Origin of the sequence: Alcanivorax sp. IL2 (assembly GCF_047495475.1) — a bacterium.
Lineage (GTDB): Bacteria > Pseudomonadota > Gammaproteobacteria > Pseudomonadales > Alcanivoracaceae > Alcanivorax.
In genome coordinates this window covers 2,335,563-2,450,905 of sequence record NZ_CP179932.1, presented here as the reverse complement: position 1 = coordinate 2,450,905, position 115,343 = coordinate 2,335,563, and the positions used below count along the sequence as shown (strand labels likewise).

The following is a 115,343-nucleotide window of genomic DNA, read 5'->3' as shown; positions in this document are numbered from 1 at the left end:
TCGCGCTAGTGCGGGTGATGATGCAGAGATTGAGCATCGCTTCGGCGTTTATGTGGAGGCGGCGATACAGCAGGAACTGGTGGACTGGGAGCGGCAGCCGCAGTCACGGCTGGCATTGATTCTGTTGCTGGACCAGTTCACCCGCCATATCTACCGTGGCCAGTCCCAGGCCTTTGCCGGCGATCACCGGGCGGCAACCCTGGCGGTGGAGGGTGTTTCCAGGCAGACGCACAGCAAGTTGCCCCTGTGCGGCCAGGTGTTTTTCCTGATGCCACTGATGCATGCCGAAGATGAAGACCTGCAGGATCTCTGCCTGAACAGCATGACCGCCTTGCTGGAGCGCGCCCCGGATTCCTGTCGCAAGTCGGTACAAAGCAGTGTCGATGCAGCCAGGCAACATCGGGAGTTGATTCGCCGCTTCGGGCGTTTCCCACATCGCAATGCAGCTCTGGGTAGGGAAAGTACCGCCGAAGAACTCGCCTATCTGGAAAAGACAGGTAGCTTCGGGCAGTGACTGTAGGAGCCATGCTTGCATGGCGAACCATTGGCGCTTTTCAGATCAATCAGCGTCATCATGAGGGATGGCTCCCACGACAAGGTCAACTGCTGGGCTTCTTGCGGATATAGAGCGTCTTGTTGATTTTGGCCACTGTCTCGCCGTCATCGTTGATGATGGTCACCGGCCAACAAGGCAGGTATTTGTTGCCGTCGGCAGTGTGCTGATGGATTGCTTCCAGCATGGTATCGGTCAGCAGGAAACGGGCATGAACCCGCCCGGTGCCCGGCTTGATGAAATCAATCTCGGCAGCCTTGTCCCAGACGATATAATCCCGCCCCAGCACGTTCATGACCATGAGCATGTAGAACGGATCGACCATGGAATAGAGGCTGCCGCCAAAATGGGTGCCCACGTAATTGCGGTTGTACCAGTGCAATCCCATGGACACCTTGAGCTCGCGAAAGTCCTCCGCCAGATAATCTACCCGCACACCCGCACCCAGGTAGGGACCGTAAAGATTCAGAAACCAGCGCAGCCCTCTCGGGGTGCGGGCAAACCGGGTTAGCAGATTACTCACTGCCCGGCTCCAATACTGCCAGGGCCTGAAGCAGGCGATTGCGCACGGCGGCACAGACCGGCTGATCGTGATCCTTCAAAAGCCGAGCCATTTCATCCAGAGCAGAAAATTGTTGCTGTTTCATGGCCGACGGCAGCTTTTCCAGTTGCCACTGAAGGCGGCGCTGGCGCTCGGCTTCAGGGCTGGGTACGCCAGCCAGCGCCTCGAAGGCAACCGCCAGTGTCAGTGATTCCTCGCCGCACTCATTCACTTCAGAAAGGCTTTCCGCGGTCTGCTGCAGAGCTTGCCAGTGCTCCCATTCAGACAGGCGGTCGAGCCTTTCCCGGGCGCGCCGACGCAGCTGCTGAGCCTGGCGATTCAGAGACTGGGGCAGGGCGGAGCTGTTGAATTGTTCAAGCGCGTTCAGCGCTTCTTTCAAAGCATGGGCTCCCTCCCTTGAGAAAGGCGCATCCAGGCAGCTTTCCAGTTGCGTGACCGCATCTCGCGCTTCCTGTGAGCGAACTTCCTGTTCCGCTTTGCGTTCGGCATGCTGACGGTTGCGCTCGGCAAACAGGGTGTCCATGGCCTTTTTGAATTTTTTCTGACCGGCGCGATGCTGCGCCGGCGGCAACCAGGGCGTGTCACGCCATTGCTTCTGCAATTGCTGCGCCTGCCGGGTCGCTTCGCCCACATCATCCAGTGTGGCCAGGTTTTTTGCCTGGGTGATCAGGGCCTGTCGAGAGGTTTCGGCGCCCTCGATATACTCTTTGAGCCTTTCGTCCAGGCCGGACAGTATCGCGGAGAAGCGTTTCTGCACCTCACGAGCGTGAGTAAAACGCACCGGTTGAATGGCTTTCCAGTCTTTGGGTGCCTGTTGGCGGATTTGCCAGATGCCTTGCCAGTCAGCCTGGCTCCAGTCCTGTGCGGCAACAAATTGCTCAAGCTGCTCGCAAAGCTGGCGGCGTTTTTCCAGATTGCTCTGGCGTAGCGCATCCTGCTCGGCAAAATGGGCCTGGCACGGCTCATAGGCGCGATCGGAGGCAGCCTTGAAGCGATCCCAGAGGGCCTGATCCTCGTCCTGGTCGGAGCTCATCAAGGCGCGCCATTCATCGTGAAGTGCCTGGATGGCGGAAGCCAGTTGCGGCGCATCCATGCTGCTGCCAGCCAGGGCTTCCATGGATTCGCACAGCGACACCTTTTTTGGCTCGGCAGCAAAGCGATGCCAGTCCTGCAGTTCGGCGCGGCGGGCTTCGAGTTTTTTCAGCTGGCTGGCCAGGGCCGCATCGCCCTGTTCGTCGATGATGGCCTGGGCCTTGTGCCAGAGGCGATTGGCGTGGCGCAGATTGCCCTCTCGCAGCTCCCGCTTCAGTGCAACCAGTAGCCCCTGATGGGGGCTCGGTGCTTGGCGAGCCGGGGCCGTTGCGGGTTTTTCTTCGCGGGGCGGGGCGGTGAGGGCAGCCAGCAAAGGTGGCTTGGGGTATCCCGTGGGCCACTCTGCAGCCAGGCTCTGCAGGCGAGCGGGATCATCGCGGGCTTCAAGAATATCGGCCGCCAGATTCAACATGCGCTCGAAAGCACTGACCAGATCCTCGAAGGCCCGTTTGTCATTGTCCGGGGCCGGGGCCTGCTCATTGGCACTGTCCCAGCGACGTTTCTGGGTGGCAAGGGCAGAGCGCAACTCGCCCAGCTGGTCTTCCCAGGCTTGCGGTTCGCTCTGGCTCAATAGTTGATACAGGTTGTGAGCTGCCGCTTCCCGTTCTGCGCGGGCGGTATCTGCCAGTGCTTGACGGTGGTTTTCCTCTTGCAGGATTGCCAGTTGGTGGCGGCATTGCTGCAGTGCTTGTTGAACCCGCTCGGCCAGCTCTGGTGTCGCCCGGTTGCTGCTGTCCTGCCATTGCTGTTCCAGCTGTTCCAGACGCGGGCCATACAGGGCGTCAACGGAGCGGCGAGCGTGTTGTTCCAGCCGATCTGCCAGTTGCACGACCCGTGCGGACTCAGCTTCTTCCTGCTGTATTTTTTCCTGCAGGGCCTTGGCTTGTTCCCGGGCCAACCGGGTGACGCGTTTGTCACGGCCTTCGCGGCTAAGGCGCTTCAATAGGGAGAGGCTGCGGAGCTGCTGGGCGGCTTCGAGCCGCAGGGTCTCTGTCCTGCTTTCCAGGGCCAGCTCGAACAACAGGTGGTCATCATCAAGACGCTCGATGGCGGCCTGTTGGCACATTTCATCGGGGCTGTTACGGGCAATATAGCCAAGCGCCTCGCGATTGCCGGTGAGGCGTATCAACCTTAATCGGGTTTCGCTGTTGGGGGCGCCATCCACGGTGCCGGCCAGCAGTGCCATGATCCGCATGGAGGCGGCTTCGCGCACCGAGGGCTCTTCGTCGCGCTGATGGATTTCGTCCAGCAGGGAAAAGTCCGTAATTCTGCCGCTGGCGGCGGCTCGAACCAAGGAGTTGGAGTCGCCGCGCGCAAGACGAGCCAGGGTCGCCTCGTCGTCAACGGGGGACAGTTGTTCCACGGCCTTGAGCCGCATGTCGGGATTGCTGTGCTGCCAGCGAGGTTTCAGAAATCGGCCAAACATATAAATTCTCAAAAAGGCGCCAGACGCTTGACGCTGGATGCCTGACGCGGAAAAGGGCTGCGTCAGGCGCCCGGCGTGGTGCGTCCGGCGTTATTATTTTCCAGTAAGGCATCCTTTTCCGCCCAGAGGTCGCCAATCCATTGCTGGAATCGGGCGCGGAATTCCGGGTCCGATTCGTAGTCGCCTTCCGAGGCCCAGGCGGGGATCACGCGCTGTTGAACGATGACGTCAACCTCGTTCATGGCGCCGCCGAGATAAGCCAGTAGAGAGCGGGGTGCCTCCGGGGGGTAAATAATGGTCACATCAAGTAAATTTCGCAAATGCCCTGACATGGCATTAAGGGTGAAAGCGGCGCCACCGGCTTTTGGTTTAAGCAGGTGCTTGTAGGGGGATTGCTGCTTGGCGTGTTTTTCGGCCTCAAAGCGGGTGCCTTCGAAAAAGTTCATCACCGAAGTGGGGAAGTAGGCAAATTTCTCGCAAGCCTTGCGAGTGGTTTCCAGGTCCTTTCCTTTCAGGGACGGGTTCTTTTCAAGCTCGGCCTTGGTGAACCGCTTCATGAAAGGGAAATCCAGGGCCCACCAGGCCAGCCCGAGCAGCGGTACTTTTATCAGTTCCTGCTTGAGGAAAAACTTCAGGAAGGGAATTCTGCGGTTGGAGATGCGCTGCAGAACCAGAATATCCGCCCAGGATTGGTGGTTGCAGGTGACCAGATACCACTGATCACGATCCAGCGTGTCCATGCCGGTGATGTTCCACTTCACCTGGCTGGTCAGGCCGATAATGGCGTTATTGATGCCGATCCAGGTCTCGGCGATGAAGACCAGAATTTTTGACAATACCACCTGGGATTTTTCCCCGCGCAGCACCAGCCGAAGCAGGGCAAAAACGTAAAGCGGAAGGCAGAGAAGAAGGGTGTTAAGCAGGATGCCCACCAGGGCCAGTGCGCCACGAATCTTGTGCCAGATAGTCATAACCGTCGTCGTCAATAGCAGGGTAAACAGGCATGCTACCCAAAGCGCTTTGGCATGTCCCGTGTCCGTTTCGGTCATTTTTGCCGAAAATACAGGGCGTTGGGGGCCTGAGTGCAGCAGAAAGGCCATGCCGGGAAGGCATGGCCTTGGCAGGGATAATCAGTGGATGATCAGTTTGCCCAGCCGCTGTTACGGCGGCGGCCCGAGCGTGAACGCATGATCATGCCGGCAACCAGGCCGAGCAGCAGAATGCCGACCCCGGTAATCCACTGCTGGGAAGTGTTGTTGTTGCGCAGCATCACGTTCTCGCCTTTCACTTGATCCAGCTCGGAACGGAGCAGGCTCAGTTCCTCATTGAGGCGACGGTTGGCCTGGTCCAGGCGGATCGGGTCAGAGGCTACGTCCTGCAACTGTTCCAGCTCATCGCTGCGGGAGCTCAAGGCATTCTTCAGTTTCGAGGATTGCTCGGAAAGTGCCTCATGCTCGCCTTTGAGCTCGGCCAGCTGGGTGCGCAATTTGGCCGCTTCTGCCTTGGCCTGTTCGCTGGCCTGGTTGGCTCGCTCCAGCATGATTTCAGCGGTGGGGCTCTGGCTCAGATACTGCTTGCCAATGTAGCCCTCAATGTCCTTGTAGCGGATTTTGGCCCAGTCACCGTCGAAGCCGAGAAACTCGATGCGGGTGCCGCTCTTGATGCCCCGGTGGAGAATGCGGCCAGCGGGGTTGGCAGATGAGCGAATCGGTACATAGATGCTGTCATCTACCCAGGCAGTGGAGGCAACAGCCGTATGGCTGGCTACCATTATTGCCAGGAAACAAACCAGTCTTGCGAGCATGGGGGTCTTTACTCCTTGATGTCAGGCCGCGCAGTCTAGAGAAGTCATCAGGGTTGCGGCGCTACCATAATCACATTTCGCGCTGCGGGCCGTGGTGTCTTTGTAAAAAATGGCAAACCGTCCCGCTGAAGGTCAGGGCAGTACCTTCTTGAACGGTTTCACCGTAACGCCAGCGTAAACACCGGCAGCGATGTAGGGGTCCGCATCCGCCCATTGTTGAGCGGCTGCCAGGGAGGCGAATTCGGCGACGACCAATGAGCCGGTGAAGCCGGCCTCACCGGGATCGTTGCTGTCGATGGCCGGGTGCGGGCCGGCCAGTATCAGCCGCCCCTGTTCTTTCAGGGTTTCCAGGCGGGCCAGATGGTCCGCCCGAGCCTGTTTGCGCAAGGGAAGGGAGTTTGCCACGTCCTCACTGATAATCGCGTACAGCATGGTTTCGCTCTTTATTCAGGGTTAACGGTGGTGTGCAGCCATGATGTCTTCCAGCTTGAGCCCGGTCAGCTTGCCGATGCGGCGAAACAGAAAGACCATGGCAAGAATCAGCACAATCATGGAGGGCACGACAATAACCGGGTAGCTCAGGGCTGTCATCTTGCCCAGTTCGGCATTGAACGCCTCGCTGCCCGGCGGGCTGGTCAGAATCACCTTGGCCAGCACGTAGTTGAGTACCGAGGACAGGAAAAAGGAGGCCGCCACCATCCAGGAAGCCTGCTTCAGGGTCAGCTCGAAGGCGCCGAGGTTGTTATTGTCTTCCAGTTTGGCTGCGATTTTGTCGGTATCCAACACCTTGTCGTTGTAAAGAAAGGTCTTTACCAGCGGCCAGCGGGTGCGCAGGGATACCACCGTTGCGATGCCCAGCAAGGCCGGAATAGCCGCCTCTTTCATGGCGATATATTTGGCATCCAGCTCCATCAGACTGATGCCGCCGGTCAGCAGAATGCTGACAATGCCCAGGCCAGAGAAGAAATTGGCCTTGCCGTTCTGCAGGAAATCCCGCAGGCCGTAGAGCAGGGGGAAGGCAAGCGCCACCACAATGGCCCACTTGGTGCCCAGCCAGTCATCCCCGGAGAGTTTGGCCAGGATCAGGGCAGGGATAGCGATATTGATCAGCAGGTTGGCCAGCAGGCTTTCCTGCTTCGGTGGCGTGGCGCTGGCTGGCTTGCCGTTCTGTTCCGGGGTGTTGCTTTCGCTCATTCGGGATTCCGTTTGATCAGTTTATGGCAGCCGGAGGGCGTTAAAGATGCCGATGAAGGGCTCAAAAATGCTACCCTGCGCCTTGATTCCCGTCGTCAGCCTGTTATGACCCATTGAGGGAGTCACGGCAGACACAACGAGAACCTTGAGAGGATCTGGCTATCTCCTGTAACCATACAATTGACTTGCACAGTCACAGTACGGCGTCCGACGGTATTCTAAGCCCTGCAGCGCTGGTGTCGAGGGCTGCGGACTATGGAGTGACCTGTCTGGCCTTGACTGACCACGATACCCTGGCCGGGTTGCCGGAGGCCCATGAGGCTGCCCGGAAGCACGACATCAGCCTGGTGAACGGTATCGAACTGTCCGTGCGCCACGAAAACCGCGAATACCATGTGTTGGGGCTGTGGTTGGATACCGATTGTGGTCAGTTGCAGGAAAGGGTTGCCGCCCAACAAGAGGCGCGAGTCAACCGTGCCAGGGAGATTGGCCGCCGTCTTGATCGTGCCGCCACTCTGGCCAACAGCTATGAGCGCACCTGCGAACTGGCAGGCACCGACGCGCCAGGGCGCCCTTTGTTTGCCCGGTTTCTTCAAGAAGCGGGCCGGGTGCGCAACCACCGGCACGCCTTCAACCGTTATCTGAAGCAGGGCCAATCTGCTTTTGTGGCGACGCCATGGTGCACCCTGGAAGAGGCTATCGCTGATATTCATGCTGCCGGCGGCAGCGCGGTACTGGCTCATCCGCAGGCCTACAACATGACGCGCAAGAAGCTGCGCCAGTTTCTTGCCAGTTTCAAGGAAGCCGGCGGCGATGGTCTCGAAGTGGCCATGCCCGGGCTCTCCCCGCAACAGACGGCGTTGCTGGATGAATGCTGGCGGCACTTTGATCTGCATGTGTCCGCCGGCTCCGACTTTCACTCGCCGGAGCAGAAATGGCTGGCACTGGGGCGGCTGCCGCCGGTGCCGAATGGCGCGAGGCCGGTGTGGGAAGGGCGACAGATCTCAATTAATAGTTAATAGTGAATAATTAATAGCTTTAAAAACAATACACTATTAGCTTTTTTTGATGTTAGTTATTAACTATTCATTATTCATTATTAACTGCTTCTTATGACCGAAATTCTCTACATCCATCCCGAAACGCCTCAGCCGCGGCTTATCCGCCAGGCGGTAGACGTTATTCGTAACGGCGGGCTGATTGCCTACCCGACGGATACCACCTACGCGCTGGGCTGCGGTATCGGCGAAAAAAATGCCCTGGATCGTCTGATCCGCCTGCGCCAGCTGGACAAGAAACACCAGTTCACCCTGCTGTGCCACGATCTGTCTGCGCTGGCGATTTATGCCAAGGTGGAAAATCCGGACTATCGTCTACTCAAGTCCCACACTCCGGGCCCTTATACCTTCATCCTCAAGGGCACTACGGAAGTGCCGCGGCGGTTGATGGACCCGAAAAAGCGCAATATCGGTATCCGCGTGCCGGATCACCCCATCTGCCAGGCGCTGCTTGCCGAGCATGGCGAGCCGATCATGACATCTACCTGCCACCTGCCCAACGACGAGTTCCCGCTCACTGATCCCCAGGATGTCCGCGACTTCCTGCAGGGGCAGGTGGATCTGGTCATTGATGGCGGTTTCTGTGGCGTCATGGAGACGACTGTGATTTCCATGGCCGACGGTGATGGCCCGGAAGTGATCCGGGAAGGGGCCGGGCCGGTGGACAGTATTTACTGAATGTCGCCCTGGCTGGCTATGTTTTACCCAGAGTGCCGCAAAGGGCCTGCTTGCCACTGTCCCTGATACCCCGGTTCACCGTATAATCGCGGGCTTTCCCCCGCGTGATGCCCGTCGCATCGTGCGGCAGATCGGGTTTAGTGCGCTCCTGCCTGTGAGCAATACACAGCGGCGTGCGGGTATAACCCAAACAAGATTCTAAGGAGTAGGCTTTGAGTTCCGTGGTTCCTTCCCAGCGAGTTGTTTCCGGCATGCGTGCTACCGGCCGCCTGCATCTGGGTCATTACCATGGCGTGCTGAAAAACTGGGCGCGTCTGCAGCACGAGTATGAATGCTTTTTCTTTGTGGCAGACTGGCACGGACTCACCACCGAATACGAAAATCCACACAATATTGAACAGCATGTTTGGGATCTGGTTATTGACTGGCTGGCTGCCGGGGTGAACCCCGGCTCAGCCACTCTGTTTATCCAGAGCCAGGTGCCGGAGCACGCCGAACTGCATCTGCTGTTGTCCATGATGACACCGCTGTCCTGGCTGGAACGGGTGCCCACCTATAAGGACCAGCAGGAAAAGCTGCGCGAGAAGGATCTGAGCACCTACGGTTTCCTGGGTTATCCGCTGCTGCAATCTGCCGACATCCTGGCTTACCGGGCCGGGCAAGTCCCTGTGGGCGCCGATCAGGTGGCGCATGTGGAACTTACCCGGGAAGTGGCGCGCCGCTTCAATCACCTCTATGGCCGGGAGCCGGGTTTCGAGGAAGCGGTGGATGCAGCCATCAAGAAGATGGGCAAGAAGCAGGCAAAGGTCTACCTGAATCATCGCCGCCAGTACCAGGAAAAGGGCGATGAAGCCTCCCTGGAGACTGCGCGCGCCTTGGTGGAAAGTCAGCAGAACATCACCCTGGGAGACAAGGAACGGTTGATGGGCGACCTGGAGGGCGGTGGCAAGGTAATCCTGCCCGAGCCCCAGGCGCTGCTCACTCCCGCCTCCAAGATGCCTGGGCTGGACGGGCAGAAAATGTCCAAGTCCTACGGCAACTTCATCACCATGCGTGAGGAAGAGGCAGATATCGACAGCAAGATTCGCCGTATGCCCACCGACCCGGCCCGGGTTCGCCGTACCGACCCGGGTAACCCGGATAACTGCCCGGTATGGCAGTTTCACATGGTCTATTCCGATGACAACACCCGCCAGTGGGTGAAAGAGGGCTGCACCAGCGCCGGTATCGGTTGTCTGGATTGCAAGAAGCCCATCATCGAGGCAGTCCAGGAAGAGCTGGAGCCGATCCGCAAACGTGCCGAGGAGCATCTTCGCAACCCGGATCTGGTCCGCACCTTGGTCGCTGAAGGCTGCGAGGAAGCCCGCGAGGCTGCCCGCGCCACCCTGGAAGAAGTCCGCGCCGCCATGGGCCTCAATTACCGCTGAGGCGCCGTGGCGCACTCGGGAGAGAAGATGACTGAACCGGCAGAACCTACAGTCACACCCATAATGAAGCCGCTGCATCCCAGCCAGGCAGAGATGCCCTTTGGCTTGATGTATGGCAAGGCGATCACAAAGCTGCCGGACGACCTGTATATACCGCCGGATGCCCTGGAAGTCTTCCTGGAAGCCTTTGAGGGCCCGCTGGACCTGCTGCTGTACCTGATCAAACGACAGAACCTGGACATTCTCGACATCCCGGTCTCCACCATCACCACTCAGTACATGGAGTACGTGGAGTTGATGAAGGCGATGAACTTCGAGCTGGCAGCGGAATACCTGGTGATGGCCGCCATGCTCGGAGAGATCAAGTCGCGCATGCTGCTGCCTCGCCAGAAAGAGGACGAGGAAGACGAAGAACATGATCCGCGTGCAGAGCTGATTCGTCGTCTGCAGGAATACGAGCGCTTCAAGCAGGCAGCAGAAGACATCGACCAGCTGCCGCGCCTGGAAAGGGATATTTTTCCGGCAGAAGCCAAGCGGCCGGAGTTTACCCGGGAAAAGGCGCAGCCTGATGTGGACATGCGTGAGCTGCTGCTGGCCTTGAAGGAGGTCATGCACCGGGCCGATATGTTCGAGAGCCATCAGGTGTCACGTGAAAAGCTGTCTACCCGGGAGCGTATGGCCAATGTGCTGGACAAGCTCAAGGGCCGGGACTTTGTGCCCTTCGTGGAGCTTTTCACCCCTGAAGAAGGCCGGCTTGGCGTCGTGGTCACCTTTCTGGCCACGCTTGAGCTGGTCAAGGGCAGCCTGATTGAGCTGGTACAGAACGGGCCCTTCGCTCCCATTCATGTGAAAGCGAAGACCCTGGTACTGGAAGAATCTGATGTGCTGGCCCAACTTGAACTGGAAGACGAACCCGATGACGGCGTGGATGATGAACCCGATGCCCATGACGGAACCGAGGGGTAGCTGTGGAAGCTGAACAGATAAAAAGAATCATTGAGGCTGCCATTCTGGTCGCGGAAGGACCGCTTGACCGGGATGCACTGCAGGCGCTTTTTGATGAGGAAGATCGCCCCAGCAAGCAGGATCTGGGCAAATATCTGGAAGAGATCGGTGAGGCCTACACTGACCGGGGCATCTTTCTTAAAGAAGTGGCTTCTGGTTTTCGTTTCCAGGCTCGCCCGGAACTGGGCCAGTGGGTCAGCCGCCTGTGGCAGGAAAAGCCCCCCCGATACAGTCGGGCCATTCTGGAAACCCTGGCACTGATCGCCTATCGCCAGCCCATTACCCGGGGCGAAATCGAAGAAATTCGTGGTGTTTCAGTAAGCTCTCATATCGTTAAAAGCCTGCTGGAGAGAAACTGGGTACGCGTGGTTGGGCACCGGGATGTGCCGGGTCGGCCGGCCATGTTTGCCACCACCAAGCAGTTTCTCGACTATTTCGATCTGAAGAGCCTGGAGGACCTGCCATCGCTGTCCGAGATCCGCGACCTGGACAAGATCAATGAAGAGCTGGCACTCAGCGATGTGCCGCCCGCCAAAGCGGGCCCGGGCGACATGGATGAGGCGCCGGAAGGCGAAGATGGCCATGGTCTGCTCGACGATGAGCGTGAACAACGGCTGCCAGGCGACCAGGAAGCCTTCCCGGGTCTGGAGCAGGAACCGGAAATTGATGATGACACCTTGATGAGCATGGACAAGGTGGATTCGGTGTTATCCGGCTTCGAGCAGGAATTCCGCCGCAAACCGGCGGCCGACAAGGATAAGCAGGCAGCCGTTGCTATCGATGAAAGTGTGGCCGAAGAGGCCGAGACGGCTGACAATAGCCCCAATGACGCTGACGGCGAGGATGCCGCTGCGGAAAATAGTGCAGAGGACAGCCAGACACGTCATGACTGAAACTGAAAAATTGCAGAAAGTGCTGGCGCGAGCCGGACTGGGCTCCCGCCGGGAGCTGGAGAAATGGATTGCTGATGGCCGGGTTTCGGTCAACGGCGCGGTGGCAACCCTGGGTGACCGGGTTGGCAGCGAAGACACCCTACGCGTAGATGGCAGGATTATTAAAGTGAAGGCGGAAGAAGAAATCGTTCAGCGCGTGATCATGTACCACAAGCCCCCCGGCGAAGTGTGCTCCCGCAATGATCCAGAAGGGCGCGCCACGGTGTTTGATAACCTGCCGCGACTGCAGGGCATGCGCTGGGTACAGGTAGGGCGTCTGGACATCAACACCACCGGCCTGCTGTTGTTCACCACCGATGGTGAGCTTGCCCACCGCCTCATGCATCCATCCAACGGTTTCGTGCGAGAGTACGCCGTGCGTGTCCGTGGCGGTATGACCCCGGAAAAGCGTCAGGCCATGCTCGATGGCGTGCTGTTGGAAGATGGTGTCTCCAAATTCGACAGCATCGAAGATGCCGGCGGCGCGGAAGAGGGCGCCAACCACTGGTACAAGGTGACACTGACCGGGGGCAAATACCGGGAAGTGCGCCGTCTGTTCCAGTCTCAGGATCTGGATGTGGCGCGCCTGATGCGGATCCGCTTCGGCGATCTGACCTTGCCGCCCCAGTTGCGTCAGGGCCGCTGGATGGAGCTGGAGCCCGAACAGATCCAGGCTCTGATCGGCAAGGTGGAGCTCAAGGGCAAGAAATACACCGGCCTCTACGGCCGCGCCCGCCTGCGCCACCAGCGCGCCGGCAGCAAGCCGCCTCGCAAGGCTCGCGGCCCTTACCGCCGGTAAGTCTCTTCTGGAGGAGCGCCTCTCGGGGCGCGAATCCCCGGATCGTGCCAATCGCGGCTCGAGCGCCGCTACTACGGAAGCCTCATGACACGTCCCACCAGGGCCGGCAGTGCCGTCTCCACCCTCAGAATCCGCGCCCCGAAACTGTGGCAGGCAAAGCCCTGTTGCTGCAGCATGCTCACTTCGTAATCGGTCCAGCCACCCTCGGGGCCGATGGCCAGGGTCACAGGCTCGGTGAGATCGCCCGGCATGGGCGGGTAATCGCCCGGATGGGCGAGGATACGTTGGCCCGGGCCGGCCCAGGCGTTCAGGTTATCTTCCACGAAGGGTTTGAAACGCGGGGCGAGAACCAGCTCCGGCAGGGTGGTGTCACGGGCCTGCTCCAGTCCCAGCAGCATTTTTTCGCGGAGCAAGTCGGCTTTCAGGTTGGGGGTTTGCCAGTAGCTCTTGTCCACCTTCCAGCTATTGATCAGCACGATGCGCTTGATGCCAAGGCTGGTCGCGTCAATCAGAATCCGCTTGAGCATCTTGGGGCGCGGCAGCGCCAGCAGCAGGGAAAGTGGCAGAGGAGGGGAGGGGCGAGAATCCTCTTTAAATAAAATCTGTATCTCATTGTTTTGTAGTGATTCTATCTGCGCTTTTCCCATGCCGCCACCAACGATCCCGGCCCGGCAGCTACCCCCTTCCGCCAATCCCAGAATGTCGCGCACATGGCGGCACTGGCGCTCGTCCAGACGCCAAAGATTGCCATGAAGATGTTGATGAGGGTGCAGCAGCAGCAGATTCATGGGGCCGATTATGGCACAGCCTGCCCGGGAATCCGCGCTCAAATCCTCACAGCAAAGTGACGTAAATCGCTGTTTACTTGGCTGTTCTCGCCCTTTGCCGGGTGGCGCAGCCTTGCTAAATTGCCTGCATTAAGCCTTATCCGCTGCAGGAGCCTGCCTGTAGTGAGGGTGGCGATTGGCCCGCGGGTAACTGGCGGCCTCTTCGGGCCGCTGGTAGAGTGTGCCGCCCGTTCACCCGTTCGATTAACTGTTCAAGTGTGGAGAGTTTCATGCAGTTTCAGGGTACTGACCAATATGTGGCCACCGACGACCTGAAAATGGCCGTTAACGCAGCGATCGCCCTCAAGCGCCCGTTGCTGATCAAGGGTGAGCCGGGTACCGGCAAGACCCTGTTGGCAGAACAGGTGGCCGAGTCCCTGGGACTGCCGCTGCTGTCATGGAATATCAAATCCACCACCAAGGCCCAGCAGGGGCTGTACGAGTACGATGCAGTATCACGCCTGCGTGACTCCCAGCTCGGCGCCGAAGGGGTGGAAGATGTGGGCAATTACCTGAAAAAAGGCAAGCTGTGGGAAGCCTTCACCCATGAAGGGCAGGTAGTGCTGCTGATCGACGAGATCGACAAGGCCGACATCGAGTTCCCCAATGATCTACTGCAGGAACTGGATCGCATGGAATTCTTCGTCTACGAGACCGGGGAAACCATCCGCGCCGAGCAGCGCCCGATCGTGATCATTACCTCCAACAACGAGAAAGAGCTGCCCGATGCTTTCCTGCGTCGCTGCTTTTTCCATTACATCAACTTCCCCGATGCCCAGACCATGCAGGCCATCGTGGATGTGCATTTCCCGGAGATCAAAAAGAACCTGGTCACCGAGGCTCTGGAAATCTTCTTCGACCTGCGCAAAGTGCCCGGCCTGAAGAAAAAGCCCTCCACCAGCGAGCTGATCGACTGGCTCAAGCTGCTCATGGCTGACGATATTCCGGCGGACATCCTGCGCAACCGCGACACCAAAAGCGCGGTGCCGCCGCTCTACGGTGCGCTGCTGAAGAACGAGTCGGACGTACAACTGCTTGAGCGCCTGGCGTTCATGAACCGTCGCGAAAGCTAACCGCAACGCTGGCTGATTATGCTGATTGGTTTCTTCGAAAATCTGCGCCGTTACCGGGTTCCGGTGACTCTGCGCGAACTGCTGGATCTCTTTGATGCGCTGCAGGCCCACGTGGCCTTCGGCTCCATCGAGGATTTCTATCTGCTCAGCCGGGCGGTAATGGTCAAGGACGAAAAGTTCTACGACCGCTTCGACCAGGCCTTTGCCAACTACTTCGAAGGGCTGGAAAACCTGGAGCCGGACTGGCTTAACAAGGTGATCCCGGACGAGTGGCTGCGCAAGGAGCTGGAGAAGAACCTGAGCCCGGAAGAGTTCGAGAAGCTCAAGGGCCTGGGTAGCCTGGAAAAGATCATGGACGAGCTGCGCAAGCGGCTCGAAGAGCAGGAAAAGCGCCACCAGGGCGGCAACAAGTGGGTCGGCACCGGTGGCACCAGCCCCTTTGGTGGCTATGGCGCCAACCCGGAAGGGGTACGCATGGTCGGGCCATCGCGCAACAAGCGGGCGGTAAAAGTCTGGGAAAAGCGCGAATTCCGCAACCTGGACGATTCTGTGGAGTTGGGCACGCGTAACATCAAGCTGGCCATGCGTCGCCTGCGCAAGTTTGCCCGTACCGGTCGCGATGAAGAGCTGGATATGGATGACACCATCCGCTCCACCGCCCGCAACGCCGGTCTGCTCGACATCAAGATGCGTCCGCAGAAGGAAAACCGCGTCAAGGTGCTGATCTTCTTTGATGTGGGCGGCTCCATGGACCCCTACATCAAACTCTGCGAAGAGCTGTTCTCCGCCGCCCGGATGGAGTTCAAGCACATGGAATATTTCTACTTCCATAACTTCATCTACGAGTATGTGTGGAAGGACAATCGCCGTCGCTGGGACGAGAAGATCTCCACCTGGGATGTGCTGCATAAATACGGCAGTGACTACAAGGTGATCTTCGTGGGCGATGCGGCCATGAGCCCCTACGAAGTGAACTCCGTGGGCGGCAGCGTGGAGCACTGGAACGAGGAGGCCGGCGCCGTCTGGTTCCAGCGCGTCATGGAAACCTACGAGAAAGTGGCCTGGCTAAACCCGGAGCCGGAGCGCGCCTGGCAGATGACCACCTCCACCCAGTGGATCAAGCAGCTCAGCGAGCACAAGATGTATCCGCTCACCATCGAAGGCCTGGAAAAGGCCATGCGTCACCTGAGCAAATAAGCCTTTTTGTAGGAGGCTGCCTGCAGCCGAACCGGGTTAGGAAGGTTCGGCCGCAGGCAATTTATTCTCCACGCTCCTTCAGGCACAAAAATCTGCATTCCGCTCGTCCGCCCACCCTAGAATTTTGCCGCACTAAACATTTCGTCTAGTAGCGAACAACGCCTGATATCCGTATTCTCCGCGCCTTTCGCGTTTCACGCCCCGGACAGCCCATAAGGCACACAACCCCGGGACGCCGAAGCAAAAAGATGAACGCCCACCGTGATCCGGTGGACTTCAGGAGAGATTTCCATGTCCAGGGTGCGAACCACCATCTGGGCGACCGTTTTCAGCAGTACCGTACTGGCCACAACAGGCCTGTACGCGGACACCACGCAGTCTGAAATCCGTCGTCTTCAACAGGAGCTGGATCAGCTCAAGGCCAACCTGGCCCAGGATGCGCCAACCCATACCCCCTCAAACCCCGTGCAATGGCCCGGCTTCGCCGTGTTCGGCAAGGTCAGCGTGGATGCCATCTACGATGACAAGAACGCAGGGCTGAATGATCTGCTTATCCCCAGCACCATCCCTGCCGGCGACACCCACCAGCAGAACTTCGAGCTGCATGGCAAGAACAGCCAACTGGGCCTGCGGGTAGGAGAGGGCAGTGGGCCCCATGCGGTGTTCGCCGTTGACCTGTTCGGCAGCATCGATGGCTACGATTTGCGAGTCCGGGATTTCTATTTTGAGTATGGCGCCCTGCGTGCCGGCTACGGCTATACCGCCTTGCTGGATGGTGCGGCCTGGCCGCTGACCCTGGATTCCCAGGGCCCCAACAGCGCCATCTTTGCCCGCCAGACGGGCGTGCGCTGGCAGGGCGAACATCTGACCTTGGCGGTGGAAGACCCCAATCCGGAAGTCTATGACCCGGATAACCTGAGCAGCGCCAGTGGCCGCCGCCCTGACGTCATCGCCGCCTGGAATCAGCCCCATGGCCGTGGTCACGTACGGACCGCGCTGGTGAACCGGGAAATAGGGGTGGAATTTGCCAATGGCGACCAGCAATACGCCAGCGCTACCGGCGGTGTTGTCAGTGGCACCCTGGGGATGACCGACAGCCTGACTCTGCTGGCCAGTGCCAGCTACGGCGAGGCCATGGGGCATTATTATAATGACCTGTCAGGCTTCGGTGATGCCGGTATGGATGGCTACGTCTTTGCTACCGATGGACTGAAGCCGCTTCTGGCTCAAGGCGGCTATCTGGCCGGGCAGTGGCAGTTCCGCCCGGACTGGACACTGGCCATTGTCGGCGGCGAAATCACCCTGGAAAAGGACGCCGAGCTACCCGGGTATGCCATGCGTCGTACCCGCTACGGCACCTTGAGCCTGATTCGTCAGCACGATAACAGCCTCAGTTATGGGGCAGAGCTGGCATACGGCATGCGCGACAACCAGGCAGGGGATCGCAGCGAAGCGCCACGGGTGCAGTTAAACCTGACTTATCGCTTTGAACATACTCACAACCGCGATCACTGATCAATGCGAAAGCGTAAAGAGCAGAATGGGCTCTTTACGCTTTTCTCAAAAGTGAACCCGAGCGGCATTGGCGTTCTTTGGCGCTTATTGTTCGTGGCCTCCACGGCTGGTGAAGCTTTCAATCAAATCCATGGGGAGCGGGAAAACAATCGTGCTGGAGCGCTCGTTGGCTACCTCGGTCAATGTCTGCAGGTAACGTAGTTGCAGCGCCTGGGGCTGCTCGGAAAGCGTTTTCGCCGCTTCCAGCAGCACCTGGGACGCTTCCTTCTCGCCATTGGCGTGGATCACCTTGGCGCGGCGGATACGTTCCGCCTCGGCCTGACGGGCGATCACCCGCACCATGCCTTCATCCAGATCCACGTGCTTGATCTCTACATTGGTGACCTTGATGCCCCAGTTGTCGGTCTGCTCGTCGAGGATTTCCTGAATGTCGCTGTTCAGTTCATCCCGTGAGGCGAGCATCTCGTCCAGTTCGTGCTTGCCCAGTACCGAGCGCAGGGTGGTCTGGGACAACTGGCTGGTGGCGGCGTAGAAGTCCTCCACATTGATGACCGCTTTCTCGGCGTCCAGCACGCGGAAATACAACACGGCATTCACCTTTACCGAGACGTTATCCCGGGAGATCACATCCTGGGTGGGCACATCCAGTACCCGGATGCGCAGGTCCACCTTTACCATCTGCTGGATCAGCGGCACCACCAGGATCAGGCCGGGGCCTTTCACCCGGTAATAGCGGCCCAGCATGAAGATCACCCCGCGCTCGTATTCACGCAGAATGCGGAACATGCTGATCACAAAGCCGACGACAATAATCGCCAGCGACAACCAGAAATAGGGGGTCATGATGTCTCCTCCTTGCCGTCCGGTTTCACATCCAGCATCAGGTCGCTACGGTCGGTGACCTGTAGCAACTGGCCCCGGCGTACCGGCTGCTGACTGCGTGCATGCCAGATTTCTCCCAGCACCCGCACCTGACCGTCGTCTTCAAAATCATCCAGCGCTACGGCGGTTTGCCCGACCAGTGTGTCGGCCCCGGTAACCGGGGGACCCTCGTGGGCTTTCACCGCCAGCCGTACAAACAGGCCCACCAGTAACAGCGAGCCCACCCCCACCGCGGCAATCACTGGCAGGGCAATACGGAAAGCGGGCAGATCTGTATCCATCAACATGATCGAGCCGATCACGAAAGCGATAACCCCACCGATACCGAATACCCCGAAACTTGGTGATATGGCTTCCAGAGCCACCAGCACCGCACCCAGCAAGATAAGCCCCAGGCCCACGTAGCTCACCGGTAACATCTGCAGAGCGTAAAGCGCCAGCAACAGGCAGATGGCACCGAGTACGCCCGGCACGCCCATGCCAGGGTTGGAAAATTCCAGCACCAGCCCATAAATTCCCACCAGCAGCAGCAAGTAGGCAATGCTGGGATCGGTAACAATGGCAAGAAAATCCGTGCGCCAGTCCCGTTCCACCTGATGCAATTGCGCATCAGCCAAAGCCAGGCTGACCGCTTGATCGCCCCAGCTCAGTGCTTGTCCATCCAGCTGAGCAAGCAGGTCATTGAGGTCCGCCGCTTTCAGATCAATCACGCCTTTCGCCAGGGCATCGCTGGATGACAGGCTCACCGCTTCACGTACCGCTTTTTCTGCCCAGTCCGCATTGCGGTCTCGCAATTCCGCCAGGCCACGGATATAGGCCACTGCATCATTCACCCGCTTGCGATGCAGGGCCGAGGCGCTATCCGGGCTGGCGGCAGCACCCTCGTCGTCCTCACTCTGATCACCGGGAGAGGAGGGCGAGGGCAGGCCGCCGCCCCCACCGATTTGCACCGGCGTTGCTGCGCCCAGATTGGTGGCAGGGGCCATGGCGGCAATATGAGAGGCATAGAGAATATAGGTACCCGCACTGGCCGCTCGGCTGCCACTGGGTGATACATAGGTGGCAACCGGCACCCGACTGTCGAGAATCCCCCGAATCATGTCGCGCATGGCGCTATCCAGCCCGCCAGGTGTATTCAGCTGCAACACAAACAACGCCGCAGAAGCCTTATTGGCTTCTTCCAGGGAGCGAACAAACCAGTCACTGAGTGCCGGCCCGATTGGGCCGTCCAGGGTCATTACCCAGACAGAAGCGGAAGCAGGAGAGGGGGCGGGAGAGGGTGAGTTCTGGGCGGGAGACGCCGGAGCCAGCAGGAACAACAGCGCCAGCAACACACAAAGGAACAACCTGGCCGCAAGCCTGTGGCCATGATGCGGTGTGCTTTGATATTCGCGGCCCATGAGAACGCTCCCTTGGCCATCCATCTAACCCCATGAAAGCCCATTTCACGGGCATCTATCAAGCCCCTTCGTGGTAGCCGCAATTAAGGCCGGTAAGGCCGGCAGACACCATGAATCGACAAGCGTCGTTATCATTTACCAGAGTTCAACGCCAAAGGGCCTGACGAGTAGCCCGAGAACCACAAAGCAGCCCACACTGCAGCCCATGGAAACGAGAAAACTCCTAACGGTCCGGCATGATGGTGCACAGGTCGATGGCGTGGGCACAAGTTGCTCCAAGTGGACGATCAAGCGGTTAGTAATATTGCGACCTGAAGCAAGAAGCTGAGTAGTAACGAGCATAAAACCGATTGACGCTCGGTTTTGTGCTCGTTACTGTTCAGGTCACTGCATCGCTGGATTCGCACCCTGCCCATGAAAAAACACACCCCACCAACATCTCACTCCGTCCCCGCACTGGGGGAGCTCGAGCTGACTGTCCTGAATCTTCTCTGGGAAAATCCCGGCCTGTCACCGAAAGACGTCCATGCCAGGGTCGGGACGGAAAGGGGCATCTCCGTTAATACGGTGCAGTCCACCCTGGATCGTCTCTACAAGAAACAGCTCCTCACCCGAGAGAAGCAGGGTTACGCCTATCACTACACGGCCATTGTCGAGCGCGACAGCCTTATCGCCAACATGATCAGTGATGTGATGGGGCGGTTTCAGCTTGATGGCGCCGCTTCTATCGCGGCGTTTGTGCAGGCCACAGAGTCCCTCGCGGATGAGGACCTGGCGCGCCTGGAAGAAGAAATCCGAGCGCGCCGAGCCCAGTCCGGGGGCAAGCAATGAGCGCCATGGTGCTGCTTGATACCGTCTTTCCTGCTGCCATGCTCGGCTGGTTGCTCAGCCAGGTTCTTGGTGCGGTAACCGCAAAGTGGCTGACTCCTTCAGGCATCGCTCCCCGGATACGTCAGCAGCGAATCCTGATGGTGGCGTTTTCCGCTGTCTTTCTGCCACTGGTGATGATGGCGGCCATCCTGGCTGCGAACCTGTTCCCGTCCTCGGAGTGGATGGCCAGCCATTGTGGCACCCATAGCCATGATCATATTCATGCCTGTTTGAATTCCGCCGAACAGGGCGCACTGCCTGCCTGGCAGGGTGCCGTTGCCTTGCTGGCCCTCGTTATGGTCATGGTGTCCCTGTTCCGTACGCTGGTAACGGAACGGCGGTTGCAGCGGCGGTTGCAGGCCCTGATAACACTGTCCAAAGGGCAGGGCAGATTCCGCCGTCTGCATGACACGCGAGCAGTGGCGCTGGCGGTGGGTGGCAACGAGCCAGCGGTACTCCTTTCCTCCGGTTTGCTTAACAGCCTGAATCCGCACCAGCGGCGCATTGTGCTGGCCCACGAAAGTGCCCATTTACGCCACGGCGACCCGCGCCGTAATCGTCTGGTGGTGCTGCTTCTGGCGCTTTTTGTTCCGCCGTTGGCAAAGCGTCTGCGAACGGCGTGGGAGAATGCCCTGGAAGAAGCGGCCGACGATGCCGTAACCCAGCGCTTCAATCGATTCGACGTGGCAGAAACGCTGCTGCGGGTACTGAGTCTGCAGCAACTTCATATGAAAGGGGCCCAGTCAGTAAACAGCGGGGACACCCAGGCCCGCATCCAGCGACTGATCACGCCCCATCAAGTAGATCCCGTGTCAGGTCGCTGGTTCGAATGGACCTGTCTACTGGTACTGCCTGCCATGCTGGTTGCCGTGCTGGTTCAGCACCATGCCATCGAGACACTGCTAAGCTGGCTGGGAGCCTGAGATGCGAATCCTGACGCTGCTGTTTATTGGTGCCGGGCTGCTGCTGGCCTTCCCGACCCCGGCGCTGGCCTTGAACGAGGGGGATGCCGTCAAGCAGGCATTACGCAATAGCACCTTTCAGCAAACCCTGTCCGCCAGAGAGCAACAAGCACAAGGGGAAAGCCGCGCTACCGGTCGCTGGTTCAACCCGGAGATCAGCTATGAGCGCGAAAGTCTGGATGTGCCCGGCGGGGAAAGCCGCGAAACCACACTGTCGCTGAGTCAGCGCTTTAATCTGGCGGGCATCAAACGCCTGGAGCGGGCTGCAGCGCGCCACCATGTGGATGCCGAGGCCGCCCGGAATACCCTGTTAAAACGCGAAAGGGTGGCGCAAACCCGGGCGGCATTTTATCAGTCGCTGATGGCGGAACAGCACTATGCCCGGCTTGATGCGCTGTATAACGACTTGAATCAACTCAGTACCTCTATTCAGGCCCGTGCTGAAGCCGGGGATGCCTCACGCTATGACGCCATGCGCATCGCCCGGGAAGTGGCCATTTATGCGGGCCGTCGCTTGCAGCTTGGCAGTCATCTTCAGGCGGAAAAGGGCCGCCTTGAAGTGCTGACTGGTGCGGATGCTTCCACTCTGGAAGGCGCGCTTTTACCGCGAAACGACGTTACTCCTTCAGAAGAAGCCGATCTGGCGTTGCACCCCTTGATTGCCGCCTACGATGCCCAAGTTAGCCGCGCCAGTACCCAGGCCACGGCGGCGGGTCGCCAGCGCTGGCCTGACATGACATTGAGCCTGGGCCGCAAGGACGTGGATGAGCCGGGCTTTGAAACGGACGGCCATGTGGTGGCATTGGGCATGGAGCTGCCCATCGGCAGTAATGGCAAGCACCAGGCGGCGGCAAGCCGTTCCCGGGCCGACTTGCTGGAAGCGGAACGTCAACTTGCGGTTCAGCAATTGCAGGCAGAGCACACTGCGTATATCGAGCAGTTCCAGGCAAATAAACGCGCCAGTGAAACTTTGGCTCGCCATGGCGGTGACAGCGAGGAGGGCGCCTTGGTGACCACTGCCCGCGCTGCCTATAACGCCGGTGAAATCAGCATCATGGCACTGCTCGATGCCTACCGCGCGGATTATGAATTACAGGAACGCAGGCTGGAGCACGCTCTGGCTGCACGACAGGCTTACATCCAATGGCAACAACTGACGGGGAAATAACCATGCAAAAAATCAACGGCATCTGGCGTCCGATTGTACTGGCAAGCCTGTTCGCGGTACTCGCCGCCTGTGGGCAGGACCATGATGGCGATCATGGCCACGCCCACGAGGGCGATGCAGCCCATGCCCATGACGGAGAACATGCCCACGATAGCGCGCCGGAAACTGAAGCGTTCTATCCCGGAGACGACGAGGCCTCCACGGACACAGCTTCCGATGAGACAACCAGCGATGCCACCGCTTCCGAAGAGACCATGGAAGCGAGCCCGCAAACCGATGACCACGGTCACGCCCATGGCGATGACGGCCATCATGCGCACTAAGTCCTGTGCTCTTGGCATTCTGATGCTGGCGCTGGTGGGCTGCGACAGCCCCCAGCCCGGCAACGGCGATGCCGGGCATCGTGCCGAGCTGTCCTATACGCACTACACCGACGCCAGCGAATTGTTCGTTGAATTCCCGGCACTGGTGGCAGGTCAGCCCTCCCGGTTTATTGCGCACTTTACGCGCCTGGCAGATCACCAGCCGGTGACCGAGGGCAGGGTGGATGTGGTGCTGCGCAGGGATGGTGACATCGTGGCCGGCTTTCGGGTCAGCAGCCCCACCCGCGACGGGCTTTTTACACCGGTGGTGACGCCCAAATCGGCGGGAGATTTCGATCTTGCCGTGATACTCCATACCGGCAACAACAAGGTCACCCACGAACTGGGGCCGGTGACAGTATTTGCCGATGCGGCGGCGGTGAGCGTCAACCAGGCTGCCGTGGAAGGGGAAATCAGTTTCCAGAAAGAGCAGCAGTGGCAATCGGATTTTGCCTCTGGGCCCGCCAAGCCCCGACCCATGAGACCGTCGGCGCCCGGTTTTGCCACGGTCATGGCGCCTGCCGATGGCGGGGCGGATATTCCTGCCCCCGGCGATGGCTATTTTTCCAGCCAGGGCCTGGCCAAGGCGGGGCAACAGGTGGAAGCCGGAGAAATATTGGGTTACCTGATTCCCCGTCTCGGTACCGGTGCCGACCTGGGGGAATCCCGGGTTGCCTTTGAACGGGCTCGCAGTGCATTGGCGCTGGCAAAGGCCGATGTAGAACGGTTAACGCCGCTATTTGAACAAGGCGCGATCCCTCGCCGTCGCTTGGACGAGGCGCAGCAAAGCCTGCGGGTCGCCCAGGCAGAATTCCAGGCGGCACAGTCCCGTTTGACACAGACACAGACCGGTGCCGAGGCATCCGGGCTGGCGCTGCGCGCCCCGGTGTCCGGCGAAGTCATCGACGTGCAGGCCCGGCCCGGGGCCTTCGTGCGCGCCGGCGAACGGGTCTTCCGCATTGCCACGCCCACACGGCGTTGGCTGCAGGTGCGGGTGCCGGAGCATTATGCCGCCCAGCTCCATGCCACTAGTGGCGCCTGGTTTGACCACCCGGTAACGGGAACACAGATTCTGGACAGCACCACCGGTGCCCGTGTGGTGCAGGTCAGTGCATCGGTGGAACCGAAAAGCCGCACGGCCTCGGTGACCCTGGAATACCCGAGAGAAACCGGGCCGGATCTGGTGGGCAGCCGGTTTGCTGCCCATCTCTTCACCCGCCCCGCAGAGCCGCGGCTGGCAGTACCCCGCAGTGCCCTGGTGGACGATGGCGGCCGCCAGGTGGTGTTCGTCCACAGTGGCGGCGAAACCTTCGCCCGGCGGGAAGTGCAAACCGGCATCGTCGATGGTGACTGGATAGAAATCGTTTCCGGGCTGAGTGCCGGGGAGCGGGTTGTCTCCCAGGGGGCCTGGTCCGTTCGTCTGGCTGCCAGTGGTGGCGACGACATCGGTCACGGTCACGCCCACTAAGCCCTTACCGGCCCAGGATTGCTCATGATAGATCAGATAATTCGCTGGTCGCTGCACAACCGTTTGCTGGTGCTGGCGACATCCCTTGGCCTGCTGTTGTGGGGTGGCTGGGCGGCGCTGAAAACGCCCATTGATGTGTTCCCGGATCTCACTGCGCCTTCGGTGACCATTGTGGCGGAAGCCCATGGCATGCCGCCGGAGGATGTGGAAGCACTGGTTACCATCCCCATCGAGAGCGCCATGAACGGCGCAGTGGGGGTGCGCCGGGTGCGCTCCAATACCGGTGTGGGCAACAGCGTGGTGATTGTCGAATTCGAGTGGGGCACAGACATCTATCTGGCCCGCCAGATCGTCTCCGAAAAACTGCAGGGGGCTATGTCCAGCCTGCCACCGGACCTGCCGCCGCCCCAGCTGGCGCCGGTGTCCTCGGTGATGGGCGAAATCCTCTTTATTGCCCTGCATTCGTCCGTCCATGACGAAATGACCCTGAAAACCGCCGCCGACTGGACCATTCGCCGCCGCCTGCTGGCCGTGCCCGGGGTCGCCGAGGTGATTCCCTTCGGCGGGGAAACCCGCCAATTTCAGGTTATCGCCAATCCTGAGCGGCTCGCGGCTTACGAGGTCACCCTCACTAAACTGGCCGATGCGGTACGTGACGCCAGCCGCAATGCGGCGGCGGGTTTCATCACCCACAACAACCAGGAATTCCTGATCCAGGGACTGGGCCGGGCCCGGGATCTGGACGCGGTAGGGGCCTCAGTGGTCACACGCCGTGATGGCATGCCGGTGCTGGTCCGGGATCTGGCCCGGGTGAGCATTGGTCCGGCGCCGCGCCGGGGCACGGCAGCCTATAACGGGGATGCCGCGGTGGTCATCGGCATTCAGAAACAGCCCAACGCCAACACCCTGGCGCTGACCGGGAAGCTCGATACTGTACTGGCAGACCTGCAGGACTCCCTGCCGGATGGCATGGTGATCGAGACCCGGGTGTTCCGTCAGGCCGATTTCATCAATACGGCCGTGTCCAACCTCAGCAAGGCGCTACGTGACGGGGCCATCCTGGTGGTGGTGATCATGTTTGCCTTCCTGCTGAGCGGCAGGGCCACCGCCATTGCCTTGCTGGCGATCCCGCTGTCATTGCTGGTGGCGATCCTGGTGATCCGCTGGATGGGCGGCACCATCAACACCATGACCCTGGGAGGCATGGCCATCGCGCTGGGGGCGCTGGTGGATGACGCCATCATCGTGGTGGAAAACATCATTCGCCGACTGCGCGAGAACAAACAGGCCGGCACTGACCGGGACCGGGCCCTGCAGGTGATTTTCAAGGCCACCCGGGAAATCGAGGGCTCCATTGTCTTTGCTACCCTGATCATCATTCTGGTGTTCCTGCCGATCTTCTTCCTGGCTGGGGTGGAAGGGCGTCTGCTGGCGCCCCTGGGCCTCGCCTATGTGGTCGCCCTGGGCGCCTCCCTGCTGGTGGCGCTGACCGTGACGCCGGTGTTGTGCCTGTTCTGGCTGCCCGGCTCCAGGGCCATCGATAGCGGCCATGACACCCGCTTTATCATCTGGCTGAAAGCCCACTATCGCAGCTGGCTGGACAAGGCACTTGGCAGCCCGAAGTCAGTGCTCGGCGGCGCTGTCATCTTGCTGGTGGTGTCGCTGGGCTCGCTGGCCTTTGCCGGCCGTGCCTTTCTGCCGGCCTTCAACGAAGGCAGCCTGACGGTCAGCGCCGTGACCCTGCCCGGCACCTCCCTGGCAATGTCCGACCAGATCGGCAGCCGGGTGGAAAAAATCCTGCTGGCCCAGCCCGAGGTACGCACCACGGCGCGCAGGACGGGCAGGGCAGAGCTGGACCCCCATGCCCAGCAGGTGTTCGCGTCGGAAATCGAGGCCTCGCTGGTCATGGGCGAGCGCAGCAAGGAAGCCCTGCTTGAGGCGCTACGCCACGATTTCTCCGCCATCCGCGGCGTCAATATTGTCATTGGCCAGCCCATTTCCCACCGGATTGATCACATGCTGTCCGGTACCCGCGCCAATATCGCCATCAAGCTGTTCGGCGAAGACCTGTATGAATTGCGCCGTCTGGGCAAGCAAACCGAGGCTCTGGTGAAACAGGTGCCCGGGGCGGTGGATGTGGCCATGGATCAGCAGAGTGAGATTCCCTTTGTGACAGTACGTTTTGATCGTGCTGCCATGGCCAACTACGGCGTTAGCGCCGCCGAAGCGGCGGAATTGCTGGAGGGCGCCTTTACCGGCATTACCGTCGGCCAGATTCGCGAAGGGCTGGCCAGTTTTGATCTGGTCGTCAGGCTGCCCGAATCGGCGGGCAAGGATATCGACTCGTTGCGGCAAACCCTGATCAACCTGCCGGATGGTTCCGTGCTGCCGTTTGAAGCGCTGGCAGAGATTCGGCAGAGCAGGGGAGCCAACACCATCAGCCGTGAAAACGTGCAACGGAACCTGGTGGTCATGGCCAATGTGGCCGAGCGCGACCTGATCAGCGTGGTGGAGGATATCCGCGTGATTCTGGACGAGCAGCTGGAATTGCCCACCGGCTACCACTTGGACTTCGGGGGGCAGTTTGAAAGTGCCCAGGCGGCCAATACCCGCCTGATGCTCCTCGGTGCCGTGGTGATTGCCGGCATTTTCCTGCTGCTGATGACGGCGTTCGGCTCTGCCAGGGATGCCGGCCTGGTGATGATCAACCTGCCCCTGGCGCTGATTGGCGGGGTCGTGGGGGGCTGGCTGACGGAAGGCATTATCAATATTGCGGTGGTGATCGGCTTTATCACCTTGTTCGGTATCGCCACCCGCAACGGGGTCATCCTGATCGACCACATCCGCCGGCTGATGAGTGAGCACAAGCTGGACCTGGAAAAGGCCATCCGTCAGGGCGCCGAAGAACGTCTGGTGCCCATCCTGATGACCGCGCTGGCCACGGCGCTGGCCCTGGTGCCGCTGGCCATGGCCGGTGGTGAGCCCGGCAGCGAAATCCAGGCGCCCATGGCAGTAGTGATTCTCTGGGGACTGATCAGCTCAACCGCACTGAATATGCTGGTGGTGCCGGTTGCCTATCGATGGCTGGGGGAACGCCCTGGTTAAGTCTGGTGTTACCAGAGCTCGATACCGAAAGGCCGGACCAGTAGTCCGAGTACCACAAAGCAGCCAATCGTGAGCAGCACACTGCAGCCCATGGAAATGAGAAATCCCCAGCGATCCAACATGAACGGAAACAGGGCAAACATGGGTAGCGTCGGGATGACGTACCAGAAGGTGTACCAGGCGTGGTTGCCGATTTTCTCCGCGGGCTGATTCCCCATGTAGAGCCAGAACATGGCAAGCAGGGTTACCAGTGGCAAGGCACCGATCAGGGCGCCCAGTCTGTCGCTGTGTCGAGCAACTTCAGAGATCAGCACGACCAGCGCAGCGGTAATGAGATATTTGAGGTAGAGGGGCATGCGGATTTCCCTTTGGTTTGGTTGCTCCTGAAGTATCCCGTTATAGTAGCAATTACTCTATTTACCATGTATGCACACCAAGTGGTGTATTTTATTATGATAATCAATCGGGTAGCACGAATGCCGTGTCAACTGTGCGCGACGCAACCGCTGCATCCCTGTTACATTATTGGTGGCGCCGGGCAGGGGATCACAAAATCTCTTTACCGACCGGACCATCGCTAAGCCACTCGCGGTCTTCCTCGCTCAGTGCGGTATTCTCTGGTGTACAAGCTGCCAACATCTCTTCCAAGGTCGGCATGGGCTTTGGGCGAATGATCAACTGCTCATCAGTCAGTTCCATATCAACGATACTTCCCACATCAAGACCAAGATGCTGCAAGACAGTTTTAGGGACTCGAAGTCCTGCGCCATTACTAATTTTCTGCACTTTCAATTTCATAAGCACCTCACACATTGGGTGTAACCTCAATTTAAATAGATAAATCACCCGTAACAACCATGTGGTAGTGATGGTCAAGAATTTAGCCATGCAATATATAGAGGTTCGGCCACGGACAAATAACTATGGATCTTCTGTTGTTTGGCGATTGCAATGATTTCACTGTGTGTGCACAAATGATCGGACAGAGGCTCAAATAGAGGGTGCCGGCGATCAATCCCTGATAAATAGCGATTAGCCCACTCCTCAAGTCGCTGGAACTCCTTGCTGTTTTCGTCGGGCGAGCCAATTGTGTCTGGAATAATCTGGTTCAATAACGCATATACCTGCCCTTGGTTCGTGGCGTGCAGCTCTGCTTCCTGCCTTGGCAAGCAGCACTTCTTGTATTTAACCCCGCTACCACATGGGCATGGCGCATTTCTTTGCAGGTGAGACATTCTCCACCCAAACGGAAAATGGGTATTATAGTCCGTGGATGCTCAGGCATCAAAAAATGATAGTTCTCACTTTTAGGTGAGACTTCCATGAGCAATGCTCGTCTTCAGGCATTTGGCGCAAAGGTTAGAGCAATGCGAAAGCAGAAAGGCCTATCCCAAGAGGAGCTTGCAAGTTTAGCAGGCTTGGACCGCAGCTATATGGGTCACATTGAGCGTGGCGAAAAGAACATTACTCTGCTCAAAATCTACCAGATTAGCGACGCTCTCTCGCTTCCTGCTGCTATTTTTCTAACCGATGAATGATATTCCTATCATGTAGAACCGGTATCAGGCTTTAATTCACTATTTTCGTTCAAGCGGTTTTGTGTCGTCAGGAAGTTGTAGGGGGGAGGGGAGGTTGAATTCATTCTCCAAGAACTCATCTAGCCGCTGCGCGATACGGAAGGCCTCCGCATTCTCCGATCGCTTGCCTTCAAGGTTTTAGACCTGGCAAATGAACTTGCGATGGACTATCTACAGGATGACCCGCTTGCCGGGTCTGAGCAAAACACGATAAGAAGCCCACGCTTAGCGAACCGCACATTCTTCCCAATGGCGTTCATAGCTGTAACGTCAGCCTTGCCTATCTGGGTTTGTATTGGTGTTTGTTTTTTCGCCCAACAAACTGCCGGAAACGAAAAGCAAGGCACCGGTGACAATAGCAATATCAGCCAGATTAAAGGCCGGCCAGTGCCAGTCCCGCCAATAGAAATCAAAGGAATCCACAACGTAGCCGCGAAATATTCGGTCAATCAGGTTGCCCATGGCGCCACCGAGGATAAGACTGTAAGCGAAGGCTTCTCCTTTATGACGATTTTCAAGAATCAGCTTGATCAGGAAAATCGAGACCACCACCGCGATTCCGATTAAAAAATAGCGCTGCCAGCCTCCGCCATTCGCAAAAAGACTGAATGCGGCACCGGTGTTCCATACGTGCACCCAGTTAAAGAACGGGGTCACTGAAATAGACTCGCCATAGGCCATTGATTGCTGCACCAGCCACTTTGCAGCCTGATCTGACGCTGCCAGCAGGCTCGATATGGAAAACAGGGCATACGACGAGTGCTTGTTGCCAATAATGAGCAATTATTTAACCCTTCAACGCCAGAATACGCCTGGCCCCGTTAAGTACAATGACTCCCGATATGGTGCCGATAATCAGATCCGGATAATTGGACCCGGTCCACGCGACCAGGGCGCCGGCGGTGATGACCCCCAGGTTGATCACCACGTCGTTGGCCGAGAATATCCAGCTTGCCTTCATGTGCGCCCCGCCTTCCCGATGTTTGGATATGAGCAGCAGACAACTGGTATTGGCAATCAATGCGACGAATGCGATAGCCATCATCACCAGCGATTCAGGCTCACTACCGAATACAAAGCGTCTCACCACCTCTACGAGCACGCCCACAGCCAAGATCAGTTGCAGTACACCAGCAAGATGCGCGGCACGTACCTGCATTTTCACGCTATGTCCAACCGCATAAAGGGCAAGCCCGTACACCGCCGCATCGGCAAAATTGTCCAGGGATTCTCCAATCAGGCCGGTGGACTGGGCGATCAGACCGGCAGTCATTTCCACCACGAACAGAAGTGCATTGATGCCGAGCAACCAGCGCAGGGTCCCGGATTCTTGCTTAGCAGAAGCTGCCGAAAACTCGGCGGCCTTGATGGTCTCCGGATTTGCAGCGACGGTTTCCTGAAGCGAGGCGCCTAGCCCCAAGGTCTTCAGTTTCGAGGTGACGGGCTCGACCTCGCCGTCATGCACGACCTTCAGCCGGCGGTTCGACAAGTCGAAGGACAGCGCCCGAATCTCCTCAAAGCCGTTCAGGGCTAGGCGAATCATTCGTTCTTCTGATGGACAGTCCATCTTCGGCACGGCATAAACACTGACCCATCTCCCTGGCGCCTCGGAGGAGGCCTGTATATCGGTATCCGCTGCGGACGTTGCATCACCGCCACAGGCGCCACCACAGGATTTGCTCATGATACGACTCCACTTGAACAATGTTGTGGTACCATTTAAAACTATAAAGCTACTATAAGGTCAATAGAGTAAAGAATCCGTTGGGGAGGAGGCTGATGCGCATTGGTCAGTTGGCGCAGTTGGTAGGGGTCGAAACACAGACGATCCGCTTCTATGAACAGCAGGGCTTGTTGCCGCCGCCTGATCGGCAGGACAACGGTTACCGTGTCTATACCGAGAAGCATGGTGAGGGGCTGGCCTTCATCCGTCGCTGCAGAATCCTGGGCCTGTCACTGGCTGAGATTCACGAACTACAGAGCTATCAGGACGACCCTCATCAGCCTTGTACCGCCGTCAACGCCTTGCTCGATGATCACATCTCTCATGTGCGGTCGCAGATAACCGCTCTGCAAGCGCTTGAGAAACAACTCGTTTCACTGAGAGCGAGTTGCAACGATGACCGGGAAGTTGAGGCGTGTGGGGTTCTTGCTGGAATTAGCGAAGGAAACATGCACCAGCAGTAGGTGAAGCATCAACCAGATAATCCGATGAGATGCCGGTCTGTCTCACTCTCATGCAAAGGTAAGATCAACTGAATCGCCACCGGTTTGCTAGACACCTTTCAGCCATACAAAATGGTGGCCGCCGTACTGATAATCTCCTCAGGCTTAACGTAGCCCTGTACGTGGTACAGGCCCAGCTCGCTCGAATATCCATAGAAACTCCAAAACGGCATGAAAAAGCCCGCACAAGGCGGGCTCTGGCATGCAGTGAAAGGGGGGGAGTGTAAAATTCATGATCAAAAGCATCGGTTTGCTGTTTTGGGTTGCAAGTAGAGCAAGTAGTGTTAGTGGGTGTAGATTCAGTATCCTTCAGGAAAAGCTCATTATAGAGCGGTCGAGATTGAACAGGCTGGACGAGACTCCAAATCATCATCCCAACTATTGATGAATTTGACTTGAAGCATAGAGAATGGAGGGTGAAGGTGTCAGTTGTCTGACCGGTCGCCGAATCGATCAGAACCAGGGATTACAACAACTGCAGTAAGGCCTCCTACCTTACTGGACGTGTAATGAACCTGTCCCTGATAACGCTCAACTATTGCGTGGACAATAGCCAGCCCCAATCCATGACCGGGTGTTTGCTCGTCCAGCCTCAATCCTCGCTTGCCCAATTGTGAGTGGGCTGTTTCTGATACGCCCGCTCCGTCGTCGCTGATGATAATTTTTAACTGCTCTTGATCTTCACTCAGCGTGAGCTCCACCCAGCGGGATGACCATTTGCCTGCGTTATCCAGCAAGTTGCCAAGGATTTCGTTCAGATCATGCTCCTCGACAGGCCAGCGATGGTTTTCAGGCAGATCCGTTGACAATTCAAAAGATTTATCGGGGTAGAGGCGGCCAAGCATCCACAGCAGATCCCGGGCCTGTTTGATCGGACATACACTTTGGCCGACCTGTGGACCCGCAAACCGGCTTCGCCGCATTTCGGCCTCAAGCTGAGCATCTATGTCGTCGAGGCGCGCCGCCATTTCCCATCTCAGCTTCTCATCGAGCGGGCGACTGGTGTCTTCCAGGATCTGTCTGACAGCCGCTATGGGGGTTTTCACGCTGTGGGAAAGGTTGGCAAGTGCGTCACGGGAGCGTTCCAGCCGGTCATCCAGTGAATCCAGCAGTCGATTGAGTTGCCGGACGAGGGGCCGGAACTCCTCCGGGCCGTCTGCGTTAATACGGGAGAGCTCGCCTGACTGAAGTTTTTTCAGGTTCATCTGAAGGCCCGCTATTGACCGCAGGGCCAGAGTGATTCCCAGCCATATGCTCCCGATCATCAGAATGACCAGTAAAACCGAGACGACGGCAGTCCAGATATGGAGTTTGGCCTGGCTCCGATGAAGCGCCTCCATATCCTCGGCAACAATGATCACGAAGGGGTTTCCGTCGACCGTGAAGGCACGGCGATACCCAAGCATTTGGGAAGGCGCAGATGGTACCTCAGCATCCCTGGCTCTCACGGCTCCCTCCTGCCCGGAGGTGAGCAACGGCCTCAGAATCGGAGTCCAGGTCTCCGGTGAGATGGACTGCCCAGACGGAGAAGCGATGGCGATGGCGAAGGCGTGGAGGAGCACTTCCTGAAAATAGTCGCCGGTCTGGAGTGTATCAATCTGGCCACCGGATTGGCGGATCTGGTGTTCCAGAAAAGCTACCTCATCTTTCAAGCGGCGTTCTACTAAGTCCATGGTCATCCTCTCCAGCAAGGCCCCATGGATGATCCAAGCCAGTGCCATCAGACCAATACCGGCCGGAAGTAGCAGAATCAGGAGCATCCCCCTGACTGAGCGAGGTCTAGCGGCTATCGGCATCGAACAGGTACCCTTGACCACGTCGGGTCTTGATGGTGTCCGGTCCCACCAGCTTCCTGAGCCGCCGCACATACGCTTCGATCACGTTCTCGCTGGGTATGTCGTCGATGCTGTATAGCTGGTCGAGAAGCTGTTCTTTCGAGAAAACCTGCCCGGGACGACTCATCAGACATCGGAGCAAACGGAACTCCGTACCGGTCAGGCTATGTTCGGTCTCGTCACCGGCCCTTAACGTCTGGCGATTTTCGTCCAGCTCGAACCGGCCCGCTGTCAGGGTATCCATTATTCTGCCTTCGCTTCGCCGGACGATGGCGTGAAGTCGGGCAATCAGCTCTTCGGTCTGGAAAGGCTTCGCGAGGTAATCATCGGCGCCGGCCTTCAAGCCATTGACCTTGTCCTGCCAGTCTCCCCTGGCGGTCAGGATCAACACCGGGAAACTGACCTTATGCGTCCGCCACTGTTTCAGTACGTCCAGGCCGTTGCCGTCGGGCAGGCCCAGGTCAAGAATACCGGCGCGGTAACTTTCCTGCTGCCCGAGGTGCCGGGCTTCCCGCGCTGTACGGGCGGTATCCACGCTGAAACCGGCCTTTTCCAGTTGGGCGCTTAGCCCATTTGTCAGCAGGTAGTCATCTTCCACCAGAAGTAATCTCATTCCTGAACTGCCTTTCTAAATTGAGCATCAGAGTCCGTCAGTGTCGCTGCCCAAGCTGAATTGTGCCAGAACAAAAAATAATTCCGATTTTCAGCCTGGATTCAGGTTGCTGAGCGATGGTAGCAACCGCTTCTGGATATTGCTCAAGTTTTGAGTGAGACAACCCGGCCCTCAGGGCCAAAGCTGTTCAAAGGAGAAGATATATGACCGTATCAAAATTCCTCGTTGCTGCCGCAACTATCTTATTGTCGGCGACCACCTTTGCCGCTGGAACCCATGGTGGAGGACATGATCACGGCGCTGCGAGTGGTGAGCCCGGCAAAGCCTCAGAGGCCAGCCGAACCATAACAGTCGAAATGTACGACAATTACTATGAACCGGGATCAATCATCGTAAGCCCCGGGGAAACGGTGCGGTTCGTGGTGGAGAACAAGGGGAACCTCGTTCACGAGTTCAACATCGGCACACCTGAGATGCATGAGGGGCATCAGGAGGAAATGATGATGATGGTCGAACATGGCGTCATCCAGGGCGGAAAGCTCAACCACGACATGATGGAAATGGACATGGGGAACGGCCAGTCCATGAAACACGACGACCCTAACAGCGTCCTGCTGGAACCGGGCCAGAGGCAGGAAGTTATTTGGAAGTTTTCCGATAACAGCAATATCGAGTTCGCCTGCAACGTGCCGGGTCATTACCAGGCAGGGATGTACGGTGACGTCAAGGTCCAGTAACTGAGTTCACTAATGGGGCGTTGATCCAGTGGGCTTGTAGGTATTTATTTTGAGGGTTCTTAGTGAAGAGCGATTTGGAGCAAAAAGTATGAACAGCCGTTTAGGTTCAGTGTTGTTAAGCCTGCTGATGTCTGCATCGGTCATGGCTGGCGAATATAATCTCACGGTTGATCGGGTCGAAATTGACACCGGCGATTTCGTGAAAGACGGCATCGGTTATAACGGTGCATCTCCCGGGCCGGTGATGCGCTTCAAGGAAGGCGAAAACGTCAAGATCAACGTGACCAACAACCTGGATGAGATGACTTCCATTCACTGGCACGGCCTGATCCTTCCTTTTGATCAGGACGGTGTGCCTGGTATCAGCTTTCCAGGCATCAAGCCGGGTGAAACCTTCACCTACGAATTTCCCATCCAGCAGGCTGGTACTTATTGGTTTCACAGCCACTCCGGTTTTCAGGAGCCGGATGGCGCCTACGGTTCCATCGTTATCGAACCTGAGGGACGTGAACCGTTCCGCTACGATCGCGAATACGTAGTTCAGCTAACCGATAAGCACCCGCACTCCGGTGATCGCATCATGCGTAACCTGAAGATGATGCCGGACTACTACAACCGCGAGCAGCAGACTGTCGGAGAGTTTTTCTCTGACGTGTCCGAGAACGGCCTGATGAACACCGTTCGGGACCGTATGGCCTGGGGTGGCATGCGGATGATGAAAGCGGATGTCGAGGACTTGCAGGGTTTTACAGGGCTGATCAACGGTAAAGGGCCGGATCAGAACTGGACTGGGCTTTTTGAGCCGGGCGAACGCATTCGGCTGCGTTTCATCAACTCCTCGGCGATGACTTACTTTGATATCCGGATCCCCGGTCTGGACATGACCGTTGTGCAGGCTGATGGAAACAACGTTCAGCCGGTTAGTGTGGACGAGTTCCGGATCGGTGTGGCGGAAACCTACGATGTGATCGTCCGCCCGAAAGGTGAGCAGGCCTACACCATCTTCGCCGAATCCATGGGGCGTTCGGGCTATGCCAGAGCGACACTGGCCCCAGAAGAGGGTATGGAAGCGTTCGTGCCGCAACTGCGTGAACCGGCCCGCCTGACTATGGCTGATATGGGCGGTATGTCCGGTATGGACCATGGCGACATGGATATGAATAGCTCAGAAGAGATGTCCGGAATGGATCATTCTTCGATGGAGGGAATGGATCACGCAAACATGAGCAACATGGACCACTCAAATATGAAAGGAATGGATCATTCGGGCACGTCCGGCATGGACCATGGTTCCATGGCGATGGGAAAAGAAGGTCCAAGCGACCCCTTCTATGCGAAGGGAAGTGGCCTCGTCCCCACGGCAGCCAATGGCGGCAAGTTCCTGTCCTACGCTGACCTCAAGGCCCAAGATCCACTGTATGAAGACCGCGAACCGACTCGAGAAATAGAGCTTCGTTTGACCGGCAATATGGAGCGGTACACCTGGAGTATCAATGGCGTTAAGTACGAAGATGCCGATCCGATCCGCCTGAAATATGGTGAGCGGGTCCGCTTCAAGTTTGTCAACGAAACCATGATGACTCACCCCATGCACTTGCACGGTATGTGGTCCATTCTAGATGTTGGCGCAGACCAGTGGAATCCGATCAAACACACGGTCAGTGTGCAGCCCGGTACCACCGTTTACATGGAAACCGAAGTCGACGAGCCAGGCCAATGGGCGTTCCACTGCCACCTCTCTTACCACGCGGCCGCTGGTATGTTCCGTAAGGTGATTGTTGAAGGTGGGCCAGAGTCGACGCAGGCCAAAACAGACGCGGCTGCTGAAGAAGGAGGTGAGGCATGAGTTGTATTCGATCACTTGTTGCGGTCAGTTTCTTTGCCTCTATCGGATTCTCAACGGCGGTGACAGCTCAGGAAATGATCTCCGACACCACCGCTCGTAAACAGCCGCTCACAACCTGGGGTGTTCAATTCGAGGAGTTTGAATACCGCTACAGCGACGATGACGAGGAACTGGGCGTCTGGAATGCGGATGCTTTCTATGGCACCGACGAGTTCAAAGTCCGGTTGCTCACAACCGGGGAGTACGAGATAGAGGAGCAGGCCTACGAAACACTGGAAAACCAGCTGGTCGGCCAGATCCCCATCTCCAAGTTCTTCGACGCCAAAGCGGGCGTACGTTTCGATACGCCCGAGGGGCCGGACCGTACATATGCCGTTCTCGGTGTAGCCGGGCTGGCTCCCCAATGGTTTGAGATCGATGCAAACCTGTATGTCAGTAAGGATGGCGATACGTCAGCCGAACTGGATGCAGAGTACGAGCTGCTTCTCACCAACTACTGGATTCTGGCGGCAACGCTGGATGCCACGGTTGCGTTTAGCGAGGACCGGGAAATTGGCGTTGGTAAAGGACTGGTTTCTACCGAAACCGGACTCAGGTTGAGCTATGATCTGATCGACCGTGCGTTCTCGCCTTATGTGGGCGTGGTGCATGAGCGCAAATACGGCGATAGTGCCGACTTTGCCGAAGCGGACGGCGGCAGTACAGCAGATTGGTTTGCTGTGATTGGAGCGCGCATCGCACTCTGATCAGGTACTTAGGGGCTAAAGATATTTCTTTGGCCCGTTTTTCTCGACATTGATGCAAGTGAGGTCTACCCAAGCCAGCATTGGCTATTTATTGAGTATCAAACGCCGTTCAAAACAACAGGAGGTTGTATGAGCAGCACGCACGACAGAACCACGCGCTATCAGAAAGGCAGTCTTACACTTCCGGGAACTGTTATGCTGGGCACCGGTGTCATGATTGGCGCCGGTATCTTCGCCCTTACCGGGCAGATGGCGCAGATGACTGGCGTTCTTTTCCCGTTGGCGTTTCTGGCCGCGGCGGTAATCGTAAGCTTCAGTGCCTATTCCTACATCAAAATTTCCAATGCCTACCCGTCAGCCGGGGGCATAGGCATGTACCTGCACAAAGCCTATGGCAATCGGTTACCGACGGCTTTCAATGCTTTGCTGATGTATTTCTCGATGGTGATTGCCCAGAGCTTTCTTGCGCGAACCTTCGGTTCTTACACCATGCAACTGTTCGATGGCGATGAAAGTGGCCGCATGGTGCCCATTCTTGGCGTCTCACTAATTCTGGCCGCGTTTCTGATCAATCTGTTGGGCAGCCGAATGATTCAGGGCGTGGCTTCCTTTATAGGTATCCTGAAGATCGGAGGCATTCTGGTTTTCGGGCTGGTGGGTATCTGGATTGCCGACAGTGTTTCTGTTGATTTCTCTAGCCCCGGTGAGGCTGGAACCTTTGGCAATTTCCTGGGGGCAACGGCCCTTGGCATTCTGGCCTTCAAAGGTTTTACCACCATCACCAACAGCGGCTCGGAAGTCATAGACCCCAAGAGAAACGTGGGGCGAGCGATTATTATTTCCATCGCAGCCTGCGTGGTGATCTACACCCTGGTCGGTTTCGCCGTTGCCAGTAACCTGTCCCTGGCGGAAATCATCAAAACGCAGGACTACTCTCTGGCGGCCGCTGCGCGTCCCGCATTGGGCGACTACGGCGTCTGGTTTACCGTCGCCATTGCGATGATGGCCACCGCCGGTGGCATTCTGGCCAGTATTTTCGCCGTCTCACGCATGTTGGCCATGCTGACTGAAATGAAGCTGGTCCCCCACAGTCATTTCGGCATGCCCGGTAGCATCCAGAAGCACACGCTGGTTTATACCGTGGTGCTTGGGCTTATCCTCACGGCCTTCTTCGACCTGTCCCGAATTGCAGCGCTGGGCATCATTTTTTACCTGATCATGGACATTGCTATCCATTGGGGCGTTCTGCGCTATTTACGGGAGGATGTGAAGGCCAATGTGTGGGTGCCCACGGTGGCAATTGTTCTGGATTTGCTCGCTCTTGGTGGCTTCGTTTGGGTCAAACTGAATACTGACCTGTTTGTTATTGGCGTGGCGGTTGTCACCATGATTGTTATCGCAGTGGCCGAGCAACTGTTCCTGAAAAAGGCCACAGAAGCCGAAGAAGCGGGACACAAAGAATCTCATGCTCATCATCACTAATCACCAGAACTCGATAGGGAGGGATCGGCCATGACGGCTGAGCACACGGTCAAAGATCCTGTTTGCGGCATGTCGGTGAATCCACACTCGGCGGAACATCGCAGCGAGCATGGCGGGAAAACCTGGTATTTCTGTTCTTCGGGGTGCAAATCGAAGTTTGACGGCGACCCGGGACACTACCTCAGTGGAGAACAGAAACAGGACGAACCCGTGGCTCCGGGCACCATGTACACCTGCCCGATGCATCCGGAAATTCGCCAGCAGGGCCCCGGAGATTGCCCTATCTGTGGTATGGCCCTGGAGCCCGAGCAGGTAAGTCTGGATGACGGGCCCTCGGCAGAGCTCAAAGACATGACCCGTCGATTTTGGATTGGCCTGGTGCTGGCCCTGCCGGTATTGGTGCTGGAAATGGGCGGACATCTCACCGGCCTTGACCAGATCGTTGCCCCACAAATGTCCAACTGGATTCAACTGGTGTTGGCGACGCCAGTAGTGGCCTGGTGTGGCTGGCCTTTCTTTGTCAGAGGCTGGAAGTCCGTCGTCAGCCGCAATCTGAACATGTTCACGCTCATTGCCATTGGTACTGGCGTGGCGCTGATCTACAGCCTGGTGGCGACACTGGCGCCCCAGATTTTCCCCGACGCCTTTCGGCAGGAAGACGGTTCTGTCGCCGTCTACTTCGAGGCGGCTGCGGTCATCGTGGTGCTGGTTCTGTTAGGCCAGGTGCTTGAACTGCGGGCCCGGGAGAAAACCTCGGGCGCGATCAAGGCGCTGCTGGATCTGGCACCGGCGACGGCCCGAAAGCTGGATGACCAGGGCGACGAGTCCGATGTGTCGCTGGATCAGGTCAAGGTGGGTGATCGCCTGCGAGTGCGCCCGGGGGACAAGGTGCCGCTGGACGGTGAGTTACTTGAAGGCAGCTCCAACGTGGATGAGTCCATGGTGACCGGTGAGCCTCTTGCAGTCAGCAAAAAGTCTGGCGACCAAGTGATTGGCGGCAGTATTAACCAACAGGGCAGCTTTATCATGCGGGCCGACAAGGTTGGCCGGGACACCATGCTTTCCCAAATCGTGCAGATGGTGGCCAGCGCCCAACGCAGCCGCGCACCGATCCAGGGGCTTGCCGATAAGGTGGCGAGCTGGTTTGTGCCCACCGTGATCCTAATTGCCATTGTTGCCTTTATAGCCTGGTCATTCCTTGGGCCGACACCGCCCATGGCGTTCGGGCTGATTGCGGCGGTCAGTGTTCTGATCATTGCCTGCCCTTGCGCACTGGGTCTGGCAACGCCGATGTCGATCATGGTAGGTGTTGGCCGCGGCGCCCAAAGTGGTGTGCTGATCCGCGATGCGGAAGCCCTTGAACGCATGGAAAAGGTAGATACGGTGGTAGTGGATAAGACCGGCACGTTGACAGAGGGGCAGCCACAAATCACCCGAATTGTTACAGCGAATGGGTACGATGACGATGCTTTGATGCGTTTTGCGGGCGGACTCGAGAAAGGCAGTGAGCATCCACTGGCCCACGCCATTCTGGACAAAGCCAAGGGCATGGAGCTGAAGCTGCCGGATGCGGAAGACTTCGATTCTCCCAACGGTAAAGGGGTAACAGGAAAAATCGACGGCAAGCGGGTGCTGCTTGGTAATCGTCTTCTCATGGAGTCGGAGAATGTCGACACCACTAGATTTGACAGCGATGCCGACGAGCATCGCAAAGATGGTGCTACCGTGATTTTTGCCGCCGTCGATGGAAAAATCGCTGGGCTGTTGGCCATCTCCGATCCCATCAAGAGAACGACCCACGCTGCTATTGTCGCGCTGCAAAAAGACGGCATTCGAGTGGTCATGCTGACTGGCGATAACTACACCTCGGCCGAGGCGGTTGCTCGCAAATTGCATATCGATGAAGTGGAAGCGGAGGTACTGCCGGAAGATAAGGGCAAGATCGTCCAGCGTCTGAAAGATGAAGGGGGTGTTGTCGTGATGGCGGGTGATGGCGTTAACGACGCGCCTGCATTGGCAACGGCGGACGTGGGGGTGGCCATGGGCACCGGCACAGATGTGGCCATCGAAAGCGCGGGCATTACGCTGCTGCGCGGCGACTTGATGGGTATTGTAGAAGCGCGTCGTCTGTCGCTGGCGACCATGCGCAATATCCGACAGAACCTGTTCTTTGCTTTTGTGTACAACTCCGCGGGCGTTCCGATTGCGGCGGGGGTTTTGTACCCGTTCTTCGGGATACTGCTTTCACCGATCTTCGCGGCTGCTGCAATGTCGCTGTCGTCTTTCAGCGTGATTGTGAATGCATTGCGCCTGCGAGTTATCAAGCTTGGCCCTAAGTAATAATCGCTGGTGCCGTACACTATTGATCGAACCATAGAAGATGCTGATTTTGAGGCGATTGACAAACGAGCGCGTCAGTCTCTCACGGATAACTGCTTCGGGGTGCTGATCGAAATCGACGTCAAAACCACGATGAAGGAGAAGCTGGGCACGGAAATACCTGCCTACCGGATCTTTGGGCATGCAATCCTAGGCCATCGGCGTGGAGCCTCGAGTAGGGGCTATTTTGCCATAGCTGGCGCCTTAAGCGACTTCATCCGTGATCTGTTGACCGTGATCAAGTTCCACGGGGTTTGCTCAGCCCGTTCAACTTTAATCCAACTCATTGTGATTAACTCTCTAGGTGTGTAAAGCCAACAGGTTGCTTATAACAGGAAGTCTGCTGATGCGCGGTCGCAGATAACGGCTTTGCAATCGCTTGAGAAGCAACTCGTTTCCCTGAGAGCGAGGTGCAACGATGGCCGTGAAGTTGATGCTTGCGGGGTTCTTGCAGGCATCAGCGAAGGCATCGTACAACCGCAATAGATCAAAGTGTCGATTTTATAGTTCTTAACCACGCCGCCACCTGTCGACATAAGCCTCGGTACCCAGCATGCCAACAGGCGCCTGGAATGGCATCGAGAGACACTTTCACGCTTCATCAAGTAATGCTATTGAAGGCTGTGGCGTAGCAGAAGAGCATGCCAGAGGGAGCAGAGCTGGCGATCAATAGTTACATAGCTCAATATTAAACGTTGACATGGGGGCTACCCCAAGGTTTATGTTGTTAATAGCACATTGCTTCGGACTATGCTGACACCATATGTTTATTGCTCGGTTTTTCATTAGTTGCCTATTTCTGCTTAGCATCTCCTTGCAGGGGATGGCAGCGGTGCAATTGGCGCAGCCTTGCCCCATGGAACAAACCATGATGCAGGCAGACATGGATGACCGTTGCAGCATGATGTCCGCCATGCCACAAAACGATTGTTGTCTGGATGGTGAATCCAACACGCACAGCGGCCCGGTTTGCAAGCCTGGCCAGGAGTGCCATGCTGGGCAGCTCTCGATCATGAATACGGCTCCGGCGGTTTCTTTTCAGGCAGCAAATCCGGCTACCCCTCATTTTTCTAACCCTCTCTATCTCCCCCTTGCCTTATCTACCATCTGGCGACCGCCTCTAGCACTTTCTCACTGATCTTTTCGGGGTCCGGCCTGGTCTGGGCCCACTGAGGGCGCGTTGCGCGCCATGATCCGTGTTGGAGTGACACATGTATTGGATATTTCTGAGCGCCGGCCGGTATCGGCGCGCACTCGGCTGGCTAGCGCCCTCCCTGCTGCTAGCTAGTGTCCAGGCGTTTGGGGCAGAAGGCCTGACTTTTAATCAGGCGCTACAGCTCGCCTTACGTCAATCACCGGAACTGCGGGCGGAATCGGCCCGCGTCGAGGCCGCTCAGCAGGCAGAAGGGCCTGCCGATGCTTTGCCTGATCCCACCCTGATTCTTGGCCTCGACAATGTACCTGTGGATGGTGCCGATCGTTACAGCCTGTCGAGTGATTTCATGACCATGCAGCGTATTGGTGTAACCCAGCGTTTCCCCAATCGCAGCAAACGCACAGCAAGGGCAGAAGGGGCCAGACAGCAAATCGGCTTAACGGAGGCCACGAAAGAGGCGACTCGTCTGGCCGTGCTGCGTCAGACCGCTCAAGCCTGGATCGAGCTCCACACTCTGGATCGTCAACTAGTCCTGCTGGAAGAACTCATTGCTGAAAATCGTTTGTTCGACAAGGCAGTGCGTGCCCGGCTTTCATCGGGTCAAGGAAAGGCTATTGATAGCGTGGCACCCAGGCAGGAAGCCGTGACATTACTGGATCGGCGAGATGCTCTTCTGGCCAGGCAGCGCCAGGCTAAGGCTCGTTTAATACGCTGGCTGGGGGAAGCCGGCCGGCAATCACCGGCTGGCCAAGCACCTGATTTCGCCATCAATGCTGAACAGTTACTGAATAGCCTGCATAAGCACCCTGAACTTGAGATAGCGTCGCGTCAGGCTTCTGTCGCCCAGGCTAACGCGGACGAGGCTCGTGCCGCCAAGAAGCCGGACTGGGCTTTAACTCTGGCTTATATGAATCGTGAAGAATTCAGTGACATGGCGATGCTACAGGTCAATGTGGACCTGCCATTGTTCAGCCGGTCGCGCCAGGGGCCTCGCATTGCCTCGGCGGAAGCTGAGTGGCAAGCACTGGAATCTCGTGCAGAGGCGGTACGTCGTGAACATGAAGCGATGCTGCAGAGCGATCTGGCCGAATATGAACGCCAGGAACGCACGCTGGCCCGGCAACGGGAGCAACTGGTGCCTCTCGCAAAAGAGAAAGTGGGATTGGCTAGGGCAGCTTGGCGCGGCGGTGATGGCAGTTTGGCCGATCTTGTACGGGCACGTAGCGAATGGCTGGACGCCAAACTGAAAGAAATTGATCTCAGCGGGCAGTATGACCAGCAGGCAGCCGCCCTCCATTTTACCTACGACCACCACGGCATGGTGGGCGAGGAGCAAGATGATGAACATTAAACGCAATGCCTTGATCGGGTTGGCTGCCTCGCTGTTGTTGCTAGCCGGAATATATTTGGGCCGTTACGTCACCCCTTCGCAGAGCAGTATATCGATGGCGATGGACAGCGGTGAAACCAACAGCAAAGCGGATGAAAAGGAAGTGCTGTACTGGTATGACCCTATGTATCCCCAGCAGCACTTTGACGAGCCTGGGCCCTCACCTTTCATGGATATGGAGTTGGTGCCCCGTTATGCCAATGGTGGTGATGATAGCGATCAGCCAACGGTCCGTATTGATGCAGCCATGGTACAAAATCTGGGAATTCGCAGTGCCTCGGTGGTCGTGGCTCAGTCACAATCTCAGCTTGATGTCACGGGGTTGATTGCTTACAACGACCGCGCCCTGACACGCTTGCAAAGCCCCGCGCCTTCCTTCGTAGACAAGGTCTGGCCTCTGGCTGAGGGCGACACTATCTCCAGTGGTCAGCCGCTGATGCAATTGAGAGTTCCGGCCTGGACTGGAGCTCAGCATGAATGGCTGGCCGTGCTCGGCAGCGGCAACAACGAACTGATCGTCGCCGGGCGGGAACGCCTGTTGTCATTGGGCATGCCTGCATCCCTGATCCGGAGTATTGAACGCCAACGTAAACCGCTGAAAACCTGGACGGTGACAGCTCCGCATGATGGCGTGATACGCAGTCTCAATGCTCGTGCTGGCATGACGCTGCCGGCCGGTGCTCCCGTGGCGGAGATTCAGTCACTCAACCCCGTGTGGGTGGAGATAGCGGTCCCGGAACGCCAATTGGGGCAAGTCAGTAGTGGTAACGCTGTTGACGTGACCGTTCAAGGAGTGAAGCCAGCACTGCGTGAGGGGCAAGTTGCCGACATTCTGCCTCTGGTGGATCAGTCCAGCCGGACTGTGCCGGTGCGAGTGACCTTGTCCAATGACGAGGGTGATCTGCGTCCGGGCATGAGCGCTCAGGTACGCATTCATGGCGAAGCCACACAGAAAGCATTGGCCGTACCAACCGCAGCCTTATTGCATACAGGAAAGCGCAGCCTGGTGATGCTTGATGAGGGGGAGGGTCGATATCGTCCGCAGGCAGTGCTGCCGGGGGGCGAGCTGGGAGACCAAACGCTGATCCTGGCCGGGCTGAAGGAAGACCAGAAGGTGGTTGTCAGTGGTCAGTTCCTGCTCGATTCCGAAGCCAGCCTGCAAGGCATTGCCGTTCAGGAGCTGGCTATGTCAGATGAGACGGAAATGATGAACGCACTGCACTATGCCGAAGGTGTTGTCGAGCAACTGAATGGCAGCAAAATAATGCTGGACCATGGCCCTTTCAAGAGCTTGTCCATGCCTGCCATGACCATGCGTTTTAACCTGGCGAATGAACAAGTAGGCAAAGGGATATCGGTAGGTGATCGCGTGCGCATTGGCATTCGTGATACAGACAAAGGGTTGATTGTGGAGCGCCTAGAAAAGCAGGTGGCGGAACAAAAAGACACCCAAGTGAATTCGTTGCATTACGCCGAGGGGGTTATCGAGGGGCTATCCGACGGCAAGGTCAAGCTTAAACACGGTCCTTTTGAGACGCTCGGTATGCCTGGCATGACCATGCGCTTTCGTCTTGCCAGCGAACAGGTGGCCAGCGATATAGCAGTGGGCGATCGTGTGCGCGTCGGCGTCAAAGATACCGATAATGGCTTGACTGTGGTGTCTCTCGACAAACAGGAGGTGACACCATGATCGCTACCCTGATTCGCTGGTCGTTGGCTAACCGATTTTTGGTGCTGCTGGCGACGCTGTTCATGAGTGCGTGGGGAATCTGGTCTATCAACAATACCCCCGTAGATGCTTTACCGGATCTGTCCGATGTACAGGTGATTATCCGCACCAGTTACCCAGGTCAGGCACCGCAGCTGGTGGAAAAACAGGTTACCTATCCACTTGCCACCACCATGCTGGCCGTGCCAGGTGCGCGCACAGTACGTGGTTACTCGTTCTTCGGTGATAGTTATGTTTACGTGTTGTTTGAAGATGGTACCGACTTGTATTGGGCACGCTCACGGGTGTTGGAATACCTTAGTCAGGTCCAGTCTGAATTGCCGCGTACAGCACGACCATCACTTGGGCCAGACGCTACCGGTGTCGGCTGGATTTATCAGTACGCATTGATCGATCGCACCGGCCAGCATGATCTATCGCAACTAACCTCGATACAGGACTGGTTTCTAAAATACGAGCTGCAGACTCTGCCTGACGTTGCAGAAGTGGCAACTATAGGCGGCATGGTACGTGAATATCAGGTGGTCCCTGACCCGGTCAAACTCGCCAGCCATGGGATTAGTCATCAACAAGTACGCAAGGCGATAGAACAAGCTAACCAGGAAACCGGGGGAGCAGTGCTGACGCTGGGCGAAGCGGAGTTCATGGTGCGCTCCAGTGGCTACCTTCAATCACTCGAAGATTTCCGAAAAATCCCACTAAAACTGGTTGATGGAGTGCCAGTACAGCTTGGAGATGTGGCGCAGATTCGCCTTGGTCCGGAGATGCGGCGTGGTATTGCCGAGCTGGACGGTGAAGGGGAAGTCGTCGGCGGGGTCGTAATTCTGCGTTCAGGCAAGAACGCCCGCGCCGTGCTATCTGCCGTGCATGAGCGACTTGAGACACTGCGGGAAAGCTTGCCGGAAGGGGTTGAGATCGTCACCACCTATGATCGAAGTGAGCTGATTGATCGAGCGGTAACAAACCTCAGTTACAAATTGATTGAAGAGTTCATTGTAGTTGCACTGGTGTGCGTATTGTTTCTTGGCCATTTGCGTTCGTCACTGGTGGCCATCATTTCCCTACCGCTGGGAATCCTTGCTGCCTTTATTGTGATGCGTTACCAGGGCATCAATGCCAATATCATGTCGCTTGGCGGCATTGCTATCGCTATCGGCGCTATGGTGGATGCAGCAGTGGTGTTAATCGAGAACGCTCACAAGAAAATTGAGATTTGGCATCGGGATAACCCAGGGCAATCTCTGACTGGTAATGCGCATTGGCGAGTCATAGAGCAAGCAGCTGTCGAAGTGGGGCCAGCGCTGTTCTTCTCGTTGCTAATTATTACCTTGTCGTTTATTCCTGTCTTTACCTTGGAAGCACAGGAAGGGCGGCTATTTGGCCCACTGGCATTTACCAAAACCTGGGCTATGGCGGCGGCAGCCGGCCTATCGGTGACATTGGTTCCACTGTTAATGGGGTACTGGATTCGGGGAAAGATACCTTCCGAGGAAAGTAATCCAATCAGTCGCTTTTTGATTAGTTGTTATCAACCCGTACTAGAGCGAGTCTTGGCGTGGCCGAAAACCACCTTGCTGGTTGCCGGTTTAGTTTTTGTTACCGCCTTTTGGCCGCTAAGTCAGCTTGGTGGTGAATTTTTGCCACCGCTGGATGAGGGCGATTTGCTGTATATGCCAAGTGCCTTACCAGGCTTGTCAGCACAAAAAGCTACCGAGCTTCTACAGCAGACCGATAGGTTGATCAAAACGGTGCCTGAGGTGGAGCAGGTGTTCGGCAAGGCGGGGCGTGCGCGGACAGCGACTGACCCTGCACCATTGACGATGTTTGAAACCACCATCCGTTTCAAACCCAAGGACCAATGGCGTGAAGGCATGACAACGGAGAAGCTTGTCGAAGAGCTGGACCGTATTGTACGCGTGCCTGGACTGGCAAATATCTGGATTCCTCCGATACGCAATCGTATCGACATGCTTGCCACTGGCATCAAGAGCCCAATTGGCATCAAAGTAGCGGGTAATGACCTAGAGATCATTGACCAGGTGAGCCGTCAAATCGAACAGGTAGCCAAACAAGTACCCGGTGTCTCCTCAGCATTGGCTGAACGGTTGACTGGTGGTCGTTATGTGGATATCGATATTCGGCGTGGCATTGCGGCTCAGTATGGCCTCAACATCGCGGATATTCAGTCGGTGGTCAGTGGTTTGATTGGTGGTGAAAACATCGGTGAGACAGTGGAAGGGCTGGAGCGTTACCCGATCAGCCTTCGATATCCTCGCGAGTGGCGCGACACGGTGCATCGCTTACGCGATTTGCCCATAGTCACTCCCGAAGGAAAACAAATTACCCTCGGAACCGTGGCGGATATCAAGATTACCGATGGGCCACCGATGTTAAAAAGTGAGAATGGCCGACTGTCTGGGTGGGTGTATATCGATGTGCGGGGGCGTGACCTGGCCTCGGTAGTGGATGATCTACGTGCCTCAGTGAATGACGGAGTCAGGCTGCCAGAGGGGTGCAGCTTGTCCTTTGCCGGTCAGTTTGAGTTCCTGGAGCGGGCCAATGCGAGACTGAAAGTGGTGGTGCCGGCGACCTTACTGATTATTTTCGTACTGTTATTCCTGACCTTTCACCGTATCGGTGAAGCCTTGCTGATTATGGCTACGTTACCGTTTGCGGTGACCGGCGGTATCTGGTTCTTGTATCTGCTGGACTACAACTTGTCGGTGGCTACTGGTGTCGGCTTCATCGCCCTGGCGGGTGTCGCTGCCGAGTTTGGCGTGATCATGTTGCTGTACCTAAAGCAGGCGTGGCAGGAGAGGCAGGAGCAGGGCCAAAAGGATGAAGCTGCCTTGATGGGTGCTATCCGTGATGGCGCGGTATTACGTGTTCGACCTAAGGCGATGACTGTAGCTGTTATTATTGCCGGCCTTCTTCCGATTTTCTGGGGGGGAGGCACAGGTAGCGAGATCATGAGCCGCATTGCTGCACCCATGGTAGGAGGGATGGTAACAGCACCTTTGTTATCACTTTTCGTGCTGCCCGCAGCCTATCTGCTGATGCAACGACGTGATAGGAATCCGGATTGACCAAGCTTAAAGCTTGGGTGGTAATCTCCTAGTCTTGGCGCCGGATCAGCTGCTGATCCGGCACTGATAATTGAGGGGGGGGCTGCGATACCCCCCCGAAACGAATAGTCATGTCCAGATGCCCTATGGATGGCTGGTTGTGGTAGAGAGTCACAGGGGTAATAACTTATTTCTCTATAGAACAATAGGTTACGATGTTTTTGGGGGATTTTGCACGTTTGTCTGCCAACCCTCAAGATGGCACCATTTACCTCCGGGCTGAACGAAGTGGCGGCGGAGATGGACGAGTTTACACAATCACTTATCGTGCAACGGACGAAAACGGTAATGTAGGCTTCGGTTCTGCCGAGGTTCTCGTTCCGCATTCCAAGGGCAAGTAGGGCAAGCAAAGCCTTATTCGTGATTAACCTGCCGGCCAAGATAAACTGGCCGGCAGGCTTTCTACGCTCAAAACCAGCAAGGAACAAATTTTGGGCGGCTTCAAAAATTGGCACTTATCAATTTATTACTTACCTCTTGAATTTATCCAATTTTTCCGAAAATGCTCAGACTTCCCTCGCTCTTTTTCAAGCGCTTGTTTAAGCCTGGAATTCTCATGCCGAACAGAGCCAAGTTCTTTTTTTAGTCGATCTATCTTGTTTCTCAGCAGGGCTTCAACATGCCGAGACTCCTCGGGTGTTCTAGCTGGAACGGTGACATTATCAATTTTTACGCTCGAAGCCCGGTCTCCCTCCCTCATACTAGAAATCTGGTCTTTAAAGTTGTTGTAAAGATACTGTCGGCTTACACCAGCCAGCTTGGCAACAGCTTTAAATGTGATCGTTTCATTGCTCTGCTTCAATTGATCAACCGCTTGCTCGACGGCTCTACGCTTTTGAAGGCTGCGCTCATCCCTGGCCTGACGCAAACCATCAAGGTTGTCTTCACTCATTTATCCTCCAGTGAGGTTTTGCGCGCTTGTTGCTCACGACCTTGATACTGGCCATCAGCTTCAATCGAAGAAACTATGTCATTAAGCCGCTTGTATATTTCCTTGTTTTTAGCAAGTCTGCGGCCTGTAATTTCAGACATACGACTTTGCTGATTCTCCTGCAAAGCCACAAGCTCTTCTTGCTGCTCTTCAATCAGATTAATTACTGCGCCTTTCTCATTCTTAAAGAAATCTACATCTTTAGCGTCAGCGCGGTAATGTTTGCATGTATAGCAAGCATTCGCATGCTCGCACCAATCACCAATTTGAGCAGGCATTGTACAAGCGCCGCCACACACCCGTGTAGCTCTTATCTGACCTTTTCTTACGAGGAGGTTGGCTACGCTTTCATCTACCTCCCCCTCAATTGTGTAAAAGCGGCCACCGCCATTTTGCAGAAGGGCTTTTTTCTTGAGCTCAAGCCGGTTGTTTATATATGCGGTGGCCATGTCAGGACTGGCATGTCCAAGCTCCATCATAATCGATAATATGTCATGGCCATCTTTGGCCATTGAGGTGCCTTTGGTATGCCTCAGAGGATGCCAGGAAAATGAAAGAGGGGACCCGTCATCAGATAATACACCAGTGCTTACGCATTGTTTTTTTATTTCGCCCATAGTGTAGGCGGGCGATGTAAAGCTTTCATGAGTGCCATTGAATACAGGGAAAAGGTATTTGGTCTTCTTTCCGTGTCGTTTAATAACTGCAGACCGTTGCTCTTCAATCGCGTTAATTATCTGAGCATGGTCTTTATTATTCTTGTGCAAAGGCTTTACATTCCACTTGCTAACTTTGCTCTGCCAGAATGTAAGCAGCATGAAATCTGCGTCGTTCGGATCTTCATCTAGACAATCAAACAAAATGGCATGGCCATCTTCAGACCTCATGCCAGCCCCCATTATCAAAGTAAAAACACATGGGGTAGGTGAGGGCGCATGCTTTACTGCGGAATAGAGCTCATCAACAATTCTCTGAGAGTAAGCACGGCCACCGCCTTCCTGCGCATAACCCAACCTTCCAAGACCTTCTTTATAATGCACATTCTTAATTTTCTTCGAAGATCGACCTGAAACAGTTAAGCTAGGCCAAATGTCAGGCCACTTCCTGGCTGCTGTAGCCAGCATAGCCAGTGTGTCGGTATACCAGTTTCTGCCATACAAGCCTTTTGCGTTCCCCCAATCAACAAACATATCACCAATAATAACATCCGTTATTGAGCTGGGAGATGGCCGCTCGAATGTCTCATGCATGAAATTACTAAAATGCTTGAGTCTCGCAACATAGCCGGTAAGTGTTTTGGGGCCCAATTCTCCGTGCGTGACCTTGTCGACAATGTGTTCTCTGACAGCATCCCTTAACCACTCCGGGAACTGGTATAAATTGGCGTAGCTACTTTTTTGCTTCTGGAGATCCTTGTACCTTACGTGATACTCAGAGTACAAGTCATCGAAGAGCAATATATTCCGTTTTCTTAGGCTTTTAAATTGGTCGCGCTGAATAATTATTTTTTTATGGAAGTCGCCAACAACAGTAATTTGTGGGGAGGTGTATTCCTTTTCCTTCAACTCGCCCGACTTAGTGTACTGTATTTTCACCATCGCCCTGTTAGGGTTTTCATCGAACAACATAAAATGTGCAATCAGATCTTTATTGTGGCCTTTCTTGTTAGGACCAATTGAGCCTTTTTGTGGGAATTCTGGATGAGGAATATCGGCTATGCATGTCACCCCAAATTTTTGCAGCGTATTCTCACAGCATGCCATCAACCAGCTCATTGGGAGTCTTCTTCTTTGGACTATAGACTGCGAATTCATTCTTGGATCAGAAAGAAGGTTAGCCCAGTAGAGCTTGACCTCTAGTGAAGGTGTCTCAGGAATTCCAACAAATGAAATAGGGCTTCGGTCGGCTATATATTCATTAACGAAACATGGGGTCTCATCGAGAAGGCTTTTATTCCATACACTTTCTTGTGCTAATACTGGTGATATAGCGTTTAAACGTGCTTCCATTTGCGCCGAATATAAATCAGCGCCTTCCTTGTCATGTGAAATCAGCTCTAAATCCATTTAATGCCTCGCTCAGCCAATTGGGTGCCGGATTCCATAAATTCTTCAAGCCGCTCCTTCAGCTTGTTTGGGCCGGTCAGATGTAATTTTCTAACCTCACTACTAAAGAGGTGCTTATAAAAATCGAGAGTTGTTTGAGGGCTGGCATGCCCAAGTCGATCAGCAACGGCTAGCAACCCGTGCCCATCAGCGATAGCCTCACTAGCATGTGTGTGGCGAAAGTGGTGCCAAGTAAATGTATAGCCCGTACGTTTGATTAAATACGTTTTTAGATTCTCGGCGTAGCTCCGAGATAGGGCTTTTCCAATCCTGCCTTTCTTAACATTACAGAACACATATTCCGTGCCTGATTCAAACGCTGCCAGGTATTCTGTGCTTGTAATGTAATCTTCGTACATTTCAAGCAGGTAAGGCATTACAGGGATTGCTCTAGCACGCTTGGATTTGGCCCTGGCCCCATTTTCATTGTCAGATCGAGGAATTACCCAAATAACACCGTCAGCAAGGTCAACATCAGCATGGCGAAGTCCCAAAGCTTCTCCAATCCGCATTCCGGTGTTGTAGAGGAGGGTGACAAGAAAGGCGTCGCGGACCAGGCTGCATGCCTTTATGAGCTCCAGAACCGCCTCAGGCGACATCCTTTTTTCAGTTACTCTCTTCCTTACGGACCCCAGATCCCCTTTAAGGTAAGGATCTTTCTTCCTGACACTTCTGCGTTGATTGATGTGTTCAAGGAAAGGCTTATAGCTGTCTACAGGCTGATGTCGATTGCTGACAGCGACTGATGCAAAAGCAGGCCCTCTGCCTGTCAAATAGCGATAAAAGGACTTAACGGCCAGGTGCACCTGGTTATTCACCGTTGGGCCCAGCCTAGCTGCAGGCTCCAATGAAGGAGAAAGAAAGGCAAGATTTGAGGAATCATCGGCCATACCACTCAGATGGTAAGGCAGCCACTCAAGGAAACGATCATAGTCGGAAACAGTTATCCCGGTGATTTCCTTACTGTTTGAGTGGAGGTAAGTCCCAAGACGAGCAACATGACGTGCATATGCCTGGATTGTATTGGGAGAGAGGTTGATCTGTTCAAGATGCACGATCCAATCACGAATCTCGTCTACTGGGTTTCCGTGATCATCTATAACGGTCCATGAATAGTTAGAATCATCAAATCGGATCTTTACGAGTTCCAGCACAAGCTGCTTCCATGCAGAGTGGACAAGGTGTGCATATACTGACTGGCCATTCTGAGAAGCTCAACTACATCCTCATAATGTACACAGTGGACATAGACATGCTTGGTGTCTATATTAACATAATATACATTATGCGTAGCCATAGTTGGTCCTGTTCCAGAGTGGATACGTACAATACTTACGCCCGCGATTCACCCGGACTTGCCTTTGGCCCTGCTAGACTACGAATCAAGATTGAATCTGAAAATAACCAACAAGGACACGTATGCCGTCACTGTCCCTGCCATTTCACTTTCTCTTCCGGGTTGTTCTTCTCATGTCATTCACCGTTGCTGCACTGGCGGATGATCGCAAGCCTGTCTCCGTGGCAACTGTGAGTTTGTCGCGCTCCCAGGATGCATTGTTGGTGAACGGCACCCTGGTGGCGGATCGTGCCGCCCGGCTGTCCGCGTCGGTATCCGGTCTGGTGAGCAAACTGCTCGTGGATATCGGTGATCAGGTGGACGCCGGTGCGCCGCTGATTGAACTTGATGCGGAGCTGAATCGCCTGGAGCTGCAACGCGCCCGGGCCAATTATCAGCAGCAACAGGCCACCCTGACCGATGCCCGCCGGCGTCTCGAGGAAGCCAATAGCCTGGTCGCCAAGCGTAGCATCGCCGCCAGTGAGGTGCGCAGCCTGGAATCCGAGGTTCAGGTGGCCAAGTCATCCCTGGCGGCCAGCCAGGCCGAGGTGGCACGCCAGCAGGCGCTGCTTGAGCGGCATACCCTGAGAGCCCCTTTTGGCGGTGTTATCAGTGCAAAACTCACCGAGGTGGGCGAATGGCTCACTCCGGGCAGTACCGTGTTCGAGCTGGTAGGCAGCGATGAGCTGCACGCGGATTTTGCCGTGCCACAGCGTTATTTTCCGCAGATTTCCCGAGATACCGGCCTCGAGGTCTGGCTGGACGATGAAAACAACAAGCCCATGGGCGCAGAAATCACCGCTATTGTTCCTGTAAACGACCCCACGGCGAGAACCTTTACGGTGCGGGCCAGCATTGACGAAAAAGGGCTGACCCCGGGGATGGCGGTCAATGGCCGGCTAGCGATGCTGTCAGCGAATGCCGGCCCCACGGTTCCCCGAGACGCCCTGCTCCGTGACAGTCAGGGTAATGTGACGGTCTGGCTTGCGGAGGGTAACGGTGATGACTTGGTTGCACGTCGTAAGGTAGTCAAAGTCGCGTCAGGCCAGTCACCACAAGCTTCCGTTCTCGAAGGCCTGAAGCGCGGCGATCGCGTGGTCGTGCGCGGCAACGAAAGTCTGCGCGAGGGTGATCAGATCCGGGTGGTGGAATAATGTTCGAGAGGATCGTCCGCCATGGCACCCTGATGACCGTCGTGGTGCTGATCATCACCCTCCTCGGCGTTCTCGCCGCACTGCGCATCCCGGTGCAGATGATACCGGACCTGGAAGTCCGCACCATTTCCGTGGTGACAAGCTGGCCCGGTGCCACGCCGCAGGATGTGGAAAAGGAAATCCTCATTGAGCAGGAAGAATACCTGCGCAACCTTCCCAACCTGCGACGGATGACCTCCTCCGCCGGCAGCGGCGAAGCGGAAATCGAGCTGGAATTTCCCTTCGGCGTGGATATCACCGATGCGCTGATCCGGGTCAATAACGCCCTCAGTCAGGTTCCTGCCTATCCCGACAACGTAGATCAGCCGCGCATTCTGTCCAGTTCCTTTTCCAGCAACGCTTTTATGTATTACCGCGTCTCTCCCCTGCCTGATAATCCGCGCGGGCTCGACATGGACATGATGCAGGACTTCATCGACGATGAAGTCCGCTCGCGCATGGAGAGTGTGGCCGGGGTATCCCAGGTGGAAGTGCGCGGCGGTGCCGAACGGCAGGTTCAGCTACTGCTGGATGCGCAGAAGCTGGCCCAGTTCGGGCTCAGTGTGGTGGATGTGCGCGATGCCCTGCGTGAACGCAACCGGGATGTGTCCGGTGGCGAGCTGGAAAGCGGCAAGCGGCGTTATTTACTGCGCACGGTGGGCCGCTTCAAGGATATCGACAGCCTCAATGAACTGATTCTGGTCCGCAGCGGCGATTCCCTGGTGCGCCTGAAAGACGTGGCGACCGTGGTGCTCGATCACTTCCCGGTTCGCAGCCTGTCACGGGTCAATGGCGAACCGGTAATCAGCCTGGCGGTGCGCCGGGAAACCGGCTCCAATGTCATCGACATCAAGTACGCCATGTTTGATCAGGTGGTGCAGATCAATCGGGAGGTGCTGGAGCCGGCGGGCATGCGTATGGCGCTGATCGCCGATGATGTGCGCTACGTGGAAGCCTCGGTGGCCAACGTGTGGACCAATCTGGCCATCGGTGCGGTGTTCGCCACCCTGGTCATGTTCCTGTTTCTGCGCTCGGTGAAGATCACCGCCGTGGGCGTGATCGGTATTCCCATCTGTACCATTGCGGCGTTTCTGGGCCTGCTGGTGGCCGGGCGCACCATTAATGTGATTTCCCTGGCGGGTATCGCCTTTGCCATCGGCATGACCCTGGATAATTCCATCGTCGTGTTGGAAAGCATCGAAATGGAACGGCGCAAGGGGCTGGATCGCTTTCGCGCGGCGGTGAGCGGCATCCAGAAGGTATGGCCGGCGGTGTTCGCCTCCACCATGACCACGGTGCTGGTATTTCTGCCTGTAGTGTTTATTCAGGAAGAGGCCGGCCAGCTCTATTCTGATATCGCTATCGCCGTGTCCGCGTCGATTCTGGTTTCCATGCTGGTGGCCATGACGGTGATCCCCACCCTCTCCGCCCGGCTAGACTTCAGTGCGGTGGTCGCCCATGACGGCCAGCACAGCCGCTGGATGACCGCCCTGCACCTCCTTTCCGATCGCCTCTCCAGTAGCCGGCCCCGGCAAGTGACTACCCTGCTGGCAACCGTGTTGATGGGGGGCGCCATTGTGCTGTTCCTGACGCCGCCAGCGGAATATTTACCCGAGGGTGAGGAACCGAAAACCTTTGCCAGCATGAGTGCGCCGCCGGGTTACAACCTCAGCACCATGAAAGCCATCGCCGACGAGGTGGAAGCAGAATTCCTGCCGCTGGTGGGCGCCGACCCGGCGGACTACGAGTCGGGCGAACTGGCCAGGCCGCCCATGAAGTATGTGAATATGGGCGTGGATGCGGAGCGTCTGCGCATTATCGCCGAGCCGGTGGACCCGGCACACATGGAAGCGATGATGGATGCCATCACCGAGGTCTATCAGCGCTACCCGGGCATGGGCGCCTTTGCGGCTCGCGGGTCGATCATTTCCAGTAACGACGGCGGTACCCGCAGCGTGACGCTGGATGTGGCCGGGGCGGATCTGGCGGAAATCTACACGGTGGCATCAAGGCTGGAGCGTGAGGCCGAGCAGATCTTTGATAACCCGCGCATCCAGTCCCAGCCTGCCAGCCTGTCCCTGGCCCAGCCGCTGATCGAAGTCCATCCGCGCTGGAACCGTGCCGCCGAAGTGCAGTTTTCCACCGAAGACCTGGGCTTTACCGTGGCCGCGCTTACCGATGGCGCCTATCTGGATGAATTTTTCCTGGGTGACGACAAGATCGACATCTATGCCTACAGCCACCGTACCGGCACCCGACCGGAGCTGGCCGCCCTCCCCGGCTTGCCGGTCCATACGCCTATCGGTGCAACGGTGCCGTTGTCGTCCCTGGCCACCCTGAAAGAAACCGTGGACACCAGTGTGGTGCGACGGGTCAACGGCCGGCGTACGGTCACCCTGAATATCATCCCGCCCCGGGGCGTGGCCCTGGAAACCGGGGTCAGCCGGGTGCGTGGAATGATTCAGCAACTGCGTGATGCCGGCGAGATTCCGGACACCATCAGCATCACCCTGTCCGGCGCCAGCGACCAGTTGCAGGCTACCCAGGAGTCCCTGTCCGGCAATTATGTGGTGGCGCTGATGTTGGTTTACCTGTTGCTGGTGGCCATTTTCACCCACTGGGGTTTTCCTCTGCTGATCATGACCACGATTCCGCTGGGCATTGCCAGCGGCTTGCTGGGCCTGGCGATGATGAACGGGGTGGGCGCATTACTGCCTGTGCTTGGGTTGCCGCCACTGACCCAGCCGTTCGACATGATCACCATGCTCGGTTTCCTGATTCTGATGGGCACGGTGGTGAATAATCCGATCCTGATCGTGCATCAGGCGACGCTGAATTTCCGCGATAATGCCATGAGTGCCGTGGACGCAGTGAGCGAGGCCGTCGCCTCACGGTTGCGCCCCATCGCCATGACCACCATCACCACGGTCTGTGGCCTGGCGCCGCTGGTGCTGATTCCTGGTGAGGGCACTGAGCTCTATCGGGGTGTCGGGGCGATTGTCCTGTTCGGGTTGCTCGGCACCGCCATCGTGACCATCACTTTCCTGCCGGCGCTCACTGCGCTGGTGCTTTCACTTTTCCAAAAGAGGGTCTGAATCCGCACCGTTTCCTTCCGACAGTTGACGACTGCGCCAAAAGTGACCACAAAGGCAGTGTACCTATCCAAGGATGGGTGAGACATTTTGTCCCAGGGTTACGAACGGCGCAGTTGATCTATATCAAGAAAGCCGGGGAACACGCTTGGTATCGTCTCCCGGCGCATCATTCGGAAGGGAACGCACATGGAAAACTCAGCGGTTTCACCCTCTTACAACTACACGGTGGTACGGCAATTCACCATCATGTCGGTTGTATGGGGGATTGTGGGTATGCTGGTGGGGGTGATCATCGCCGCCCAGCTTGCCTGGCCAGTCCTCAATTTCGAGTTACCCTGGTTCAGTTTCGGCCGGTTACGGCCACTGCACACCAACGCAGTCATCTTTGCCTTTGGCGGCTCAGCCCTCATCGGTACCAGCTACTACGTGGTGCAGCGAACCTGCCAGGCCACCCTGGCGTTTCCCAAGCTGGCCGCTTTCAGCTTCTGGGGCTGGCAGGCGGTGATTGTGGCCGCGGCCATCACCCTGCCCATGGGCTACACCAGCAGCAAGGAATACGCGGAGCTGGAATGGCCCATCGACATCCTGATCACCCTGGTCTGGGTGGCCTATGCCATCGTGTTCTTCGCCACCATTGCCCGGCGTAAACAACCCCATATTTACGTAGCGAACTGGTTCTACGGGGCCTTCATCATTGCGGTGGCCCTGCTCCATGTGATCAACAATATCGCCATTCCCGTATCGGCTATGAAGTCCTACTCGGTCTACTCCGGGTCCATCGATGCCATGGTGCAGTGGTGGTACGGGCACAATGCGGTGGGCTTTTTCCTGACCGCAGGCTTCCTGGGCATGATGTATTACTACGTGCCGGTACAGGCCCAGCGCCCGGTATATTCCTACCGTCTTTCCATTGTGCATTTCTGGGCCCTGATCGCCGTGTACATGTGGGCCGGCCCGCATCACCTGCACTACTCTTCCCTGCCAGACTGGGCGCAGTCTGTGGGTATGGCGTTCTCCATTGTGCTGTTGGCGCCCAGCTGGGGCGGCATGATCAACGGCATGATGACCCTGTCCGGCGCCTGGCATAAGTTGCGCACGGATCCGATCATCCGCTTCATGATCGTCGCCCTCTCCTTCTACGGCATGAGCACCTTCGAAGGGCCGATGATGTCCATCAAGACCGTCAACGCGCTCAGCCACAATACCGACTGGACCATCGGCCATGTGCATTCCGGCGCGCTGGGCTGGGTGGCCATGATTACCATCGGTGCTATCTACGTGATGATTCCCCGCTTGTTTGATCGCAAGCAGATGTACTCCATCGGCTGGATCAATGCCCACTTCTGGCTGAGCACCATCGGTACGGTGCTGTACATCGCTTCCATGTGGGTGTCCGGCATCATGCAGGGCCTGATGTGGCGGGCAGTGAATGCGGACGGCACCCTCACCTACAACTTCGTGCAGGAGCTGGTAGAACGGCAACCGTTCTACGCCATCCGCCTGCTCGGCGGGGTGGTTTTCTTCGCCGGCATGGTGCTGATGGCTGTCAACGTCTACAAGACCATCGTTGCCGAGCGCGATACCCATGGCGACGACAACGTGCTGCAGGCTGCCTGAGGAGACCGACATGTCCAATGCCCATGAAAGAGTGGAAAAGAATGTCGGCCTGATGATTGTGCTGACATTGATTGCGGTGAGTTTCGGTGGCCTGGCGGAAATCGTGCCGCTGTTCTGGCAGAAGGCCACCACTGAGCCGCTGGAAAGTCTGGAGCCTTACACGGCTCTGGAAATGGAAGGTCGTGACATCTATATCCGCGAAGGCTGCCACGTCTGCCATACGCAGATGGTGCGCCCCCTGCGTGCAGAGACCGAACGCTATGGCGCCTACTCCGTGGCCGGCGAAGATGTCTGGGAGCATCCGTTCCTGTGGGGCTCCAAGCGCACCGGCCCGGATCTGGCCCGTGTCGGCCTGCGCCCGATCACCGATCAGTGGCACCGTGAGCATCTGCGTGATCCCCGCCAGGTGGTACCGGAATCCAATATGCCGGCCTACCCCTGGTTGCAGGAAAATCTCGTGGACTGGCGCGACACCGAGCGAACCCTGCGCTTGTTCAAGGACACCTTTGGTGTGCCTTATACCGACCAGGACATTGCCGAGCAGCTGAACAAGATCGAGGGGGAATGGGCCGATGCCACGGAAGAGGATGCCCTGGTGGCCTATCTGCTTTCCCTGGGCCAGGAACGTAAGGAGGTAGCACAATGAGCTTTCAAGCCCTGTTTACGCTGGTCTTCTTCGTCGCTTTTATGGCGATGACCCTCTGGGTGTATCGCCCCAGCCGCAAGAAAGACTACGAAAAACTCTCACACATGGCCCTTGAGGCTGACCGCCGCAAAGAGAGGGACGAGCAATGAGTGATTTCTGGAGCTGGTTCATCATCATTATCGTTGCCATCAATCTGCTCGGCTGTGCGGGCCTGTTGTTGTGGAACAATCAGATCTCTCCCGAGGAAGCGGCCAAGGAAACCACCGGCCACAGCTTTGACGGTATTCAGGAACGCAATGCCCCGCTTCCCCGCTGGTGGCTGTTCCTGTTTATCGGCACATTGATCTTCGCCTGTGTATATCTGGTGCTCTATCCCGGTCTGGGCAAGTATCAGGGTCTGCTGAACTGGAGCAGCACACTGCAATACGAAAAGGAAGTCGCCCTGGTGGCGCGGCAGACCGATCCGTTGTTTGAGCAGTTTGCCAAGGTCCCTGTGGATGAACTGATCGAGTACCCGGAAGCTCTGGCCGTGGGTGGTCGTCTGTTTGCCAACAACTGCGCCATTTGTCATGGCTCGGATGCCCGCGGTGCCAAGGGCTACCCGAACCTGGCGGATGATGACTGGCTGTATGGCGGTGAACCCAAGCAGATTATTGCCAGTATTGCCCAGGGCCGCACCGGCATGATGCCGCCCATGGCCGCGGCTATCGGTAACACCGACAAGGCCGTGCGCGACATGGCCATCTATGTGCAAAGCCTGAGCCGCCCGAATCTGGCCAAGGATGCGGATAAGGCCGCCGCCATTGAGCGCGCGAAGCCAAAATTCGCAGTCTGTGCCGCCTGCCATGGGCAGGATGGCAAAGGCATTCAGGCCATGGGAGCACCCAATCTGACAGACACCACCTGGCTTTACGGTCCGCGCCTGGAGGACATCGAAACCACCATTCGCGAAGGGCGCAAAGGGGAAATGCCCAAGCATGAGAATCTGCTCACTGAAGAGAAGATTCATGTCATTGCGACCTACGTTTACAGCCTGTCCAACAAGCCAGCCCCGTAACGTCAGGGCCATTGTCGCAGCCTGCAAAAGGCTGCGACAGGCCGTGTCGGCGGATCACGCCAGCAGTCTTCGAGGTGCGTAATGAGTGAGCGCGACCGCATTAAAACCGTTGATGACAGCCCGCACGCACAAGGGCCCATCAGCCTCTATGCCAAGCGTAAACGGATCCAGGTGAAGTCCATCACTGGCCGTTTCCAGCGTATTCGCGATTTCAGCATTATCAGCACCATGGGGCTCTATCTTGCCCTGCCCTGGATTCGCTGGGATGGCCAGCAAGCGGTGCTGTTTGATCTGCCTAACCGGCAGTTCCATATATTTGGCCTGACCCTCTGGCCGCAGGATTTCCTGTTTCTTTCCTGGGCGTTGATCATTGCCGCCTTCGCGCTGTTTTTTTTCACGGTTCTGGCCGGGCGCGTTTATTGCGGGTATGTCTGCCCGCAGACGACCTGGACCCGCTTTTTCCAGTGGATAGAGCAACTTTGTGAAGGCGACCGGCACAGCCGCATAAAAATGGACGAGGCACCCTGGTCCATCAGCAAGCTGCTCCGCCGTGGCAGTAAACATGTGATGTGGCTGGCGCTGGCCTTTCTTACCGGCCTCTCCTTTGTCGGCTATTTCTCCCCGATTACCGATCTGACTGTCCGTATTTTCAGTTTTGAATGGGGTGGCTGGGAATTGTTCTGGGTCGGGTTCTTTACCGTTGCCACCTATATGAACGCCGGTTTCATGCGCGAGCAGGTGTGCCTGTATATGTGCCCCTATGCCCGCTTCCAGAGCGTCATGTTCGACCGTGAAACGCTCATCGTTTCCTATGACGAAGAGCGCGGCGAGCCCCGTGGTCGAGGCAGCAAGAAGCGTACTCAGACGCCTCAGGCTGTCGAAAAAGGCGACTGCATTGACTGCGGAATGTGTGTTCAGGTCTGCCCGACGGGCATTGATATTCGCGATGGACTTCAATACGAATGCATTACCTGCGCGGCCTGTATTGATGCCTGCGACGATGTCATGGATCACATCGATAAGCCCCGGGGCTTGATCCGCTATACCACAGAGAATGCGCTTGAAGGGAAGGAATCCCGGGTGCTGCGACCCCGGTTGATCGGTTATGGCATCGTCTTGCTGGCCATGGCTACCCTGTTCATGGTGACGCTCTATAACCGTGTGCCCTTGCAGGTAGATGTACTGCGCGATCGTAATCAGCTTTTCCGGGTTGCCAGTAGTGGTCGCGTAGAGAATGTCTATCGCCTGGAAATTCTCAACAAGGGCCAGAACGCCCATCGTTATACACTGAGCCTGGAAGGCCCTGAAGGGCTGCGAATGGAAAACCGCACCGAGTTTACCATTCAGCCCGGGCAGCACCTGTCCTTGCCAGTGACAGTGAGTTATGACCCCTACGAGGTGGAAATGCCGTCATCCACCATCTGGTTTTCAGTAAGGTCACTGGACGACCCGGACCTGGAGAAACAGCATGAATCCCGTTTCATCACCCCACGTTGATGATCGCCCCTGGTATCGCTACCCGCTGCTGTGGCTGGCCATTTTGCTGCCAGCCAGTTCAGTGATTGCCGGCCTGACTACCCTGTATATCGCCGTCATCAATGCAGACGCTCCGGTGGTCGACGAGTGGTACAAGGAAGGCCGGGGCATTAACCGTTCCGTGGAACAGGAACAGATTGCCACACGGCTGGGTATTGGTCTGGTGATGTCCCAGGTGGGTGCCGGGGTTCAGGCAAGGCTGACCAGCGACGCCGGAATTCCCGCGCCAGACGTTATTACCGTGGCGCTGCGCCACCCCACCCTCAAGGAAAAGGATGTGTTGCTGACATTCCACCATCAGGGCAATGGCGTTTTCCTTAGCGACGGCATCCTTCCCTCATCGGGCCGTTATATCGCTACCGCCTCCACGCCTGAGGGGCATTGGCGTCTTTACCAGAGCGGCAGCATTGAAGGCGGTAGCGTGCGCCTGGGGCACGTTGCCACGCCATGAACCAGAGCCTCACCCCACCCTGCTGGCACTGCGGCCAACCTGCACCGTCTGGCGCCTTCTCCGCCCGCACCCCGGAGGGAAACCGAGATGCTTGCTGCCCGGGATGTGCTGCGGCCATCGAAACCATTTATGGGATGGGGCTGGATGACTACTACCGGATTCGACAGGACGAAGCACCGGCGCCGGATGCGCGCCGGGCAGAACTGGATCTGGCACTGTTCGAGATCCCCGACCTGCTGGCGCCCCACTGTAGTTCGCTGCCTGACGGCGAACGCCTGCAGCTGCAACTCAGCGGCCTGACCTGCGCGGCCTGCAGCTGGCTAATCGAGAAAGCCCTGTCCACACAACCGGGGGTCAGTCGCGCCAGCGTCAATCTGGCGGGCATGACACTGACGGTGGACTACCAGGGGGCACCGCAAGCCCGGGAAACCGCCCGCCGTATCCAGCAACTAGGCTATGGCGTGAGCCTGCCCGGTGATCCTGCCGCCACCGCTGCGAACCGCCGCGAGCACAAGCGCCTGCTGGGCAGACTGATACTGGCCGGCCTGGGTGCCATGCAGGCCATGATGTACTCCATGGCCCTGTATATCGGCGTGTTTGATGGTTCGGATGCGGTTTACGAGTGGGTGTTCCGCCTGGCCAGTTTTTTTGTCGCTACCCCGGTGGTTTTCTATGCTGGCTGGCCCTTCTTTCAAGGCGCATGGCGCGGGTTGCGCAATGGCAACCTGACCATGGACACCCCTATTGCCCTGGCGCTGTTCCTGGCCTGGGGCGGTAGCCTGGTAGCCATGTCCACCGGCGGCAGCCACGTTTACTTTGATTCCGCCGCCATGTTCGTTTTCTTCCTGCTGATCAGCCGCTGGCTGGAGCACCGTCAGCGCCAGGCCATCCACGCCGGCTATGCGAGACTTGGCGATACCCTGCCCCGTGCGGTCCGGCGTCTCAGTGATGATCAGCCACAATGGGTCAGTCTCAGGCAGGTAACAGCGGGCGACCGATTGCTGCTGATTCAGGGCGATGTGGTGCCGGTGGATGGCCGTATCATCGACGGCCAGGGCACCTTCGATGAAGCAGCACTTACCGGTGAATCGGTGCCGATAAGCCGTGGCCTGGATTCGCGTCTGGTGGCCGGAGCCCGTCTGCAGGAAGGCTCAATCACGCTGGAGGCAGAGTGCGCCGCAGACCACAGTCAGATTGCCAGAATCGCCGAGCAGGTGGAGCTGGCCAGCCGGGAGCGGCTGGATGTCATCCGTGACTGGCACCGCATCGCCCCACTCTTTACCGCTGCCGTGCTGCTGCTGGCCACCTTTACATTGCTGTGGCACTGGCCTGCCGGTGCCGGTGAGGCCTTCGACCACACCCTGGCGGTATTGGTCATCACTTGCCCATGCGCGCTGGCCCTGGCTGTGCCTCTGACTCTCTCGGCGACCCTGGGCACGGCGCTGCGTGAAGGGGTGCTGGTGGCATCCCCCCGCCAGCTGCTGCGATTGCCCCATATCGGCGGGGTGCTCTTCGATAAAACCGGCACGCTGACGCTGGGACGTTTCTCGTTGGTGGATACCCAGGTTGTCGGTGAAGAGCAAACGCCAGCCCTGCTTGCCATTGTCGCCGCACTGGAATGGAACAACCCTCACCCGCTGGCCCAGGCCTTTCGTGACATTGCACGCAACCCGCAAATGGCAGACATCCTGCCGGATGGCAATGGCATCACCGGTATCCTGCACGGTCAGCAATGGCGCATCAGTGGCGCACCGCAACAGGCGCGCCCGGGCACCACCTGTCTGCAGCTAAGCCGCGACGGCACTGTGCAGCTGTATTTGTGGCTTCAGGACAGCATTCGCGAAGAAAGCGCTGCGTTAACCCGGGCTCTTCACCAGCAAGGCCTGGTTGTACGCATGGCAACCGGTGACAACGATGCCGCTGCCGCGCCGGTGGCCCGTGCGTTATCGCTGGAGGAATGGCGTGCCGGCATGCAGCCCGCTGACAAGACCCGCTGGCTCAAGGAGCTGCAGATGAATACAGCGCAAATGATGGTGGGTGACGGCATCAATGATGCCCAGGCCATGCTGGCGGCGGATGTATCCGTGGCCACTGCCAACGCCACCAGTCTGGCCCAGCGGGCGGCAGGCCTGTATCTGCTCAAGGATAACCTGGATGCTATTGCGGCCCTGCCAGCCCTTGCCAGGCGTTGCCGGCGCACCATTCGCCAGAATCTCACCTGGGCCCTGCTCTATAATGTGTTGGCGGTGCCCTTTGCTGTTGCCGGGTGGATTCCGCCCTGGGCCGCGGCTATCGGCATGTCTGCCAGCTCATTGCTGGTCACCCTCAACGCGACGCGAGTTACCCGATGGAAATCGTCCTCCTCCTGATTCCACTGGCATTGCTGTTCCTGGCCGGGGCGATCTGGGCCCTGTTCTGGGCCCTGCGCAAGGATCAGTTTGATGATCTGGACAATGCCTCCTGGCGGGTAGTCTTCGAAGACCGTGAACAGCGCAAAGGCCGCCCGGGCACGAGCAAAGAGGCTGCAGATAACGACGACGAGCGGAACCCATGATGCCAGAGAGCCCCGAAGCCCTGCTGACTCTGCTTGCCAGCGCGGTTCTGCTGGCGTCTGCCGGCAGCGTCCATTGTATCGGCATGTGCGGCGGTATCAGCAGCGCACTCACCTTCTCGATCCCGGAATCGCGCCGCCAGGGCAAGTCGCTGTGGGGATGGCAGCTACTCTTCGGTATCGGCAGGGTGACCACCTATATGGTGCTTGGCGCCCTGGCTGGCATGCTGGGCAAGGTGCTGCTGGATTGGCTCCCTGGTCCCTCCATGGCCATTGGGCTGAGCCTGTCCGGCGTTCTGATGCTGCTGCTCAGTGGTTATCTGCTCGGGCAAGGCGTGTGGCTGAAAAAACTGGAAGGCATAGGGGCCGGGCTGTGGCGTCGATTACAGCCCCTGACCCGGCGGCTACTCCCGGTGGATCGCCCGCTGAAAGCGCTGGCGTTGGGCGGCTTGTGGGGCCTGTTGCCCTGTGGCCTGATTTATACCGCCCTGACGCTTGCCGTTACGGCTGGCAGCGCGTTGGCTGGCGCCCTGGTGATGCTGGTTTTCGGTGTGGTGACTGTGATCCCGGTGGCCATTACCGGTGTGATCGCCTCGCGACTGCAGCATTTTCGCAGCGGTATCTGGCCAAAAGTGGCGGCATCACTGACGTTTCTGCTGGCGTTGGTATTCTTCTGGCAGGCCTGGTCCATGAGCCAGATGCAGCATCATGGTCACCATGGCGCTGTCGATAAAAACACACACAGCCATCACCATCAGCCGGAGACTTGATCCAGGTCAACACAGTCCATTCCAGGGCCGCAATAATGGAGGAAATCATTTAACCGGAGAGCGGGCGTGGCTACCTGGGACAAAACATTGATCAGCCAGTATGGCGGTCCCGGACCGCGATACACCTCTTACCCCCCTGCCCCCCAGTTTCATGAGGAAATCAGCGAGGCGGATTATGCCGGAGCCATTGCTGCCGGTAATGCCGCTCGCCGGCCCCTGTCGCTGTATATGCACATCCCGTTTTGCAGCACCGTCTGCTATTACTGTGCCTGCAACCGGGTTGTGACCGCCAACCGTGGCAGAGCGACGGAATACCTGAAGCGCCTGAAGCAGGAAATCGGCCAGCGGGCTGAACAGGTCGACAGCCAAAGGCCGGTCACCCAGATTCACTGGGGTGGCGGCACCCCCACCTTTCTCAGCGATGCCCAGATTACCGAGCTGGTGTACTACATGGCCCGGCACTTCACCTTGCGTGAAGATGACCGTGGTGATTATGCCATCGAGATTGACCCTCGCACCGTGGACCAGGCCCGTCTGGGGCTGCTTCGCGGCCTGGGCTTCAATCGCATCAGCCTCGGGGTTCAGGATCTGGATTTGCGTGTTCAGCAGGCGGTCAATCGGGTCCAACCCTATGAAATGATTCGTCAGACCATTGGGTGGGCGCGGGACTTCGGCTTCAAGTCCATTAACACCGATCTGATCTATGGCCTCCCCTGGCAGTCTGAATCGAGCCTCGCCCGGACCATCGAGCAGATTGCAGAGCTGCGGCCCGAACGAATCTCGCTCTACAACTACGCCCACCTGCCCGCGCGTTTCAAAATTCAGCGGCAGATACCGGATATGGCCTTGCCCAGCCCGGAAGAAAAGCTGTCCATGTTCGTCCGTGCCGGGCGCATTCTTCAGGATGCCGGGTATACCTTTATTGGTATGGACCACTTTGCGCTGGAAAGCGACGAGATTGCCGTCGCTCAGCGCAACGGGCTTCTGCACCGCAATTTTCAGGGCTACACCCTCCACGGGGATGCGGATTTGCTGGGCTTCGGGGTCAGTGCCATCAGCCAGATCGGCAATCTTTATGCCCAGAACATGAAATCATTGAGCCACTGGTCCGATGCCATTGATCAGGCCCAGTCCACCATTGAGCAGGGCTATCTCCTCAATCGCGATGATCAGATGCGCCGTGACCTGATAATGCGCCTGCTGTGCGACCTTTACGTGGACATGAATCTGTTCAGTGAGCAGTGGCAAATCAATTTCCCGGACTACTTCGTGGATGCCCTGGCCTCCTGGGTGGAATTTGAGGATCAGGGCCTTGTGCGCGTGGACAAGCAGCGGCTGGTGATCACCGAGCAGGGCCGGCTGGTAAGCCGGGCCCTGGTGATGCCGTTTGATCGTTATACCCAGAACGAGGCCATTAACCGTTTCAGTCGCATCATTTGAACCTTGTTCGCTTGTTGTTCACCCTGCCCTATACTGTAAGGTGAAATTTGCATTACGCAGCTATTAACCGGAGACGCATCGTGTCCCAACATGTTTCCTGCAATGATTGCAGCCTGAGTCCCATCTGCCTCCCACTGGCAGTGGCGCCGGCACAGCTCGACGAGCTGGATCGCATCATTCACCGGGGCCGCCCTCTGAAGCGCGGCGAGCACCTGTATCGCGCAGCGGATGATTTCCAGGCCGTCTATGCGGTTCGTTCTGGCGCACTAAAGACCTACGTGCTCAGCGATGAAGGCGACGAACAGGTCACCGGCTTTTATCTGCCCGGTGAAGTACTGGGTATGGATGGCATCAGCACCGCACACCATGTTTCCAATGCCAAAGCCCTGGAAACCGCTACCGTCTGCGAGATCCCCTTTTCGAAGCTGGAAACGCTCTCCCAGCGTATTCCTTCTCTGCAGCATCATTTTTTCAGCTTGATGAGTAATGAAATCCGCTCTGACCGTGAGCTTCACATGTTGCTCAGCAAAAAAAATGCCGATGACCGGGTGGCTTCACTGCTACTTTCCATGTCAGCTCGACACCAGCGGCGTGGGCTCAGCGAACGCGCATTCCGCCTGCCCATGTCCCGCTATGACATCGCCAACTATCTAGGCTTGGCGGTGGAAACTGTCAGCCGTATCTTTACCCGTTTTCAACAGAATGAATGGCTGCGGGTAGAAGGCCGCGAAGTGGAAATCCTTGATCGACAAAGCCTGTGCGGCGAGCGTCAAACCCTGGAAGCCAGCCTGTGAGCGCTGCGGTACTGGCCATTCTCGACAGTGATCTGAAAGCCACCCAGCCGGCCCTGCACAAAGCCAGACAGGTAGCAGATTCCACCAAGGCGCCGCTACATGTTCTGGTCAATGCCTATTCCTCCGCCATGGTGCGCGCCGTTGGCGTCGACCAGGAACGACAGGACGCCGCCCGCACACAGATCCATAAGGCCTGGCAGAAACGGATCGGTGAATTGACAGACAGGGATAGCTGCGAGCTTTCCATTTTGTGGCACAAAGACAGCATGGCGGCCCTGCGCGAGAGCATCCTCGACCTGCAACCCGCCATGGTGGTTGTCCATACCAGCGAAGAGAGCGGCCTGCGCCGGCATCTTTTTACGCCCCGGGACTGGCAATTGATTCGCAAGGCGCCCTGCCCGGTGCTGTGTGTGCATGGCCGCCAGTGGTCGCCCTCCCCAAGAATACTGGCCGCCCTGGATCCGGGCAGCGAGGAGCTGGCGAATGATCCCCTGGCAATCGAGGTACTTGATGCTGCAGGCCAGTTTTCAAGCAAGTTAGGCGGTACCTTGCGGGCCTGCCATGTGCTGGATGAAATGGACGACAGCCTGATTCTGCTGGTGGGGGAAGCGATCCCCGATTACAGCGGCGGCATGGACAAGGTGCGCGAATTCTACCGCGAGCGCTTCCTGCAATTCGGTGCCGCCCACGGACTTGGCCCGGATCAGATGGCAATCCTGTCCGGCCCGGTAGCGCCAACACTGGCCAGATATTGTGATGAACAGAAGATGGATGTGCTGGTGGTCGGCACTGTGCATCGCAACCTGCCGGAAAGGTTGCTGCTGGGCGCCACCGCAGAATCCGTGATAACCCGTGCCAGCACGGATGTGCTGGTGATCAAACCCGATGGTTTCCAGAGTCCCTGGCAAGCCTAATCAGGAGCATAACGTAATGACAGACAAGAAGGATTTTGCCGACAACATTCGCCAGAAACTGGAAGACTGGGATTATCAGCTGGATCGGCTGACCGCCCGGTTGGGAGACAAGCGCGAAGAGTGGCGTAGCGAGGCGAAGCAGAAAATCGCCGAGATTCAGGATCGTCGCGACGAGCTGGAAGCAAAACTGGAAAAACTGGAGTCCCACGGCGAAGATGCCTGGGATGACATCAAAGCCGGCGTGGAACTGGCATGGGATGGCCTGAAAACCGGCCTGCTTGCCGCCCGCAGCGAATTCGAAGATAGAGACTAACCCCTGTTTCAGGAGCGCCACCAGCGGCGCTCCTGCGCAGCTCTACTGCTCGGCCCGACGAAACACTGGCTTGTCCGGGCTCGACAACTCTGCAGCGAAACGATATCCCGCCACATCGAAATTCTTCAGTTTGTCCGGGTCCTTGATGCCCTTCTTGATAACCCACGCCGCCATCAGGCCACGCGCCTTTTTGGCGTAAAAGCTGATCACCTTGTACTTGCCGTTTTTCTCATCCTGGAAAACCGGTTCAACAATGCGGCCATTGATCCCTTTCTTGTTCACCGACTTGAAATACTCATTGGATGCCAGGTTGACGAGCACGTCGGTTTTCGCCGCTTTCATATCCTTGTTGAGCTGTTCGGTGATAATGTCGCCCCAGAACGTATAGAGGTCCTTGCCGCGGGGGTTATCCAGTTTTGTGCCCATTTCCAGCCGGTAGGGTTGCATCAGGTCAAGCGGGCGTAGCACGCCATATAGTCCTGACAGCATGCGGAAAGACGTCTGGGCTTCCTTGAGCTGGTTGTCAGTAAAGGTACCGATTTCCAGGCCGGTATAGACATCGCCCTTGAAGGCAAACGCTGCGGGTCGAGCATTGTTCTTTGTGAAGGGCCGCTGCCACTGGGCAAACCGCTCCACATTCAAGTGCGCGATCTTGTCACTGACACCCATCAGGCTGCTGACATCCGCCGGGGAGAGCTGGCGAGCCCGCTCGATCAACACGTCGCTATCATCCAGCAATCGGGGCTGGGTGGTTTTCAGTGCTGGCAATTCGCTCTCGTAATCCAGGGTTTTTGCTGGCGATACAACAATCAGCATGGCCTACTCCTTTACATATGACTCCCGGGATTATATGAATCAGAGGGAGCGAGGTCTGCAATTGTGGAGAATAAATGCGCCTATTACTGGTATTGACTGTCATTATCGCGGTTACCGTTCTGCTCTGGGGTAGCTGGCAATGGGGCCGTCGACCGTTTTATCTGGTGCTGAGCCTGGTATTGGCCAGCCTGATGGTGCTCGGCATCGGTGTCTGGCAAGGCGGCCGTGACGATCAGGTGCGCCTGCCTCCGGATGGTATCCAGGTAACGCTGAAAGAATTCCTTGCCTCTGAATCCGGCGTGCGCCTTACCGGGAATCTGGCCAATCGCAGTGAGATGAATGTGGCAGCGGTAACGCTTCAGGCCCGTGCCCTGTCCTGCCCGAAGGCAGAGAATGACTGCACGGTGATCTACCAGCAGACCATTGATGTGCAAATGTATCTGCCCGCTGGTCAGGATTACCCCTTTGCGGTTGTCAGTCGTCACCCGAAAGAAGACACCCCGGTGGATCGCTGGGAACTGGAAGCGATCGACAAGCTGGCCTACCCGGAGTCGTAGACTGGCATCCTGCCGGGTGAATCGTCACAATGCGCCCTCCAAACTCCCAGGAGTCATTATGGCATCACTGATTCCCGGCCAGCTTACCCCGATTGGCGATAATGCCTGGCGGGTTCTGGCGCGTAACCCGGGCATGATGACCGGGCCAGGCACCAACAGTTATCTGTTTGGCAAGGATAGCCTGACTGTCATTGATCCCGGCCCCGAGGATCAGGAACACCTGCAGGCACTCCTGCAGGCCGCCCGCACCCTGGGAAAACCCATCGACCAGGTGGTGGTCACCCATACCCATCGAGACCATTCCCCCGGCGCTCTGGCGTTGGTGGCAGCCACCGGCGCCCGTTGCCTAGGGCCTTCGGTACCCGACGACGGTCTGCAGGATGAAAGCTGGCAGTCAGACCGTCTGTTGGGCGAGGGAGACCGGGTGGATTGCGGCGGCGTTTCACTACAGGTGATCGAGACCCCGGGTCATGTGGGCAATCACCTGTGTTACCTCAGTGATGATGGCATGCTGTTTACTGGCGACCACCTGATCCAGGGCTCAACAGTCGTGATCGCCCCACCCTCCGGTTCCATGCAGGCTTACTTTGCGTCCCTGCGCAAACTGCAGCAGCGCGGCATCATGGTGATGGCCCCAGGCCACGGTGATCTGATCAGCGACCCGGAAGAGACCCTGACCCATACGCTGGCGCACCGCCAGAAACGCGAAGACAAGGTGCTGGAAGGCCTCTCAGGTGACCCGCAAACCCTGGCGGTGTTGGTGAAGGTGGTCTACGACGACGTGCCCGAATTCCTGCACGGCGTGGCCCAATTCTCTCTGCAAGCCCACCTGATCAAGCTGGCCGAAGATGGCAAAGCCGAAGAAACCGATCAAGGCTGGCACAAGACCTGATTGCGCCAGGCCAGGCGAGCAGTGAGTGTCAAAAGGTGAAAAGCAAACCGGCGCTATGGTTTTGGTTTTCGCGACTCGTTACTCGCCTCCTGCTCAGTCCATTCGCATCTCAAGCGATGCTCCTACCAGGCGCTCCGCCGAGGGGTTTTCCGCTGTTAACTATTCACTATTAACTGTTAACTGCCTTTCACAGCCACCCTTTACGCTTGAAAAACCAGTAAGGCGTCATGCCGGATAGCAGCATCAGGCATATTGCCATGGGGTAGCCATAAGCCATGTCCAGCTCCGGCATGATCTCAAAGTTCATGCCGTAGATACTGGCAATCATGGTAGGTGGCAGGAACACCACCGCGGCAATGGAAAAGATCTTGATGATCTGGTTCTGCTGGATATTGATGAACCCTTGCGCTGCATCCATCAGGAAGTTGATTTTGTCGAACAGGAAGGTGGTGTGCGACATCAATGTGTCCAGGTCATGCTGCACCTCGGCACAGGTGCGCCGGCGAACCTTGTCGGTGCGGACATAGCGCTGAATAAAGGAAATAGAACGCTGGGTATCCATCAGGCACAGGCGAATCTTGCCGTTGGTATCCTCCAGCCGAGCCAGTTTTTCAATATCGTCTTCCAGCTCCCCGTTTTCCTCCTCCAGCACGCTGTAACCCACTTGTTCCAGATCACGGTGCACATCCTCCAGGGCGTCAGCCAGGTTCTCCACCTTTTGCTCGAGAATGCTCAGCAGGATATCAATGGGCTGTTGAGCCTTGACCCAGCCGCGCCGCACACGTAGCCGCAATAGTCGAAAATCCGGTAAGCGAGAATCGCGGAAAGACAGCAGCCGGCCTTCCTGAACCACAAAAGCCACCGTTGAGGTGCGCGCACGACCCTCAGACTGGAACAGAAACAGGGAGTGGACATGCAGCCCCTGCTCGTCGCTGAAGAAACGGGCGGACGCTTCGATTTCTTCCATGTCATCGGAGGCCGGCAGTTCCGCTTCCAGGAATTGCTGCACCAGCTCGCGCTCGTTTTCCTCCGAGTCCACCAGATCGATCCAGCTGGCATCATCAGCCAGAGTGGGCAGGATGGTTTCCGTGTCCTTTTCACGCAGGACACCGTTTTCGATGCGGAAGATATGCAGCATGATGTTTCCCTGATCACCATTGCCGGCAAGATACCGGCAGCAATTTGATATAGCACGGAGCTTATGACTGTCAACGATTCCAGGTCTGCAGCCGGCATGAAAAAGCCGGAAACGATTATCCTGGCCGGTAAGGCCAGGTTATGGCTTTGGCGTCATGCCCTGCCGGCTGCGCAGCACCGGTCATTACAAGCAGATCTGAATGCGGCTCTGGACTGGCAGCAGCCGCAGATTCAGGTATTTGGTCGTTATCATACCGTACCACGGCTTACCGCCTGGCATGGCGATGATGGCATTCCCTATCGTTACTCCGGTCACCAGCATGTGGCGGACGGCTGGCCGGACGTGTTGGAGCCCGTGCGCGATGCGGTGAGCGAATTGTGCGGGCAACGGTTTAACTCGGTGCTCGCCAATCGCTATCGCAACGGCAAGGATTGCATGGGCTATCACAGTGACGACGAGCCCGAGCTTGGCCCGGAGCCCTGGATTGCCTCCTACAGCCTGGGGGCGGACAGAGATTTCGTGTTTCGTCCCCGTGGTGGAGGTCGCCAGTGTTTCTCGCTGGCACTACCGGATAACAGTCTGCTACTGATGAGCCCGCAGGTGCAGCAGCAATTCCAGCATGCGCTGCCGCGCCGACAACGGGTTCAGGGTGAACGTCTCAATCTGACGTTTCGCAGAATCTTCACCGGGATCAGCCCCAGAACGCGTAACTGAGCAGAATGGCCGCGATCAGCCCCGCCGCATCCGCGGCCAGACCGCACCACAGGGCATAGCGGAAATCACGAATCCCCACGCTGCCGAAGTACACCGCCAGAACATAGAAGGTGGTCTCGGTGGAGCCCTGCATCACTGCGGCCATGCGTGCAGCCAGGGAATCCACACCCTGAGTCTGCATCACGTCCACCATGGCCGCCCGGGCCCCCGAACCGCTCAGGGGTTTGAGGAACGCCACCGGTAGCGCCTCGACAAAACGGGTATCCCAACCAATGGCGGCGGCCGCGAAGCGAATCCCGTCCAGAAACAGGTCCAGTACCCCGCCCGCTCTCAGCATGGCAATGGCCGCCAGCATGGCCACCAGATAAGGGATCAGCCGTACCGCCAGGGTGAAACCCTCTTTGGCACCTTCCACAAAGGTGTCATAGCTATCCACCCCGCCCCGCCAGGCGGCGATAAAGAAGGCGCTCAATACCAGCAGCAGAATGCCGTTGCCAAGCAGGCTGGAGAGCGTGTTGGCGAGCTCCGTGGGGGCCAACCAGACAATGGTCCCCAGCACGGCCAGTATGGCCAGCCAGATACCGGCCACCACCAGCAACAACGGATCGCGCAGGGAGATACGCTGGACCCGAGCGGTAACCAGAATCCCCACCAGAGTGGATACGGTAGTGGCCATCAGCAAAGGCAGGTAGACAGCAGCCGGGTCGCTGGCGCCCTGCTGGGCCCGGAACATCAGCACCGTCACCGGCACCAACGTGACCGACGAGGTGTTGAGCACCAGGAACATGATCTGGCTATCCGTGGCCCGTGCCGGTTGCGGATTGCCCTGCTGGAGGCGTTCCATGGCCTTGAGCCCAAGCGGTGTGGCGGCATTGTCCAGCCCCAGCATGTTAGCGGCCAGGTTCATGGAAACCGGTGCAGATGCTTGCGGAGTGTGCCGGACCCCCGGCATCAGGCGAGCCAGCACCGGCTCCACCCAGGACGACAATCGGGCCGCCAGGTTGCTGGCCTCAGCCATCTTGAATAGCCCGCTCCACAGTGCCAGCACCCCGATCAGTCCCAGGCTGACCTCCACGGCCAGGTCGGCCGCCGACCAAAGGGCATTGATCAAGCGCCCTGGCGCCGCCATGTCACCACCAATGAGCTGGATCACCGCTCCGGCGATACCCGCAAGGAAAAACAGGCTGAACAGTCTGTGCAAAGCATCCCCCGTAAGCTAGGGTCGTGGTAATTTGTTGAAAATCCGTAATTTGGCGACTTTTATGACAGTGCAACTTCGCGCTTTCACGGTAGTCTACAGGTTATAGAGGAATTCAACCGCGAATGACCGCTTTCGGGCCGTCGTCTATACTGCAGGTAAACCGTTTGAGAAACAGCATGTCACTAGTTCGTAAGTTCTTCCCTCTGGCACTGGCACTGGTCCTGCTGGGGGGCGCCATTCAGGGAGTGAGTGGCCTTCGTTCCGAGCCGGAGGTTCAGGGTGACCTGAAACCCAACAGCGACCAGCTGGATGCCGCCGCGGAAATTGCTGCCAACTTGAAGCACCACTATCGGCGGCTGGAGTTCGACAACTCCCTGTCCAGCCAGGTTCTGGACAGCTATCTCGAAGATCTGGACCCTAATCGCCAGTATTTCCTCGCCAGCGACATTCGTGAATTCGAGCGTTACCGCAACAAACTCGATGACCAGTTAAGCGATGGCCAGCTGGAAGCCGGTTACACCATCTTCAATCGCTTCCAGGAACGCCTGGAAACCCGCCTGGAGAAATTGCTCGACACCATCGAGAACGACCTGGAATCGCTGACCTTCGACGATGAAGAAACCGTACTGGTGGATCGCGGCGAAGCACCCTGGGCAGCGGACGAGGCGGCGCTGGATGCCATCTGGCAACGACAGCTGAAAAATGCGGTGCTCTCCATGCGGCTCAATGACAGCTCACTGGACGATATTCGCACGCGGTTGACCCGTCGCTATGAAAGCCAGCTCAAACGAATTAACCAGAACACGCCAGAGGATGTATTTCAGGTCTACATCAATGCCCTGACACAGACCTTTGATCCGCATACCAACTACTTTACACCGCATAATTCGGAAAACTTCGACATCAGCATGAGCCGCTCCCTGGAAGGTATCGGGGCGGTGCTGCAATACGAAGACGGTTATACCAAGGTGGTGCGCCTGGTTCCCGGTGGTCCTGCGGCCAAAAGCGGTCAGTTGAAACCGGCGGATCGGATTGTCGGAGTTTCCCAGGATGACGAGGCGCCAGAACCGGTGATCGGCTTGCGCCTGGACGAAGTAGTGGACCAGATCCGTGGCCCCAAGGGCACCAAGGTTAATCTGGAGATCATCCCTGCCGGCAGCGCTAGCGAACACGACACCCGCACTATCACCATTGAGCGCAACAAGGTGGTGCTGGAGGAACAGGCCGCCAAGAAGGATGTGATTACCATCCAGCGTGATGGCGAAGCCATGAAACTGGGCATTATCGAAATCCCGGCGTTTTACCTGGATTTTGCCGCCTTCCACCGGGGCGATCCCAATTACACCAGCACCACCAGTGATGTAGCCAAACTGTTGGTGGAATTACGCAAGGAAAACATCGACGGCCTGGTGATTGATCTGCGTAACAATGGCGGTGGCTCCCTGCTGGAAGTGAACAAACTGGTCAGCCTGTTTATCAATCGAGGCCCCACCGTACAGGTGCGCGAGTCCAGTGGTCGCGTCAGCATTGAAGGCGATAAATTTCCCGGGGTGCTCTATGCCGGCCCCATGGCGGTAATGGTCAACCGTTTCAGTGCTTCCGCCTCGGAGATTTTCGCCGGCGCCATGCAGGATTATGGCCGCGCCCTGATTGTTGGCGACCAGACCTACGGCAAAGGCACTGTACAGACCTTGCTGGATCTGAATCACGGCAAGCTGAAGATGACCAATGCCAAGTTTTACCGGGTTTCCGGTTCCAGTAACCAGAACCTGGGCATCGTGCCTGACGTGGATATGCCTTCTCTTATCGACAAGGATGAGGTGGGCGAAAGCTCCCTGCCCAATGCCCTGCCCTGGGACGAGATCGATTCGGCAAAATACCAGCGGGTAAGTGATATTGTCCCTTATCTGCCTCAGTTACGTGAAAAGCACTCCAGCCGTATTGATAAGGACCCGGAGTTCATCTACGTGGAGTCGCTGCGCAAGCTCCTGGAGGAGAATCGCAACCGTATCGAGCTTTCTCTGAATGAGAAAAACCGCACGGCAACACAGAAAGCGCTCGACAGCGAACGCCTTGCCATTGAGAACAGTCGCCGCAAATCCCGCGATGAAGAGCCGCTGGGCAGTATCAAGGAACTGCGTGATCTGGAGGAACAGCGGGCGCTGGACCCGGAAAGTGATGATGAGTCTATCGACGAAGACCCCTACGTGCGGGAAACCGGGGAGATTCTGGTGGACTACATGAACCTGATACGAGAGAACCAGGTGGCCCGTCAGGGCTGACCTTGGCTGCTGCAATAAAAAACCGGCGAAAGCCGGTTTTTTATTTTTCAGGCCAGCGCCTTGAACCCCCAGCGGGCCGGGTTGTCACCCAGTCCGGCTTTGAGCGTTCGTCGACCCAGTTGGTGATTCAGATTTTCCAGGGCCCGCTTGGCCGGATCCGGCAGAAGCCGCACTCCAAAACTGGCAGCACTGACAGCGGTCTTGACTACCCGCACTGCTGTGGCAGCCGGAACACTGCTGTTGATGTTGAGATCATCCGCCACCTTGTCACCGATAAGATAGCGGCTGAAACCCAGCAATACCTCATAGGACAAGTTGAACGGCGGCTTGCCGGCCATGTCGCGCAATAGCGCCTTGGCAAGAGACTCGCTGTCTGCAGTGGGCTCGTACAGATGCGAGGTCAACTGCATGGCAAGGATTTCCTGCTCTTCCAGAGTGGTTGTCAGCAATGCCTCGTCGACACCGAGCAGGTAGCCCGCATAACGCCAGAAATAGTGCATGGATTCATGCTCATGACGACTGATCTGCAGGCCGAGACGCTTAAGCCCCCGAACCACCATGAAATCGAACTCCAGGATGGTCCCAGCCATGTCTTCCTGATTGATTGGCAGGTCGTATTTGGCATTGTCCCAACGGGGATTGCTGGCAAGAAACTGGCGAACTGCCGCATGCAACAGCCGCACCTCCATCAGCGTACGGTGCCCCAAGCTACCGGGGCGGATGCCGTCGTCGCCAACGATGTTGTGAAGCATCTGTCCGGTTTCGTAAATCCTGCGGGAAACGTCTTTCTGCAAGCGACCGGTTGCCACCAGCACCTGGGAGGGCTTGTTGTGCGCGTAGCCCTCAACAAGGCTTGAGCACATCAGCACCAGGCCCTGGAGTGCGCCATTACGCCGGTACATGCGCCGACCCAGCTCCATGGCGTCGAAATCCACCCAGGGTGGCACTGTATGGCAATGGTCCAGAAAGGCCTGGAAGTCACCCCCCTCTTCCCTGGCCCGCCTTTCTACTTCCTCCAGCAGACCGGAAGGACGAGTGAACTTGATCTGTGCCGCACAGCGGTCCGCCAGCGGATCTTGCACCTGCCGCCAGGTATTCAGTCGTTCATGGGAATAGCGGTCCCACCAGATCCTTTCCCGGGGGCTCTGTGGTCCTCGCTCGAAGCGGGTCAGTTCCTGCGGTGTTGCCATCATTACCTCGCGTTTCTTGTTATCACAGAACTCATGGGTTCTGTGATAACGCTAGGCGCACCGGGTAAAACGGTCAACACACTAAACAGCGAAATCTGTTACCCCTTCGATCAGGGTGTTGATCAGCCATTGCGGGGCATCCAGGGGAAGGTCGTGACCCGCCTGGGGGTGGGATTTCATGGGCAGATCCCATGCCTGGGCCAGGGTCTGTGAGCATGCCGGGCTGACCAGGCGGTCCCCTGCCCCATTAATAATCAGCACGGGCACGCTCTCCGGCAATGCAGCCGGAGCGCGAAAACGCATGGCCGCCAGTAGCTGTCTCAGGCTGTTGCGCAACGACACGGGCTGTTCGCGGGCATAGTCGGACCAGGCTTGTGCCAGTTGATGAAGAAAGGCCTGCTCGCGCAGATTGGAGGTAATTTCCAGGATGGCCGTTTCCTTGCGCAACCGGTCACGGCTGAACACCGCGTCACTCAACAGGCGCCGGTAATTCGCCGGCCGCAAGCGTCGCCAGAACGGACTGTAACGGCTGGCACTGGTGTTGATCAGGCCCGCAAAAGCCACCTCACGTGGTGCCTGGCACAGCCACTGCACCGCCACCATGCCCCCCAGTGACAGCGCCACCAGGTGATAAGGCCCCTGATGGCCCTGCGCGACCAGCTGTTCACGAAGATGCGAGACCATTGCAGCAACCCGCGTGGGGCTCCGGTCCTGGCAGAAACGACCATTTCCTGGCAAATCCACCGTTACCACCTGATCCTGTGGCACACTGGCCTGAAACTGCTCGGGAAAGTTCTCCCAGTGCCTCTGCTCACGAACCAGGCCCCGCAACAACACCCAGGTTCTTCCCATGCTGACTTACCTCTCCAGATACAAACAAAATCGAACCGTGACTTTCGGTACATCAATGACCCGGTATTCAATAACGGCTAGAATGCCACCGGCGTTCAGGATGGCAAACGGAGCTTCTTCGCGACTATGACACGAAAAACCGTAAAACGGGTTAAGACCGGCTCGGTAGAGCGACGCTTTTCCATGGCCAAGGCCGGATTTCTGGCCGGTGCCAAGTATGCGACCGCCAGTGCCGGGTCCATCTTTACCCCAAAAGACCAGCGTGAGGCTCGCCGCAAGGAGAACCTGTCCGCCCGTGCCCAGGAGCTGGTGGATGAACTGGGCAGGCTGAAAGGCTCTGTGGTCAAGATTGGCCAGATGATGGCCCTGTTCGGCGAGCATTTCCTGCCCGAGGAAGTGACCACGGCCCTGCATACGCTGGAAAACCAGACGACCGCCCTGGAGTGGCCGTCCATTGAGCGCCACCTCAAGCGAGAGCTCGGCGAAGTCAAAATGGCGGAGCTGGAGATCGAGGAAACCCCGTTGGGCGCCGCCTCCCTGGCCCAGGTCCACAAGGCCATCCGCAAATCCGACGGCAAGGAGCTGGTGCTCAAGATCCAGTACCCCGGCGTAGCCGATGCCATTGATTCAGACATGCGCGCTCTGGTGCGCCTGCTCAAGCTGAGCCGCCTGGTTCCCATGACCGAGCAATTCAATCTGTGGCTCGATGAAGTACGCGAAATGCTGCAGCGGGAAGTGGATTACGATCTGGAGGCTCATACCACTCGCCATTTCCGACATGTGCTGGCCGAAGATACCCGTTTTGTGGTGCCGGAAATCGTCACGGAATACTCCAGCCACAACATCATGTGCATGACCTTCGAGCGCGGCATCAGCGTCACGGACCCATCCGTGCTGAAGCTGTCCCAGGAGCGGCGCAATTTTATCGGTCGCGCCATCATGGAGCTGTGCTGCCGGGAAGTATTCGAATGGAACAAGATGCAGACCGACCCGAATTTCGGTAACTATCTGCTGCGTTTTGGTGACAGTCCGGAAAACGACCAGATCGTACTGCTGGATTTCGGCGCCATTCGTGACTTTGATAACGAGGTGCTGGGCCCGGGCCGGGAAATGATTCGCGCCTCCTTCCATCACGATGGCGACCGCCTGGTGCGCGCCCTTAACGCCCTGGATTTTCTGGCTCGTGGCGCCCCGCGCCGGCTGCTGGATGACTTTTGTTCGCTGTGCTTTGAAGCCATTGAAGTGCTGCAGGACCCGGACCGCTATCCACCACCGGCAGAAGTCCTCAATGACAAAGGGGAATACTGCTGGGGCAACAGCGACTTGCCCAATCGGGTCATGAATCGCGCCAGCCGCAATGCCTTGTCACTGCACTTTGACGTGCCGCCCAAGGAATTTATCTTCCTGGCCCGCAAGCTGCTCGGCGCCTACACCTTTTTGCACGTTATTGAAGCGGAAGTACGGGGCAACACCATTCTTGAGCCCTTTATTCACATGCAGGAAGAAGCTGACGTGATCCTGGTTGATCAAAAAACCATCAGTCCGGTAGATTAATTGCTCAGAAAGTGACAAAAATGCGGGTTTATCACCCGCTTATCGGTGCGATAACGAATTGTCATTTGCCAAGGTGGCATAGCCACAATAAGGTTAGCACCCTGCTGAGAGCCTGTTTCAGGCCTTTGCGCCACCGACGGAGATCGTGCTCCGGTTTGCCTCACTGCAAAGATTGCAGTATCGGGTCCACCGGCGGTATTCGACCTTCGCAGTGTGATGGATGACAGTAACGGCCAGCCGGCCACCTCGTTTCCAGCACACTCGGGACGCAAGGGCCTGAGACAGGCTCTTGTCGGTCGGCTCCCACGAAGCGACCGTTTAACGAGGCTTTCAGGCGCCGGGTTGCCAACTCTGCCGCCCTGATAGCCGATTATTTGCGAACCACAGACGGGGGTAACGCAGGTGATTATCGGTGTTCCCAAGGAAATCTGCCCTGGCGAGCAGCGCGTTGCTATAACGCCTGCCAATGTCAGCGCACTGCTGAAAAAACAAGGTGTCGAGATCATCATCGAGCGTGGTGCCGGTGATATTGCCGGTTACCCGGACAGCACGTTTGAAGCTGCCGGCGCCAAACTGGTTGATCGCGACGAAATCTTCGCTTCCGCTCAGGTGGTACTGCAGGTGCAAACGCCTGGCAGCAACACCCAGAACGGCAATGAAGATCTGGAGAAATTCAAGCAAGGCCAGATCGTTATCGGCATGACCGATCCACTGGCCAACCCGCAATTTGCCCAGACCCTGGCTGACAAGAAAGTCACTGGCCTGGCTCTGGAACTGGTGCCGCGGATCACTCGCGCCCAGGCCATGGATGTTCTCTCTTCCATGGCGATGATTGCCGGTTACAAATGCGTCCTGTTGGCCGCCAACGAATCCCAGCGCATGTTCCCCATGAACATGACCGCTGCCGGTACCATGAACGCCTCCCGCGTGTTCGTAATGGGTGCTGGTGTGGCAGGCCTGCAGGCCTGTGCTACCGCCAAGCGCCTGGGTGCCGTGGTCGAAGCCTATGACGTTCGGCCCGCTGCCCGCGAACAGATCCTGTCTGTTGGCGCCAAGCCGGTAGAGCTGGACCTGGATACCGGTGAAGCCGAAGGTTCAGGCGGTTATGCCAAGGCTCAGGGCGAAGACTTCCTCAAGCGTCAGCGCGAGCTGATGACAGAAGTCATCAAGGAAATGGATGTGGTGATCACTACCGCTGCCGTTCCCGGCGCCAAAAGCCCGATTCTGGTCACCGAAGACATGGTCAAGGCCATGAAACCCGGCTCCATCATCGTGGATCTGGCCGCAGAACGTGGCGGCAACTGTGATCTGACCGAATCCGGCAAAACCGTTGTTAAGCACGGCGTCACCATCGTCGGCCCGGAGAACGTACCCTCCTCCGTAGCATTCCATGCCAGCCAGATGTTCGGCAAAAACATGGAAAACCTGCTTAACCTGCTGCTGGACGACAACGGCGATCTGCAACTGGACTTCGAAGACGAGATCGTTGCCGAAACCGTGGTCAGCCACAATGGCGACGTCCCACAGGCTCGCTTGCGCGACCTGCTCGGCCTGCCCGCTCTGGCTAAACCTGAGCCCGAGGCAGACGAATCCGCCGATGCGGACTCCGACGCCACCAAGGAGGAGGAGAAATAATGGATTTCGTAGCCCAACTAACCCTGTTTGTGCTGGCGATCTTCCTCGGTGTGGAACTGATCACCAAGGTTCCGCCCACCCTGCACACCCCACTGATGTCCGGTTCCAACGCGATTTCCGGTATTACCGTGGTGGGCGCCTTGATCGCCGCCGGTTCCGACTCCGGCATGCTGATCAACGTGCTGGGCTTTATCGCTGTGGTGCTGGCCACCATCAACGTGATTGGCGGCTTCATGGTCACCAATCGAATGCTGGCGATGTTCAAGAGGAAGTAATTCATGCAGAACTGGATTGATATCGCCTACTTGATCGCCGCCTGCCTGTTTGTGGTGGGCATCAAGGGGCTGACCAAGCCGAAAACTGCCGTGCGCGGGAACCTGCTGGCTGCTGCCGGTATGGGTGTTGCCGCCGTGGTTACCCTGCTCAACGAGCATATTGTTACCTATGAAGTCATCATTGCCGGCGTAGTGGTCGGTGGCCTGATTGGCGCCGTTATGGCCAAGAAGGTGCAGATGACTGCCATGCCGCAGATGATCGCTCTGCTCAACGGTTTTGGTGGTGGTGCGTCCTTTTCCGTGGCTTCCGCCGAGTTTTTCCGCGGCTCTGCCAACGACACAGTGTCCATCATTGCTACCGGCGCCGCCGTGTTGATCGGTGCGGTCACCCTGACCGGCTCCCTGGTCGCGTTCGCCAAGCTGCAGGAACTGATCGACGGCAAGCCCATGGGCTTCCCCGGCATGAAGCTGGTCAATGCTGTCCTGTTCATCGGCTCCATTGTCGGTATCGGTTACCTGGTTGCCAATCCGGGCAATGAGATGGTGTTCTGGGGTCTGGTGGCTGCTGCCATGGTTCTTGGCCTGTTGCTGGTGCTGCCAATTGGTGGTGCAGACATGCCGGTGGTTATCGCCCTGCTGAACTCCTACTCTGGCGTAGCAGCCTCCGCTGCCGGTTTCGTGATGGGCAACAGTGCCTTGATCATCACCGGTTCCCTGGTCGGTGCGTCTGGTCTGATCCTGACCAGCATCATGTGTAAAGCCATGAACCGCTCCCTCACCAACGTTTTGTTCGGTGTGATGGCGGAAGCCGGCGAAGCCATGGATGAAGACGAAGTCTATGCTGGCAAGGTGAAGTCTACCTCTGCAGACGAAGTTGCCATGATGCTGGAAACCGCACGCCGCGTTGTCATCGTGCCCGGCTTTGGCCTGGCCATGGCTCAGGCTCAGCATGCGGTCCGCGAAATGGCGGACACCATGGAAGCGATGGGTATCGAAGTCGAATACGCCATCCACCCAGTTGCTGGCCGTATGCCCGGTCACATGAACGTACTGCTGGCGGAAGCCGAAGTGCCCTACGACAAGCTCAAGGACATGGATACCATCAATCCTACCTTCGAGCAGACCGACGTAGCCATCGTGCTGGGCGCCAACGACGTAACCAACCCCATGGCCCGCGAAGACAAAGGCAGCCCGATTTACGGCATGCCCATCCTTAACGTGGACAAAGCCAAGACCGTGGTTGTGGTAAAACGCTCCCTGAGCGCCGGTTTTGCCGGCCTGCCCAACCCGCTGTTCGCCAAGGACAACACCCTGATGTTGTTCGGCGACGGCAAAGGTGCGGTGCTGGATATCACCACCGCCCTGAAAGAAGGCTGATCAGTCAGCTGATCAGAAAAAGGGGGAGCTTCGGCTCCCCTTTTTTATTTGCGCCCTGGGCGTTTCTGCAGAGTGAGCCAGTCTCCTGCTCAAAAAAAAGCCCGCCTCACATTGAGGCGGGCTTTTTTGTTATCTGCAGCGTGAAGCATGCTGCGTATTACAGGAACGTATAAACCAGACCTACACTAACCTGATGATCCGTCTCTTTGCTGCCTGCCGGCACCTTGGATTCATGCTCAAGAAGGTGGCGTAAGCGCAGGGCGAAATGGCTGTTGATCTTACTGGTCAGGGACGTTTCCATGCGGGTGCTGGTGGAATCCTCACCCACTTCGCTGCTGATCTCTTCCTTGAATTCAGCGTTTTCGCTGATCTTCCAGTGATACTTCAATGCCAAACGGGCAATCGCGCTTTCTTCCGTATCGGCACAGTCGCCGTAAGAATCTTCCGGCTCCAGACACTGAACGCGATAACCGGGACCGGCTTCGAGATCCAGCGTGTGGGCATCACGTTCAATGACTCGACGACCCAGACCAACAGCATAGCTGGCCTGGTAGTGAAACCCGGAGAAGTTGTCTTTCTCATAGGTAACGACATTGAACAGGTAGTTCCGGGATTCTTCGCCAAGCTTGCGGTCAAGCTTGTAAGAGGCAAAGTAGTTCTCATCGGTACGGGTATAATCTTCCGTATCCGGGTCGCGCTCTTTTTCGTTGTTGGCATCTGCCTTGAAATGGTGACGCCATAAAGCACTGTCACGGCTTGCATTAACGTGGGCATTCACCGAATCGGAATCCGTGTTGCCGCGCTTGAACAGCAGACCAAGAGACACATCCCCGGACCACTTGCTCGCTTCGCTGGTGCCTTCCTCGGCCGCTGCCGATACCACCGGCAAACCGGTGGCAATCAGCATGGCAGCGAGATACTTACTGCGCATGAATCTCTCCTCTACTCACTCTTGTCCAGATGCACATCCATCTGCGGAAACGGAATGCCAATCCCTGCTTCATCGAAGCGGCGTTTCACGGTTTCCGTGGTGCCCCAGAGTACCGGCCAGTAGTCCGCACTCTTCACCCAAGGACGACAGAGGAAGTTCACAGAGCTATCAGCCAGCTCGCCTACCACAATGGTCGGAGCCGGATCTTTCAGAACCCGCTCATCGGCAGCCAGTACCTCTTCCAGGACTTTCTTCACCACGGAGAGGTCCGCATCGTAAGCAACACCGAACACCATATCTACCCTGCGGGTAGGCAATTCAGAATAATTGGTGATATTGCCGGACATGATTGACCCGTTCGGCACGGTGATCACCTTGTTATCCGGGCTGTTCATGACCGTGGCAAAGATACGGATTTCCTTCACGGTGCCGGAGGTGCCGCCCGCTTCCACGTAATGGCCGACCCGGAACGGTTTGAACATGATCAACATCACCCCGGCGGCGAAGTTGCCCAGGGAATCCTTTAGCGCCAGGCCAACGGCCAGGCCGGCGGCACCAAGAATGGCAACCAGGGATGTGGTTTGCACGCCCAGCTGATCCAGAGAGGCAATAATGACAAAGACAAACAGCAGCACATGGATGATATTGCCAAGGAACTTGGCCACTTCCGTATCCAGTTTTTTGTCCATCACCCGGCTAAGCCAGCCGGCCAGTTTGCCCACGATCCATTTACCGACAATAAAGATGACCAGCGCCGCGATGATATTCCAGGCGTAGGGCATCAGGTTTTCGTTGGCAAAGGTTTCAAGTTGAGACAGATATTGATCCATTAAACGTACTCCTCATCCAGTGAGCGCGAATTATGCCGATTCCTGCGTTCAGCCCAAGATGCATCGATCTGGCGAAGCAGGATTTTACAAAGGTTTCACCTGGCGAAAACGAGGCAGACGCCCCACCCAGCCACCGGCTTGCTGCACATAATGAAACCTTCACGCGTCCGTGACCAGTCTCAAGGCCCTCAGGGCTCCGATTTCCTATCAATCCATGCTCATGTCTGGGTATCTGTCGGGCTGGCCGGTATAATGCGCGGTCACATTTGCTGTCCTGTCGGAGTCTTCAATGCCCAAGAGCGTGCGTGCGCCCCTGACCGCCCAATTGCAACAACGCATTCTGATTCTGGATGGTGGCATGGGTACCATGATCCAGGGCTGCAAGTTCACCGAGGAAGACTTCCGGGGCAGCCGCTTTGCCGACTGGCCCAGTGATCTGAAAGGCAATAATGACCTGCTCTGCATGACCCAGCCGGAGCGGATCAAGGAATTGCACAAGGGCTATCTGGACGCCGGCGCTGACATCATCGAGACCAACTCCTTCAACGCCACGTCCATCGCCATGGCCGACTACGACATGCAGGATCTGGCGCGGGAGATCAATGTGGCGGCCGCCCGCGTGGCCCGACAGGCTGCTGACGAAGCTTCTACCCCGGACAAACCACGCTATGTGGCCGGCGTACTCGGCCCCACCAACCGAACCGCCAGTATCAGCCCGGACGTGAACGACCCCGGCTTCCGCAACACCAACTTCGACAAGCTGGTCGAAGCCTACCTGGAAGCGCTGGATGGCCTGGTGGAAGGCGGTATCGACCTGATTTTGATCGAGACCATTTTCGATACCCTGAACGCCAAGGCAGCGGTATTCGCGGTGGATCAGTACTGCTACGAGAATGGCCTGGACCTGCCGGTGATGCTCTCGGGCACCATTACTGACGCCTCCGGACGCACGCTCACCGGGCAGACCACCGAGGCCTTCTACAATTCTCTGCGCCACGCACGGCCGATCAGTGTCGGGCTGAACTGTGCCCTGGGCCCCATGGAGCTGCGCCCCTACATCGAAGAGCTGTCCCGGATTTCCGAAACCTATGTGTCCGCCCACCCCAACGCCGGGCTGCCCAATGAAATGGGGGAGTACGATTTGGACCCGGCCACCATGGCCAAGGAAATTCGTGGCTGGGCAGAAAAAGGCTTCCTCAACATCATCGGCGGCTGCTGTGGCACCACGCCGGAACATATTGCCGCCATGGCTGAGGCCGTGGAAGATTTGCCGCCGCGCCAGCTCCCCGAGATTGAGGTAGCTTGCCGGCTGTCCGGTCTGGAGCCCTGCACCATCCGCAAGGATTCCCTCTTCGTCAATGTGGGCGAGCGCACCAATGTGACCGGCTCCAAGCGTTTCCTGCGCCTGATCAAGGAAGATGATTACGACGCCGCCCTGGATGTGGCCCGTGACCAGGTGGAGAACGGCGCTCAGATCATCGATATCAACATGGACGAGGGGATGCTGGAATCCGCCGAGTGCATGGTTAAGTTCCTCAACCTGGTGGCATCGGAACCGGAAATTTCCAAGGTGCCGATCATGATCGACTCCTCCAAGTGGGAGGTGATCGAAGCGGGTCTCAAATGCATCCAGGGCAAAGGGGTGGTGAACTCCATCTCCATGAAGGAAGGCGAAGACGCCTTCCTGCATCAGGCGCGCCTGCTGCGCCGCTACGGCGCCGCCGTGATCGTCATGGCCTTTGATGAAGAAGGCCAGGCTGACACCCGCGAACGCAAGGTGGAGATCTGCACCCGCGCCTACAAGCTGCTCACCGAAGACGTGAACTTCCCGCCGGAAGACATCATCTTCGACCCGAATATCTTTGCCATCGGCACTGGCATCGAAGAGCACAATAACTATGCCGTGGACTTCATCGAAGCAGTAGGCGATATCAAGCGCACCCTGCCCCACGCCATGATTTCCGGTGGGGTGTCCAACGTCAGCTTTTCCTTCCGCGGCAACGACACCGTCCGGGAAGCGATTCACGCAGTGTTTCTGTACTACGCCATCAAGAACGGCATGGACATGGGTATCGTCAACCCGACCATGCTCGCGGTGTACTCGGATATTCCCGAGGAGCTGCGCAACGCCGTGGAGGATGTGGTCCTCAACCGGCGCGAGGACGGTACCGAGGTCTTGCTGGATCTGGCAGAAAAATACCGTGGCAGCGGTGCAGAGAAGGTCAAGAAGGAAGACCTGGCCTGGCGCGAATGGGAAGTGGAAAAGCGCCTTCAACATGCCCTGGTGAAAGGCATCGCCGATTACGTGGAAGAAGACACCGAGCTGGCCCGTCAGAATGCCGCCCGCCCCCTGCACGTGATCGAAGGCCCGCTCATGGATGGCATGAACGTGGTCGGTGACCTGTTTGGCGAGGGCAAGATGTTCCTGCCCCAGGTGGTCAAATCCGCCCGGGTGATGAAGAAAGCCGTGGCGTACCTGCTGCCCTACATGGAAAAGGAAAAGGAAGAGCTGGGCACCCAGGACGAGGCCAACGGCAAAATTCTCATGGCCACGGTGAAAGGTGATGTCCACGACATCGGCAAGAATATCGTTGGCGTGGTGCTGCAGTGCAATGGCTACGATGTGGTGGATATGGGCGTCATGGTGCCTTGCGAAAAGATCCTGGAAACCGCCAAGGCCGAGAAGGTAGACATCATCGGCCTGTCCGGCCTGATCACACCGTCACTGGAAGAAATGGTCCATGTGGCCAGCGAAATGCAGCGCCTGGGCATGAACCTGCCGCTGATGATCGGCGGCGCCACCACCAGTCGCATCCATACCGCCGTAAAAATCGATCCTGCCTACCAGGAGGCGGTGGTTCACGTGGCCGACGCCTCCCGGGCTGTGGGCGTGGCCTCCAAGCTGCTTTCCAAGACCGCCAAGGCCGACTATGTCGCAGAGCTCAAGGAAACCTACGAAGGCCTGCGTGTGCGTCGCAAACAGCAGCAGGTGGATCGCAGTCTGATTTCCATCGAGCAGGCCCGGCAGCATCGCTTCCAGCCAGAGTGGTCCAGCTACACCCCGCCTGAGCCAAAAGTAAAAGGCCTGAAGGTGTTCGACGACTATCCCCTGGAAGATCTGGTTCAGCGCATCGACTGGACGCCCTTCTTCCGGTCATGGGAACTGGCTGGCAAATTCCCGCGCATCCTGGAAGACGAGGTGGTGGGCACGGAAGCCACCAAACTCTACCGTGACGCCCAGGTAATGCTTGAGAAAATCGTTGAAGAAAAGTGGCTAACTGCCCGTGCTGTAATAGGTTTTTGGCCAGCAAACTCAGTCATGGATGATATCGAGCTGTACCGCAACCCCGGTGATGAGGAGGCCTTCATGACCCTTCATCACCTGCGTCAGCAGCTAGACCGGACCAAGAACGACAAACCCGATTTCTGCCTCAGTGACTTTATCGCACCCAAGGAAACCGGCCTCACTGACTGGCTCGGCGGCTTCGCCGTTACCGCAGGTAGCGGGATTGACGAACACGTGGCTCGCTTCGAGGCAGATCACGACGACTACTCCTCGATCATGCTCAAGGCCCTGGCGGATCGTCTTGCCGAGGCGTTGGCTGAGCGCATGCACGAAAAAGTCCGCAAGGAGTACTGGGGCTATGCCAATGACGAAGCACTCAGCAATCAGGACATGATCAGCGAGAAATATCGGGGCATCCGCCCTGCCCCCGGTTATCCGGCCTGCCCGGACCACACCGAGAAAGCCTTGCTGTGGGAGCTGCTGGACCCGGAACACAATGCCGGCATGACGTTGACAGAAAGCTACGCCATGTTGCCCGCGGCGGCGGTGTCCGGCTGGTACTTCTCACACCCCGAGGCCAAATACTTCGGCACCGGCAAGCTGGCCAAGGACCAGATGGACGACTATGCCGCCCGCAAGGGAATGACCCGCAAGGAGATTGAGCGGATGGTGCCGCATCTGCTGGGCTATATGGACGAAGAACAAGGCTGACGCGCTGGGCGAGCGCCTTTAAGGCGCTCCACAACCGCAGTCTTCAGCGGCGCTGAGGCGGGAGCTCGAAACGGGGCTCCCAGTCGCTGGCATCAATGGATTCCTGATAACCATGCCAGGTGGCATAGCCGAGCACCGGAAGCAGCACAGCAAGGCCCAGATAGGCCGTCAGCAGGCCCACCAGCAAACACACCCCGATCAGGCAGGCCCACACAAACAGCGCCAGCTTGTTGCGTAATACCGCATTAATGCTGGTAATCACGCCTGTCACCATATCCGTACGACGATCCATGATCATCGGCAGCGAGAACACGCTGGCGGTAAAGATAATGGCGCAGAAAACCGCACCGACACTGCTACCCACCCCGAAAAACAGCAGGATGTCATTCCAGTGCCATTCATTCACCGGGTAGAAGATATAAATCAGGTTCGCCGCCCGCGCCCAGATCAGAAACACCACAATCATTATCACGGTATAGGTCAGTGCATCTCCCATGCAATGCCGGGCTTGGCGCAGGCTTTCCTTGAGTGTCGGGGTCTGATCCTGCTGGATCTGGATACTGATATCGTAGAGATTCAGGGCGAGAATCGGCCCGAGAAAGACAAACCCGGAAATCAACCCCAGGTAGAGACCCATATTGCCAAACCACCAGGTGGCGGCCGTGATCAGATAGCTCAGGCCGACCATGATAAAACCATAGATCAGGCTTGGCCCCGGTGCGGCACGAAAGTCCTGCCAGCCCTTGCGCAACCAGCGCAAAGGCGCCGACGGGGCAATGCTGTGACAGGGCGCCACAAAGGGGCGGGTATCTTCTTCCTGCTGATTATTATCGTTGTTCATGGCATGGCCGCATGGTGAGACGATACCTGTTCAATCTTCGGCAATCTTCGCGGACACATCAAGACTGCCCTGGGTGGCATCCAGATGACCAATCAGCTCATCCTGGACGCTGTGCATCACATCACTGGCGGACCAGATGGCAGGAATCCCATAGCTGACCGCCAGGCTGGCTGCACCGTTGCAAGGGTCTTTCTCGGCGATAACCAGCCCCCCCGCCTGAACCAGCCAAGGCAACCAGGCAGGCTCCACCTGATCGACGACGACAATATCCCCGGGGCAGATCCGATTCAGGCTCCAGGCGCTACACACCCGCCGTATCGGCCCCTCTACCCTGCCCGGCACCAGCGGCAAGCCGCGCAGTAACGGACTAAGGCGCTGGCCGCCGCCAAAACCGTAACCAATCTGGTCCATTTTCCAGTCCGGCGCACCCTGCAAACCGTCATCCAGGTAACGTAATTTGCGGTCGCCAATCACTTCCCGACTGGCACTGGCAGGCAATTGTTGCCCCATCCAGAGCTGCCAGAGTTCATCGAAGTACAGAAAATAAATATCATCCGGATGTTGCAGCCGCCCCTGATTCACCGCCACCGCCCCCATGGCGCGCAGCAGAGCACGCAGCCGGTTGCCGATCGCAAAGCGCAGGCCACGGGCCTGGCGAGCCAGTGACAACCAGCGAGCATCGTCCACTGAGGGCTCGGCACAGGCGGGCAGATCCCCTGTGGCGCTGGCATACAAACCATTGAGATTGCCGGCCTGTGCAGGGCTTTCATTCAGTGGCGCGTGGACCGGGTCAGCCCCCGGGCGCAGACCGGTTTCCCTTAATGCCTCGGGCCGCTCAGCCACCAGAGCATCGATGGCACCTTTCTCGGCACCGGTAACCAGCATTTCCAGAGGAAAAGGCGCCGTGTAGCGGCAGCTGCGGTCAGGCAAGGCCAGGTATCCGGTCTCCCCCTCCACGCCGCTCAGTCGTTCGCCCATGCCGTCAAGCTGCATGAAGGCGCGCCATAGCCCTTCCTGGGTAGCGGCCGGCTGCTGCCAGCGCTTCAAATCCCTGCTCACCCTGGCCAGCGTCAGCTGGTGCCGGTAAACCGTGAATCTGTCCGCCAGGTGGCTGCCCGTAACCGGATCAGCACGACCCTCAAGCTGTTGCCATGCCGGTGGCAGGAAGCGGCTGGCCCCTGCATGCTGACTTTGCAGCTCACGGAAAAATGCACAGTTGGTGTACAGGTGGCTATGCTGGCGACGGTAAGGTTCAACCTTGGCCAGCGATTGCCACCCCTCACGGACAACCAGTGGCTCCCAGAACGCGGTTTTCAGCCAGCGCCCTGCCAGGGTATACCACAATGGCGTTTCCACCTGAGTGAACAATCCGTTCCCTGCCCGGCGTGTCCATGCCTCCCTGGGCATGGGCAGTGAGCCCACCGGCAAGGTTTGCAACAGCCACAATTGCTGCCCATCAAAGACCCATTCACCGGCCTGAGGGCGCTGGAAGTTTTGTTTAAGCCGCTCATGGAGCTCGCGCAACAGTGGCGCGCCCACCTGGTCACCGAGGGCCAGCTCCTCGTGGGAGGCATGCACCAGACGGCCATCATCATCGAAGATCAGCCGTTGGCGCTCGCTGCTTCCATCAAGCACCCCTTCCACCACCATATGGGGCAGGTCCTGCCTTAACGGGTGGCGGGTAAAAAGTACACCGGCGGCCTGCTGCCGTGGCAATGCCTGAATCACTACATGATCCGGCCCTTGTTCTCGCTGGAAGATGCTGCGCAAGGCCGCCGCAAGAGACTCATCGGAGTCCAGATTGAGCAAGCTTTCACGGCGCGAATCCGGATTCATCGGCCCCTGTTGCAGGACCCAATAACGCTCTTCGCTGAACATGCGCGGCAAGGCGCGCAGTTGTTGTGCCAGCGATTCCGGGGAGCTGTCCTGCACCACATCCCGGCCCACCCGCCAGCTTGGCGGCACAGGCAGCCCCATGGCCGCCCAGCGCTGCAGGTTTTCGCTGCCCTGCGCGTCAGCAGTCAGTACTTCAATGCCCATGACCTGATTCTTGTTTGACGATGTTTTTCGACAGCCGCAGCCCTAACCAGTACAACACCGGTATCAGCAACAGCGCCCCAATAGCGATTGCCGCGGCAATTCCCCCGAACAATACCGGCGCCTTCATCAAGGTGCTCATTAGCGAATCCTGCCAGTAGAAGAACCACTCATTTTCGGCAGGAAATAGCCACACGTGTAACTGATAGAAAACCTGAGTCGGCCCGGCAACGGCCAACCACGCTATCACAGCCCCTACCCCGAAAACAGTTATCCCCATGCGCTGCCGCATGGGCGGTATCCCCAGGTGGATACACAGCACGGCCAGCGGCAGCCACAGCAACGCCAGGGCCAGCATCAACCAGCGCCCGATATCAATCAGGTCTGCCACATCCTGCAAATGACGGACCTCTGCGTCATGCAGAAGCGGTATCGGTGCCCTGCCCGGTAGCGTGTAGTGAATATCTGCCAGGCCTTCGCCCTGCTGGTGAACGGCATCGCGGATTTGCTCGAATGCCCGATGGTGTTGCTCGCTCGGCAATTGCTCAAAACCATAACGGAAGCGATTCTGTGGGCCGTACTCTTCGATGTGTGCACCGATATCGAGCTGCTGATACCAGAAGCCATACCCATAATTGGCCTGGCTGTACAGCGCCCAACTGATCAGCACGGAAAGCAATACAGCCGTGACAGCGTAGAAGAACCACACTAAAGTGGCAGCGATCGGGCATTTTTGTACTGTTTTTTTCATAGCACCCCACAAGCATAAACCAGAATAATAAACAGAGGACGTAGCGCCATGCGACCGCTCTTCATGTCGATAGCCCTTTTTTTGGGCGCCATCGCCATTACCGGCTGTACCACCACACTTCCCAACACCAATGATCGTTTTGCCAGGCAAGCCCTGGAAGCCGATTACTACCAGGTTCGCATCCCGACCCGGGACGGCAAGAAACTGGCCGCCACGGTATATCAACCGGAGCTGCAAAGCGGCCAGAGTGCGCCACTGGTGATTGCCACCCATGGCTTTGGCGGCTTCCGCGCCAAGCGGCCACTATCAGTCTACGGCAAGGCCATTCTCACCGGTGAAGCTGCCATTGCCGCCTGGAAAGCCGGCTACTGGGTGGTCTTCTATGACCAGCGTGGCTGGGGCCAGTCCGACGGCCGAGTGCATATGATGGACCCGGATTATGAAGTGGCAGACCTGAGTCAGGTGATCGACTGGTCACTGTCCCATCTGCCCGGCGTTAAACGCCTGGAAGACGGCAGCCCCGCCATCGGCATGATCGGCGAGTCCTACGGTGCCGGCCTGCAAACCCTGGCGGCATTTACCGAGCCTCGCCTGAAAGCTCTGGTTCCGCTCACCGGCTGGTACGACATGAACAGTATCGCCCCCAATGGCGAATTTCGCACTGCCTGGGGCGCAGTATTACTTGGCTTTGGCGGAATCAATAGCGGTTTTGATATCGGCGAGATGTTTGCCGACCCCTGGCGCAGCGCCTTCGATGGCACTGTCAGCCGAGACATGCAGACGCTGATGTACGAACGCAGCGCTGCCAGCTTCTGCGACCAGGGCAAGACACCCTATGCCGATGCCCTCTTTATCCAGGGCTTCAGCGACAGCCTGTTCCCTTTTCAGCAGGCAGAAATGAACTACGACTGCTGGCAGGCACAGGGCCGTGACGCCAGAATCATCGGCCTGGAAAGCGGCCATGTGATGCCCTGGCCTATCCAGAAATGGCGCGGCTGGCTCCCCTTCTACCAGACCGATGACATGGTGCACTGCGGCGACTATAGCGAGACCACCGTGGACACCATCATTAACTGGTGGGACGAAAAACTGCGCGGCGAAGAACCCAGCGTGCCGCAATACTGTATCAATGTAACCAGCGACCGGGGGCTTGCCATGGAAGGCGGCGGGATTATGGATGGCGGTAGCCGCTATAGTCTCTCCCCTACCCGCGTGACCATTCCCCTGGCTGGTGCCTTCGAGTGGCTGATGGCCGGCTTCGATATCGGTGGTGACATGTTCCGTGCCATGTGGCCTGGTGCCGACCTGCGAGAATTGAAGCCCAATGGCGGCTTCGGGCGACCCAAATTTGTTCCCCTTTATGTGGCACGTGGCGATGATGAAGTCCTGCTGGGCAAGCCGCGCATTGATCTGAACCTGGCCGGCACTTCCGGCGGTAAAAGCATGCCGGTGTTTGTGGGGGTTGGGATTCAGCACGCCAACCGCCGGCGGGTACACGTTGCCAGCGAACAACTCACGCCGCTACCGGAAAAGGGCATCCATAACATGGAATTGCCGGCGGTAAGTCAGCCGCTGGAGGACGGGGATCGTGTTGGTCTGATTATTTACGGATTTACGGCCCAGTTTCCGCTGAACTCCGCCTTCCTGGCCAGAAACGCCACGGTCAAAGGGGACATATGGTTACCGTTGACCCGTGAAGAGGCTATTTCGCTGGTACCGGACCGACCTTTCTAACCACAAACGCCGTCTTGACGGTGGGGAGAAAGAGGGTGCGGGACACATGACCAGGTAAATTCCACACCCTCTCATTGATTGATCTGAACAGGCACCACGGCAGATCGTTGACGCGCGAACTCATCCGCCGCAAACCCTTCCAGTCCATCCTCGAAATACAGGCTCACCGTAAACCGCAGCTCTTCCGGCTGCGGCCACCCGTGCAGAGAGTATCCCAGGTTGGGCCACTGGCCGGGGAACTGCTCGGGCTCAACGGCCAGCGAAGCATCATCCTGATAAATCAGCGCCAACGGCGTTTCCATGAGTTCATCAGGAACGGTCAGATGGGTAAGCAACGCAAAATCACGCTTGCTGTCAAACAGGATCCAGTTGGCATCCATGGTCATGGTCTGATCTGCAAAGGCCTGATCATCCGCCTTGCCGTCAACAATGACCGGATTATCGACAAAATTCGCTGTGTACACAGCGGCACCTGACTGATTATTCCCATCTACCGTCACCGACACTTCCGGCTCTTTCAGTGTGGCCCGGTAAAGGTCCGGAATTTTGGCATAGGTGTGAGCTTCATAGTGAGATGCATAACGCATGGCCTGCACCTGGATGGTCATGACGGGAATGCCAGCAAGCACTACCCGGGTGCGCAGGTGCATGACCGAGCGGATCGGCCCCACAGAAAATCCCACACGTTTCGGCCGCAGATTATGGTTATCCAGTGTCATGCGGGTAAACCGGGACAGCACCCCTGCGCTCATGCGCATCTTCAAGGTATCAATGATGGAGCCTTCACCCTGATACCCGCGGTAGCCGAGATAATGCCAATTCAGTTCGTTGTCTGGATCCACGTCCAGCCGATAGAGCGCTGTACGGGTTTCCCCGCTATCAACATCGTGAGCCACATAATAATTGCCACTACGCTCATTGTTGCCTCGCACCAGATAAAAATGGCAACTATCGGCAACGGTGAGTTCGCTGATCACTTCTCCCTGTTCAGGCTCGAGCCCCTCCGGAGCGTGCGGCCCGGCATCTGTCAGCATCATCAAAAGCTGGTCATCTGCATCCAGCTGGCCCGGTGAACCGGCAAGCGCAAAGCCGGAGTCCTCAAACCAGACCATGCCCTTCTGGTCCATTTCATCAAACTGATAGGCCACCGGGACAAAACGCCCCCGCTCAACCCGCATTACCGACAGGGCCGACAGCTCCATTGCGGATGCAGCCGGGAGCTGGGCACCGGAAATTTTCACCACTCGGCCGCGGTCAAGAGGGTCGAAGCGACACTGAGCGTCGACCGTAGCGGCGAGAATCAGCGTACTGAAAGCCAGAAGGAGGCGAAGCGTCATATTATTGCTGCAGAGTTGCCCGAACGGTTGCAGTGCCGGATTTGCCTCCCGGCGTCATTTCCAGGTTCCCCAGCTGCACCCCCTTCTCTTGCAGGGACTGCAACCAGAGCACGGTCTGGGCGGCAGGCTGTTCTTCAAGCTGGATACGGACTGAGCGATTGCCATCCGGGGAAAAGCCTTTCAGGGTAAGGCCAAAATCATCCGCACTGCGGCTCACATCACTGACCCAGTTGTCGGGCAAACGGCTATTGCTGTTGCTGCCGGCACGGGCGGCCTGCACCGCACCGCTGTTAGCGTTAATCCATTCCAGGGTCTGCATGTTAGCCACGTATTGCTGGCGGGCTTGATCCCTGGCAGCCAGTGACGGCGCCCAGATCAACCAATACAGCACCACGAAAACCGCCACCCCGGCGAGCACTTTGAGTACCGTCTGTTCGCGGGCTTCTCGGCTGGCATACCACTGCTCCAGCTGCGACCAGCGTTCGGAAGCCAGTTTCTTCAATTCAGCAGATGTCATCCTGGCTGCTCCACCTTGATCCGCGCACTGACGCCCTGGGCGCCGTTGCGATAATTGGCAATGGAAGCATTGCCTCCCTGCTTCCTTATGGCGTTCTGCAGGGCTTCAAGCTGGGCGTAATCCTTGGCCCCCACATCTACCAGCAACACATTCTGGCGCTGATCATACTGGAGTCGCTTGGGCTCCACCTTCATGTCCTTGAGGACCTGCGCTACCGGCGCCAGCAGCGGGAAAAAGGCCGCACCGCCACCATCCGCACCACCACCAAGGCGAGCCAGACGCCCCTGAAACTGGCGATTCAGTGCAGAGGTTGCCTTGTCTCCGGGGAACAGTTGCTCATAGCGATCCTTGGCTTGCGCCAGGGCGGCATCCGCCGCCCGTTGATAACGCCACTGCTGGACCCAAACGGCCACCACGGCCACCAGAAATACAGCCGCTGCCAGGTAGGCAACCGGACGCCAGGGCCCTAGCAGCGCACTTTCCCTGCGGTTTTGGCGTGGCATGTAAGGGCCGGTAAGCAGCTCCTGTCCGTGGCGATGGCGCAGGTCGGCAAACAGGACTTGCAGGTCGACCTGACGGGCCTGATCCAGGCTGTCACCCAACAGCGGGGCAAACGCTTCCTGCTGGTCTTCGTCAATAACCAGCCCCTGCTCCCGGTCAATTAACAACAGTTGCTGGCCATTTCCCAGGTCTGCAGTCAACGGCAGCACGGCCTGCAGGCAATCCGCATCGACTTGTAATGAGGCCAGGTGGGCACCGGCCTCCCCCGCCCATTGCTTGAGGTTGGTGATCAGTTCGCGACGCACCGCCGACACCTGATAGTCGTCGCCGCCCCCCTTGCGGGAAACGAACCAGAGGTCATCCGGATTATCGAGCAGCTGTTCTTCCAGCAAATAAGGAAGCACTCGCTGGAGGTGGCGTGCCTGTTTGCGGCTGAGAGTGACATGGGTCAGCCTTGCACAGGAGACACTGACAACCACAGCGACTTTGCTGCCCTGGCAGGCAGCCAGCGCCTCACCCAGGGCAAGCCATTGTACGGTTTCACCGTTGCGGTACTGGTACAGCACCGGGCTGTCCGGTTGCCATTCGGTTTCCCCGGCGCCGGCAAGGTAAATCAAGGGAGCATCTGCCACGCTAATCCGTCCTTCCATCATTATTCTTCAGCATGTGCCACACAATTGCGGAGCCACATCTGGCTTTTGTCAGGTACCGTCAGCATTGTAGAAGGGATTGCACGCCGGTTCGAGTGGCGTCAGCAGTGGACTGACCTGACGACTGAACACGGAGGTTGTTTTCCCTTGGCCATTGGCCCGATGAAGGCGGCTGACCAGTCGACTGAGCTGGCCATCCACTTCCACATTTACCATTACCTGAAAATACTCGCTGCTGACACCCAATAGACTGGCAAGATCGTTTTTCTGATTGGCGTTAAGGCCATTGAAAGCGGGTTCCTGCATTAAATTACTGATTGCCGTTATGGGGGCCTTCTTGCGTTCCTCTATTACTGCTTTGACTGCCCCTGTGCCAGCCACGCTGCCAATCACCGCATCCAATACCTGCGGTGGCGCAGTATTGACGTTCAAGGTAGTGCCTTGCGGTAATGCAGTAAACAGGCCCCACACCAGCGATTCAGCGGGCTGACTATTGACCCGAAAACTGAGCAGTGCGCGCAGTTCTGACTCGTGCGACACAGGCATATTAGGCGTACGTCGGTTTCGGTACTCCGGATCTTCTGCCCCTTCCACACTGTCTACAATATTGTTGCTGTCCAGCCAGTCAGCCATTTCATTGGCCAGCCGTGAGGGATTGGCTTCGGGCGGAAACGTCTGTTCGATGAGGCGGGTCAACTGAGTGATGGCTTCGGGGTTTCGGATAAATTGTCCGCCGGATGTCGTAATCAGCCAGTTCAGGTTAAAACGCCCCTGCAAATCCTGGACGCTGGCGCTGAGCATGGCGTCGTCATAGGGGGTGGGCGGCAACTGCACAGCCCACTGCTCTTCGACACAGTCGTCCACCATGGCATTGTTGTTGCGATCATCATCCAGATCATCGATCAGCCCCTGCTGGGCGACCACCTCTGCCGCCATGGCGTATTGATAGCGCTTATCCCACTGCAGCAAGTTATCTGCCCGGGTCAGGAAGCGATCCTGCCGGAAAACAATTTCCAGGGTAATGGTACTGAGGATGGCGAACAGCATCAGCACGATAATCAGAGCCACACCATGTTGCTTGCTGGCTGTCATGTCCACGGGTTCACCACCGTACGGTAGAAACGGTGAATGGTATCGCCATCTTCCAGCTCAATTTCCACTTCGATGCTTTTCGGTAATCGCTGCTGCCAGACGGGAACCGCAGCCAGGGCCACATCCGGCCACAGCTCCAGCCATTGCCACTCTCCCTGTGGAGTCTTGTCGAGATAACGCACCGTAAACCGGGCCACATCGTCGATCAGCACATCTTGCTGATATTCGGTGGCCACATTGGTATCCAGCACTGGCCAGTAACGACGATAGAGTTTGCCGTCTTCCAGCGTATAGATAACCCGCTGCATCTCACTGCGCTGACGCAGCCCGAAGGGGTTGGACCAGCCAAGTCGGGTAAATTCCACGTAATTGTCGCGGCCGATAATGGCGGGTTGCGGGTCGCCATAGGGATCGCGGACCGGGCGGCTGATCAGTTGCTCGAAATCCAGGGTCAGGTAGGTGATGGCGCGCTGGTTGCGCTCCATGATGCTGGCGTTGGCATTGAGTTGCTCACGGCCCTGCAGCGCACTGCCGAGGAAGCTGGCTACCCACACATAGATAAACGCAAAGATGGCGATAGTGACAACCATCTCCAGCAGCGTGAAGCCTTTGATCGCAGCGCGCCCTGTCATCATGACGCCGGCTTGCCGATCAAACTTGCCAAGCGGTAGGCCATGCCACCCTTGTCGTCACCCTGAAGCGGACCCACTTCGATATCCACACGCCGGGTATCCGGATAAGGACCTTCGGAAATGGTGGTTTCTATCCACCAATCACGACCGTTACGGGTGACTTCACTGTCAGAGGTGCCGGTAGTGGGCCATTGCTGATACACCTGCATTTCCACCAGCTTGTCAGACGCCACCAGAAATCCCAGATGCGTTTCGTTGATATTGGTGTAGGCCCGCGCGGTGGCGCCCATGCTCTGCCCGAGGGTCACCATCACCAGGGCCAGGATGGACACGGCGACCAGCACTTCGACCAACGTAAAGCCCTGATGTCCACGTCTCACTGCTCGCCCTCCTCGTCATCCCCGGCGTCAGGATCACTGAACTGGCCCAGTGCGGAAACGCGCAAACGTTGCTCGGCCTCCACATCATCATAGGCACGAAGCGTCACTGTCAGCGGCGAGACTTCACCACTGGGGAAGAAAAACACCTGGGGAAAAACCGCCTCGTCCTGATCGGAGCCGTCGCTTTCTTCGTCATCAAGCAATGCCTTGCCCGACCCGGCCATTACATCGTCCTGCACCAGGGTTTCGGCCACCTCACTCAGGCTGGCCTGATCTTCACCCAGATCATCAAGCTCCCAAACCAGCTCCAGTGAAGGCGGCAGTCTGTGAGCCTTCAGTGCCGTATCATCCACGGGCAGAAAATCACCCTCAATTCTGTCGTAGGCCAGTGGAGTCCAGCCGGTGGTTTCCAGCCGCAAGGCCAGCAACTGGCCAGAGAACAGGCTGCGCTCATTGAGTAGCGCCAGGGTATCTTCCAGGCGGGCCGCTTCCTCTTCGAGCTGGCGGTCATCACTGGTCCAGTTTCCCTGGGATACCAGCACCGCCGTTAGCAGCCCCATCAGCATCACCACCACCATGATTTCCAGTAGCGTGAATCCGGCCTGACCGACGGGGCGTAGGCGCATATTACTGAATGTCGCGCCAGTTGATGTCCGCATCAGTACCTTCACCACCCTCTACCCCATCGGCGCCCAGGGAAAGCAGATCGAAGGGCCCTTCGACACCGGGAGAGATATACACATAGTCATTATTCCAGGCATCCTCGGGCACGCTGGACAGATAGCCGCCGTCAGGCCATTTGCGGGCAGACGCCGGGCGCTCAACCAATGCATTGAGCCCTTCTTCACTGGTGGGATAACTGCCGTTGTTGAACTTGTAGAGGTCCAACTGCTGGACAATCTTGCCCATATTGGCCTTGGTCAGGTCCACTTTGGCCCCCTCGCCCTGCCCGATCACATTGGGCACGATGACTGCGGCCAGCAGGCCGATAATGGCCACTACCACCATAATTTCCAGCAGGGTAAACCCTGACATGGCGCCTTTCGTTTTCATTCTTCCACCTATCCGGCTAGTAAATTGTTCATTTGCATGATGGGCAACATGACCGACAACACGATAAGCACCACCACTCCCGCCATGAACAGCAGCATGATAGGTCCCAGCAGACCCACCATAGTACTGACAGTGCTACTCAGTTCTCGTTCCTGATAATCCGCGGCCCGGGTGAGCATATGATCCAGCTCACCGCTGGCCTCACCGCTGGCAATCATCTGTACCAGCATGGGCGGGAAATAGCCGCTGGCATCCAGGGCACGGCTCAGGCTGCCGCCCTCACGGACCTTGGCGGCGGCATTCTTGACCGCGTTTCTCACTTCAAGGTTACCCACCACCTGGGCGGCAATAAACAGGGCATCCACCAGGGGCACGCCGGAACGGCCGAGAATCCCCAGGGTGCTTGCCAGGCGGGCACTGTCCGCGGCCCGCAGCATGGTGCCCACCATCGGCATGGTCACCAAGCGGCGATGCACCCGCAGGCGGAATGCCGGGTCACGCATGGCTCGCATGAAAGCCACCACCGCGACAACAATCAGCAAGCACAGCAGCCAGCCCCAGTCGCGGGCAAAATCACTGAGTGCCATGACAATGCGGGTCAATAGCGGCAGCGTCTGTTCACGCCCTTCGAACACAGCCACCAGTTTGGGCACTACAAAGGTCATCATCAGCATGATGACAATGGTGGCAAACACCATGATAAAGGCCGGATAGATCATCGCCTGAGCCACCGAGCGGCCGGTGTCATGGCGGGTTTCCAGGTAATCGGCCAATTGCTCGAGGACTTGCTCAAGGTGGCCGCTCTGCTCGCCGGCCGCCACGGTGGCCCGGTACATTTCCGGAAAAGCCCGAGGAAAGGATTCGAAGCTGTGGGCCAGGCTGAAGCCCTCGCGCACCTTGGCGCGAACCGCCAGGATAATCCGTTCGATGCGGTCATTGGCAGCCTGCTTGGCCACCGCCGACAGGGCCTGCTCTACGGGCAGGCCGGATTTGAGAAGAGTGGCCAGCTGGCGGGTCAACAATGCCTGCTCGGCGCCATTGAGCTTGCCGGAACCGGAAAAGCGCCCCAGGCCGGCAGAACTGCTGCTGTCCTGGGCCTCATTGACCTCAATGGGAACCCAGCCCTTGTCACGGAGCTGTTGACGCACCTGGCGAGCACTGTCGGCTTCCAGCGTGCCTTTCTTGATTTTGCCCCTGTGATCCAGGGATCGGTATTCGAATGCAGGCATGGATCAGGGGTCCGGTCAGTCTTCGCGGGTCACACGCAATACTTCTTCCACACTGGTGTGTCCAGCCAGTACTTTACGCCAGCCATCCTCGCGGATGCCACTGGTGAGGGTACGGGCGTGTCGGTTCAATGCCAGTTCGCCGGCCTGGTCATGAATAAGCTGGCGCATGGTTTCATCAATCAGCACCAGTTCGTAAATACCGGTTCGCCCGCGGTAGCCCTGCTGGTTACAGGCATCGCAACCATTTGGATGATAGAGCGTACAGGATTCCCCTTCCGGCAACCCCATCATTCTCAATTCGCTGGCACTGGGCTGATACGGTGTCTTGCAGTCATCACACAAGACACGCACCAGTCGCTGTGCCAGGGCCCCGAGCAGGGAGCTGGAGAGCAGGAATGGCTCGATGCCCATATCCTGCAGCCGGGTCATGGCACCCACGGCAGTATTGGTATGCAGTGTAGACAGCACCAGGTGACCGGTCAGTGATGCCTGCACGGCAATTTCAGCGGTTTCCAGGTCACGGATTTCACCCACCATCACTACGTCCGGGTCCTGGCGCAGAATGGCGCGCAGCCCGCGGGCAAAGGTCATATCCACCTTGGTGTTGACCTGAGTCTGGCCGATCCCCTCGAGCTGGTACTCGATGGGATCTTCCACTGTGAGAATATTACGGGTGCTGTCATTGAGATCCGCCAGTGAGGCGTACAGCGTCGTGGTCTTACCGGACCCGGTAGGGCCGGTCACCAGGATAATGCCGTGGGGCTTGTGAATCAGTTCGCGCATGTGCTGGTCGCACACATCGCCCATGCCCAGATGGGACAGCTGCAGTCGCCCTGCCTGCTTGTCGAGCAGGCGCAGCACTACCCGCTCTCCATTACTGGACGGCATGGTGGACACCCGCACATCCACGTCACGGCCGCCAATTCTCAGGGAGATACGGCCATCCTGGGGAATCCGTTTCTCGGCAATGTCCAGCCGTGCCATCACCTTGATACGCGAAACCAGCAGTGGCGCCAGCTCCCGTTTCGGGGTGAGTATTTCACGCAATACCCCATCGACCCGCATGCGAACCACAAGGCGCCGTTCGAAGGTTTCAATATGGATATCGGAAGCATCCTCGCGGATGGCTTCCTGCAACAGGGCATTGATCAACCGGATAATCGGCGCGTCATCTTCCTGTTCCAGCAAATCGGAGGTTTCCGGCAATGAATCCGCGAGGCTGGCCAGATCCAGTCCTTCCAGGTCACCAGCCGCTTCCGCAGCAGCGCCGCGCTGCTGCTCGTAGGCGATGGCCATGGCAGCGGTAAAAGCAGCCTCATCCATGGGCACCAGCGCCGGCAACCGTCCTATATAACGCTGAACCTCACTAAGAGCGGACAGCGGCACATCCTTGCGGTAGCACAACTCGCGATGGCCATCTTTTTCACGCAACAGCACACCGTAGCGCCGGGCAAACCCATAGGGCAGCAACGACGGGGGAAGGTCTTTATTTTCCGGCGTCTCGATGTGCTCGTTCATTTCAGTATTTATCCATCAGATTCTCGATCACATTAGCCGTGATCTTTGTCAGTTCCATGAACTGGAAACCCACCTGGTATTCCCCGGGGGCATCCAGAATTTCCGACCATACCACCCGCGCATCGAAGCTGATGGTGTTTACCCCGGCAATTTGATCCGGCAACACCATGCCCATATGTAACACCTCACCATGGGGAAGCTCACGGCGGGTAAACAGCTTGAAGCCGTCCAGGCTGATATTCATCAGGCGGCCCACGTTACCACCGGTGCTGCGATCGAACACCACCATTTCCCGAAACAGCTTCTTGCGCGGGTGGCGGCGATGATCCTTGCGACTGTCTCTCACATCATTTTCGTCGTCAGCCTTACGCAACACAATGACGACACCGGTAAAATTGCCGGCATCATCGTTGATAGCGTTACCGCGTACCGACAAGGCTACCAGTCCGTCTTCATCTTGTGTGTACAGGCTGTGTTCGTTTTTCCAGCCTTCCCCCTGCTGACAGGCCTGACGTAACGGTGATTCCTTCCACTCCCAGCGACGCTTGCCAGTGTCATCATTGAAAATCAGCGCCGCAATATCCTTACCTACCAGCTCATCGCGGGGGCGGCGCAGCAGGGCACAGGCCGCCTCATTACAGAAAGACACCTTGCCGCGGGCATCAGCCCCTATCAGGGCCTCGCCAAGGGCGTGTAGCAGGCGTTCGTTTTCGTCCTTCAGGCGTTTCATCTGTACCACAGCCTGCTGGAGTTTCTTTCGCTGGCGATCCAGTTCAAGAAACACATTGACCTTGGCTTCCAGTATTTTCTGGTCAATGGGCTTGAACAGATAGTCCACCGCGCCGCATTCATAGCCCTTGAACACGTATTTCTGCTCTTTGGATATGGCGGTGACGAAAATGATGGGGATATGGCGGGTTTTGTTGTTCTTGCGCATCAGCTCGGCGACTTCAAAGCCGTCCATTTCCGGCATCTGCACATCCAGCAACACCAGCGCGAAATCATATTTCAGCGCCAGTGAGAGTGCCTCGTTACCCGATTGTGCCATAACGAGGTTACGCCCTTCCCCGTCGAGAATTGCTTCAAGGGCGATAAGATTTTCCCTGTGGTCATCCACAACCAAAATGTTTTGCTTCATAGGTCTACTACCCTGCAACCTGTTCTGCCAGAAAGGGCCCGATTGCTTCAAGGTCGAGCACTCTGGAAACCGCACCTGTTTTTATTGCCGCTTCGGGCATGGCCGGTGCTTCTGCACTTACCGGTGACTGGGCAATGGTGAACCCGCCACGACGGTGAATATAGTCAATTCCTTTTGCACCATCTTCGTTGGCGCCGGTGAGAATAACCCCGGCAAGCTGTTTCCCGTAAACCGCCCCCGCGGAAAGAAACAGCTCGTCTACCGATGGGCGAGAAAAGAGTACAGCCCTTCCTGCAGAAAAAGCCAACGTCTCATCCTCTTCCACCAGCATGTGATAGCCGGGCGGTGCCACATAGACACAGCCCGGCTGTATCTCTTCCTTGTCTTCCGGCGCGATCACCGGCAGTTGACAATAACGGGCCAGCAACCATGGCAAACGATTTTCCGCGCTGGCATGCTGATGCTGAACCAGCAGAATGGCAGCCGGAAAGTCGGCCGGCAACGCCGACAGGATGCGAGTATACGCATTAAGGCCTCCCCAGGAGGCCCCCATGACAATCGCCTTTACCGGCCCGATTCTGTTCATCACGATGAGTTACCGCTACCCTCCCCTCGCTGGGTTTTTCCGGCTTCGTAGGCAGCACGATGGGCCTGAGCTTCACGCAGCTTCTCCTGAAGTTCGCGCCGCTGCTTGTCCAGGCTGAGAAAGAAATCCACTTTGCTCTTTAAGATCAATGGATCCAGGGGTTTGAACAGGTAATCCACGGCTCCGGCCTGGTAGCCCTTGAATACGTATTTCTTTTCCTTGCTGATGGCAGTCACAAAAATAATGGGGATGGTCTGCGTATCCTTGCGCTGACGCATCAATTCAGCAACTTCAAAGCCATCCATACCTGGCATCTGCACATCCAGCAGCACCAGAGAAATATCTTCCTTAAGCAGAACCTTCAAGGCTTCCTGACCGGAATGTGCCTTGATAAGGGTACGCCCCTCGCCTTCCAGGACTGCCTCCAGCGACACCAGGTTGGCGGGTTGGTCATCCACGAGTAGCAGCTTCTGCTCTATCATTGGTTGTCTCTAGTCATGCGTTGTGAAGTAATTGCCGCTTGCGGAAAATCCGTAGCGGTGTGTTGATCACATCAAAGGTCTCTTCCTGGCCGCTGAAACGCAGGCTTTCCTTGGTGCCCAGGCAGAGATAGCCGCCCATGTCGAGGCTGTCGCTAAACAAGCGAATCACACGGGCCTGCAGGGCACGATCAAAGTAGATCAGCACATTGCGGCACAGGATAACGTGCATTTCACCAAAAACCTGGTCCGTTGCCAGGTCATGGTCGGCAAAAACAATATTGCGCTTGAGGCGCTGCTCCATAATCACGCTGTCATAGCGCGCAGTGAAATAATCAGACAGTGAGTGTCGCCCCCCTGCCCGACGATAATTGTCACCATACTGTTTCACCGCCTCAATGGAATAAATCCCTTTTTTCGCGGATGCCAGCACATTCTTGTCGATATCAGTGGCATAGATCATGGCGCGGTCGTAGAGCCCTTCTTCTTCCAGCAGGATGGCCATGGAATAAATTTCCTCGCCGGTGGAGCACCCGGCATGCCATATCTTGATGAAGGGAAAGGTTTTCAATACCGGCACCACGTCTTCACGGAAGGCCCGGTAGAACTCCGGGTCCCGGTACATCTCGGTCACATTGACGGTGAGATCGTTGAGCAGGGTCACGAAGAACGGCCGGTCGCGCAGTACCTTGTCGGTCATTTCCATGATCGAGGCGAAACCGGACATGGTCATACGATGCATGACCCGGCGACGAATGGACGCCTTGCTGTAAGAGCGGAAATCGTACCCATACATCTGGTAGATAGCCTCCAGCAATAGCCGGATCTCGATATCCTCCACATTGATCTCATCATCATCGATGGGGTACGGCTCAGCCATTCATTGATCCTCCAGGGCCTACTTGTGGAGCCAAACCCGCAACAGCGAGGTGAGTTTTGCCATATCAATCGGCTTGGAGCAGTAATCGTTGGCGCCCGCCTGAATACATTTGGCCCGGTCGTCCTTCATAGCCTTGGCGGTGAGTGCCAGCATCGGCAACTTCTGGAAACGAGCCTGCTCGCGGATAAGCGTCATGGCCTCGTAGCCATCCATCTCGGGCATCATGATATCCATCAGCACGATATCCATATCCGGATGCTCCTCCAGAACATCCAGTGCTTCGCGACCATTGTTGGCAATGGTGATAGCGAAGCCCAGCTCTTCCAGCTGGGCCGACAGCGCATAAATATTGCGCATGTCATCATCCACCAGCAGCAACTGCTTACCTTCGAAAATATCGTCGCGATGCTCGATGGCATCCGTGCTGGGGCGGCGGTTGGCAGGCAGCGTAGACTCCAGCCAGTGCAGGAACAGAGACGCTTCATTCAGCAGCCGCTCGTGGGAACGCTCTGTCTTGAGAATGATCCTGTCAGCGTATTTGCGCAGCTTCGCTTCTTCTTCGCGAGTCATGTCCTTGCCGGTGTAAATGACCACCGGAACGCTGTCATAACTTTCACTGGCATGCAGGGTTTCCAGCAGTTCGAAACCGCTCATGTCCGGCAGGGTCAAATCCAGAATCATGCAGTCGAACACGGTCTCGCGCAGGGCTTTCAGGGCCTCTTCACCACTGGTTGCAGCGGTGATTTCCACACCTTTCTGATCAAACAGCTCGCGAATACTCTCGTGCTGGATCTCACTGTCTTCCACTACCAGCAGACGGCGCACATTGGTTTCGATGGCTCCTTCAATCTTGGCAAAGGCAGAGAGAATGTCATCCTGTTTGGCTGGCTTGGTGAGGAAATCGATGGCGCCCAGCTCAAGGGCTTTCTTGCGCTCATCCCGTCCCGACAGGAAATGTACGGGAATATCCTTGGTGCGCGGGTCGGCCTTGAGTTTCTCCATGACTTCCCAGCCATCAATGCCCGGCAAGCCGATATCCAGAATGATGGCGCTGGGGCGATAGTGGCTGGCGTATTCCAGTGCTGCCTCCCCATCAGAACAGATATGCCCTTCCAGCCCATAATCGGCTGCCAATTCCAGCAGGACATTGGCGAATTCGCTGTCATCCTCGACGATCAGTACGGTCTTTTCACGTACGACGAAATCATCGCGGGCGGGTTCGGCATGAGTCAGTGGTGCGGTATGGGCTTCCGCATTCGTGCCGATGTCTGCTTCCTGCGGCACACCGCCGGCTGATGCTTCCATGGACTCCTCGGAGCCTTCCGGCAGATACAGCATGAAGGTAGAGCCCGTGCCTTCTCCGTCGCTGTAGAGACTGATCTCGCCACCCAGCAAGCGTGCCAGTTCCCGGGAAATGGTCAGCCCCAGACCGGTGCCGCCATATTTGCGGCTGGTAGTCCCATCCGCCTGCTGGAACGCCTCGAAGATCAGCTTTTGTTTTTCAGCCGCGATACCGGTGCCCGTGTCGGTCACCGCAAACTTGATGGTCTGGTCACGCAGTAACTGTCGGGACGGCAGCGACTCGTCTTCTTCGGGGCGGGCGATGGTCAGCGTCACCGAGCCTTGCTCGGTGAACTTCAAGGCATTGGAAAGCAGGTTCTTGATGATCTGCTCCAGGCGCTGACGGTCGGTATAGAAGTAATCCGGCAGGTTGTCGCCCAGATTGACATGGAAATCCAGATTGCGACTTTCCGCCACATGGGCAAAGTTTCGGCGGAAATGCTCACCAATTTCCTGTGGGGACAAGTCATCAATGATGACATCCATCTTGCCTTCTTCGATCTTGGAAATATCGAGAATATCGTTGATGAGGCTGAGCAGGTCCGAGCCGGCAGAGTGGATTACCTGGGCGTGCTCTACCTGCTTGTCATCCAGATTGCCTTTTTTGTTCTGACCCAGCGCATTGGAGAGAATCAGGATCGAGTTGAGCGGTGTCCGCAGTTCGTGGCTCATGGTGGAGAGGAACTCGGATTTGTATTTGGAAGACATTTCCAGTTCGCGGATCTTGTCTTCCAGCTCGTGGCGCAGCAGCTCAAGCTCATCGTTCTTCTGCGCCATCTCACTCTTCTGCTCGGTAAGCAAACGCGCCTGAGCTTCCAGTTCTTCATTGGTAACGCGCAATTCTTCCTGTTGAGCCTGCAGACTCTCTTCGGAGGCGCGCAAAGCCTGCGTCTGGGATTCCAGTTCTTCGTTGATCGCCTTCAGCTCTTCCTGCTGCTGCTGCAGGCGGGATTCCGAGGCGGACAACTCCATGGCCTGTTCTTCCAGGTCTTCATTGACCTGGGCCATCTCTTCTTTCTGTCGCTCAAGAGCGACAGCCTGCTCCTGGGTCTGTTCAAGCATTTGCGCGAGACGCATGCGGCTTTGCACGCTGTGCACAGACACCGCGATCACAGACACGCATTGCTCCAGGAATGTCAGGTCTTCGTCACTGAATTCACGGAAAGCGCCGATTTCGAGCACACCCTTGATTTCATCATCATGGACAACCGGCATCACCATCACATTGCGAGCCTGCCCGGCACCGGTCCCGGAAGCGATACTGATGTAATCCTCCGGCACCTGCTCCAACAGGATGCTCTTGCGCTCAAGCGCACACTGCCCCACCAGGGACTCACCCAGCTTGAACGCGTTAGCCAGATGCTTACGCCGCTGCATCGCATAGGAGCTACTCAGGATCAGCTGCTCGGTGGAGGGGTCAAAGCTGTAAAACGCACCCACCTGAGCTTCCAGCACCGGCACCAGGAAACTGAGCATGTTATTGCCCAGCTGTTCAAAGCTCATCTCGCCGCGCATGCGGTTATTGAGCTCCGCCAGATGATTCTTGATGGTTTCCTGACGGCGGTCCTCGGTGTGGCGCTTTATCAGCGAGTCACGCATCTTGCGGATGGCGTGCAACAAGTGGCCGGTCTCGTCACGGCCACCCTTTTCAATCTTGGTATCCCACTTGCCATTGGCAATGTTGTCCGCCGCGTTCACCGCGCCTTCCAGCGGCAAGGTGATCGCACGGGTCACACGCAGGGCAATCAGGGCCAACAAGGTAAAGGCAACCAGACCCAGAAACAGGCCGATTTTCTGGGTGCTGAGGTTATCGGAACGACTGGCATTGAGCGTTTCACGAAACGCTTCGTAGCGCTGTTTCTCAAACGCTTTCTGGTGTGTCTCGTAGGCATCCTGCAGGCTGCGAACATGACTGATTCGCTGGTATAGATCATCGGAAGCCGTATCGTTGTCAATCAGGCTGCGCGCCAGAGTGGTGGCCTCACCGATGTAGGCACTGAAGCTACTGCGCAAGTCTTCAACGCTGCCCGACAGGCTGGGGTCCGTACGGCGGATATCCGCCAGCCGTTGCTCGAACTCGGCGGCACGACTCTGCGCTTCCTGCAACAGATCCGGATCGGCCTGGGTAATGGCCGCAATAAAGGATTCACTGATAGCAATGAAACCCACATTGTTGGCGTTGACCAGCTCCAGAACCGGAAAGTCCTGACTTTCGATCCGTTTCAGGTGATCAATATTGGTTTCGGCAATATAGAAGCTGTAGGCCGCATAGACCAAAAACAACACAATGCCCAGTGCGGCCACAGACAGAATTTTCAGCCGCACAGACAGGTTCTGGAACCAGTTCATTCAGATAGCCCTCTCGCCTTTCCGGCTTTTTGTTCTCATTGCCCCCCGAAAGGGCTAGGCCCGAATCCGCGATCAGATCGCAGAAGCAGGCTAAGACTAAAGTGTGAGGCTACCAGAAAGCCTGGCAACACGGCAATAAAGTGCCTGAAGTTGCGTAACCAGGTGGTTGATTTGGCTGGAATTATTTCCGACTAGCGGCGATGCTAATTGATACTGGAAATGGGGGGTGTCACAGGAAGGGATAAAAGCTGGTGCCCGGGGCGGGACTTGAACCCGCACGACCAAAGGTCAACGGATTTTAAGTCCGTTGCGTCTACCAATTTCGCCACCCGGGCGGTGACCGTGCAGGTCAATAATTGGAGGCGCGGGTCGGAATCGAACCGGCGTACACGGAGTTGCAGTCCGCTGCATAACCACTCTGCCACCGCGCCTTTAAACTGGTTTACCAAGAAAAAACCTCGGCGGAACCGAGGTTTTCGAAAACTTGGAGCGGGAAACGAGATTCGAACTCGCGACCCCAACCTTGGCAAGGTTGTGCTCTACCAGCTGAGCTATTCCCGCTTTTTTTCTGCCCCGAATCATGCGTCGTTGCGGGGAAGAATTCTACCCATCGCCCTCTCACTGTCAAGCCGGGCCTGGTTGTTTTTTCTGATTTTTCAGCACTTTGACTAAAAAATCCCCGATTCGGACCCGCCTCGGCACCAGGCCAGGCTGGTGCGGTCGACTCAGTCCCCGCTTTTCAGTAACTCAGGGGCTGCCGCGCGCAGATAGGAGCCCATGGACCAAAGTGTCAGCGCCGTGGCCAGATACAACAGGCCATAACTGAGCCACAGCCAGGGGGTCATGACGATATCGCCAAACGCATCGAAGCCGGGCTTCTGAGCCAACAACAGGGTGATGGCTGTCATCTGGGTTACCGTCTTGATCTTGCCGAGCTGGCTCACCGCCACTCTGCCCCGCTGCCCCAGTTCCGCCATCCACTCACGCAGGGCTGACACGGCAATTTCCCGGGAAACAATCACCATGGCTGGCACCGCCAGCCAGGCTGTAGCATGAATCTGTACCAGCATCACCAGAGCCACCCCGACGATCAGCTTGTCCGCTACCGGGTCCAGAAACGCCCCCAGAGGGCTGGTCTGATTCAGGCGTCTGGCCAGATAACCGTCTAGCCAGTCGGTCACACCCGCTGCCAGAAACAGGGCCGCCGCGCACATGTCGCTCCACTTGAACGGCAAATAGAACACCAGAACCAGAACGGGAATTGCCAATACACGGATCATGGTCAGAATATTGGGCAAATTCAGGATCGGGCTCGTTTTCTGCATATGCACTACCGCCAAAATAAGGGCCTGTTGATACACTGCTCGGCCGTCGCATACCTGAAAAAAGCATGGAGAGCGGCACGAACGCAGCGCATGGCCAGCCTCAACACCCGCGGAACCGGAACACCGCGGGCACTAACAGGCCGAAAGCGCCAGTATAACGGAAAGCCGACTGTGACTCATTGCCGATTTTGCGATCAGGGCCTAGTCATGAAACCAATCGTAAAGGGTTTGCGCCATCTGGGCATTGATCCCCGGCACCCTCGCCAGCTCTCCGGCGGAGGCATTACGCAACTGCTTGAGGCCGCCAAAATGGGTAAGCAGCGCCTTGCGCCGCTTCGGGCCGATGCCGGGTATCTCGTCCAGGGAAGACTGTTTACGGGTCTTGCCGCGCCGGGCCCGATGGCCAGTTAGTGCAAACCGGTGGGCCTCATCGCGAACCTGTTGCAGCAGGTGCAACGCAGAATGGGATGGGCCCGGCACCAGCTCTTGCCCATCGGGCAAATACAGCACTTCAAAACCTGGCCGCCGGCTGGGCCCCTTGCCGATACCCATTACCCGCACGCGCTCTTGCAACCCCAGCTCCTGGGCCACATCCCAGGCGCGCTGCATCTGTCCCTTGCCACCATCGATCAGCAACAGATCCGGCAACCTTCCCTGCTCCTTGATCACTCGCTGATAACGACGTCGCACCGCTTCTTCCAGCGCTTCATAGTCATCCCCGGCATGGGCCGGGGCCACGTTGAAGTGGCGATAGTCGGTTTTCCTTGCTCCCTGCTGATCGAAGACCACACAGGACGCCACCGCCTTCTCACCCTGGGTGTGACTGATATCAAAACACTCAATGCGGCGCACCGGCTCCTCCGCCCCAAGCAACGCTTCAAGGGCCAGAAAGCGCTGCTCCATGTGTTCGCGGGCCGCCAGCTCTGCCGCCAGGGATTGCTGGGCATTGGTCTGCGCCATGTCGATCCAGGCGGCGCGCTCGCCCCTGACTCGCCAGGCGAGACGAACCTTCTTGCCCCAGTGGCCACTTAATGCCTGCTGCAGCGCCTCGGCACTGGTCGGCTCAAGCCCCAGCAGGATTTCCTGGGGCTGCACCGGATCTTCCCGGTCGCCCAGGTAATACTGGGCCAGAAACGCTTCCAGAATTTCGTTTTGGTCCTCTTCGCCACGGGTATCCGGGCGGAAGGTGCGGTGGCCGAGAATCCGGCCACCGCGAATCATCAGCACCTCCACCACTGCCAGGCCATGACGGCTTTCGATGGCAACCACATCCAGGTTGCCCTGCCCGGTTTCCGCGTATTGCTTCTGCTGCACAGATTGAATCGCTGCCAGCTGATCGCGGACGATGGCGGCCCGCTCGAAATCCAGAGATTGGGACGCAGCATCCATTTCCGCACTGAGCTGCTCGACCACTTCCCGGCTGCGACCATCCAGGAAGTCCATGGCCAGTTTCACCTGATGGGCATAGGCCTCCTCGCTGACCAGCCCGACACAGGGGGCAGTACAACGATTGATCTGATGCTGCAGGCAGGGCCGGGTCCGATTGCGGAAGTAGCTGTCGCTGCAATTGCGCACCTGGAAGACTTTTTCCACCAGGGAAAGCGCTTCTCGCACCGCGCCGCCACTGGGGTAAGGGCCAAAATAGTGACTGCCGCTACGGCGACTACCGCGATGAAAGGTGATGCGTGGAAACCGGTCCGCGGAGGTAATACGAATGTAGGGATAGGATTTGTCGTCGCGCAGCAGAATATTATAGGGCGGCCGCAGTTCCTTGATCAGCGATTGCTCCAGCAGCAAGGCTTCTGCCTCACTGCCGGTGACCGTAGTCTGGACACTGGCAATGCGGGCCACCAGAGCCCGGGTCTTCGCGCTGGTGATGTTTTTCTGGAAATAACTGCTCAGTCGCGCCTGTAAATTGCGCGCCTTGCCCACATAGAGGACATCACCGTCCTCATTGAGCATGCGATAGACGCCCGGCTTGCGGGCGCAATGATCCAGAAAATGTTGGGGATCGAACTCTGACAAGGGATAGGTCTCGGCCAGTTACTGCACCAAAAGTGTAACAGCTTAGGCCGGCCTGTTACTCCCTTTTGCGTTCAGGGAACCGTGTTCTCTACCGCATCCAGCATGCCATGGCGCACAGCCAGCAACGCCATTTCCACATCGCTGGTCACACCCAGCTTGTCGAAAATGCGATACCGATAGGTATTGACGGTTTTCGGGGACAGGCACAATTTATCGGCCACGTCCTGCACCTTGTGACAGTTGACGATCATCATCATGATCTGCAACTCACGCTCTGAGAGCATATCCAGAAGAGTGGCTTCATCACCGGTGTAGGGCTTGAGAGCCATGGTCTGGGCAATTTCCGGGCTGATGTAACGCTGTCCGGTGGTGACAATCTTGATGGCGCGGACCATTTCTTCCAGGTCGGCCCCCTTGGTCATATAGCCAGCGGCGCCGGCCTTCATAAGGCGGGAGGGAAAGGGCTCTTCCTCACACATGGTTACGGCGATGACACGGATACCCTCGTCCACGCGCAACAATTTACGGGTGGCCTCCAGACCACCGATGCCCGGCATCTTGATGTCCATGAGCACCACATCCGGCACTGTGTCCTTGGCCACCTGCACCGCCTGCTCACCGGAGCTGGCTTCGCCAACCACCCGCAAGCCGTCCACTTCATCCAGCATTCTGGCAATGCCGGTTCTGACCAGATCATGGTCGTCCACTACCAATACTTTGATCATTACTGCTTCCCCCGGGTAATTCCTTTACCCACTTCTTTTTCATTAAGGCACGAAGGGTAGCGTCTGTGCACCCACATGCATAGGACCGTGTTATCAAACGATGACATATCTCACGCCACCCCAGATATTTCCATTTTTGTCACAGCTCAGCATCCATGCAAAACGCCAATTTTCCAAATCGCGGCCCGACCTCGCACAGACACAAACCGAAACCTGTTAGCCAATGGTCGCGTTGACGCCCGAAGCAAAAGCACTAACCATGGGCATCATCATACGCCCCAACGGGCCACCAAAAGCGACAATGACAAAGGGCACTCCATGAGCGCAATCGTCCTGCTTCTGCTCGGCCTGGGTGGCATGGCCGCCGGCTATTTATTCTACTCCCGCTTTATCGCCACGCGCATCTACAAGCTCGACCCGAATTTTCGCACGCCGGCCCACGAATTCGAGGACGGCGTGGATTTTGTTCCTACCAACCGCTTTGTGCTGTGGGGCCATCACTTTACCTCTGTGGCCGGCGCCGCACCGATTGTCGGGCCTGCCATCGCGGTAATCTGGGGCTGGCTGCCCGCCTTCCTGTGGGTCGTTTTCGGCACCATCTTCTTTGCCGGCGTCCACGATAGCGGCGCCCTCTGGGCCAGCGTCCGCAATCGAGCGAAATCCGTTGGCGCCCTGACTGGCGAGGTTGTCGGTCGACGCGCCCGCACCGTGTTCATGATCGTCATCTTCCTGGTGTTGCTGATGGTCAACGCCGTCTTCGGCGTGGTCATCGCCAAGCTGCTGATCAACAACCCCGGCGCCGTGGTGCCGGTGTGGGGCGCCATTGCGGTGGCACTGGTAATCGGCCAGTTGATCTACCGGCGGGTAATCGGCCTGGGTGTGGTGTCCGTGGTGGGCGTCATAGCCCTCTACAGCCTTATTTATGTGGGCCCGCAGGTCCCGGTGGAATTGCCGGAACAGGTCATGGGCCTGTCCGCCAATGCAAGCTGGATCCTGCTGCTGTTCGGCTATGCCGCCATCGCCTCCCTGCTGC

99 protein-coding genes, 3 tRNA genes and 1 pseudogene (2 of these 103 cut by a window edge) are annotated in these 115,343 nt (G+C 57.4%); 53 read left to right on the top strand and 50 right to left on the bottom strand.

Annotated features, from left to right (window positions below; translation table 11 throughout):
- Nucleotides 1-514, top strand: the 3' portion of a protein-coding gene (locus ACMG4N_RS11425) for a DUF924 family protein (protein ID WP_414431711.1). The gene continues 101 nt to the left of window position 1, outside the view; 514 of the gene's 615 nt are visible here — the last part of the coding sequence; its start codon lies beyond the left edge, outside the window; it ends in the stop codon at nt 512-514.
- An 85-nt stretch (nt 515-599) separates the two neighbouring features.
- Here ACMG4N_RS11425 and ACMG4N_RS11420 read toward each other — a convergent pair whose 3' ends face one another.
- From ACMG4N_RS11420 to ACMG4N_RS11395, 6 genes are all read right to left on the bottom strand, one after another.
- Nucleotides 600-1,076 (bottom strand): DUF4442 domain-containing protein, encoded by a 477-nt coding sequence (locus tag ACMG4N_RS11420; RefSeq protein WP_414431710.1) that lies wholly within the window; start codon nt 1,074-1,076, stop codon nt 600-602.
- Nucleotides 1,069-3,633, bottom strand: a complete 2,565-nt coding sequence (locus ACMG4N_RS11415) for a DUF349 domain-containing protein (protein ID WP_414431708.1) — start codon at nt 3,631-3,633, stop codon at nt 1,069-1,071. Before ACMG4N_RS11415 ends, ACMG4N_RS11420 begins: the two co-directional genes overlap by 8 nt.
- A gap of 62 nt (nt 3,634-3,695) precedes the next feature.
- Nucleotides 3,696-4,604 carry an acyltransferase gene (locus tag ACMG4N_RS11410; protein WP_297763902.1) on the bottom strand — a complete coding sequence of 303 codons (909 nt, stop codon included), beginning with the start codon at nt 4,602-4,604 and terminating at the stop codon, nt 3,696-3,698.
- A 170-nt stretch (nt 4,605-4,774) separates the two neighbouring features.
- A complete protein-coding gene (locus tag ACMG4N_RS11405; protein WP_414431707.1) occupies nt 4,775-5,437 on the bottom strand; it encodes a TIGR04211 family SH3 domain-containing protein in 663 nt (220 codons plus the stop codon).
- Between the two features lie 132 nt (nt 5,438-5,569).
- Nucleotides 5,570-5,869: a YciI family protein gene (locus ACMG4N_RS11400; protein WP_414431705.1), complete on the bottom strand. Its 300-nt coding sequence runs from the start codon at nt 5,867-5,869 to the stop codon at nt 5,570-5,572.
- A gap of 21 nt (nt 5,870-5,890) precedes the next feature.
- Nucleotides 5,891-6,631: a VC0807 family protein gene (locus ACMG4N_RS11395; protein ID WP_297763892.1), complete on the bottom strand. Its 741-nt coding sequence runs from the start codon at nt 6,629-6,631 to the stop codon at nt 5,891-5,893.
- Between the two features lie 185 nt (nt 6,632-6,816).
- On the opposite strand from ACMG4N_RS11395, the gene ACMG4N_RS11390 reads away from it, so the two are divergent.
- From ACMG4N_RS11390 to rluB, 6 genes are all read left to right on the top strand, one after another.
- Complete coding sequence (locus ACMG4N_RS11390) at nt 6,817-7,650, top strand: PHP domain-containing protein (protein ID WP_414431703.1); 834 nt, start codon at nt 6,817-6,819, stop codon at nt 7,648-7,650.
- Between the two features lie 93 nt (nt 7,651-7,743).
- The gene (locus ACMG4N_RS11385; protein WP_414431701.1) at nt 7,744-8,367 is read left to right on the top strand and encodes an L-threonylcarbamoyladenylate synthase; all 624 of its coding nucleotides are present in this window, start codon (nt 7,744-7,746) and stop codon (nt 8,365-8,367) included.
- A gap of 212 nt (nt 8,368-8,579) precedes the next feature.
- A complete protein-coding gene (locus ACMG4N_RS11380) occupies nt 8,580-9,794 on the top strand; it encodes a tryptophan--tRNA ligase (RefSeq protein WP_297763886.1) in 1,215 nt (404 codons plus the stop codon).
- A gap of 27 nt (nt 9,795-9,821) precedes the next feature.
- Nucleotides 9,822-10,760, top strand: coding sequence for a segregation and condensation protein A (locus tag ACMG4N_RS11375; protein ID WP_035244379.1), 939 nt, complete (start codon nt 9,822-9,824; stop codon nt 10,758-10,760).
- Nucleotides 10,761-10,762: 2 nt separating this feature from the next.
- Nucleotides 10,763-11,692: an SMC-Scp complex subunit ScpB gene (gene scpB / locus ACMG4N_RS11370; RefSeq protein ID WP_297763883.1), complete on the top strand. Its 930-nt coding sequence runs from the start codon at nt 10,763-10,765 to the stop codon at nt 11,690-11,692.
- A complete protein-coding gene (gene rluB / locus ACMG4N_RS11365) occupies nt 11,685-12,530 on the top strand; it encodes a 23S rRNA pseudouridine(2605) synthase RluB (RefSeq protein ID WP_035244382.1) in 846 nt (281 codons plus the stop codon). The genes scpB and rluB overlap by 8 nt, the downstream gene beginning before the upstream one ends.
- Nucleotides 12,531-12,601: 71 nt before the next feature.
- Here the strand turns inward: rluB and ACMG4N_RS11360 are convergent, their stop codons facing one another.
- A complete protein-coding gene (locus ACMG4N_RS11360) occupies nt 12,602-13,318 on the bottom strand; it encodes a 16S rRNA (uracil(1498)-N(3))-methyltransferase (RefSeq protein WP_414431699.1) in 717 nt (238 codons plus the stop codon).
- 269 nt (nt 13,319-13,587) lie between these two features.
- Here ACMG4N_RS11360 and ACMG4N_RS11355 point away from each other — a divergent pair, with 269 nt between their 5' ends.
- The 3 genes from ACMG4N_RS11355 to ACMG4N_RS11345 all read left to right on the top strand — a co-directional run bounded on the left by ACMG4N_RS11355 (nt 13,588) and on the right by ACMG4N_RS11345 (nt 17,142).
- Nucleotides 13,588-14,430, top strand: coding sequence for an AAA family ATPase (locus ACMG4N_RS11355; protein ID WP_297763872.1), 843 nt, complete (start codon nt 13,588-13,590; stop codon nt 14,428-14,430).
- 18 nt (nt 14,431-14,448) lie between these two features.
- Nucleotides 14,449-15,627: a vWA domain-containing protein gene (locus tag ACMG4N_RS11350; RefSeq protein WP_297763869.1), complete on the top strand. Its 1,179-nt coding sequence runs from the start codon at nt 14,449-14,451 to the stop codon at nt 15,625-15,627.
- 291 nt (nt 15,628-15,918) lie between these two features.
- Nucleotides 15,919-17,142 (top strand): hypothetical protein, encoded by a 1,224-nt coding sequence (locus tag ACMG4N_RS11345; RefSeq protein WP_414431698.1) that lies wholly within the window; start codon nt 15,919-15,921, stop codon nt 17,140-17,142.
- A gap of 84 nt (nt 17,143-17,226) precedes the next feature.
- Here ACMG4N_RS11345 and ACMG4N_RS11340 read toward each other — a convergent pair whose 3' ends face one another.
- Both ACMG4N_RS11340 and ACMG4N_RS11335 read right to left on the bottom strand, forming a co-directional pair.
- Complete coding sequence (locus ACMG4N_RS11340; protein WP_297763863.1) at nt 17,227-17,985, bottom strand: slipin family protein; 759 nt, start codon at nt 17,983-17,985, stop codon at nt 17,227-17,229.
- Nucleotides 17,982-19,424 carry an NfeD family protein gene (locus ACMG4N_RS11335; protein ID WP_414431696.1) on the bottom strand — a complete coding sequence of 481 codons (1,443 nt, stop codon included), beginning with the start codon at nt 19,422-19,424 and terminating at the stop codon, nt 17,982-17,984. Before ACMG4N_RS11335 ends, ACMG4N_RS11340 begins: the two co-directional genes overlap by 4 nt.
- A gap of 414 nt (nt 19,425-19,838) precedes the next feature.
- On the opposite strand from ACMG4N_RS11335, the gene ACMG4N_RS11330 reads away from it, so the two are divergent.
- From ACMG4N_RS11330 to ACMG4N_RS11305, 6 genes are read left to right on the top strand one after another with little or no spacing between them, the layout of a single operon-like run.
- Nucleotides 19,839-20,255 carry a BlaI/MecI/CopY family transcriptional regulator gene (locus ACMG4N_RS11330; RefSeq protein WP_414431695.1) on the top strand — a complete coding sequence of 139 codons (417 nt, stop codon included), beginning with the start codon at nt 19,839-19,841 and terminating at the stop codon, nt 20,253-20,255.
- A complete protein-coding gene (locus ACMG4N_RS11325) occupies nt 20,252-21,217 on the top strand; it encodes a M56 family metallopeptidase (RefSeq protein WP_414431694.1) in 966 nt (321 codons plus the stop codon). Before ACMG4N_RS11330 ends, ACMG4N_RS11325 begins: the two co-directional genes overlap by 4 nt.
- 1 nt (nt 21,218) lies before the next feature.
- The gene (locus tag ACMG4N_RS11320) at nt 21,219-22,424 is read left to right on the top strand and encodes a TolC family protein (protein ID WP_414431692.1); all 1,206 of its coding nucleotides are present in this window, start codon (nt 21,219-21,221) and stop codon (nt 22,422-22,424) included.
- 2 nt (nt 22,425-22,426) lie between these two features.
- Entirely contained in the window at nt 22,427-22,747 is a 321-nt protein-coding gene (locus ACMG4N_RS11315) for a hypothetical protein (RefSeq protein ID WP_414431691.1), read from the top strand.
- Nucleotides 22,737-24,254 carry an efflux RND transporter periplasmic adaptor subunit gene (locus ACMG4N_RS11310; protein WP_414431689.1) on the top strand — a complete coding sequence of 506 codons (1,518 nt, stop codon included), beginning with the start codon at nt 22,737-22,739 and terminating at the stop codon, nt 24,252-24,254. The genes ACMG4N_RS11315 and ACMG4N_RS11310 overlap by 11 nt, the downstream gene beginning before the upstream one ends.
- Before the next feature lie 24 nt (nt 24,255-24,278).
- On the top strand, nt 24,279-27,359 hold the full coding sequence (locus tag ACMG4N_RS11305; protein WP_414431687.1) for an efflux RND transporter permease subunit: 3,081 nt from the start codon (nt 24,279-24,281) through the stop codon (nt 27,357-27,359).
- A gap of 8 nt (nt 27,360-27,367) precedes the next feature.
- On the opposite strand, the gene ACMG4N_RS11300 is transcribed toward ACMG4N_RS11305, so the two are convergent.
- The 3 genes from ACMG4N_RS11300 to ACMG4N_RS11290 all read right to left on the bottom strand — a co-directional run bounded on the left by ACMG4N_RS11300 (nt 27,368) and on the right by ACMG4N_RS11290 (nt 28,594).
- Complete coding sequence (locus tag ACMG4N_RS11300; protein WP_414431685.1) at nt 27,368-27,715, bottom strand: DUF3147 family protein; 348 nt, start codon at nt 27,713-27,715, stop codon at nt 27,368-27,370.
- A gap of 190 nt (nt 27,716-27,905) precedes the next feature.
- The gene (locus tag ACMG4N_RS11295; RefSeq protein WP_031226830.1) at nt 27,906-28,157 is read right to left on the bottom strand and encodes an AbrB/MazE/SpoVT family DNA-binding domain-containing protein; all 252 of its coding nucleotides are present in this window, start codon (nt 28,155-28,157) and stop codon (nt 27,906-27,908) included.
- A 74-nt stretch (nt 28,158-28,231) separates the two neighbouring features.
- Nucleotides 28,232-28,594: an SEC-C metal-binding domain-containing protein gene (locus ACMG4N_RS11290; RefSeq protein WP_011588652.1), complete on the bottom strand. Its 363-nt coding sequence runs from the start codon at nt 28,592-28,594 to the stop codon at nt 28,232-28,234.
- A gap of 87 nt (nt 28,595-28,681) precedes the next feature.
- On the opposite strand from ACMG4N_RS11290, the gene ACMG4N_RS11285 reads away from it, so the two are divergent.
- A complete protein-coding gene (locus ACMG4N_RS11285) occupies nt 28,682-28,897 on the top strand; it encodes a helix-turn-helix domain-containing protein (protein WP_011588651.1) in 216 nt (71 codons plus the stop codon).
- Between the two features lie 309 nt (nt 28,898-29,206).
- On the opposite strand, the gene lspA is transcribed toward ACMG4N_RS11285, so the two are convergent.
- The gene (lspA, locus tag ACMG4N_RS11280) at nt 29,207-29,719 is read right to left on the bottom strand and encodes a signal peptidase II (protein ID WP_022986212.1); all 513 of its coding nucleotides are present in this window, start codon (nt 29,717-29,719) and stop codon (nt 29,207-29,209) included.
- 4 nt (nt 29,720-29,723) lie between these two features.
- On the bottom strand, nt 29,724-30,620 hold the full coding sequence (locus ACMG4N_RS11275) for a cation transporter (protein WP_011588649.1): 897 nt from the start codon (nt 30,618-30,620) through the stop codon (nt 29,724-29,726).
- Between the two features lie 95 nt (nt 30,621-30,715).
- Here ACMG4N_RS11275 and cadR point away from each other — a divergent pair, with 95 nt between their 5' ends.
- Nucleotides 30,716-31,123: a Cd(II)/Pb(II)-responsive transcriptional regulator gene (gene cadR, locus ACMG4N_RS11270; RefSeq protein WP_004364961.1), complete on the top strand. Its 408-nt coding sequence runs from the start codon at nt 30,716-30,718 to the stop codon at nt 31,121-31,123.
- 464 nt (nt 31,124-31,587) lie between these two features.
- On the opposite strand, the gene ACMG4N_RS11265 is transcribed toward cadR, so the two are convergent.
- Both ACMG4N_RS11265 and ACMG4N_RS11260 read right to left on the bottom strand, forming a co-directional pair.
- A complete protein-coding gene (locus ACMG4N_RS11265) occupies nt 31,588-32,922 on the bottom strand; it encodes an ATP-binding protein (RefSeq protein WP_197017557.1) in 1,335 nt (444 codons plus the stop codon).
- A 19-nt stretch (nt 32,923-32,941) separates the two neighbouring features.
- A complete protein-coding gene (locus ACMG4N_RS11260; RefSeq protein ID WP_007151491.1) occupies nt 32,942-33,610 on the bottom strand; it encodes a response regulator transcription factor in 669 nt (222 codons plus the stop codon).
- 203 nt (nt 33,611-33,813) lie between these two features.
- On the opposite strand from ACMG4N_RS11260, the gene ACMG4N_RS11255 reads away from it, so the two are divergent.
- The 9 genes and pseudogenes from ACMG4N_RS11255 to ACMG4N_RS11215 all read left to right on the top strand — a co-directional run bounded on the left by ACMG4N_RS11255 (nt 33,814) and on the right by ACMG4N_RS11215 (nt 48,161).
- Nucleotides 33,814-34,347, top strand: a complete 534-nt coding sequence (locus tag ACMG4N_RS11255; RefSeq protein ID WP_039926258.1) for a plastocyanin/azurin family copper-binding protein — start codon at nt 33,814-33,816, stop codon at nt 34,345-34,347.
- Between the two features lie 88 nt (nt 34,348-34,435).
- Nucleotides 34,436-36,193 (top strand): copper resistance system multicopper oxidase, encoded by a 1,758-nt coding sequence (locus ACMG4N_RS11250; protein WP_414431682.1) that lies wholly within the window; start codon nt 34,436-34,438, stop codon nt 36,191-36,193.
- Nucleotides 36,190-36,939, top strand: coding sequence for a copper resistance protein B (locus ACMG4N_RS11245; protein ID WP_035460407.1), 750 nt, complete (start codon nt 36,190-36,192; stop codon nt 36,937-36,939). The genes ACMG4N_RS11250 and ACMG4N_RS11245 overlap by 4 nt, the downstream gene beginning before the upstream one ends.
- A 129-nt stretch (nt 36,940-37,068) precedes the next feature.
- A complete protein-coding gene (locus tag ACMG4N_RS11240; RefSeq protein WP_414431681.1) occupies nt 37,069-38,421 on the top strand; it encodes an APC family permease in 1,353 nt (450 codons plus the stop codon).
- A 30-nt stretch (nt 38,422-38,451) separates the two neighbouring features.
- Nucleotides 38,452-40,761 (top strand): heavy metal translocating P-type ATPase, encoded by a 2,310-nt coding sequence (locus ACMG4N_RS11235; protein WP_007151136.1) that lies wholly within the window; start codon nt 38,452-38,454, stop codon nt 40,759-40,761.
- Between the two features lie 390 nt (nt 40,762-41,151).
- Nucleotides 41,152-41,286 (top strand): annotated as a pseudogene (locus tag ACMG4N_RS11230) (Cd(II)/Pb(II)-responsive transcriptional regulator); the annotation flags it as partial.
- 725 nt (nt 41,287-42,011) lie between these two features.
- Entirely contained in the window at nt 42,012-43,307 is a 1,296-nt protein-coding gene (locus ACMG4N_RS11225; RefSeq protein WP_063508764.1) for a TolC family protein, read from the top strand.
- On the top strand, nt 43,294-45,036 hold the full coding sequence (locus tag ACMG4N_RS11220; RefSeq protein WP_414431680.1) for an efflux RND transporter periplasmic adaptor subunit: 1,743 nt from the start codon (nt 43,294-43,296) through the stop codon (nt 45,034-45,036). The genes ACMG4N_RS11225 and ACMG4N_RS11220 overlap by 14 nt, the downstream gene beginning before the upstream one ends.
- Entirely contained in the window at nt 45,033-48,161 is a 3,129-nt protein-coding gene (locus ACMG4N_RS11215; protein WP_414431679.1) for an efflux RND transporter permease subunit, read from the top strand. The genes ACMG4N_RS11220 and ACMG4N_RS11215 overlap by 4 nt, the downstream gene beginning before the upstream one ends.
- A gap of 505 nt (nt 48,162-48,666) precedes the next feature.
- On the opposite strand, the gene ACMG4N_RS11210 is transcribed toward ACMG4N_RS11215, so the two are convergent.
- Genes ACMG4N_RS11210 through ACMG4N_RS11200 form a run of 3 tightly spaced genes read right to left on the bottom strand, consistent with a single transcriptional unit; the run spans nt 48,667 to nt 52,390 of the window.
- Nucleotides 48,667-49,092 carry a DUF6262 family protein gene (locus tag ACMG4N_RS11210; RefSeq protein WP_273633852.1) on the bottom strand — a complete coding sequence of 142 codons (426 nt, stop codon included), beginning with the start codon at nt 49,090-49,092 and terminating at the stop codon, nt 48,667-48,669.
- The gene (locus ACMG4N_RS11205; protein ID WP_297763770.1) at nt 49,089-51,197 is read right to left on the bottom strand and encodes a tyrosine-type recombinase/integrase; all 2,109 of its coding nucleotides are present in this window, start codon (nt 51,195-51,197) and stop codon (nt 49,089-49,091) included. Before ACMG4N_RS11205 ends, ACMG4N_RS11210 begins: the two co-directional genes overlap by 4 nt.
- Nucleotides 51,188-52,390 carry a tyrosine-type recombinase/integrase gene (locus ACMG4N_RS11200; RefSeq protein ID WP_414431676.1) on the bottom strand — a complete coding sequence of 401 codons (1,203 nt, stop codon included), beginning with the start codon at nt 52,388-52,390 and terminating at the stop codon, nt 51,188-51,190. Before ACMG4N_RS11200 ends, ACMG4N_RS11205 begins: the two co-directional genes overlap by 10 nt.
- Nucleotides 52,391-52,706: 316 nt before the next feature.
- Between ACMG4N_RS11200 and ACMG4N_RS11195 the strand changes: the two genes are divergently transcribed.
- From ACMG4N_RS11195 to ACMG4N_RS11125, 15 genes are all read left to right on the top strand, one after another.
- Nucleotides 52,707-53,726 carry an efflux RND transporter periplasmic adaptor subunit gene (locus ACMG4N_RS11195; protein WP_414431675.1) on the top strand — a complete coding sequence of 340 codons (1,020 nt, stop codon included), beginning with the start codon at nt 52,707-52,709 and terminating at the stop codon, nt 53,724-53,726.
- On the top strand, nt 53,726-56,860 hold the full coding sequence (locus ACMG4N_RS11190; protein ID WP_414431674.1) for an efflux RND transporter permease subunit: 3,135 nt from the start codon (nt 53,726-53,728) through the stop codon (nt 56,858-56,860). The genes ACMG4N_RS11195 and ACMG4N_RS11190 overlap by 1 nt, the downstream gene beginning before the upstream one ends.
- A 186-nt stretch (nt 56,861-57,046) precedes the next feature.
- A complete protein-coding gene (ccoN, locus tag ACMG4N_RS11185) occupies nt 57,047-58,477 on the top strand; it encodes a cytochrome-c oxidase, cbb3-type subunit I (RefSeq protein ID WP_297763760.1) in 1,431 nt (476 codons plus the stop codon).
- 10 nt (nt 58,478-58,487) lie between these two features.
- Entirely contained in the window at nt 58,488-59,123 is a 636-nt protein-coding gene (gene ccoO, locus ACMG4N_RS11180) for a cytochrome-c oxidase, cbb3-type subunit II (RefSeq protein ID WP_297763756.1), read from the top strand.
- Nucleotides 59,120-59,272: a cbb3-type cytochrome oxidase subunit 3 gene (locus ACMG4N_RS11175; RefSeq protein ID WP_297763753.1), complete on the top strand. Its 153-nt coding sequence runs from the start codon at nt 59,120-59,122 to the stop codon at nt 59,270-59,272. The genes ccoO and ACMG4N_RS11175 overlap by 4 nt, the downstream gene beginning before the upstream one ends.
- Nucleotides 59,269-60,180, top strand: coding sequence for a cytochrome-c oxidase, cbb3-type subunit III (gene ccoP / locus ACMG4N_RS11170; protein ID WP_297763750.1), 912 nt, complete (start codon nt 59,269-59,271; stop codon nt 60,178-60,180). The genes ACMG4N_RS11175 and ccoP overlap by 4 nt, the downstream gene beginning before the upstream one ends.
- Nucleotides 60,181-60,261: 81 nt before the next feature.
- Nucleotides 60,262-61,677, top strand: a complete 1,416-nt coding sequence (ccoG, locus tag ACMG4N_RS11165) for a cytochrome c oxidase accessory protein CcoG (RefSeq protein WP_414431673.1) — start codon at nt 60,262-60,264, stop codon at nt 61,675-61,677.
- On the top strand, nt 61,649-62,167 hold the full coding sequence (locus ACMG4N_RS11160; RefSeq protein ID WP_414431672.1) for a FixH family protein: 519 nt from the start codon (nt 61,649-61,651) through the stop codon (nt 62,165-62,167). Before ccoG ends, ACMG4N_RS11160 begins: the two co-directional genes overlap by 29 nt.
- Complete coding sequence (locus ACMG4N_RS11155) at nt 62,164-64,536, top strand: heavy metal translocating P-type ATPase (protein WP_414431670.1); 2,373 nt, start codon at nt 62,164-62,166, stop codon at nt 64,534-64,536. The genes ACMG4N_RS11160 and ACMG4N_RS11155 overlap by 4 nt, the downstream gene beginning before the upstream one ends.
- Nucleotides 64,515-64,721 (top strand): cbb3-type cytochrome oxidase assembly protein CcoS, encoded by a 207-nt coding sequence (gene ccoS / locus ACMG4N_RS11150; RefSeq protein ID WP_297763741.1) that lies wholly within the window; start codon nt 64,515-64,517, stop codon nt 64,719-64,721. Before ACMG4N_RS11155 ends, ccoS begins: the two co-directional genes overlap by 22 nt.
- Nucleotides 64,718-65,488 carry a sulfite exporter TauE/SafE family protein gene (locus tag ACMG4N_RS11145; RefSeq protein ID WP_414431668.1) on the top strand — a complete coding sequence of 257 codons (771 nt, stop codon included), beginning with the start codon at nt 64,718-64,720 and terminating at the stop codon, nt 65,486-65,488. Before ccoS ends, ACMG4N_RS11145 begins: the two co-directional genes overlap by 4 nt.
- A gap of 66 nt (nt 65,489-65,554) precedes the next feature.
- Nucleotides 65,555-66,928: an oxygen-independent coproporphyrinogen III oxidase gene (hemN, locus tag ACMG4N_RS11140; RefSeq protein WP_414431667.1), complete on the top strand. Its 1,374-nt coding sequence runs from the start codon at nt 65,555-65,557 to the stop codon at nt 66,926-66,928.
- A gap of 47 nt (nt 66,929-66,975) precedes the next feature.
- Entirely contained in the window at nt 66,976-67,722 is a 747-nt protein-coding gene (fnr, locus tag ACMG4N_RS11135) for a fumarate/nitrate reduction transcriptional regulator Fnr (RefSeq protein ID WP_414431665.1), read from the top strand.
- Nucleotides 67,719-68,636 carry a universal stress protein gene (locus ACMG4N_RS11130; RefSeq protein ID WP_414431664.1) on the top strand — a complete coding sequence of 306 codons (918 nt, stop codon included), beginning with the start codon at nt 67,719-67,721 and terminating at the stop codon, nt 68,634-68,636. Before fnr ends, ACMG4N_RS11130 begins: the two co-directional genes overlap by 4 nt.
- Nucleotides 68,637-68,652: 16 nt before the next feature.
- Nucleotides 68,653-68,949, top strand: coding sequence for a hypothetical protein (locus tag ACMG4N_RS11125; RefSeq protein ID WP_297763725.1), 297 nt, complete (start codon nt 68,653-68,655; stop codon nt 68,947-68,949).
- Nucleotides 68,950-68,991: 42 nt separating this feature from the next.
- Here ACMG4N_RS11125 and yaaA read toward each other — a convergent pair whose 3' ends face one another.
- Entirely contained in the window at nt 68,992-69,765 is a 774-nt protein-coding gene (gene yaaA, locus ACMG4N_RS11120; RefSeq protein WP_414431662.1) for a peroxide stress protein YaaA, read from the bottom strand.
- A 74-nt stretch (nt 69,766-69,839) separates the two neighbouring features.
- Between yaaA and ACMG4N_RS11115 the strand changes: the two genes are divergently transcribed.
- Both ACMG4N_RS11115 and ACMG4N_RS11110 read left to right on the top strand, forming a co-directional pair.
- Nucleotides 69,840-70,322 carry a hypothetical protein gene (locus ACMG4N_RS11115; RefSeq protein ID WP_297763720.1) on the top strand — a complete coding sequence of 161 codons (483 nt, stop codon included), beginning with the start codon at nt 69,840-69,842 and terminating at the stop codon, nt 70,320-70,322.
- Nucleotides 70,323-70,380: 58 nt separating this feature from the next.
- Nucleotides 70,381-71,214, top strand: coding sequence for an MBL fold metallo-hydrolase (locus tag ACMG4N_RS11110; RefSeq protein ID WP_414431661.1), 834 nt, complete (start codon nt 70,381-70,383; stop codon nt 71,212-71,214).
- 187 nt (nt 71,215-71,401) lie between these two features.
- On the opposite strand, the gene corA is transcribed toward ACMG4N_RS11110, so the two are convergent.
- Nucleotides 71,402-72,352, bottom strand: coding sequence for a magnesium/cobalt transporter CorA (gene corA / locus ACMG4N_RS11105; RefSeq protein WP_297763714.1), 951 nt, complete (start codon nt 72,350-72,352; stop codon nt 71,402-71,404).
- Nucleotides 72,353-72,448: 96 nt separating this feature from the next.
- Here corA and ACMG4N_RS11100 point away from each other — a divergent pair, with 96 nt between their 5' ends.
- A complete protein-coding gene (locus ACMG4N_RS11100) occupies nt 72,449-73,066 on the top strand; it encodes an alpha-ketoglutarate-dependent dioxygenase AlkB family protein (RefSeq protein ID WP_414431659.1) in 618 nt (205 codons plus the stop codon).
- Here ACMG4N_RS11100 and ACMG4N_RS11095 read toward each other — a convergent pair.
- Nucleotides 73,044-74,267 (bottom strand): nucleoside recognition domain-containing protein, encoded by a 1,224-nt coding sequence (locus ACMG4N_RS11095; protein WP_414431657.1) that lies wholly within the window; start codon nt 74,265-74,267, stop codon nt 73,044-73,046. The genes ACMG4N_RS11100 and ACMG4N_RS11095 overlap by 23 nt on opposite strands.
- 176 nt (nt 74,268-74,443) lie before the next feature.
- On the opposite strand from ACMG4N_RS11095, the gene ACMG4N_RS11090 reads away from it, so the two are divergent.
- Nucleotides 74,444-76,549 (top strand): carboxy terminal-processing peptidase, encoded by a 2,106-nt coding sequence (locus tag ACMG4N_RS11090; protein ID WP_414431655.1) that lies wholly within the window; start codon nt 74,444-74,446, stop codon nt 76,547-76,549.
- A 47-nt stretch (nt 76,550-76,596) separates the two neighbouring features.
- On the opposite strand, the gene ACMG4N_RS11085 is transcribed toward ACMG4N_RS11090, so the two are convergent.
- Together ACMG4N_RS11085 and ACMG4N_RS11080 are read right to left on the bottom strand one after the other, a co-directional pair.
- Nucleotides 76,597-77,742: an oxygenase MpaB family protein gene (locus ACMG4N_RS11085; protein WP_414431653.1), complete on the bottom strand. Its 1,146-nt coding sequence runs from the start codon at nt 77,740-77,742 to the stop codon at nt 76,597-76,599.
- A gap of 78 nt (nt 77,743-77,820) precedes the next feature.
- A complete protein-coding gene (locus ACMG4N_RS11080; protein WP_414431651.1) occupies nt 77,821-78,591 on the bottom strand; it encodes an alpha/beta fold hydrolase in 771 nt (256 codons plus the stop codon).
- 126 nt (nt 78,592-78,717) lie between these two features.
- Here ACMG4N_RS11080 and ACMG4N_RS11075 point away from each other — a divergent pair, with 126 nt between their 5' ends.
- From ACMG4N_RS11075 to ACMG4N_RS11060, 4 genes are all read left to right on the top strand, one after another.
- Nucleotides 78,718-80,145 (top strand): ABC1 kinase family protein, encoded by a 1,428-nt coding sequence (locus tag ACMG4N_RS11075; protein WP_297763693.1) that lies wholly within the window; start codon nt 78,718-78,720, stop codon nt 80,143-80,145.
- A gap of 402 nt (nt 80,146-80,547) precedes the next feature.
- A complete protein-coding gene (locus ACMG4N_RS11070) occupies nt 80,548-81,780 on the top strand; it encodes a Re/Si-specific NAD(P)(+) transhydrogenase subunit alpha (RefSeq protein ID WP_297763691.1) in 1,233 nt (410 codons plus the stop codon).
- Nucleotides 81,780-82,055 (top strand): NAD(P) transhydrogenase subunit alpha, encoded by a 276-nt coding sequence (locus tag ACMG4N_RS11065; protein WP_035244439.1) that lies wholly within the window; start codon nt 81,780-81,782, stop codon nt 82,053-82,055. The genes ACMG4N_RS11070 and ACMG4N_RS11065 overlap by 1 nt, the downstream gene beginning before the upstream one ends.
- Nucleotides 82,056-82,058: 3 nt before the next feature.
- On the top strand, nt 82,059-83,432 hold the full coding sequence (locus ACMG4N_RS11060) for an NAD(P)(+) transhydrogenase (Re/Si-specific) subunit beta (protein WP_035244441.1): 1,374 nt from the start codon (nt 82,059-82,061) through the stop codon (nt 83,430-83,432).
- A 157-nt stretch (nt 83,433-83,589) separates the two neighbouring features.
- Here the strand turns inward: ACMG4N_RS11060 and ACMG4N_RS11055 are convergent, their stop codons facing one another.
- Entirely contained in the window at nt 83,590-84,363 is a 774-nt protein-coding gene (locus ACMG4N_RS11055; RefSeq protein ID WP_414431648.1) for a YdiY family protein, read from the bottom strand.
- Between the two features lie 11 nt (nt 84,364-84,374).
- Nucleotides 84,375-85,193, bottom strand: a complete 819-nt coding sequence (locus ACMG4N_RS11050; protein WP_297763683.1) for a mechanosensitive ion channel family protein — start codon at nt 85,191-85,193, stop codon at nt 84,375-84,377.
- Between the two features lie 289 nt (nt 85,194-85,482).
- Between ACMG4N_RS11050 and metH the strand changes: the two genes are divergently transcribed.
- Complete coding sequence (gene metH, locus ACMG4N_RS11045) at nt 85,483-89,190, top strand: methionine synthase (protein WP_414431646.1); 3,708 nt, start codon at nt 85,483-85,485, stop codon at nt 89,188-89,190.
- Between the two features lie 43 nt (nt 89,191-89,233).
- Here the strand turns inward: metH and ACMG4N_RS11040 are convergent, their stop codons facing one another.
- The 3 genes from ACMG4N_RS11040 to ACMG4N_RS11030 are packed head-to-tail and all read right to left on the bottom strand — an operon-like array spanning nt 89,234 to nt 92,819.
- Nucleotides 89,234-90,031, bottom strand: a complete 798-nt coding sequence (locus tag ACMG4N_RS11040; RefSeq protein ID WP_414431645.1) for a DUF2189 domain-containing protein — start codon at nt 90,029-90,031, stop codon at nt 89,234-89,236.
- 30 nt (nt 90,032-90,061) lie between these two features.
- Nucleotides 90,062-92,071, bottom strand: a complete 2,010-nt coding sequence (locus ACMG4N_RS11035; RefSeq protein WP_414431644.1) for a PEP-utilizing enzyme — start codon at nt 92,069-92,071, stop codon at nt 90,062-90,064.
- On the bottom strand, nt 92,061-92,819 hold the full coding sequence (locus ACMG4N_RS11030; protein WP_414431643.1) for a DUF1461 domain-containing protein: 759 nt from the start codon (nt 92,817-92,819) through the stop codon (nt 92,061-92,063). The genes ACMG4N_RS11035 and ACMG4N_RS11030 overlap by 11 nt, the downstream gene beginning before the upstream one ends.
- 48 nt (nt 92,820-92,867) lie before the next feature.
- Here ACMG4N_RS11030 and ACMG4N_RS11025 point away from each other — a divergent pair, with 48 nt between their 5' ends.
- Entirely contained in the window at nt 92,868-94,553 is a 1,686-nt protein-coding gene (locus ACMG4N_RS11025) for an alpha/beta hydrolase (RefSeq protein ID WP_297763670.1), read from the top strand.
- A 71-nt stretch (nt 94,554-94,624) separates the two neighbouring features.
- On the opposite strand, the gene ACMG4N_RS11020 is transcribed toward ACMG4N_RS11025, so the two are convergent.
- The 21 genes from ACMG4N_RS11020 to uvrY form a co-directional block, all read right to left on the bottom strand.
- A complete protein-coding gene (locus ACMG4N_RS11020) occupies nt 94,625-95,890 on the bottom strand; it encodes a hypothetical protein (protein ID WP_297763667.1) in 1,266 nt (421 codons plus the stop codon).
- 1 nt (nt 95,891) lies between these two features.
- Nucleotides 95,892-96,407 carry a type II secretion system protein M gene (locus ACMG4N_RS11015; RefSeq protein ID WP_297763665.1) on the bottom strand — a complete coding sequence of 172 codons (516 nt, stop codon included), beginning with the start codon at nt 96,405-96,407 and terminating at the stop codon, nt 95,892-95,894.
- Complete coding sequence (gene gspL / locus ACMG4N_RS11010) at nt 96,404-97,540, bottom strand: type II secretion system protein GspL (RefSeq protein ID WP_297763662.1); 1,137 nt, start codon at nt 97,538-97,540, stop codon at nt 96,404-96,406. Before gspL ends, ACMG4N_RS11015 begins: the two co-directional genes overlap by 4 nt.
- Before the next feature lie 69 nt (nt 97,541-97,609).
- Nucleotides 97,610-98,650: a type II secretion system minor pseudopilin GspK gene (gene gspK / locus ACMG4N_RS11005; RefSeq protein ID WP_297763659.1), complete on the bottom strand. Its 1,041-nt coding sequence runs from the start codon at nt 98,648-98,650 to the stop codon at nt 97,610-97,612.
- Complete coding sequence (gspJ, locus tag ACMG4N_RS11000) at nt 98,647-99,285, bottom strand: type II secretion system minor pseudopilin GspJ (protein ID WP_297763656.1); 639 nt, start codon at nt 99,283-99,285, stop codon at nt 98,647-98,649. The genes gspK and gspJ overlap by 4 nt, the downstream gene beginning before the upstream one ends.
- Nucleotides 99,282-99,662, bottom strand: a complete 381-nt coding sequence (gspI, locus tag ACMG4N_RS10995; protein ID WP_297763652.1) for a type II secretion system minor pseudopilin GspI — start codon at nt 99,660-99,662, stop codon at nt 99,282-99,284. Before gspI ends, gspJ begins: the two co-directional genes overlap by 4 nt.
- Nucleotides 99,659-100,288, bottom strand: coding sequence for a type II secretion system minor pseudopilin GspH (gene gspH / locus ACMG4N_RS10990; protein WP_297763648.1), 630 nt, complete (start codon nt 100,286-100,288; stop codon nt 99,659-99,661). Before gspH ends, gspI begins: the two co-directional genes overlap by 4 nt.
- A gap of 1 nt (nt 100,289) precedes the next feature.
- Nucleotides 100,290-100,715, bottom strand: a complete 426-nt coding sequence (gspG, locus tag ACMG4N_RS10985; RefSeq protein WP_297763645.1) for a type II secretion system major pseudopilin GspG — start codon at nt 100,713-100,715, stop codon at nt 100,290-100,292.
- A gap of 8 nt (nt 100,716-100,723) precedes the next feature.
- Nucleotides 100,724-101,944: a type II secretion system inner membrane protein GspF gene (gene gspF / locus ACMG4N_RS10980; RefSeq protein ID WP_297763642.1), complete on the bottom strand. Its 1,221-nt coding sequence runs from the start codon at nt 101,942-101,944 to the stop codon at nt 100,724-100,726.
- A gap of 15 nt (nt 101,945-101,959) precedes the next feature.
- Nucleotides 101,960-103,462 (bottom strand): type II secretion system ATPase GspE, encoded by a 1,503-nt coding sequence (gene gspE, locus ACMG4N_RS10975; protein WP_297763640.1) that lies wholly within the window; start codon nt 103,460-103,462, stop codon nt 101,960-101,962.
- A gap of 1 nt (nt 103,463) precedes the next feature.
- Nucleotides 103,464-104,600 carry a response regulator gene (locus ACMG4N_RS10970; protein ID WP_297763637.1) on the bottom strand — a complete coding sequence of 379 codons (1,137 nt, stop codon included), beginning with the start codon at nt 104,598-104,600 and terminating at the stop codon, nt 103,464-103,466.
- A gap of 7 nt (nt 104,601-104,607) precedes the next feature.
- Nucleotides 104,608-105,153 (bottom strand): chemotaxis protein CheB, encoded by a 546-nt coding sequence (locus ACMG4N_RS10965; RefSeq protein ID WP_297763634.1) that lies wholly within the window; start codon nt 105,151-105,153, stop codon nt 104,608-104,610.
- A 32-nt stretch (nt 105,154-105,185) separates the two neighbouring features.
- Nucleotides 105,186-105,668, bottom strand: a complete 483-nt coding sequence (locus ACMG4N_RS10960) for a two-component system response regulator (protein WP_297763632.1) — start codon at nt 105,666-105,668, stop codon at nt 105,186-105,188.
- A 13-nt stretch (nt 105,669-105,681) separates the two neighbouring features.
- On the bottom strand, nt 105,682-106,545 hold the full coding sequence (locus ACMG4N_RS10955; RefSeq protein WP_297763629.1) for a CheR family methyltransferase: 864 nt from the start codon (nt 106,543-106,545) through the stop codon (nt 105,682-105,684).
- 18 nt (nt 106,546-106,563) lie between these two features.
- Entirely contained in the window at nt 106,564-110,235 is a 3,672-nt protein-coding gene (locus tag ACMG4N_RS10950; RefSeq protein WP_414431641.1) for a response regulator, read from the bottom strand.
- Nucleotides 110,236-110,484: 249 nt separating this feature from the next.
- Nucleotides 110,485-110,570: transfer RNA gene (locus ACMG4N_RS10945), tRNA-Leu, on the bottom strand.
- Nucleotides 110,571-110,592: 22 nt separating this feature from the next.
- A tRNA-Cys gene (locus ACMG4N_RS10940) sits at nt 110,593-110,666 on the bottom strand.
- A gap of 54 nt (nt 110,667-110,720) precedes the next feature.
- Nucleotides 110,721-110,796: transfer RNA gene (locus ACMG4N_RS10935), tRNA-Gly, on the bottom strand.
- Nucleotides 110,797-110,960: 164 nt separating this feature from the next.
- Nucleotides 110,961-111,560, bottom strand: coding sequence for a CDP-diacylglycerol--glycerol-3-phosphate 3-phosphatidyltransferase (pgsA, locus tag ACMG4N_RS10930; RefSeq protein ID WP_084573356.1), 600 nt, complete (start codon nt 111,558-111,560; stop codon nt 110,961-110,963).
- 201 nt (nt 111,561-111,761) lie between these two features.
- Nucleotides 111,762-113,585 carry an excinuclease ABC subunit UvrC gene (gene uvrC, locus ACMG4N_RS10925; protein WP_297763621.1) on the bottom strand — a complete coding sequence of 608 codons (1,824 nt, stop codon included), beginning with the start codon at nt 113,583-113,585 and terminating at the stop codon, nt 111,762-111,764.
- 71 nt (nt 113,586-113,656) lie between these two features.
- Nucleotides 113,657-114,310, bottom strand: a complete 654-nt coding sequence (gene uvrY / locus ACMG4N_RS10920) for a UvrY/SirA/GacA family response regulator transcription factor (RefSeq protein ID WP_297763618.1) — start codon at nt 114,308-114,310, stop codon at nt 113,657-113,659.
- 318 nt (nt 114,311-114,628) lie between these two features.
- Here uvrY and ACMG4N_RS10915 point away from each other — a divergent pair, with 318 nt between their 5' ends.
- A protein-coding gene (locus ACMG4N_RS10915; protein WP_035244480.1) for a carbon starvation protein A crosses the window boundary here: on the top strand, nt 114,629-115,343 show its 5' portion. It continues 959 nt past the right edge of the window; 715 of the gene's 1,674 nt are visible here — the first part of the coding sequence; it begins with the start codon at nt 114,629-114,631; its stop codon lies off the right edge, out of view.

Bases quoted from the DNA above. Each gene is read 5' to 3' on its own strand.
- ACMG4N_RS11330 (WP_414431695.1), top strand. From the start codon at position 19,839: ATGAAAAAACACACCCCACCAACATCTCACTCCGTCCCCGCACTGGGG.
- ACMG4N_RS11080 (WP_414431651.1), bottom strand. From the start codon at position 78,591: ATGGGAAGAACCTGGGTGTTGTTGCGGGGCCTGGTTCGTGAGCAGAGG.
- ACMG4N_RS11195 (WP_414431675.1), top strand. From the start codon at position 52,707: ATGTCATTCACCGTTGCTGCACTGGCGGATGATCGCAAGCCTGTCTCC.
- gspH (WP_297763648.1), bottom strand. From the start codon at position 100,288: ATGCGCCTACGCCCCGTCGGTCAGGCCGGATTCACGCTACTGGAAATC.
- ACMG4N_RS11060 (WP_035244441.1), top strand. From the start codon at position 82,059: ATGCAGAACTGGATTGATATCGCCTACTTGATCGCCGCCTGCCTGTTT.
- ACMG4N_RS10955 (WP_297763629.1), bottom strand. From the start codon at position 106,545: ATGGCTGAGCCGTACCCCATCGATGATGATGAGATCAATGTGGAGGAT.
- ACMG4N_RS11075 (WP_297763693.1), top strand. From the start codon at position 78,718: ATGACACGAAAAACCGTAAAACGGGTTAAGACCGGCTCGGTAGAGCGA.
- ACMG4N_RS11245 (WP_035460407.1), top strand. From the start codon at position 36,190: ATGAGTTGTATTCGATCACTTGTTGCGGTCAGTTTCTTTGCCTCTATC.
- ACMG4N_RS11065 (WP_035244439.1), top strand. From the start codon at position 81,780: ATGGATTTCGTAGCCCAACTAACCCTGTTTGTGCTGGCGATCTTCCTC.
- ACMG4N_RS11340 (WP_297763863.1), bottom strand. From the start codon at position 17,985: ATGACCCCCTATTTCTGGTTGTCGCTGGCGATTATTGTCGTCGGCTTT.
- ACMG4N_RS11325 (WP_414431694.1), top strand. From the start codon at position 20,252: ATGAGCGCCATGGTGCTGCTTGATACCGTCTTTCCTGCTGCCATGCTC.
- ACMG4N_RS11385 (WP_414431701.1), top strand. From the start codon at position 7,744: ATGACCGAAATTCTCTACATCCATCCCGAAACGCCTCAGCCGCGGCTT.
- gspJ (WP_297763656.1), bottom strand. From the start codon at position 99,285: ATGATGACAGGGCGCGCTGCGATCAAAGGCTTCACGCTGCTGGAGATG.
- ACMG4N_RS11265 (WP_197017557.1), bottom strand. From the start codon at position 32,922: ATGCTCCTGATTCTGCTACTTCCGGCCGGTATTGGTCTGATGGCACTG.
- ACMG4N_RS11320 (WP_414431692.1), top strand. From the start codon at position 21,219: ATGCGAATCCTGACGCTGCTGTTTATTGGTGCCGGGCTGCTGCTGGCC.
- ACMG4N_RS11235 (WP_007151136.1), top strand. From the start codon at position 38,452: ATGACGGCTGAGCACACGGTCAAAGATCCTGTTTGCGGCATGTCGGTG.
- ACMG4N_RS11145 (WP_414431668.1), top strand. From the start codon at position 64,718: ATGATGCCAGAGAGCCCCGAAGCCCTGCTGACTCTGCTTGCCAGCGCG.
- ACMG4N_RS11215 (WP_414431679.1), top strand. From the start codon at position 45,033: ATGATCGCTACCCTGATTCGCTGGTCGTTGGCTAACCGATTTTTGGTG.
- ACMG4N_RS10965 (WP_297763634.1), bottom strand. From the start codon at position 105,153: ATGGGGGCCTCCTGGGGAGGCCTTAATGCGTATACTCGCATCCTGTCG.
- ACMG4N_RS11050 (WP_297763683.1), bottom strand. From the start codon at position 85,193: ATGGATCAATATCTGTCTCAACTTGAAACCTTTGCCAACGAAAACCTG.
- ACMG4N_RS11345 (WP_414431698.1), top strand. From the start codon at position 15,919: ATGTCCAGGGTGCGAACCACCATCTGGGCGACCGTTTTCAGCAGTACC.
- ACMG4N_RS11030 (WP_414431643.1), bottom strand. From the start codon at position 92,819: ATGAAAAAAACAGTACAAAAATGCCCGATCGCTGCCACTTTAGTGTGG.
- ACMG4N_RS11310 (WP_414431689.1), top strand. From the start codon at position 22,737: ATGCGCACTAAGTCCTGTGCTCTTGGCATTCTGATGCTGGCGCTGGTG.
- metH (WP_414431646.1), top strand. From the start codon at position 85,483: ATGCCCAAGAGCGTGCGTGCGCCCCTGACCGCCCAATTGCAACAACGC.
- gspK (WP_297763659.1), bottom strand. From the start codon at position 98,650: ATGACAGCCAGCAAGCAACATGGTGTGGCTCTGATTATCGTGCTGATG.
- ACMG4N_RS11040 (WP_414431645.1), bottom strand. From the start codon at position 90,031: ATGAACAACGATAATAATCAGCAGGAAGAAGATACCCGCCCCTTTGTG.
- ACMG4N_RS11240 (WP_414431681.1), top strand. From the start codon at position 37,069: ATGAGCAGCACGCACGACAGAACCACGCGCTATCAGAAAGGCAGTCTT.
- ACMG4N_RS11405 (WP_414431707.1), bottom strand. From the start codon at position 5,437: ATGCTCGCAAGACTGGTTTGTTTCCTGGCAATAATGGTAGCCAGCCAT.
- ACMG4N_RS11250 (WP_414431682.1), top strand. From the start codon at position 34,436: ATGAACAGCCGTTTAGGTTCAGTGTTGTTAAGCCTGCTGATGTCTGCA.
- gspG (WP_297763645.1), bottom strand. From the start codon at position 100,715: ATGAAAACGAAAGGCGCCATGTCAGGGTTTACCCTGCTGGAAATTATG.
- ACMG4N_RS11260 (WP_007151491.1), bottom strand. From the start codon at position 33,610: ATGAGATTACTTCTGGTGGAAGATGACTACCTGCTGACAAATGGGCTA.
- ACMG4N_RS11110 (WP_414431661.1), top strand. From the start codon at position 70,381: ATGGCATCACTGATTCCCGGCCAGCTTACCCCGATTGGCGATAATGCC.
- ACMG4N_RS11415 (WP_414431708.1), bottom strand. From the start codon at position 3,633: ATGTTTGGCCGATTTCTGAAACCTCGCTGGCAGCACAGCAATCCCGAC.
- ACMG4N_RS11035 (WP_414431644.1), bottom strand. From the start codon at position 92,071: ATGGGCATTGAAGTACTGACTGCTGACGCGCAGGGCAGCGAAAACCTG.
- ACMG4N_RS11210 (WP_273633852.1), bottom strand. From the start codon at position 49,092: ATGAGTGAAGACAACCTTGATGGTTTGCGTCAGGCCAGGGATGAGCGC.
- ACMG4N_RS11125 (WP_297763725.1), top strand. From the start codon at position 68,653: ATGACAGACAAGAAGGATTTTGCCGACAACATTCGCCAGAAACTGGAA.
- ACMG4N_RS10970 (WP_297763637.1), bottom strand. From the start codon at position 104,600: ATGAAGCAAAACATTTTGGTTGTGGATGACCACAGGGAAAATCTTATC.
- gspE (WP_297763640.1), bottom strand. From the start codon at position 103,462: ATGAACGAGCACATCGAGACGCCGGAAAATAAAGACCTTCCCCCGTCG.
- ACMG4N_RS11025 (WP_297763670.1), top strand. From the start codon at position 92,868: ATGCGACCGCTCTTCATGTCGATAGCCCTTTTTTTGGGCGCCATCGCC.
- ACMG4N_RS11225 (WP_063508764.1), top strand. From the start codon at position 42,012: ATGTATTGGATATTTCTGAGCGCCGGCCGGTATCGGCGCGCACTCGGC.
- ACMG4N_RS11295 (WP_031226830.1), bottom strand. From the start codon at position 28,157: ATGAAATTGAAAGTGCAGAAAATTAGTAATGGCGCAGGACTTCGAGTC.
- pgsA (WP_084573356.1), bottom strand. From the start codon at position 111,560: ATGCAGAAAACGAGCCCGATCCTGAATTTGCCCAATATTCTGACCATG.
- ACMG4N_RS11055 (WP_414431648.1), bottom strand. From the start codon at position 84,363: ATGCGCAGTAAGTATCTCGCTGCCATGCTGATTGCCACCGGTTTGCCG.
- ACMG4N_RS11400 (WP_414431705.1), bottom strand. From the start codon at position 5,869: ATGCTGTACGCGATTATCAGTGAGGACGTGGCAAACTCCCTTCCCTTG.
- ACMG4N_RS11205 (WP_297763770.1), bottom strand. From the start codon at position 51,197: ATGGATTTAGAGCTGATTTCACATGACAAGGAAGGCGCTGATTTATAT.
- ACMG4N_RS11160 (WP_414431672.1), top strand. From the start codon at position 61,649: ATGAATCCCGTTTCATCACCCCACGTTGATGATCGCCCCTGGTATCGC.
- ccoG (WP_414431673.1), top strand. From the start codon at position 60,262: ATGAGTGAGCGCGACCGCATTAAAACCGTTGATGACAGCCCGCACGCA.
- gspF (WP_297763642.1), bottom strand. From the start codon at position 101,944: ATGCCTGCATTCGAATACCGATCCCTGGATCACAGGGGCAAAATCAAG.
- yaaA (WP_414431662.1), bottom strand. From the start codon at position 69,765: ATGCTGATTGTTGTATCGCCAGCAAAAACCCTGGATTACGAGAGCGAA.
- ACMG4N_RS11375 (WP_035244379.1), top strand. From the start codon at position 9,822: ATGACTGAACCGGCAGAACCTACAGTCACACCCATAATGAAGCCGCTG.
- ACMG4N_RS11255 (WP_039926258.1), top strand. From the start codon at position 33,814: ATGACCGTATCAAAATTCCTCGTTGCTGCCGCAACTATCTTATTGTCG.
- rluB (WP_035244382.1), top strand. From the start codon at position 11,685: ATGACTGAAACTGAAAAATTGCAGAAAGTGCTGGCGCGAGCCGGACTG.
- ACMG4N_RS11290 (WP_011588652.1), bottom strand. From the start codon at position 28,594: ATGTCTCACCTGCAAAGAAATGCGCCATGCCCATGTGGTAGCGGGGTT.
- ACMG4N_RS11100 (WP_414431659.1), top strand. From the start codon at position 72,449: ATGAAAAAGCCGGAAACGATTATCCTGGCCGGTAAGGCCAGGTTATGG.
- ACMG4N_RS11410 (WP_297763902.1), bottom strand. From the start codon at position 4,604: ATGACTATCTGGCACAAGATTCGTGGCGCACTGGCCCTGGTGGGCATC.
- ACMG4N_RS11360 (WP_414431699.1), bottom strand. From the start codon at position 13,318: ATGAATCTGCTGCTGCTGCACCCTCATCAACATCTTCATGGCAATCTT.
- ACMG4N_RS11275 (WP_011588649.1), bottom strand. From the start codon at position 30,620: ATGAGCAAATCCTGTGGTGGCGCCTGTGGCGGTGATGCAACGTCCGCA.
- ACMG4N_RS11020 (WP_297763667.1), bottom strand. From the start codon at position 95,890: ATGACGCTTCGCCTCCTTCTGGCTTTCAGTACGCTGATTCTCGCCGCT.
- ACMG4N_RS11190 (WP_414431674.1), top strand. From the start codon at position 53,726: ATGTTCGAGAGGATCGTCCGCCATGGCACCCTGATGACCGTCGTGGTG.
- ACMG4N_RS10960 (WP_297763632.1), bottom strand. From the start codon at position 105,668: ATGATAGAGCAGAAGCTGCTACTCGTGGATGACCAACCCGCCAACCTG.
- ACMG4N_RS11315 (WP_414431691.1), top strand. From the start codon at position 22,427: ATGCAAAAAATCAACGGCATCTGGCGTCCGATTGTACTGGCAAGCCTG.
- ccoO (WP_297763756.1), top strand. From the start codon at position 58,488: ATGTCCAATGCCCATGAAAGAGTGGAAAAGAATGTCGGCCTGATGATT.
- ACMG4N_RS11015 (WP_297763665.1), bottom strand. From the start codon at position 96,407: ATGACATCTGCTGAATTGAAGAAACTGGCTTCCGAACGCTGGTCGCAG.
- ACMG4N_RS11350 (WP_297763869.1), top strand. From the start codon at position 14,449: ATGCTGATTGGTTTCTTCGAAAATCTGCGCCGTTACCGGGTTCCGGTG.
- corA (WP_297763714.1), bottom strand. From the start codon at position 72,352: ATGCTGCATATCTTCCGCATCGAAAACGGTGTCCTGCGTGAAAAGGAC.
- ACMG4N_RS11115 (WP_297763720.1), top strand. From the start codon at position 69,840: ATGCGCCTATTACTGGTATTGACTGTCATTATCGCGGTTACCGTTCTG.
- cadR (WP_004364961.1), top strand. From the start codon at position 30,716: ATGCGCATTGGTCAGTTGGCGCAGTTGGTAGGGGTCGAAACACAGACG.
- ACMG4N_RS11335 (WP_414431696.1), bottom strand. From the start codon at position 19,424: ATGGGCCGCGAATATCAAAGCACACCGCATCATGGCCACAGGCTTGCG.
- ACMG4N_RS11395 (WP_297763892.1), bottom strand. From the start codon at position 6,631: ATGAGCGAAAGCAACACCCCGGAACAGAACGGCAAGCCAGCCAGCGCC.
- ACMG4N_RS11220 (WP_414431680.1), top strand. From the start codon at position 43,294: ATGATGAACATTAAACGCAATGCCTTGATCGGGTTGGCTGCCTCGCTG.
- ACMG4N_RS11300 (WP_414431685.1), bottom strand. From the start codon at position 27,715: ATGCCCCTCTACCTCAAATATCTCATTACCGCTGCGCTGGTCGTGCTG.
- ACMG4N_RS11155 (WP_414431670.1), top strand. From the start codon at position 62,164: ATGAACCAGAGCCTCACCCCACCCTGCTGGCACTGCGGCCAACCTGCA.
- ACMG4N_RS11355 (WP_297763872.1), top strand. From the start codon at position 13,588: ATGCAGTTTCAGGGTACTGACCAATATGTGGCCACCGACGACCTGAAA.
- ACMG4N_RS11090 (WP_414431655.1), top strand. From the start codon at position 74,444: ATGTCACTAGTTCGTAAGTTCTTCCCTCTGGCACTGGCACTGGTCCTG.
- ACMG4N_RS11305 (WP_414431687.1), top strand. From the start codon at position 24,279: ATGATAGATCAGATAATTCGCTGGTCGCTGCACAACCGTTTGCTGGTG.
- ACMG4N_RS11085 (WP_414431653.1), bottom strand. From the start codon at position 77,742: ATGATGGCAACACCGCAGGAACTGACCCGCTTCGAGCGAGGACCACAG.
- ccoS (WP_297763741.1), top strand. From the start codon at position 64,515: ATGGAAATCGTCCTCCTCCTGATTCCACTGGCATTGCTGTTCCTGGCC.
- ACMG4N_RS11285 (WP_011588651.1), top strand. From the start codon at position 28,682: ATGAGCAATGCTCGTCTTCAGGCATTTGGCGCAAAGGTTAGAGCAATG.
- ACMG4N_RS10950 (WP_414431641.1), bottom strand. From the start codon at position 110,235: ATGAACTGGTTCCAGAACCTGTCTGTGCGGCTGAAAATTCTGTCTGTG.
- ACMG4N_RS11175 (WP_297763753.1), top strand. From the start codon at position 59,120: ATGAGCTTTCAAGCCCTGTTTACGCTGGTCTTCTTCGTCGCTTTTATG.
- ccoN (WP_297763760.1), top strand. From the start codon at position 57,047: ATGGAAAACTCAGCGGTTTCACCCTCTTACAACTACACGGTGGTACGG.
- uvrY (WP_297763618.1), bottom strand. From the start codon at position 114,310: ATGATCAAAGTATTGGTAGTGGACGACCATGATCTGGTCAGAACCGGC.
- ccoP (WP_297763750.1), top strand. From the start codon at position 59,269: ATGAGTGATTTCTGGAGCTGGTTCATCATCATTATCGTTGCCATCAAT.